This is a genomic window from Enterococcus sp. DIV1283b, from assembly GCF_051710965.1.
Lineage (GTDB): Bacteria > Bacillota > Bacilli > Lactobacillales > Enterococcaceae > Enterococcus_B > Enterococcus_B lactis.
Window position 1 is genome coordinate 2118015 of sequence record NZ_JBIOLR010000001.1, and the last position, 94486, is coordinate 2212500.

General features: G+C 38.1%; 93 protein-coding genes, 3 tRNA genes, 1 pseudogene and 2 other annotated features (1 of these 99 running past the window's edge). Of the genes and pseudogenes, 18 read left to right on the top strand and 79 right to left on the bottom strand.

Translation table 11 applies throughout. From position 1 onward, the window contains the following. The 10 genes from IGJ53_RS10415 to rplU form a co-directional block, all read right to left on the bottom strand. Positions 1-152, bottom strand: the 5' portion of a protein-coding gene (locus tag IGJ53_RS10415; protein ID WP_002291892.1) for a GlsB/YeaQ/YmgE family stress response membrane protein. 94 nt of this gene lie to the left of the window's left edge; only the first 152 of its 246 coding nucleotides appear in the window; it begins with the start codon at positions 150-152; its stop codon lies off the left edge, out of view. Between the two features lie 138 nt (positions 153-290). Further along, positions 291-665: a DUF956 family protein gene (locus IGJ53_RS10420; protein ID WP_002310263.1), complete on the bottom strand. Its 375-nt coding sequence runs from the start codon at positions 663-665 to the stop codon at positions 291-293. Positions 666-747: 82 nt separating this feature from the next. Then, the gene (locus IGJ53_RS10425; RefSeq protein WP_002310262.1) at positions 748-1662 is read right to left on the bottom strand and encodes a PTS system mannose/fructose/sorbose family transporter subunit IID; all 915 of its coding nucleotides are present in this window, start codon (positions 1660-1662) and stop codon (positions 748-750) included. Positions 1663-1682: 20 nt separating this feature from the next. Next, a complete protein-coding gene (locus tag IGJ53_RS10430) occupies positions 1683-2486 on the bottom strand; it encodes a PTS mannose/fructose/sorbose transporter subunit IIC (RefSeq protein ID WP_002294546.1) in 804 nt (267 codons plus the stop codon). Between the two features lie 32 nt (positions 2487-2518). Continuing rightward, a complete protein-coding gene (locus tag IGJ53_RS10435) occupies positions 2519-3508 on the bottom strand; it encodes a mannose/fructose/sorbose PTS transporter subunit IIB (protein WP_002289456.1) in 990 nt (329 codons plus the stop codon). A 102-nt stretch (positions 3509-3610) separates the two neighbouring features. Further along, positions 3611-4102 (bottom strand): mannose/fructose/sorbose PTS transporter subunit IIB, encoded by a 492-nt coding sequence (locus IGJ53_RS10440; protein ID WP_002289455.1) that lies wholly within the window; start codon positions 4100-4102, stop codon positions 3611-3613. Positions 4103-4292: 190 nt separating this feature from the next. After that, positions 4293-7100: a sigma 54-interacting transcriptional regulator gene (locus IGJ53_RS10445; RefSeq protein ID WP_259741528.1), complete on the bottom strand. Its 2808-nt coding sequence runs from the start codon at positions 7098-7100 to the stop codon at positions 4293-4295. A gap of 434 nt (positions 7101-7534) precedes the next feature. Then, positions 7535-7828 (bottom strand): 50S ribosomal protein L27, encoded by a 294-nt coding sequence (gene rpmA, locus IGJ53_RS10450; RefSeq protein WP_002289452.1) that lies wholly within the window; start codon positions 7826-7828, stop codon positions 7535-7537. A gap of 12 nt (positions 7829-7840) precedes the next feature. Beyond that, positions 7841-8185, bottom strand: a complete 345-nt coding sequence (locus IGJ53_RS10455; RefSeq protein WP_259741514.1) for a ribosomal-processing cysteine protease Prp — start codon at positions 8183-8185, stop codon at positions 7841-7843. 27 nt (positions 8186-8212) lie between these two features. Then, positions 8213-8521 (bottom strand): 50S ribosomal protein L21, encoded by a 309-nt coding sequence (gene rplU / locus IGJ53_RS10460; RefSeq protein WP_259741513.1) that lies wholly within the window; start codon positions 8519-8521, stop codon positions 8213-8215. A 19-nt stretch (positions 8522-8540) separates the two neighbouring features. After that, positions 8541-8617: a sequence feature (ribosomal protein L21 leader region), on the bottom strand. A gap of 189 nt (positions 8618-8806) precedes the next feature. Between rplU and IGJ53_RS10465 the strand changes: the two genes are divergently transcribed. After that, the gene (locus IGJ53_RS10465) at positions 8807-9448 is read left to right on the top strand and encodes a uracil-DNA glycosylase (RefSeq protein WP_002315417.1); all 642 of its coding nucleotides are present in this window, start codon (positions 8807-8809) and stop codon (positions 9446-9448) included. A 61-nt stretch (positions 9449-9509) separates the two neighbouring features. Here the strand turns inward: IGJ53_RS10465 and IGJ53_RS10470 are convergent, their stop codons facing one another. From IGJ53_RS10470 to IGJ53_RS10490, 5 genes are all read right to left on the bottom strand, one after another. Beyond that, the gene (locus tag IGJ53_RS10470) at positions 9510-11141 is read right to left on the bottom strand and encodes a SulP family inorganic anion transporter (RefSeq protein ID WP_010733362.1); all 1632 of its coding nucleotides are present in this window, start codon (positions 11139-11141) and stop codon (positions 9510-9512) included. Between the two features lie 120 nt (positions 11142-11261). Continuing rightward, positions 11262-11621 carry a DUF1304 domain-containing protein gene (locus tag IGJ53_RS10475; RefSeq protein ID WP_002329013.1) on the bottom strand — a complete coding sequence of 120 codons (360 nt, stop codon included), beginning with the start codon at positions 11619-11621 and terminating at the stop codon, positions 11262-11264. 156 nt (positions 11622-11777) lie between these two features. Beyond that, a tRNA-Arg gene (locus IGJ53_RS10480) sits at positions 11778-11851 on the bottom strand. Positions 11852-12164: 313 nt separating this feature from the next. Further along, positions 12165-12848: an O-methyltransferase gene (locus tag IGJ53_RS10485; RefSeq protein ID WP_002292364.1), complete on the bottom strand. Its 684-nt coding sequence runs from the start codon at positions 12846-12848 to the stop codon at positions 12165-12167. Between the two features lie 127 nt (positions 12849-12975). Further along, entirely contained in the window at positions 12976-13494 is a 519-nt protein-coding gene (locus tag IGJ53_RS10490; RefSeq protein ID WP_002292363.1) for a signal peptidase I, read from the bottom strand. Between the two features lie 211 nt (positions 13495-13705). Here IGJ53_RS10490 and IGJ53_RS10495 point away from each other — a divergent pair, with 211 nt between their 5' ends. After that, positions 13706-15550: a hypothetical protein gene (locus IGJ53_RS10495; protein WP_438750188.1), complete on the top strand. Its 1845-nt coding sequence runs from the start codon at positions 13706-13708 to the stop codon at positions 15548-15550. Positions 15551-15596: 46 nt separating this feature from the next. Here the strand turns inward: IGJ53_RS10495 and IGJ53_RS10500 are convergent, their stop codons facing one another. The 11 genes from IGJ53_RS10500 to IGJ53_RS10550 all read right to left on the bottom strand — a co-directional run bounded on the left by IGJ53_RS10500 (position 15597) and on the right by IGJ53_RS10550 (position 27075). Beyond that, positions 15597-16601, bottom strand: a complete 1005-nt coding sequence (locus IGJ53_RS10500; protein WP_010733360.1) for a lipoate--protein ligase — start codon at positions 16599-16601, stop codon at positions 15597-15599. Positions 16602-16611: 10 nt separating this feature from the next. Next, entirely contained in the window at positions 16612-17352 is a 741-nt protein-coding gene (locus tag IGJ53_RS10505) for an MBL fold metallo-hydrolase (RefSeq protein ID WP_042957047.1), read from the bottom strand. A gap of 69 nt (positions 17353-17421) precedes the next feature. Beyond that, positions 17422-18225: a DUF975 family protein gene (locus tag IGJ53_RS10510; RefSeq protein ID WP_010733358.1), complete on the bottom strand. Its 804-nt coding sequence runs from the start codon at positions 18223-18225 to the stop codon at positions 17422-17424. After that, positions 18225-19307: a M42 family metallopeptidase gene (locus IGJ53_RS10515; RefSeq protein WP_002372738.1), complete on the bottom strand. Its 1083-nt coding sequence runs from the start codon at positions 19305-19307 to the stop codon at positions 18225-18227. Before IGJ53_RS10515 ends, IGJ53_RS10510 begins: the two co-directional genes overlap by 1 nt. A gap of 141 nt (positions 19308-19448) precedes the next feature. Continuing rightward, complete coding sequence (gene dltD, locus IGJ53_RS10520; RefSeq protein ID WP_010733357.1) at positions 19449-20714, bottom strand: D-alanyl-lipoteichoic acid biosynthesis protein DltD; 1266 nt, start codon at positions 20712-20714, stop codon at positions 19449-19451. 2 nt (positions 20715-20716) lie between these two features. Next, positions 20717-20950 carry a D-alanine--poly(phosphoribitol) ligase subunit DltC gene (gene dltC, locus IGJ53_RS10525; RefSeq protein WP_002292356.1) on the bottom strand — a complete coding sequence of 78 codons (234 nt, stop codon included), beginning with the start codon at positions 20948-20950 and terminating at the stop codon, positions 20717-20719. A gap of 44 nt (positions 20951-20994) precedes the next feature. After that, on the bottom strand, positions 20995-22200 hold the full coding sequence (gene dltB, locus IGJ53_RS10530; RefSeq protein WP_002314225.1) for a D-alanyl-lipoteichoic acid biosynthesis protein DltB: 1206 nt from the start codon (positions 22198-22200) through the stop codon (positions 20995-20997). Then, the gene (gene dltA, locus IGJ53_RS10535; protein ID WP_010733356.1) at positions 22197-23711 is read right to left on the bottom strand and encodes a D-alanine--poly(phosphoribitol) ligase subunit DltA; all 1515 of its coding nucleotides are present in this window, start codon (positions 23709-23711) and stop codon (positions 22197-22199) included. Before dltA ends, dltB begins: the two co-directional genes overlap by 4 nt. A gap of 10 nt (positions 23712-23721) precedes the next feature. Then, positions 23722-23871: a teichoic acid D-Ala incorporation-associated protein DltX gene (locus tag IGJ53_RS10540; protein WP_002292353.1), complete on the bottom strand. Its 150-nt coding sequence runs from the start codon at positions 23869-23871 to the stop codon at positions 23722-23724. Positions 23872-24275: 404 nt separating this feature from the next. Then, positions 24276-26318, bottom strand: a complete 2043-nt coding sequence (locus IGJ53_RS10545) for an ABC transporter permease (RefSeq protein ID WP_259741511.1) — start codon at positions 26316-26318, stop codon at positions 24276-24278. Continuing rightward, the gene (locus IGJ53_RS10550; RefSeq protein WP_002310242.1) at positions 26308-27075 is read right to left on the bottom strand and encodes an ABC transporter ATP-binding protein; all 768 of its coding nucleotides are present in this window, start codon (positions 27073-27075) and stop codon (positions 26308-26310) included. The genes IGJ53_RS10545 and IGJ53_RS10550 overlap by 11 nt, the downstream gene beginning before the upstream one ends. 319 nt (positions 27076-27394) lie before the next feature. On the opposite strand from IGJ53_RS10550, the gene nrdD reads away from it, so the two are divergent. Beyond that, positions 27395-29584 (top strand): anaerobic ribonucleoside-triphosphate reductase, encoded by a 2190-nt coding sequence (nrdD, locus tag IGJ53_RS10555; RefSeq protein WP_010733354.1) that lies wholly within the window; start codon positions 27395-27397, stop codon positions 29582-29584. Positions 29585-29897: 313 nt separating this feature from the next. Continuing rightward, entirely contained in the window at positions 29898-30500 is a 603-nt protein-coding gene (gene nrdG / locus IGJ53_RS10560; protein ID WP_259741510.1) for an anaerobic ribonucleoside-triphosphate reductase activating protein, read from the top strand. A gap of 53 nt (positions 30501-30553) precedes the next feature. On the opposite strand, the gene dinB is transcribed toward nrdG, so the two are convergent. From dinB to dnaX, 10 genes are all read right to left on the bottom strand, one after another. After that, on the bottom strand, positions 30554-31675 hold the full coding sequence (dinB, locus tag IGJ53_RS10565; RefSeq protein WP_010733353.1) for a DNA polymerase IV: 1122 nt from the start codon (positions 31673-31675) through the stop codon (positions 30554-30556). 108 nt (positions 31676-31783) lie between these two features. Continuing rightward, on the bottom strand, positions 31784-32656 hold the full coding sequence (gene rsmI, locus IGJ53_RS10570) for a 16S rRNA (cytidine(1402)-2'-O)-methyltransferase (protein ID WP_010733352.1): 873 nt from the start codon (positions 32654-32656) through the stop codon (positions 31784-31786). Positions 32657-32724: 68 nt separating this feature from the next. Then, on the bottom strand, positions 32725-33072 hold the full coding sequence (locus IGJ53_RS10575; protein ID WP_002288076.1) for a DNA replication initiation control protein YabA: 348 nt from the start codon (positions 33070-33072) through the stop codon (positions 32725-32727). Beyond that, complete coding sequence (locus tag IGJ53_RS10580; protein WP_010733351.1) at positions 33065-33889, bottom strand: PSP1 domain-containing protein; 825 nt, start codon at positions 33887-33889, stop codon at positions 33065-33067. Before IGJ53_RS10580 ends, IGJ53_RS10575 begins: the two co-directional genes overlap by 8 nt. A 35-nt stretch (positions 33890-33924) precedes the next feature. Then, positions 33925-34863 carry a DNA polymerase III subunit delta' gene (gene holB / locus IGJ53_RS10585; protein WP_259741509.1) on the bottom strand — a complete coding sequence of 313 codons (939 nt, stop codon included), beginning with the start codon at positions 34861-34863 and terminating at the stop codon, positions 33925-33927. Between the two features lie 13 nt (positions 34864-34876). Next, the gene (locus IGJ53_RS10590; protein ID WP_002292340.1) at positions 34877-35206 is read right to left on the bottom strand and encodes a cyclic-di-AMP receptor; all 330 of its coding nucleotides are present in this window, start codon (positions 35204-35206) and stop codon (positions 34877-34879) included. A gap of 14 nt (positions 35207-35220) precedes the next feature. Then, positions 35221-35865, bottom strand: a complete 645-nt coding sequence (tmk, locus tag IGJ53_RS10595; protein ID WP_002292339.1) for a dTMP kinase — start codon at positions 35863-35865, stop codon at positions 35221-35223. Between the two features lie 63 nt (positions 35866-35928). Beyond that, positions 35929-36525 carry a recombination mediator RecR gene (recR, locus tag IGJ53_RS10600; protein ID WP_259741508.1) on the bottom strand — a complete coding sequence of 199 codons (597 nt, stop codon included), beginning with the start codon at positions 36523-36525 and terminating at the stop codon, positions 35929-35931. A gap of 24 nt (positions 36526-36549) precedes the next feature. Continuing rightward, positions 36550-36864 (bottom strand): YbaB/EbfC family nucleoid-associated protein, encoded by a 315-nt coding sequence (locus tag IGJ53_RS10605; protein ID WP_002292337.1) that lies wholly within the window; start codon positions 36862-36864, stop codon positions 36550-36552. 20 nt (positions 36865-36884) lie between these two features. After that, positions 36885-38630 carry a DNA polymerase III subunit gamma/tau gene (dnaX, locus tag IGJ53_RS10610; protein ID WP_259741507.1) on the bottom strand — a complete coding sequence of 582 codons (1746 nt, stop codon included), beginning with the start codon at positions 38628-38630 and terminating at the stop codon, positions 36885-36887. Between the two features lie 214 nt (positions 38631-38844). Here dnaX and IGJ53_RS10615 point away from each other — a divergent pair, with 214 nt between their 5' ends. The 3 genes from IGJ53_RS10615 to IGJ53_RS10625 are packed head-to-tail and all read left to right on the top strand — an operon-like array spanning position 38845 to position 42095. Next, positions 38845-40092 (top strand): SPFH domain-containing protein, encoded by a 1248-nt coding sequence (locus IGJ53_RS10615; protein ID WP_002315432.1) that lies wholly within the window; start codon positions 38845-38847, stop codon positions 40090-40092. Positions 40093-40116: 24 nt separating this feature from the next. After that, on the top strand, positions 40117-41301 hold the full coding sequence (locus IGJ53_RS10620) for a hypothetical protein (RefSeq protein ID WP_010733349.1): 1185 nt from the start codon (positions 40117-40119) through the stop codon (positions 41299-41301). Then, positions 41298-42095 carry a TPM domain-containing protein gene (locus tag IGJ53_RS10625; RefSeq protein WP_002315434.1) on the top strand — a complete coding sequence of 266 codons (798 nt, stop codon included), beginning with the start codon at positions 41298-41300 and terminating at the stop codon, positions 42093-42095. The genes IGJ53_RS10620 and IGJ53_RS10625 overlap by 4 nt, the downstream gene beginning before the upstream one ends. A gap of 381 nt (positions 42096-42476) precedes the next feature. On the opposite strand, the gene IGJ53_RS10630 is transcribed toward IGJ53_RS10625, so the two are convergent. Continuing rightward, positions 42477-43133 carry a Crp/Fnr family transcriptional regulator gene (locus IGJ53_RS10630; protein ID WP_002289231.1) on the bottom strand — a complete coding sequence of 219 codons (657 nt, stop codon included), beginning with the start codon at positions 43131-43133 and terminating at the stop codon, positions 42477-42479. Between the two features lie 192 nt (positions 43134-43325). Here IGJ53_RS10630 and IGJ53_RS10635 point away from each other — a divergent pair, with 192 nt between their 5' ends. After that, positions 43326-43604 carry a hypothetical protein gene (locus IGJ53_RS10635; protein WP_002289230.1) on the top strand — a complete coding sequence of 93 codons (279 nt, stop codon included), beginning with the start codon at positions 43326-43328 and terminating at the stop codon, positions 43602-43604. An 18-nt stretch (positions 43605-43622) separates the two neighbouring features. Continuing rightward, positions 43623-44831 (top strand): MFS transporter, encoded by a 1209-nt coding sequence (locus IGJ53_RS10640; RefSeq protein ID WP_010733348.1) that lies wholly within the window; start codon positions 43623-43625, stop codon positions 44829-44831. A gap of 76 nt (positions 44832-44907) precedes the next feature. Here the strand turns inward: IGJ53_RS10640 and IGJ53_RS10645 are convergent, their stop codons facing one another. The 11 genes from IGJ53_RS10645 to IGJ53_RS10695 all read right to left on the bottom strand — a co-directional run bounded on the left by IGJ53_RS10645 (position 44908) and on the right by IGJ53_RS10695 (position 52835). Further along, positions 44908-45273 (bottom strand): DUF2512 family protein, encoded by a 366-nt coding sequence (locus tag IGJ53_RS10645; RefSeq protein WP_002289228.1) that lies wholly within the window; start codon positions 45271-45273, stop codon positions 44908-44910. A gap of 156 nt (positions 45274-45429) precedes the next feature. Next, positions 45430-46203: a DeoR/GlpR family DNA-binding transcription regulator gene (locus IGJ53_RS10650; protein ID WP_002372773.1), complete on the bottom strand. Its 774-nt coding sequence runs from the start codon at positions 46201-46203 to the stop codon at positions 45430-45432. Between the two features lie 173 nt (positions 46204-46376). Continuing rightward, on the bottom strand, positions 46377-47237 hold the full coding sequence (locus tag IGJ53_RS10655) for a ketose-bisphosphate aldolase (protein WP_010733347.1): 861 nt from the start codon (positions 47235-47237) through the stop codon (positions 46377-46379). Next, entirely contained in the window at positions 47237-48655 is a 1419-nt protein-coding gene (locus tag IGJ53_RS10660; RefSeq protein ID WP_010733346.1) for a PTS fructose transporter subunit IIC, read from the bottom strand. Before IGJ53_RS10660 ends, IGJ53_RS10655 begins: the two co-directional genes overlap by 1 nt. A 56-nt stretch (positions 48656-48711) precedes the next feature. Continuing rightward, positions 48712-49161, bottom strand: a complete 450-nt coding sequence (locus tag IGJ53_RS10665) for a PTS sugar transporter subunit IIA (protein ID WP_010733345.1) — start codon at positions 49159-49161, stop codon at positions 48712-48714. A 330-nt stretch (positions 49162-49491) separates the two neighbouring features. After that, positions 49492-49734 carry a hypothetical protein gene (locus IGJ53_RS10670; protein ID WP_010733344.1) on the bottom strand — a complete coding sequence of 81 codons (243 nt, stop codon included), beginning with the start codon at positions 49732-49734 and terminating at the stop codon, positions 49492-49494. Between the two features lie 21 nt (positions 49735-49755). After that, complete coding sequence (locus tag IGJ53_RS10675; protein ID WP_154081473.1) at positions 49756-49902, bottom strand: hypothetical protein; 147 nt, start codon at positions 49900-49902, stop codon at positions 49756-49758. 21 nt (positions 49903-49923) lie between these two features. Continuing rightward, the gene (locus IGJ53_RS10680) at positions 49924-50637 is read right to left on the bottom strand and encodes a C47 family peptidase (protein ID WP_438750198.1); all 714 of its coding nucleotides are present in this window, start codon (positions 50635-50637) and stop codon (positions 49924-49926) included. A gap of 166 nt (positions 50638-50803) precedes the next feature. Beyond that, positions 50804-51217: a thioredoxin family protein gene (locus IGJ53_RS10685; protein WP_259741505.1), complete on the bottom strand. Its 414-nt coding sequence runs from the start codon at positions 51215-51217 to the stop codon at positions 50804-50806. Positions 51218-51375: 158 nt separating this feature from the next. Next, the gene (locus IGJ53_RS10690) at positions 51376-52119 is read right to left on the bottom strand and encodes an ABC transporter permease (protein WP_259741504.1); all 744 of its coding nucleotides are present in this window, start codon (positions 52117-52119) and stop codon (positions 51376-51378) included. Then, on the bottom strand, positions 52113-52835 hold the full coding sequence (locus IGJ53_RS10695) for an ABC transporter ATP-binding protein (RefSeq protein ID WP_259741503.1): 723 nt from the start codon (positions 52833-52835) through the stop codon (positions 52113-52115). The genes IGJ53_RS10690 and IGJ53_RS10695 overlap by 7 nt, the downstream gene beginning before the upstream one ends. A gap of 422 nt (positions 52836-53257) precedes the next feature. On the opposite strand from IGJ53_RS10695, the gene IGJ53_RS10700 reads away from it, so the two are divergent. Then, on the top strand, positions 53258-54154 hold the full coding sequence (locus tag IGJ53_RS10700) for a helix-turn-helix domain-containing protein (RefSeq protein ID WP_438750201.1): 897 nt from the start codon (positions 53258-53260) through the stop codon (positions 54152-54154). A 92-nt stretch (positions 54155-54246) separates the two neighbouring features. Here the strand turns inward: IGJ53_RS10700 and IGJ53_RS10705 are convergent, their stop codons facing one another. The 4 genes from IGJ53_RS10705 to IGJ53_RS10720 form a co-directional block, all read right to left on the bottom strand. After that, positions 54247-54510 (bottom strand): type B 50S ribosomal protein L31, encoded by a 264-nt coding sequence (locus IGJ53_RS10705; protein ID WP_438750203.1) that lies wholly within the window; start codon positions 54508-54510, stop codon positions 54247-54249. A gap of 97 nt (positions 54511-54607) precedes the next feature. Next, a complete protein-coding gene (gene rho, locus IGJ53_RS10710) occupies positions 54608-55903 on the bottom strand; it encodes a transcription termination factor Rho (protein ID WP_002290332.1) in 1296 nt (431 codons plus the stop codon). Then, a complete protein-coding gene (locus IGJ53_RS10715; RefSeq protein ID WP_010733338.1) occupies positions 55900-57171 on the bottom strand; it encodes a UDP-N-acetylglucosamine 1-carboxyvinyltransferase in 1272 nt (423 codons plus the stop codon). The genes rho and IGJ53_RS10715 overlap by 4 nt, the downstream gene beginning before the upstream one ends. Positions 57172-57335: 164 nt before the next feature. Next, positions 57336-58205 (bottom strand): class II fructose-bisphosphate aldolase, encoded by an 870-nt coding sequence (locus IGJ53_RS10720; RefSeq protein WP_010733337.1) that lies wholly within the window; start codon positions 58203-58205, stop codon positions 57336-57338. 102 nt (positions 58206-58307) lie between these two features. Here IGJ53_RS10720 and IGJ53_RS10725 point away from each other — a divergent pair, with 102 nt between their 5' ends. Beyond that, positions 58308-58520 carry a hypothetical protein gene (locus IGJ53_RS10725; protein ID WP_002316919.1) on the top strand — a complete coding sequence of 71 codons (213 nt, stop codon included), beginning with the start codon at positions 58308-58310 and terminating at the stop codon, positions 58518-58520. Here IGJ53_RS10725 and IGJ53_RS10730 read toward each other — a convergent pair. From IGJ53_RS10730 to IGJ53_RS10760, 7 genes are all read right to left on the bottom strand, one after another. After that, positions 58497-60107, bottom strand: coding sequence for a CTP synthase (locus IGJ53_RS10730; RefSeq protein ID WP_010733336.1), 1611 nt, complete (start codon positions 60105-60107; stop codon positions 58497-58499). The genes IGJ53_RS10725 and IGJ53_RS10730 overlap by 24 nt on opposite strands. Before the next feature lie 659 nt (positions 60108-60766). Then, positions 60767-62107, bottom strand: a complete 1341-nt coding sequence (glnA, locus tag IGJ53_RS10735) for a type I glutamate--ammonia ligase (protein ID WP_002287001.1) — start codon at positions 62105-62107, stop codon at positions 60767-60769. 27 nt (positions 62108-62134) lie between these two features. Next, positions 62135-62527, bottom strand: coding sequence for a MerR family transcriptional regulator (locus tag IGJ53_RS10740; protein ID WP_002290339.1), 393 nt, complete (start codon positions 62525-62527; stop codon positions 62135-62137). A 229-nt stretch (positions 62528-62756) separates the two neighbouring features. Then, a complete protein-coding gene (hflX, locus tag IGJ53_RS10745) occupies positions 62757-63986 on the bottom strand; it encodes a GTPase HflX (protein WP_002372802.1) in 1230 nt (409 codons plus the stop codon). A gap of 1 nt (position 63987) precedes the next feature. After that, positions 63988-64905, bottom strand: a complete 918-nt coding sequence (miaA, locus tag IGJ53_RS10750; protein ID WP_010733335.1) for a tRNA (adenosine(37)-N6)-dimethylallyltransferase MiaA — start codon at positions 64903-64905, stop codon at positions 63988-63990. A 3-nt stretch (positions 64906-64908) separates the two neighbouring features. Beyond that, a complete protein-coding gene (locus IGJ53_RS10755) occupies positions 64909-65646 on the bottom strand; it encodes a glycerophosphodiester phosphodiesterase (RefSeq protein ID WP_010733334.1) in 738 nt (245 codons plus the stop codon). A 90-nt stretch (positions 65647-65736) separates the two neighbouring features. Beyond that, complete coding sequence (locus IGJ53_RS10760; protein ID WP_002289403.1) at positions 65737-66264, bottom strand: hypothetical protein; 528 nt, start codon at positions 66262-66264, stop codon at positions 65737-65739. A 179-nt stretch (positions 66265-66443) separates the two neighbouring features. Here IGJ53_RS10760 and clpP point away from each other — a divergent pair, with 179 nt between their 5' ends. Beyond that, positions 66444-67037 carry an ATP-dependent Clp endopeptidase proteolytic subunit ClpP gene (clpP, locus tag IGJ53_RS10765; RefSeq protein WP_002289402.1) on the top strand — a complete coding sequence of 198 codons (594 nt, stop codon included), beginning with the start codon at positions 66444-66446 and terminating at the stop codon, positions 67035-67037. A gap of 104 nt (positions 67038-67141) precedes the next feature. On the opposite strand, the gene IGJ53_RS10770 is transcribed toward clpP, so the two are convergent. The 4 genes from IGJ53_RS10770 to efrA all read right to left on the bottom strand — a co-directional run bounded on the left by IGJ53_RS10770 (position 67142) and on the right by efrA (position 71542). Continuing rightward, positions 67142-67627 (bottom strand): gamma carbonic anhydrase family protein, encoded by a 486-nt coding sequence (locus tag IGJ53_RS10770; RefSeq protein ID WP_002310223.1) that lies wholly within the window; start codon positions 67625-67627, stop codon positions 67142-67144. A gap of 150 nt (positions 67628-67777) precedes the next feature. Then, positions 67778-67975 carry a hypothetical protein gene (locus IGJ53_RS10775; RefSeq protein WP_002372808.1) on the bottom strand — a complete coding sequence of 66 codons (198 nt, stop codon included), beginning with the start codon at positions 67973-67975 and terminating at the stop codon, positions 67778-67780. 79 nt (positions 67976-68054) lie between these two features. Further along, positions 68055-69815, bottom strand: coding sequence for a multidrug efflux ABC transporter subunit EfrB (efrB, locus tag IGJ53_RS10780; protein ID WP_438750208.1), 1761 nt, complete (start codon positions 69813-69815; stop codon positions 68055-68057). Beyond that, a complete protein-coding gene (efrA, locus tag IGJ53_RS10785; protein WP_010733332.1) occupies positions 69812-71542 on the bottom strand; it encodes a multidrug efflux ABC transporter subunit EfrA in 1731 nt (576 codons plus the stop codon). Before efrA ends, efrB begins: the two co-directional genes overlap by 4 nt. 392 nt (positions 71543-71934) lie before the next feature. On the opposite strand from efrA, the gene IGJ53_RS10790 reads away from it, so the two are divergent. Beyond that, positions 71935-72147: a DNA-directed RNA polymerase subunit epsilon gene (locus IGJ53_RS10790; protein ID WP_002287947.1), complete on the top strand. Its 213-nt coding sequence runs from the start codon at positions 71935-71937 to the stop codon at positions 72145-72147. 1 nt (position 72148) lies between these two features. Further along, positions 72149-73828 (top strand): ribonuclease J1, encoded by a 1680-nt coding sequence (gene rnjA / locus IGJ53_RS10795; RefSeq protein WP_002310218.1) that lies wholly within the window; start codon positions 72149-72151, stop codon positions 73826-73828. Positions 73829-74085: 257 nt separating this feature from the next. Here rnjA and IGJ53_RS10800 read toward each other — a convergent pair whose 3' ends face one another. The 12 genes from IGJ53_RS10800 to IGJ53_RS10855 all read right to left on the bottom strand — a co-directional run bounded on the left by IGJ53_RS10800 (position 74086) and on the right by IGJ53_RS10855 (position 87979). Further along, positions 74086-74286, bottom strand: coding sequence for a cold-shock protein (locus IGJ53_RS10800; protein ID WP_002294067.1), 201 nt, complete (start codon positions 74284-74286; stop codon positions 74086-74088). Positions 74287-74435: 149 nt separating this feature from the next. After that, the gene (radC, locus tag IGJ53_RS10805) at positions 74436-75128 is read right to left on the bottom strand and encodes a RadC family protein (protein WP_010733331.1); all 693 of its coding nucleotides are present in this window, start codon (positions 75126-75128) and stop codon (positions 74436-74438) included. A gap of 54 nt (positions 75129-75182) precedes the next feature. Further along, on the bottom strand, positions 75183-75836 hold the full coding sequence (locus IGJ53_RS10810) for an HAD family hydrolase (protein WP_002372812.1): 654 nt from the start codon (positions 75834-75836) through the stop codon (positions 75183-75185). Further along, complete coding sequence (locus tag IGJ53_RS10815) at positions 75826-77139, bottom strand: bifunctional folylpolyglutamate synthase/dihydrofolate synthase (RefSeq protein WP_042957049.1); 1314 nt, start codon at positions 77137-77139, stop codon at positions 75826-75828. Before IGJ53_RS10815 ends, IGJ53_RS10810 begins: the two co-directional genes overlap by 11 nt. Before the next feature lie 196 nt (positions 77140-77335). Then, positions 77336-79981, bottom strand: coding sequence for a valine--tRNA ligase (locus IGJ53_RS10820; RefSeq protein WP_010733329.1), 2646 nt, complete (start codon positions 79979-79981; stop codon positions 77336-77338). A gap of 47 nt (positions 79982-80028) precedes the next feature. Further along, positions 80029-80245, bottom strand: a binding site (T-box leader). Positions 80246-80373: 128 nt separating this feature from the next. Then, positions 80374-81021: a redox-sensing transcriptional repressor Rex gene (locus IGJ53_RS10825; RefSeq protein ID WP_002287954.1), complete on the bottom strand. Its 648-nt coding sequence runs from the start codon at positions 81019-81021 to the stop codon at positions 80374-80376. Positions 81022-81230: 209 nt separating this feature from the next. Then, positions 81231-82442 carry a tRNA uracil 4-sulfurtransferase ThiI gene (gene thiI, locus IGJ53_RS10830; protein WP_010733328.1) on the bottom strand — a complete coding sequence of 404 codons (1212 nt, stop codon included), beginning with the start codon at positions 82440-82442 and terminating at the stop codon, positions 81231-81233. Positions 82443-82457: 15 nt separating this feature from the next. Beyond that, positions 82458-83600, bottom strand: coding sequence for a cysteine desulfurase family protein (locus IGJ53_RS10835; RefSeq protein WP_010733327.1), 1143 nt, complete (start codon positions 83598-83600; stop codon positions 82458-82460). A gap of 165 nt (positions 83601-83765) precedes the next feature. Next, on the bottom strand, positions 83766-85487 hold the full coding sequence (locus tag IGJ53_RS10840) for a septation ring formation regulator EzrA (protein ID WP_002310211.1): 1722 nt from the start codon (positions 85485-85487) through the stop codon (positions 83766-83768). Between the two features lie 199 nt (positions 85488-85686). Beyond that, a complete protein-coding gene (locus IGJ53_RS10845; protein ID WP_010733326.1) occupies positions 85687-86247 on the bottom strand; it encodes a cof family protein in 561 nt (186 codons plus the stop codon). A 25-nt stretch (positions 86248-86272) separates the two neighbouring features. Beyond that, a complete protein-coding gene (locus IGJ53_RS10850; RefSeq protein WP_438750213.1) occupies positions 86273-87112 on the bottom strand; it encodes a Cof-type HAD-IIB family hydrolase in 840 nt (279 codons plus the stop codon). A gap of 33 nt (positions 87113-87145) precedes the next feature. Continuing rightward, positions 87146-87979, bottom strand: coding sequence for a DUF72 domain-containing protein (locus tag IGJ53_RS10855; RefSeq protein ID WP_259741500.1), 834 nt, complete (start codon positions 87977-87979; stop codon positions 87146-87148). A 230-nt stretch (positions 87980-88209) separates the two neighbouring features. Here IGJ53_RS10855 and IGJ53_RS10860 point away from each other — a divergent pair, with 230 nt between their 5' ends. Then, positions 88210-89178, top strand: coding sequence for an asparaginase (locus tag IGJ53_RS10860; RefSeq protein WP_002310207.1), 969 nt, complete (start codon positions 88210-88212; stop codon positions 89176-89178). Positions 89179-89332: 154 nt separating this feature from the next. On the opposite strand, the gene IGJ53_RS10865 is transcribed toward IGJ53_RS10860, so the two are convergent. From IGJ53_RS10865 to IGJ53_RS10875, 3 genes are all read right to left on the bottom strand, one after another. Then, a complete protein-coding gene (locus IGJ53_RS10865; protein WP_010733323.1) occupies positions 89333-90070 on the bottom strand; it encodes an acyl-ACP thioesterase domain-containing protein in 738 nt (245 codons plus the stop codon). 15 nt (positions 90071-90085) lie between these two features. Further along, entirely contained in the window at positions 90086-90919 is an 834-nt protein-coding gene (locus tag IGJ53_RS10870) for a fructosamine kinase family protein (protein WP_010733322.1), read from the bottom strand. Between the two features lie 204 nt (positions 90920-91123). After that, complete coding sequence (locus IGJ53_RS10875) at positions 91124-92452, bottom strand: aminopeptidase C (protein WP_010733321.1); 1329 nt, start codon at positions 92450-92452, stop codon at positions 91124-91126. A gap of 295 nt (positions 92453-92747) precedes the next feature. Between IGJ53_RS10875 and IGJ53_RS10880 the strand changes: the two genes are divergently transcribed. Further along, a complete protein-coding gene (locus IGJ53_RS10880) occupies positions 92748-92912 on the top strand; it encodes a hypothetical protein (protein ID WP_259741499.1) in 165 nt (54 codons plus the stop codon). A 137-nt stretch (positions 92913-93049) separates the two neighbouring features. Here IGJ53_RS10880 and IGJ53_RS10885 read toward each other — a convergent pair. Beyond that, positions 93050-93123 (bottom strand) — tRNA-Asn (locus tag IGJ53_RS10885). Positions 93124-93338: 215 nt separating this feature from the next. Here IGJ53_RS10885 and IGJ53_RS10890 point away from each other — a divergent pair. After that, positions 93339-93411, top strand: a tRNA-Thr gene (locus IGJ53_RS10890). A gap of 618 nt (positions 93412-94029) precedes the next feature. Continuing rightward, positions 94030-94373: pseudogene (locus IGJ53_RS10895) on the top strand (alpha/beta fold hydrolase); the annotation flags it as partial. Positions 94374-94486: the final 113 nt, after the last annotated feature.

The window sequence follows — 94486 nt, forward strand, 5'->3', positions numbered from 1 at the left end:
CCCCATTCGCCGAAAATCGCTTGTCCAATACTTGAACCAACTAATCCAGCAATGATATTCGTGATACAGCCCATCGAATTTCCTTTGCTGGTGATTGCACCTGCAATCGCTCCGATCACAGCTCCAACAATCAATGTCCATAACCAACTCATAATATAACCTCCTTCTTTGCTAATCAATTTTAGCATAAGGGATTTAAAGGGGACAAATAATTGGTTCTGCTATTTCATGTTTTCTTCTGCAAAGTAAAAAAATAAAGAAAACCTCCCCTTAGAAGTTTTCTTTATTTTTTATTTGCGTTTAAACATGCTACGGATACCACGTTTCACTACATCAAAGAAACTCAATGATTGTACCATTCTATCTTCATCTACATATTCTCTGATCGCACGAAGTACTTTTTTAGGTTCTTTGGAAGAAAATGTGTATGTACCATTTTTTTTCGTTTGAATGGCATATCGAGGAATCCATTTTCCTTTTAGCATGACCGATGCTAGTACATAATCCACTTCTTCCCATGGAATTTGGATATATTTGCGTTTGTCTCGCGCATGGTAAAATTCAAAGCCATTATCGCCTATCATGATTTGTCCGTAATCTGTCAGCCCCGTAAATGAAGTAGCGTCAATTACTAAGTCTACTTTTGTATTGATTGATTGAACCATTTTCTCCCTCCAAATATCTGTTTATTCACAGTATACTATATAAAAAAAGCTCGGGACAACGCCCGAGCTATATTTTTATGGATTATAAAAGTCCGATGACGTGTCCTACAACACCGACTACGAATAAGCCAAGGATAATAACGATTGGAGAAACTTTTTTCTTAAGCAACCACATACAGAACAATGTTAATCCTAATGCAGCTAAACCAGGAATCAATTGGTCTAAGTTGTCTTGTAACGTTGTTACCTTTTCAGGAGAAAGGGCTAAGCCATTATTAACTTGTTCAAATGCACTCTTGATTCCTTCACCACCTGAAGGTAATTTATCCCATTCGATGTAAGCACCTTTATCTAATTTTACAGTTGATACAACTGGTAAGAATTTGATTGATACCCATCTTTGTACCAAGGCAGCTAATACGAACATCCCTAAAATAGAAGCACCTTTTGTTACGTCTTGTAATAATCCGCCAGAAAGGTCATCCGTAATTTTAGAACCAGCTCTGTAGCCGAATTCTTGTGTATACCACATGAATGCCCAACGAATAATGTTCCAACCTAAGAAGAAGATGATTGGTCCAAGGATATTTCCTCCCATAGCTAATGAAGCACCTAGTGCACCTAGCATTGGACGTACTGTAAACCAGAACACTGGGTCACCAACACCAGCTAAAGGACCCATCATACCTACTTTAACCCCTTGAATCGCTACATCATCCACAGGTGCGCCATTCGCACGTTCTTCTTCCAGTGCCAATGTAACCCCTAAAATTGGAGAAGCAATGTATGGGTGTGTATTAAAGAATTCCAAGTGACGTTTCAATGCTGCAGAACGTTCTTCTTTTGTTTTGTATAATTTTTTGATTGCTGGAATCATAGAAAATGCCCAGCCACCGTTTTGCATACGTTCGTAGTTCCATGAACCTTGAATGAAGGTAGAGCGCCATGCAACAGCTAAACGATCTTTTTTTGATAATTTGATTTTTTCTTCTGCCATTTTATTTTCCTCCTTCAAGATTAATAGTCATTCAAAATGTCGCCTAAAGGGTCACCAGAGTTGCTTCCGCCTCCATTATTTGATGAACCACCCATTTTAGAAAGGTTCAAGTAAATAAGAGCTAATGCAACACCTAAAGCACCTAGAGCAATCAATGTTAATTGAGAAATTGCAGCTACAACGAAACCGATAACGAAGAATGGCCATACTTCTTTTGTAGCCATCATGTTGATTACCAAAGCGTAACCTACAGCTACGACCATTCCCCCACCGATAGCCATACCATCTGTTAACCATGCTGGCATTGATTCAAGGAATGATTGCACAGTTTGTGCTGGGATAAATAGCAATGCTGCTGCTGGGACCGCGATACGAACCCCTTGTAAACATACAGCAATGATGTGCCACATTTCAACCTTACGGATGTTTCCTTCTTCAGCAGCCGCATCCATCAAATGAACGATTGGAACAGCGATTGTACGTACGATCATTGTTAAGAACAACCCTGCAACAGCCAAAGGAACGGCAATCGCGATCGCAGAAGGAACACCTTTAACACCTTGTCCACCTAAAACTAAAATAATTGCTGATGCTACTGATGCTAATGCAGCATCTGGTGCTACAGCGGCACCGATATTTGCCCAACCTAAAGCGATCATTTGAAGCGTACCGCCAAGTACGATACCAGCTTCGAGGTTACCGGTAACTAAACCGATCAATGTACATGCCACTAGTGGTTGATGAAATTGAAATTCATCAAGAATACCTTCCATACCAGCTAGAAAGGCAACTAATACGACTAAAATTATTGAAATAATAGACATGATAAGCCTCCTATAAATTTTAATATTATTTATTACGCTTTTGCTAATTCAGCTTTTGCTTTTTTCAAAATGTCATCCATGTTATCGCGTGAATCATTAGGTACTTTACGTACATCGAATTTCACACCTTTTTGTTCAAGCTTCTCAAACGCTTCAACATCTTCTTGTCCCATAGACAATACTTTACTTACAACGACTTTACCAACTGAATGCGCCATTGACCCAACATTTAATTCTTTGATGTCCACGCCACCTTCAACAGCTGTCAATACGTCTTCAGGATTTTCAAATAAAAGCAATGCTTTGGTATTTCCAAAACGAGGGTCTTTTGCGACTTCGATCATTTTGCTAATAGGAATAACATTTGCTTTTACACCTGGAGGAGCAGCTTGTTCGATTAGTCTCTTACGCAGATCATCCTTTGATACTGCATCTGAAACAACGATAATACGGTTTGGTTGCACTGCTTTTGTCCAAGCTGTCGCAACTTGTCCATGTAACAGACGTGAGTCAACACGAGCTAATACATATTTGATTTTCCCGTCTCCGACCACAGTTCCTTCTGGAAGTGCTCCTTTAGGTTGTGCGTCTTCAACTGCTGCTTTCGGTGCTTCTGCCGGTTCTAATTCTTCCGGTTTCACTTTTACACCATCTTTTGCTGTTTCAATGATATGCGCTGCAATTTCATGAGCAGATTCCATTGAAAATCGTGATGCATAGGCTTCAATCAACATTGGCAAATTCAAACCGCTGACGATTGCCCATTTATCTTTGTGCTCTTCGAATAATGTGTTTGATTGATTGAACGGTGTTCCGCCCCATAAATCAACTAAGAATAACACTTCGTCTTGATTATCAAAAGAAGCAACCGCTTCTTCCAATTTGGCTCTCAAGTCATCTGGACCTTCACTTGGTTTCAAAATCACGGCTTTGACGTTTTCTTGTTCGCCAAAGATCATTGAACCGGATTGTAAGATTCCTTCAGCAAATTGTCCATGACTTGCTAGGATAATCCCTACCATATTTATACCTCCTATTTACTTTTGTTGTAACAAATTCAAAAATATTAATAATTGCTAACCATTACAACAGAATTATTTGACCTTTTCCAACAACCATTTTTGTTACACCTTTTTGATTTTCGCTAGTAGTTCCATCAAAAGGATTTTCCTGTCAGCAGGTACTTTTCGAATCTCTAACTCCACTTCTTGACTGTTCAAGTAACGAAAGGAATCAATATCTTGTTGATTTACTGAAACAAAATTGGTAATCATTGATTTGCCTTCAGTAAAACTCATACCGCCGATATTCAACGACTTCAACTGTACACCGCAGCGGACAACCGCTTCAACATCTTGGGGATTGGTGAATAAAAGCATCACTTTCGCTCGTGATAATAGTCCACTATGATAGATTTGAATCATTTTCTGCACGGTTATTACATTTGCTGTGATTCCCGGCGGTGCAGCTTCTTTTAATAGAAACTTTCTCAATTTATCTTGAGCAACTACATCGCTGATCACAATGATACGTTCAACACCTGTTTGCTTCGACCAAACTGTTGCGACTTGCCCGTGGATTAAACGATCATCTATACGTGCCAATCGAATATCCATCTGCAAAACTCCTTCTTCCTCACTACTTCACAGAAACCCCTATCATTTCTGTGTGAACAACCACCTCCTAGCACACACTACTATAAGCAAAAAGCGTGCCAACTTTTTTGCGATACACTAATTGAATTTAAAGGATTCTTAACCAATACACAAAAACGATACACTATAAAAGTGTATCGTTTTTGTGTATTTACGGCATAGTGTATTCTTTTTTATCTAGCTGATTATGCACTAGACTTAGCAGATAATACATTTCTTCTATTGGCACTTTTACTTTTATCTTATCTTCTAGCAGGACAACCGAGGCTGTTAATTGATTATAAAGAGGATCACTCGTTGTGTTCGTCAATTCGTTTTCTTCCACCGTCAATGTTTCATTTCGAATAATCCGTTCGATCATTCCTGCTGTGTGCATCACCAAGTTGATCTTAAAGCCATATTCTTCATTGCCAATTCCCATCGTCTGAGAGATTTGTGTAGAAAATTGCCACATTGGATCGATTAGTTTACTACCATTGATAAAGATGAAGTTCTCAGAGATAAACTCAACACATGTTTTTTTAGCTGTCTCTTCATCTAGCGAGACGAATTCAGTTTCTTCCATTTCTGATTCCATAAGCAACTGATCCAAAATGACTTCGATATTTTGATCAATGAAGCGCTCTAAAGGAATAAATGGTGCTTGGATATTCAAATCAGTAATTCCAGTAGTTGCTATGATCTGATATTCTTTTTGGATGACTGGCAATTCTTCTTTCACTTCCACAATCGACAAAGCTAGAACTTCTAATTCTGTTTCTTGACGCTTATTTACCGCTCGTTCGATCAATTCTTTGATTCTTTGTGCTGTACCTTCGCCAGATGCACAAATAGCCAAAACAGCTTTTTTCTTATGGATAGGTTTTGTTTCCTGGACAGGTTCTACAGAAGATATTTCTGCGTAACCTCGAAAATTCTTCAACGATTCATGCAACATATCTAAATCTGTCCCTAATACAGAGACCTTTCGTACGGTTTCCAAAACTAGAGAAGTCGTTACCATGTCAACGGTACGTACAGGTATCCCAGTGTCTCGCTGAATTTGTGAATTAAATGAGGCGAGGGACCCCATATCCACTAATAGTATGACCCCGCTTCCTTCATCTACTTCTTGTACATTGCGTTCAATTCGGTCTAAAGCTGTTTTTGGATCCATATCCAACGGCATGTCTACTGCTCGTACGTTCTCTGCATCTAACAGCTGTTGGACAACCTGAACCATACTGCTTGCTGTACTGTTTCCGTGAGCCGCAACGACTACACCGATTCTGCCGCTTGCTTGGTTCGCCCGTAACGAGACGAGTAGAACAGTCAAGTAGTAGTCTTCACTTTCTGGAATATCCACTTGAAAATACGTTTCTATATAACTACGCACTTCTTTCGCAACAGCATATTCATCTGGAAAATCAAATGCCATCTCACGGATATTATCATTCGTATGCCGTTCTTCTCCTAAATTGATCTTTTTCAAAAACGAACTGATATGCAAGCTCATAGCATAAATAAAGTTTTGCTGAAACTCATATGGTAAAGATCTTTTGACCATTACATAAATCTGATTGGTCACTTCTATGATTTTTGGATCTACAAATTCTGCTAATTTGCTATCTGCATTAAAAGAAAACCCATGGTCTTTATAAAAAGACTTCAGGTGGATGTTGATATCTGTAGAAATAAAGTGATTGATTGCTTCTTGGTCCAACCCATCCGACTTCAGCAAAGCTGCTTTATCTCCGATGATATCATATAGATTATAAGGTAATTCATAGGAGTCTGATTGGATTTTCATGATCGTATCGTTTGGTGCTACAGTTATCTTTGGCTCCAATATTTTAGAAAGCTCTGCCATTGCACTGCGGTTGCTTGCTAATTGAATCAATCCACTACGAATCCCTTCTGTCAAATCATCAATCGTAATCGATATTTCGGGAGATTGCATATGATTTAGAAATCCTCGTGCGCATACTAATTGGATATTCGACTTCAATTGACCTATATTCCCATAAGTCACACTGCCAATCAGTGCTTTTGCTACATCTTCTGTCAAAGAGATCTTTCGTTGCGTGCGGTTCGCTTCGTGGGCAATCATAATTTTTACTAAATCGACTTTCTCATTTGCAGGACGTTTTTCAAAAGCCGGAAGTTTGATATTAATTGGGATACGCCGAACAAAAGTTTCCAATAGAGAAGAGCCTGGATCTTCTGTGGTCGCACCTACGATTCGTACATTTGCTTCATGGGATTTCGTTGTTTCTCCAAGTCGACTGTAAGTCCCGTGATCCATAAAGTAAAAGATCATTTCTTGACCTTCTGGAGGCAATCGGTGAATTTCATCCAGAAATAGCATACCACCATCCGCTTGATCGATAATTCCCATTTTTTCTTCATCTGCACCTGTAAAGGCTCCTTTTGCATACCCAAATAAATGGCTCATCAAAAGCTCAGGGTTATTCGCGTAATCAGCACAATTGAAAACAATCAGTTCCGTTTCCTCATCTATTACATGATGTGCTTTGGCAAAGTGATACATCGCGTGCGCAAAATAAGTCTTTCCTGATCCGGTAGGTCCTGTAATCAAGCAATTTAATCCTCTTGGCGGATACAAGATCGCAGCTTTTGCCTGTTCCACCGAGTTTTTCATGCTACCATTAGCTCCAATGATTTTTGCAAAGATATCCTTAGTATCTATCTGGAGCGTGTTTTTTTCTTCAGAGATCGGCGTTTCTTTGTAACTGACCACATGTTTTGTAGCTGGCTTTACGTGCGTAGCGAGTGTTTGATATATGTAACGTACTGGTCGTCCATCTGTCTTTATCAATTTTCCTTCGCGCACTAGCTGATTCAGATCCTTACTGCTATTCGTTCGTTGGATTCCTAACACTTCAGCAATTTCTTGTGTCGTTACTCCTTGGTCATATTCTGCCTTTGTTAAATGAGCGGTTTTTTCTTTGACATACATATAAATTCGGTCCATGCGTTTTGCCAATGGTATCGCTCCTTTTCTATAGACTGTTGTTCTTAGGCTTCAAAACATAATACTATGTATTTATTTCCGTTTCGTCAACTATTTACCTGATTTTGTTTTGTTGACAACAAGCGAAGGGACAAGCGTAATGAAGATAAAAGAACACAAAATATCAATTCCATTTTTATATCGGAAACAAGAAAAAGAACACTATTTATCCTACAATGATGCTCCTGATAGTAGACAATAACGCTTTCATCAATAAAAACAATAGTTATCAAAACATCCTGATTACAAGATGGCCAAAAAATATTAAGCGTAAAAAGACATGATAACCTTCGCATCCTTCATTACAACTTTTATTTTTATAAACAAAAAAGAGGCTGTGACAAAAGTCTTGTCACAACCTCTTTAATCGCAAGATTCAATTAAGCTTCTTGAGCTACTGGATAAACAGACACTTGTTTTTTGTTACGGCCTTTACGTTCGAAACGTACTACGCCATCAACTTTTGCAAATAAAGTGTCGTCTCCACCGATACCCACGTTTACACCTGGATAGATTTTTGTACCGCGTTGACGGTAAAGAATTGATCCACCTGTAACTGTTTGTCCATCAGCGCGTTTAGCACCTAGACGTTTTGATTCTGAGTCACGGCCGTTAGATGTAGAACCGCCACCTTTTTTGTGGGCAAATAATTGTAGATTCATAGATAACAACATGGTCTGCACCTCCTATTTATCATTGATTGTTTTAATTTGGATATATTCTGAGTTTTCAGCTTCTATTGATTGTAAACCTAATAAAAGATTTTCTAATAGAATCTCAGCAATATTGTTTTGTTCTTGTGTCATTCCTGAAGTGACTTCGGTATAAAGATAACCGCCTTCTTCTTCATTCATTTCAACAATCGGTTCAAAACCGGCTAATGAGGCAATCCCGTTGACAGTGTTGATTGCTAACGCAGAAACACCTGCACAAACAATATCACTTCCATAAGGACCAGCATCAGCATGCCCGGTCAAAGTGAATGAAACGATCTGACCTGCGTCATTTCGCTTAAATGTTCCTTTGATCATATATAGGCCTTCTTTCTCAAACGCTGATTAAGCGTTGATCGCGTCGACAACCACTTTTGTATATGGTTGACGATGACCTTGTTTGCGGTGTGAATGTTTTTTAGGTTTGTATTTGAAAGTAACGACTTTCTTTTGTTTGCCGTGTTTTTCAACAGTACCTTCAACAGTTGCACCTGCAACAGTTGGAGCGCCTACTTTTGTAGATTCGCCACCTACTAAGATAACTTCGTCAAAAACAACTTTTTCTCCTGCTTCAACGTCAAGTTTTTCAACATAGATTGCTTGTCCAACTTCAACTTTTACTTGTTTACCACCAGTTTTAATAATTGCGTACATGCTATAAAGCACCTCCTTCTGATATACTTAGACTCGCCATCCGAAGTGACAGCATCTGCTGTGCTTATTACTTGTTCTGAGCGGTTGTAGCTGTGGAGTCCACAATTACAACAGTACTAGCTTACCAGAATAGCCGCTGTTCGTCAACTAAATTTAAAGTCAAAAAATGAAATAAAGATTTAAACAATCGTGCTCCTGCTTTTCTTTCCTCTTCGTTTCTGCCAAATAAAATAGTCGCATTGCGTTTCTTTTCTTCTTATAATAAAAGAAAAAGGAGGAGCACAAATGGAATACCCAACAGAATTGATACAAGAGGCTTCTTTAAGGATGAACGGCCGTCCTGTAGAAGGGTTTGTCGCTGGGCAAGGACCTCTTCATCCTAAATTAATGCTTGTAGGAGAAGCCCCAGGGAAAACAGAGATTGATACACACATCCCTTTTAGCGGACAAGCTGGAAAAGAATTGATGCAGGCACTTTCTTCCACTGGTTTAACACGAGAAGAGGTTTATATCACCAGTGCTGTACGGAGTCGCCCGTATCGCGTGACTCATCGGATCAATAAACGGACACAACAGACAGAAACTGTTTATCCAAATCGGACACCTACTCGATCCGAAGTATTTGCACACGCACCGATACTGGATTACGAACTGATGGAAGTCCAGCCAAAATTAATTGCGACACTTGGAAATATTGGCCTGCAACGATTACTTGGTAAAGAATATACAGTTACCAAAAACCATGGTCAACTCTATACAGGTCCCGTCTTACAGCTAACAGAACAAAAAGATGCCTACGAATGGTCAGAAAAAAACTACCGTATCCTTCCACTTTTTCATCCAGCAGCTATTTTCTACAATCGTTCCCTTGTACCTGTTATCCATCAAGATTGGCAAGTACTAGCTTCACTTTTACAACAAGATTAAAAAGAACAGACAAGACGGTGAAATTTTTAGTTTACAGTCTTGTCTGTTCTTTTTCATTGTTTTAATGGCTCATTGCAGTATATTTTGCATGCAATGCTGTCAACGCATGAGCAACTGTTTGATGTTGATGTGTGGATGTATATTCCCATAAGTGAGAAAGCTGTTTTTCTACTTCCGGCTGCAAGGAAGTATAAATAATCGTTTGTCCTCTCTGTTCTGCTTTTTCTTGAAATTCATCAAAAACTGCACGTGCCGTCAAATCAATACTTGGTACCCCACGCATGGAGAAGATGACACCGTCGTGATGGTTTAGTTCTTCCAATTTATTTTTTAGTTTCTCTGAAGACATGAAAAACAGCGGACCGCTAATGTACACTACTGTCCAATTATTCAGCTTTTCCGTTTCTGGCAGCCCCATTCTTTGCCAATCGATTGTTTCTAATGAAATCGTGATAGCCGCACTTTTTACAACAAAAAATACACAACCGCCGATAATCCCAATTACAATAGCAATACTTAAATCAAAGATGACTGTACAAATCATTGTAAGAACAAACAATAGAATAGCTGACCAATATTTATGAACAAATAGCTCCTTAATCGTTGTCCATTCATTCATACGCCAAGCCGTCACGATCAAAACGCCTGCAAGTGCCGGCATCGGAATCTGTGACATCACTGGCGCAAAAACAAGCATGGAGAGCAACAAGACAACTGCATGGATCATGCCAGCTAATCTGGTTTGTGCGCCAGATTTGATGGCCACACTTGTACGAGCAATGGCTGCAGTAGCAGGAATCCCGCCAAAAAAAGGAAGCAATAGATTTCCAACCCCTTGTGCCACTAATTCTTGGTTACTGTCTAATGATTTATTTGCCATTCGACCAGCAGAAGCACCACATAATAAGCTCTCAATCATTCCTAACAGAGCAATGCTAATAGCCGGAACTGCTACTTGTTGCAAGGCAGAAAAGCTAAAATCTCCCAAGCCCAAGCGATTACTGCTGATCAATGTTTGTGGGATGTTACCAACAGTGGCTACTGGTAAATGACACAGTAGCGTAACTACTGTTGCTAAAATGATGGCCAACAGCGAACTAGGCATTCGTTTCGCCCATTTTTTCGGATAGATGAACATCCCTAAAATGACTAGTCCTCCCATAATCAAAGATGCTATGTTTATTGGAAAACCTAGTGTTTGATAGCTACTTAGCTTTTCAATAACATTTGTACCTTCCGAATGAACACCAAACAAATTATCGATCTGACCTAATGCAATAATAATAGCAATACCTGAAGTAAATCCTGTGATTACTGGTGCTGGGATAAAAGAAGTTAGTGTTCCTAATCGGAAAAGTCCTGCTGCAAGTAAAAATAGACCTGCCAAAAAAGTAGCAAGCAACACACCTTGCATTCCCTTTGTTGCCGCAATGGACATTAGAATAGCTGCCATTGCGCCTGTCGGACCTGATATTTGATAAAAACCGCCTGATAAACCGCCAATAACGATACCGGCAATGATAGCCGTAATCAAACCTGCGGACGCATCGGCTCCGCTTGATACCCCAAAAGCCAAGGCTAAAGGCAATGCTACAGCAGCTACTGTGATTCCAGCCAAAAGATCTTTCTGAAATCTTGAAAGATCATAACCTGAAAATTCTTTTTTTAGTGATAAAACATAATTTTTGAACACCTATCTAACTCCTTTTCATGAAATTTTCTAAAATACCATTCATTAGAATAGCATATTTCATGAGATAAAGTAATATTTTTCACAAAGTTTTCTGTCCAATAGATCCTTGTTTTTCTACATTTAGAAGAAAATAGAAAGCAAGGCCAACAGAGCTAACCCACCTTGTTTTAGTAAAATCCATCGATCGCTAGTCAGACTTCCATACAATGCAACAATAAAAATTGATAGCAACAGCATACTTGTAATTTCTTTAGGTGCGGAAGAAAGGTAAGCTCCGTAAAGTAGTCCAACCCCTAATAGTCCATTGTATACTCCTTGATTCTTAAATAATGTTTGAACAGATTTTCTGCTTAATTCTTCTTTATTCATTTTAAAAACTCTGCTTGTCGTATCGGAATCAGTTCTTACTGTTTCGATGTACATGATATAAAAAAATTCGATGGCCACTAGAGTGACTAAAATTTTTGATAATATTGACATATTTGCTCCCTCTTTCTGATGGATTTTATTTTTTACTTCCTATAATTGTACTAGATAAAGATGTTTTTTTTATTTTATTTGCCTTTGAAAACAAACAATATTGGCACAAACCAAAAGAAAAACCGCTAGAAACTGAGGTTTCTAACGGTTTTTTAGCGTCACAGGAGGGATTCGAACCCCCGACCGTCCGCTTAGAAGGCGGATGCTCTATCCAGCTGAGCTACTATGACAGGAATCAGCGGAACATCAATAATTATAGATAATTAAATTGCTTCTGTCAATACGAAATAGTTATTTAATTAGCAAATAGCCAATTATTTTAATTCAACTACCAAATCACTCCTTTGAAAAGAAACATTCACTTCCATCTATTCTAAGGTTATCAGTCGAAAACAGGAGCTGCATTGTCTTCATGCTTACTCCTGTTTATTTCAATCTATTCACTATTTTCTTCAGTTGTTTTACAAATCCAGTCTCTTTCACATCAAATTTAGATGGATTCCTTGATTTAATCAATCACTTACTGATTGTCATAATCATGTATCACCAATCGATTTCTTCTGCTTCTTTTGTCATTAAGATGACGCCATCGCCTAATGGCAAGATGGTCGATGTCAAATCAGGATGGTTCATCACGACACGAAGGAATTCATTTAATTTACGATGGATAGCTCGTTTGCCACGGGGAATCTCTTCATCAGGGAGCAAGATCGTCCCACCTTGGAAGATATCATCCACCATCAAAACGCCACCTTTTCGTAACAAACGCAAACATTCAGGTAAAAATTCAATATATTTTGATTTTGCACTATCCATAAAAATAAAGTCATATGGACCAGACAACTCAGGCAAAATATCTGCGGCTTGCCCTTCAAGCAAGGTTACTTTATCTGTCAATCCTAGACGTTCATAGTTTTTTTTCGCTTTCTCAATCATGACATCGAAACGATCAATGGTCGTAACATGAGCATTTTCTCCGATTGTTGTCGCCATGACACTTGATGAAAAACCGATAGCTGCACCGATCTCTAAGATTCGTTCAGGCTGAATCTGTCCAAGTAAAAATTTCAAAAATACAACTGTTTCGTGGGGAATAACCGGTACTTCTGCTACATGAGCTTCTTCTTCCAATTTGCCTAGCTCACCCGGTAATTTTTTTTGCTGGGTACGCATAAAGTCCAATAGTTCTTCTTTGACTACAGGACGATGCATCATTTCATTGCGCATACTACTCCTCCTCTTTACACATTATACGAACAACTAGCTAAATCTACAAGCTGTATGAGTGTTTTCCGTATCACTCGTTCAGAAGAGTAATTGTATCTCTTGAATATATTTGTCTTTTTCAACATTCTCACAAAAATTTCTGTGTTCGTCTCCGCTTCTTCTTCAACTCTACAAAAGTATTCCAAGCTGTGATTCCTGTTAAGCAAAAAGCAATCGTAAAGAATAATCCCTGGATCCATGCAAATGCTGTTTTGGAAAGGACCAGACCAATATATGGAATCTGGAAGATTGGACTACCGATAATATTTCTCTTTTTTACTACTCCAGGCTCGATATAAGTCCGTGTGTCAGCTTTTGTATAAAAGTCGTTGTAGTTGTTTTCAATGGCTATTACGCGACGTGTCGAGATTTTTTTCCCTGAATTTTCATAATATGTAATAATATCTCCGACTAAAATCTCATCTGTATTTTTTGGTCGTACATATATCAGATTTCCTTGTGCATAATATGGGTTCATTTCTCTATCCTCAATAATATAAGGAGTCAATCCAAAAATTCGGGGAACCAAGACGACGAGAAGAATAAGTATTAAAAATATAATCAGCGTTACAGAACTAACAAAAGTTATTTTTTTGTAATCAGGCATCGTTTTCAACTCCTTTCTTTCTTCAATCCTTCTTAATCATATAATAACGATAAATTTTTTTCAAATTATAACTGTAAAAACACATTTTTATGACAACGACGTTTTTTTGATTCTATTTCCTCATCTTTATCTCATTTTTTATTATAAATAATTGACGTTAGTTAAAAAAACGTTTACCCTAAAATTACAAGTTTTAGAAAGGAATACCTTTATGTCTTTTTTTAATAACATATATAATAAAAAAGAATCTTTCTATATGCGCATAAAATGGAGCATAATAATTATATTATCAGTGTTATTTTTAGCAGGAATTGCTTATTTCTTCTATTTTATCTTCTCTCCTGCTGATAGTAATCAAATGAAAGAAATAAAAGATTCATGGGTTTTCTATTCAAAAGATGATCCTGATTTTAAGTTTGACAGTAAGTACACTCGTATGATTCCTACCGTAGACAAAGACGAAACATTTATCATGGAAACGACACTTGAGAAACCGTTGAACGAAGCAAATTTACTAATCAAAGGAAATCATCAATGGATTACTGTGTATCTAAATGGAAACATTTTATACCAACGGGAAGATTACGACGCAGAAAGCAATCCTGGACTATCACTGGCTGTGATAGATTTACCATCAGATTACATCGGAAAAAAATTGATGATCTCTGTCTCATCTCCTTATCAGAACTACGCTGGGTTGCCGCCGAAAGTCTATATAGGTACAACTGGTCCGTTAATCGGTTTTATCTATTCTCAATCAGTACCGCAAGTATTAACGATGATCATTGCAGTTTTCATTGCTATTGGGACGTTTATCTATACCATCTACTTGATGTACAAACAAAAACGGCTTGAATACTCGCTGATTATCTTAAGCTGCTTTGCTTTGGCATTAGGATTTGAAGCTGTTTCAGAAGATATTTTAAGTGGCATCCTTTTTGAACCATTTGTTCACTCTTTTTTATCTCATTTATTTATTATCCTAACCTCGGCTTTCATTATCTGCTATTATTGGAACCGGATGATTTATTATAAAAAATGGTATGGGATTTTTTGTATAATCCAGCTTTCGATCTTTTCTGGTGTTCTGCTTTATGCAACTTTTACTTCTGCAGAACTTCCTGAATTGATGCCAATTGCTAATATAGCTAGTGTTATCAGTACTCTAGTCACTTCGCTTACCTGCATTGGTGAAGCCTATAAGAACAATCGTTTTTATGTAGTTTGTACACCTTGGATCGTCTTGGTTGCCATTATCCACTGCTTGATTTATATCCAAACAGCACTAGGGATTTATCAAACGACGATCAATTGGTCTACGATTTTATTCATTATTATTTTGATTGTTATTATCAGTTACAATCTGATTGACCACATTATGAACACAGATAAAGACCGAAGACAAGTAGATTTCTTAAAAATCAAAAACGATTTGCTGGAACAGCATTATGAGCAACTTCGACAGCATATCCAAGAAGTAAATACGCTTCGTTTAGAATTTGTTCAGGAAATGGAAAATCTGCAAGACTTAATGCATACGGATCAAGTAAAAGCAAAAAAATATGTGGAAACAATCTTGGAAGAAGCAAAAAATTTTGAAATGCTGTGTTCTTTTTGCAATCATCAGATGACAAATCTGATTTTCGCGCGCTATCAACAGTTAGCTGCTAAACGGAATATCCAGATCACCTTCCAAGCAGAACTTCCTGAGGAGCTTCCTATCAAAGATGATGATCTAGCCCAGCTTTTGATTCATGCCCTAGAACATTCCTTTAGAGAAACTCATGCCATCGAAAATCCGCTGTATCGAAAAATTCATTTGTCGATACACGAACAAGAGGATCATTTCGTCATTTGTTGCGAACATAGTGCACATTATGATACAAATATATTCAGTCGAGGTATAACAGAAGAATTAGATGATCAGGAACGCTTTGATTTGATGATGATGAAAGATGTGGCAGATCGTTACACTGGAACACTAACGCAGGAAAAAGATACATTGATTGATCGGATCACTGTTCAGCTTTCCCGAAATTACTCGAATTCTATATAAAAAAGCAGTGGGATCCAATACATAAGGATTCCGCTGCTTTTTGTTTTTAATAAAGTAAGGTAAGCAATTCTTCTGGTTCTATCGCACCAAAATATTTTTTCACATCAATTTGGTCAACTATTTTTGATAGAGATTCTTTATCATATTTCTGTCCCACCAATTTTTTTTCGACATCAGAGATATCTCCTAGTCCGAAGAAATCACCAAATATTTTTGCTTCTGTAATCATTCCTTCTGATACATTCAAGTGGACTTCGATCGAACCGATAGAGAAACGTTTTTGACGAGAGAAATTGAAATCTGGGGACTTTCCGTAATTCCAATCCCAATTTCGGTAATATTCTTCAGAGATTCGATTGATTTTTTTCCAATCTTCGTCGGTCAATTCGTACGTTTTTACTTCCTCTACTGATTCTACACCAAAAATTTTCAACAAGATTTCTTGACGAAATTCTTCCGTTGTCATGTTTTGTTTTTCTTCGGGAAGAAACGGTTTGATATTCGTCACACGAGAACGGATCGATTTGATTCCTTTTGATTCGATTTTGTCTTTTTTTACTTTTAATGCATTGACTACTTCATTGATATCAGAGTCGAACATGATCGTTCCATGAGCAAACATTCGGCCGTTGGTAGCATACATCGCATTACCGGAAAATTTCATACCATCAATGACTAAATCATTTCGGCCTTTCAGCTCAGCACCGGCAACACCCAATTCATGAAGTGCTTGGATGATTGGTTGTGTTACTTTCGCAAAATCACGGAAGGAATCACCATCATCAGGCATAATAAAACTAAAGTTCAAATTCCCAAAATCATGGTAGACAGCTCCGCCTCCACTTAGACGGCGAACCACATGAATACCATGTTCTTCCACATAATCTCGATTGATTTCTTCAATCGTGTTCTGATTCCTACCAATGATGATTGAAGGTTCATTGATATAAAAGAGCAAAATGGGTTCATCTAATGGCATTTCTTGCAACAAGTATTGTTCAATTGCTAAATTGATTCTTGGGTCGTGGTTTTCATTTGGTACAAAAATCATGTTCTTCCTCCTAAATGTCAAACACTTTGTCAACTGCAGCAAGTTCTACATCTATCCTTTTACCTGCTGCTTTTTGCGCTTCATTTTTCAATTGTTCTAAGTCGCCAAACTGAGGTAGATGGGTAAGTACAAGTTTCTTTGCGTTAGCTGATTTCGCCAGTTCTCCAGCTTCTTTTGAAGTGAAATGTGCATGATGCTGTTCATTTCCTTCAAATAGATAGGTATCTGCTAGAAACAAATCAGCCTCTTTCGCAAAATCAGCGAAACTTTCCAAATAACCTGAATCTCCTGTAAATACGAATACTTTCCCCGTTGCTTCTTCTACGATTCGCATGGCGTAACATACTACTGGATGGATTGTTTCCATAAAAGTAATCAGAAAAGGACCAATTTTTAATTCTTCGGCTTCAAAATAAGGATGTCCTTTTGAGACATTCGCCATCGTCAATTCTTCAAAGTGGACAGAATCTTTTGTGTGCCCGTAAATTGAAAGCAATGTCTCCGGATCTCTTTTGGGATGAAGTTGCCAGTAATACTGTAATACACCAAGGTCAGCAATATGATCATGATGATAATGGCTAAGGATCACAGCATCCAAATCAAGTGGATCAAGATGTTCTTGTAATTTGATCAGCGTAGCACTACCTGCATCAATCAACAAGTTGAAACCGTCAGATTGAAGTAAATAACCTGTTGTCCCTTGATTTTTATAAGGATACGCCCCTAAGCAGCCTAAAACAGTTAATTTCATCATACATTCCCCCTCAAAGATTTATCCTACCACAAAAGTTATTTTTCTAATGAATAAACTGCTTACAGATTAAGCAAAATAGGCTTCTGGACCACCTTTTTCAATCCGTGCTTGTTCATAAAATTCTGCAACTGATACATTCACATAAACGATGACCCACAAAAGACCGATGAATAAAGCGATTGCCCCTAACAAATACCAGCCGATAAAAGATAGTTGCAACAAAATATACGTACCGATTCTATCTTTCAATAAGAACCAGCCATATTTTAAGCATTGTACAACCGACAAATCAGGATAGTCGAACTTCGTCCACGCAGCAAATTGGAACAATCCGCCAACGATGCTCATGATAAGTGCTGAAACAAAAATCATCCCTACCATTGATAAAACAAAGCTGATATCAAGAAAATCTCCTGGCATGACATCCGTAGGTACCGTACTTGAACTGAAAAGCAACTGCGTATAAGCACTCACTCCGCTGATTAAAAACATGGGCAGAAAGATCAAACTGTTGAGCAACCAGTTGATGATTGAATTAATCAAATTGATGACAAGTATCGAACCAAAATATTTTTTTTGGAAAACTGAAAATAGAAGATTGCTTTTTGGTCTGCCACCTCGTACAACTACTAACGCAATATAAAACAATGCATAGTTGAATGCGAATAAAAGCAAATTATCGACTAGAAAACTCAATAGGTTTTGCTGCATGCTTTCTTCCGTAAAAGGACTGAAACCGTCAAAAAAATTCTGTATGACGCTCGTGAACAATATGGATAAGAAAACAAGCCAAGCATTGATTCCCCATTGATTCTCCAAAGAAGCTCGCGCTTTTTTTCGATATTCAGAAATAGGCATTTTATTATTCATTATTCATAACTCCGGATTTTTTCAACTGTTTCACTATCAAGTCGTTTCACTAACTCAGTAACTAGCTTCACTGTATTCAAATAATCATCTTCATGGATCACTGATGTGTGGGAATGCAAATAACGAACAGGAACAGTAATGGCTACAGAAGGAACGCCGTCTCTTGTCAAATGCATTTGTCCTGCATCCGTTCCACCACCAGAGATCACTGTATATTGGAATGGGATAGCCATTTCCTCTGCTACATCGATAACGAAATTCAATAATTTTTTGTGCGGAATCATCGATGCATCAAAAATCAAAATCTGTGGACCTTTTCCTAAAATCGAATCTGCTTCTTTTGGTGTCATTCCTGGAGTATCACCTGCTGTACCAGTATCTAAAGCAAAAGCAATATCCGGATTTACAAGGTGCGTGCTTGTTCGAGCGCCTCGCAAGCCCACTTCTTCTTGCACATCGCTTCCTGCAAATAAAACATTTGGATGTGCTTCTTTAGACAGATTCTCCAATACTCGCAACGAAACAGCTGTCCCTATCCGATTATCCCATGCTTTTGCCAGTAAATATTTACTGCCGTTCATTCGTTTGTATTCAATATATGGGGTGACCATATCTCCCGGACGTATGCCCCATTCTTTGGCTTCTTCTTGGTTTGATGCGCCGATATCAATAAACATATCTTTGATTTCATATGGTTTATTTCGTACCTGAGGTGTTAAAACATGCGGTGGTTTTGAACCAATTACCCCGTGAATGATTTTTCCTTCTCGTGTTTTGATTTCAACTTGCTGAGCAAGCATCACTTGTCCCCACCAGCCTCCAAGTGTTTGGAATTCCAAGAAGCCTTTTTCGGTTATTTTTGTTACCATAAAACCAACTTCATCCATATGACCAGAAATAAAGACTTTTGGTCCTCCGCCAGCGCCATGCTTAGCAATCACACTGCCTAATCCGTCATAAAAAATATCATCAGCGAATGGTTTAGCATATTCTCTGAATACTTCTCTTACCTCTTCTTCATTCCCAGGTACTCCTTTTGCAGAAGTCAAATCAATTAGTAGCTGTTCTTCTTTTGTATCCAAATGTTTTCCCCCATTTCTATATTCATATTGTGATTATACCATTGCTTTTGTTTTTTGTTCAGGCAAACTTGGTATTTTTACTGTTTTTTTCAGAATATTCTAAAATAAATAAAACAGGCAGATATTCTCCACCTGTTTTATTTATTTTAATCGTAGTTTATCTGGTACTTGCTGTTGCCAATCTTTGCTGAAAAAAGCATCATCGAGATGGTATCTACTAGGAAGCTGGTTTTCTTCTAAAAACGGTCTAATCTGTTGATCTGCGGCTAGCCAGCCTTTCCACCCTAAATGGATCGTATCTTCCATAAAATAATTGGTACCAGCTTGATTGACAAAATCAGCTATTCGATTGAATCCTTGGCTATTTAATTGAAATTTGATTTTTTTGGCAAATCCTTGTAACATTTCTTGAGATAGTCCGGTATAATCGCTCCATTTCTCGTTAACCGGTGGAATGATAAACAACACTTCATTATGATTTTTTGCTAATTGATCCAAGATTAGCTGAAAATCAGAAAATTCTGGTGAAAAACGATAATCCCAATTTTTTTGTGACTGTTTGAGTTCTGGCTCGTGGGATCGGATACGATGTGTATAAAAATCGTTTTTCAAACCAAATGGATTATTTGTCGTTTCTTGTTTTCCAATTTTATCTGCCAAAATGGATAATTCTGTTTCTTGATAGTAGTCTGGTAATCGTTTTGATTCATGATCGATTTTTTGCTGACGATCTTTCAAACCGATATCACTGAATATCTCATCCTCACGCTTCAACATGTTCCATTGGCTGTGCAACTGATCCAAAGATTCAGGTAAAGGTAACTTTCCTTCTTTAATCGTTTGTAGAATTCCTGTCAGCGTATCGTTCTCTTTTACTTTTGAAAAAGTTAATAGTCTTCTAGCTAAATAGCGATCAGCTGATGTAACTTTTTTCAATGAGAACAACCAATCATAGGTCTGAAGTTCAGAATAGTAAGTGTTGAAATAATCTGTTTTTACACCCTCTTTTACAAACCATTGAGGAGAGATGATAAACACCACTTTTTTGTTTTTCAAATCATCCCCTGCAGATCGCATCATCATATATTGACTTAATGATTGTGTTCCCGGCGCTCCTAGCAAGAAAGGACGATAACCTCTATCATATTTTTCAGCCAAAACAGACGGATGAAATGGACTGATCCTGCTTAATTCACTCGACCCAAAAAAGGGGATATATTGTTTTTCAGACAAAGCTTTGTTTTTTATTGCATCGCCCTTTAGTACATTTGCTGACATAGATGAAGACGCTCGCTTGATTACTTCCGGGTTATCAATATTTACTCGATAGGAAGAAGTGAAGAATAGGGCAAGCAGACCAAAAGCGAGAACAACAGGTCCAAAAATAGCAAAGAGTTTCTTTTTCATACTCAACCCTTCAATGCAGTTGCTTGTTGAATGATTTTATTCGGTGTGCGCCAATCCTCCCGCTCGAATTCAGAGACTGGGACTTGGATATCCAACTCTCCGTCTAGCTCGACTAATAATTGCACAGATGCTAAAGAATCAAGCAAACCTTCATCAAATAGATCAATATCACGATTTTTTCTTACTTCATCTGTTCCTGTTATTTCTTCTAAGATTGATAAAATTTGTTCTTCCATTTTCCTTTTCTCCTTTGTTATATAAATTAATATGTCTCTATTCGTTAGCTAAAAAAAAGTTTATCTAAAAATCCTGAAAAAATCAGGAAGCTGAAACATACCGCTTGAAATGTCAAAAATACGGCTACGCCATGCGTAAATTTGTTAGAAGGCAACTGATCTTTATGCTTCTTCTTAAATCGGATCCATGCATCTGTCAGACAGATCAGACAAGCATGATACAGACCGTATACGATGTAGTACCACGTCAATCCATGCCAGACACCCATTAGAAGAAATAAAGCGAAATACCCGATATTTGACATCACGATCTTGCTTTTAAAAATTTTTTTCTTCATCATGAAGAACATCAACCGCATATACACGTAATCGCGGAACCAAAAAGACAAGGTCATATGCCATCGATTCCAGAATTCTTTGATATTCCATGATAAAAATGGTTTATTGAAATTGATTGGCGTCTGATACCCCATCATGTAGCTTGTACCGACCGCAAACAAACTGTAACCTGCAAAATCAAAAAATAAATACATGCTATACACGTACATGTAACCCACTAACGCCCATGAAATCCCACCATGCTGTAATGCGATGCGCCCTACTACAGGGAGCAGTACTTGACCAAAATAATAACCGATAATGAACTTATATAAAAAACCGACAAAAATATTTTGGACGCCTTTTCCCAAGAGATCAACATATTTATCACGAACAGGTGGATGGAGCTGATCCTTTTCAAATCTCCTATAACGATCGATGGGTCCAGAAGATATCGTCGGGAAAAACAGCAGAAACTGGATATAACGAAATGGATTATATACTTTGATCATGCCATCTCTTATTTCCATGATCATTTGCACAGACTTAAAGGTTAAATAAGAGATTCCTAAAAAACCAAGTAGCGATGCTTTTCCATGTTCAAAAAAAGGAGTCACTTTCGTTAAAAACAGTGGAATTATTGCTAAAATAACGGCGGCGTAAAACCATCCTGTTTGATTTTTCCTTTGCCGGTGAACAAAATAGCCCCATACAAGGATTGTCTGCCAAAAAACATACCCAATCAGCGCCGCTCCCTGTTCCCAATAAGTACCTCCAAAGCTGACAAATAAAAAGAAAAGTGTCACCACTGATTGATAAATTGGTAATCTTTTTTTCCATATCAGTAAAGATAGAACGATTGGTATAAGCGCAATGGCTAAAAGAAAAAAATAAAACGGCTCTGCGTAAGGGATCATATGAGGAAACATCATTCAGGATTCACCTCAGCTGTTAATTTTTTTCGATCAATTTTTCCATTTACTGTCTGAGGCAGCAGATCGACATAATGGAACTTCTGAGGAATCATATACTCCATCACAACCTGCAGTAATTGTTCTTTGATCGATTTGGTCAGTTGAAAATCCGGTTGTTTCGTTGTGTTTTCTAATACGATGAAAGCAACAAGCTGCTGCACTTTTGTTCCTTGATATTTTGGTACGACAACGGCTTGTTTGATCCGGGAGTCTTGGAGCAGATAATGTTCGATATCCCCTAACTCGATCCGGTAACCATGCAATTTGACTTGCTGATCCATACGGCCTTCATAAAATAAAAGCCCATCTTCATCCAACCTTCCTGCATCCCCTGTATGGTAACTTGCTAAGTCATTTTGACAAAAGAACGCAGCTGCTGTTTTTTCTGGATTGTTCAGGTAACCTTTTGATACGCTTGGTCCTGCAATAATGATTTCACCAGTTTCTCCTTTTGGAACAAGTTTGTCTTCTTGGACAATAGAAACTTTGGTGTCTTTTTTTACATAGCCAATCGGTAGTCGGTCATATTTATCTAGTACGTGCTGATCAATCTGAATACTTGAAATAGCCACAGTTGCTTCTGTTGGACCGTAAGTATTATATATCCGTGCATTTGGGAATCGATCAAGTAGCGTTTCTGCAGTTTTTTTTGTCAATTCTTCTCCGCAAAATAAAAACATGTCCAATTCTGGCACATTTTCTCCATTGAAGGTAGGCTCCATCAAGCAAATATCCATAAAAGATGGAGTAGAAACCCAAATATTCAACTTCAAGTTAGGCAATGTCGCGAATAATTGACGAAAATCTTGAATAACTGCTTTATTTAACGGCTTCAGCATTCCACCAGAAACTAATGCAGGATAAATAGAAAATACCGATAAATCAAAAGAAAATGGCGCTTGGGCTAAGAAATGCATACCAGGCTTGATCCCAAAGTCTTCCATCGTCCATTGAACAAAGCTGACTAGATTATCATGACTGATTTGTACGCCTTTTGGTTCTCCAGTAGTACCAGAAGTAAAAATAATATAAAAATTTTCTGTACCTTTTACGCTATTTCTGGGATAAAAATCTACTGGTATCTTCTCGATTTCTTGAAATTCTTCTTTTGTTACGACAGGAACAGAAGGAATATCTTCTATCCAATTCCCAATACTGATGACCATAGATGGTTTAGCCACCCGAAAGATCGATAGGATACGTTCTTTGGGTGTATGTTCTTCAATTGGCAAATAGGCATGACCAGATTTGACAATTCCTAGAAATGCGACAATCATCTCAAATTCTAAATTACCAAAAACGACGATTGGTCCATCCCCTTCTACCTTTTCTTCTAAATAATAAGCAAGTGCGTCTGATGCTTGTTTCAATTCTCCAAAAGTATGCATCTCATCCGCCTGATAAGCAATTCGATCAGGTTCGCTTATTCCCCAATCATCGACTGCTTCAATAATCGTTTTGATTTCCATACTCTTCCTCCTAAAATTCGTTATAGATAAATGTTCCTCCTTGAATATTTTTATAGTGATACAGGTAGATAAGGAACAGCAGTACCGCACTATAAAAAATTGTTCGAATGATGAATTTTCCCCAATAATTCAATTTTGGATTAGACCACCATTTGTTCATTGGATTCCCTCCTCATATAACCTCACACAAAGTGTAACGAATTTTGACAAAAAGAAACATGTGTCTAGCTTACAGAAACCGTTTTTTTACTAACAGTTTTGTCACATAGCTTTTATAAAAATAGCACATCAAAACACTGCTTTTTTCTTTATAATTTCTAGTAATTTTAAAAAATATAAAAAATAAAGAGGTTGTGACAAAAACGTGTCACAACCTCTTATTCCAAATAAACGGTGTGTAAAAGCTTGCATCTGCGGTAATAAGTCCAGCCAAATCAAAAACATGGGAAACTATTTTCGCTTGGCTGTTTTTTATTACTTGATGCAGGACAGCTTTTTCACAACCTCTTCTTTAAACGGTGTTTAAAATTTAGTACTTTTTATTATCTTGTCTTATTCCGCCTGTCATTCCTCGATAATCCGACAATATAACTGACTCGTAATGACATAAAGCAAAAGATAGATAAGGATCAATAAGCCACTGACAAGATAAGCCAACCAATAATCGGCAGTTTTGATATACTGAGTGAAAACATTGATTGCAAATACTGCATGAGTGATTCCTAATATCATGGGTGGAAAAAAGGTAAGTGCGTTTTGCTCGAAAATCATCCTTCTAATTCTTCTTTGTGGTATCCCCAGTTTAGTTAATAGGTGATAATTTTCTTTTTCTTCCTCTGCTTCTGCTAATTGCCGAACGGTCAGAATACTGCCAGTAGCAATAATGACGATCATTCCGACAAACAGTGTGACAAAAATATTGATACCAATCCGCCGGTTGACTGCACGCAATTTTGAATAGCTGGAAGAGAAGTTCAACCGAGAACCTTCTTGACTAAATTGCGCTTCCTTCATTTTGTCATCTGGCAGTTTCTTTGTACTAATTTCTCCTTGCAGACGCCCATTTACGATATCATAAGAATAATAAATAGCATTGAGCCACTTTATCGACATTTCACTGCTCAGTCGTTCATCTATCTTTTCATTATTTCCACCTGACACATCCGCATTGACTACTTGATAATCTACACCTTTTGCTTTTTCAAAAACGTTATCATCCACGACTAGTACAGGACTTAGATATACCATCGTTTCATCACCTAATACACTTGGAAGCATTTGTTGAATCTTCAACTCTTGATTATCTGGCAATCCAATACTAGAACCATATAATGAAATATTTCGGAAAAGAGTTTGCATTTGATCAAGCAAAACAGTATGGTTAGGAGATTTCAAAGAAACGTTTGGCAAATCCGGATTAACTTTTCTGAAGGCTTGATATTCTGTTTCTGAGATCAGATTAGCAGTTTGAAACATAGGTTCTTCGAGATCTGGTCTGTAGATACTACCTATGACTTTATAATGCAAGGTGATTTCTTTAGTTATCTTCTGTCCTTCCTCTGCCAGAATAGGCTTGATTTTTTTCCCTGTCTCGACATCAAACTGATAGTCCATCGGGGAGGATACTTTCTCCTGATACGATAAAATAGTAGAAATACTAGCCGTACCGCCAATCGTCATTAAAGAAATTCCAAGAATGACTGTAATTAGAGAATTCGTACGCCAGCTTTTGAGCAGGTGCACTTGTGTATTACCTATTATTAAAAAATTGATCCCATAGTAATAGAGCTTCCATTTACTCAATATGATCAAAAAGAGCCGAAATGTATAGCAGAAAAACAAATAAGTACCAATCACACAAATGAAAAAGATCAGAAAAGGCAAAAAGAGAATGAATGTCTCAAGGTAATGATGACTGATCATCCATGAAGTGATTTCTCTAAAATGACTAGCCCCAAAATATCCGCTCGTTAAAAGCAATAACCCAATGACAGCGAGTAATCGATGCCTTGTTCTGAAACGCATCGTTGAACTATCTGCTTGTTCTTTTTCTCCAAAACTTCGAATCATCGGGTAGCGCCAGATTTTCCATATCGAATACACAGATACTGCTAAAAGGATGATGAAAAAAGCAAATAAAGTATCTGCGACTGATGGAATGGAGATAAAAAACGGACTATTAAGATCCATATCCATCATTCGAACCAAAATCATGGAAAAGAGTTTGGAGAAAATAATGCCGAGCAATATCCCAAAAATACAGGCAAATAACCCAATTATCATGATTTCCAACACATATATACCTGAAATTTGTAGTTTGTTCATACCAAAAAGTTGATAGATACCTATTTCTTTTTGTCTTCTATTCAAAAAAAATCGGTTGGCGCTGAATACGAAAAAAAGTAAAACGACAGTAATGATCAGTCCGCCAAAACTCAATCCGCCATCTATCGAAGTATCTGGACTTGCTCTTCTAACTAAAGATTGATCATAGGTCATTGCGCTGAATGAATAATAAATCATCACGGATAAAGTCAAACTGAAAAAATAAACAAGATACCCTCGGGACTGCCGAAAAAAGCTTTTGACGGCTAGTTTATACAGCATTCATTTTTCCTCCTCCACCAATCGTTGCCTGCATGTCGATTACTTTTTCAAAGAATTCTCTTCTTGTCCCTCTTCTCACAACTTCTGAAAAAATCACGCCGTCTTTAATAAATAAAATTCTGTCACAGTAGCTCGCTGTATATGGGTCATGGGTGACTAGCAAGATTGTCGCTTTTTCTTTTTGATTCATAGTCTGTAAATAATTCAACAATTCTGTGGCCGACTTCGAGTCTAGAGATCCAGTTGGTTCATCTGCAAAGATTACTTGTGGCTGAACAACAAGGGCTCTAGCGGCTGCAATTCGTTGTCGCTGACCGACAGAAAGCTCATCTGGATATCGTTTTAGCAGTTCTTCTATATTCAACAATTGAGCTACGTGTCTTACTCTCTTTTCCATCTCTTCCTTAGTCATCCGTTCAACTGCTAGGGGCAATAGGATATTGTCTTTTGCATTTAAAGTATCGATCAAATTGAATTCTTGAAAAATGAATCCTAGTTTTTTTCGGCGAAAGTCACTGAGCTCACTATTTTTCATTTTTGTGATTTCTTTTCCTTGAATCAAGACACTACCCATCGTAGGCAAATTAATCGTGGATAAAATATTCATCAACGTCGTCTTACCTGCACCACTTGGACCCATGATCCCAACAAATTCGCCTTCTTCTACTGTGAATGAGATATTATCTAAAGCTTTGACGGGAGAAAGTTTGCTACCGTAGCTTTTACTGAGATGTTTCACTTCGATCATCTTTTCCAATTCTTCTTCTCCTCTTTCATTTCTGTTTATTTGCATAGTAGCATATCTACGAACAATTTGCTCTTATGTTTTTGTCACTTTTTCTTAGCCCAAATAAAAAAATTTTATTCAATTATTTTATTCAGCTAAATTAAATATGCAAAAAATAAATCCATCAACTACAAGTTTTCACTTTTTTTCACAATAAAATATACACTACATATAGTATAGAAATCCAATTATGCAGCGGATTGAATACTATATATAGCCGATAATTAGTTGCTCCTTCCTAAATTTTGTTTTATGATAGACAAGAACAATTTAGCAGGAGTTGAAGATAATGAAAGTAAATTATGAAGAGAAAACAGTCGTTACTCAGCAACCAGAGGCACACCAGATGAAAGTTATCAAACGAGATGGCCGCCATGTTGATTTCGATGAACAAAAGATCAACGAAGCACTAATCAAAGCTGAAAAGAAAATTCACGGCTCATTATCCCCACTTACTTACGAAAAAATCCAAATGATTGCAGACTTGGTTGTCCAAGAAATCAAAAGCCGGTTTGCTGAAAATGTCAAGATCTATGAGATTCAAAACATCGTGGAACATATCTTATTAGAAAAAAACGAATATGAATTAGCAGAAGAGTATATCAATTACCGTACAAAACGGGATTTTGCTCGTAGTAAAGCGACAGATATCAACTTTTCGATTGAAAAACTAATCAACAAAGACCAGACTGTCGTGAATGAAAATGCCAATAAAGACAGTAATGTTTTCAATACACAGCGTGATCTAACAGCCGGCATCGTCGGAAAATCGATCGGACTGAAAATGTTGCCGCCACATATAGCAAATGCGCATCAAAAAGGTGATATCCATTACCATGATTTGGATTATCATCCTTACACACCGATGACAAATTGTTGCTTGATTGATTTCAAAGGTATGCTGAACAACGGTTTCAAAATTGGAAATGCGGAAGTGGAATCACCTAAATCTATCCAGACAGCGACAGCACAAATCTCACAGATCATTGCTAATGTTGCGTCAAGTCAATATGGTGGCTGTTCTGCCGACCGAACAGATGAATTGCTGGCTCCTTTTGCAGAATTGAACTATAAAAAACATCTAAAAGACGCGGAAGAATGGATCGATTCGCCAGAACGCCAAAAAGAATATGCAAAAGCAAAAACCAAAAAAGATATCTTCGATGCTATGCAAAGTTTGGAATATGAAATCAATACCTTATTTACTTCAAATGGGCAAACCCCTTTCACTTCATTAGGGTTTGGTTTGGGGGAAAACTGGTTTGAAAGAGAAATCCAAAAAGCGATTTTACAGATCCGAATCAATGGATTAGGGAGTGAAAAGCGAACAGCTATCTTCCCTAAACTGATCTTCACTTTGAAAAAAGGTGTAAACTTAAACCCTGAAGATCCTAATTATGACATCAAACAACTAGCATTGGAATGTGCAACGAAACGAATGTATCCTGATATTCTGAATTACGACAAAATCGTCGAATTAACTGGAAGTTTCAAAGTACCTATGGGCTGTCGTTCATTCTTGCAAGGATGGAAAGACGAAAATGGTCAAGAAGTAAATGTCGGACGAATGAATTTAGGTGTGGTTACATTGAATTTACCAAGAATCGCGATCGAATCAAAAGGAGATCAGAACAAATTCTGGCAGCTATTGTCTGACCGTTTGGAAATCATGAAAGATGCGCTTCTCTATCGTGTAGAACGTTGTAAAGAAGCCATTCCAGCAAATGCGCCAATCTTATATATGTATGGTGCTTTCGGAAAACGTCTTTCACGTACCGATTCTGTCAATGAATTATTCAAAAACCGTCGAGCTACTGTATCATTAGGTTACATTGGATTATATGAAGTTGCTTCAGCTTTCTTCGGTGGCGAATGGGAAACAAACCCAGAGGCAAAAGCTTTCACACTTGACATCGTCAAAGAATTAAAAACCAATGCGGATGCATGGGGTGATGAATACGGTTATCATTTCAGCGTCTATTCAACACCAAGTGAAAGTCTGACTGATCGTTTCTGTCGTTTAGATACAGAAAAATTTGGTATCATCGAAAACATCACAGATAAAGAATATTATACAAACAGTTTCCACTATGATGTGCGTAAAAACCCAACGCCATTTGAAAAATTGGAATTTGAGAAGGATTATCCAAAATATTGTTCAGGTGGATTCATCCACTACTGTGAATACCCTATGCTCCAACAAAATCCGAAAGCTTTAGAAGCTGTATGGGATTTTGCATATGATAAAATCGGGTATCTTGGTACGAATACGCCAATTGACCATTGCTACCAATGTGGTTTTGAAGGTGATTTCAAACCAACAGAACGAGGCTTCGAATGTCCAGAATGTGGAAATCATGACCCAAAAACATGTGATGTAGTCAAACGTACTTGTGGCTATTTAGGAAATCCACAAGCTCGTCCGATGGTACATGGTCGCCACAAAGAAATTTCCTCACGTGTGAAACACATGAAATGAGTTTGTGAAATCAGCGTCCTGTCCTGAGTATTAGAGAAGCAAAATGGAAAATAGCTCCTCCTATTTTTCGTTTAGTTGGGCTTATTACCGCAGATGCAAACTTTTGAACACCGTTTATTCAGAATAAGAGGCTGTGACAAGTCTTTTTTCACTACTCTCTTTCGATGCTTTGTGTCTTTGAACGCCCTCTATCAAAATAAGAACAAGCTTTCTTGAACAATGGATTTAGGTCAGTTTGTTCTTATTTATGTGGTCGAGAAGATTTTATCTTCAATAGCTATATCTTTGAACCTTAAATGAAAGAAGTTTTTTTATGAGAAATCCAAAACCAAAAGAATGGTTAGCAAAAGACTACAGTCAAAACTATATTGCTGACTACAAACCGTTTAATTTTGTCGATGGTGAAGGTGTCCGTAACAGTCTTTACGTTAGCGGCTGCTTATTCGCCTGCGAAGGTTGCTTCAACAAAGCTGCACAAAATTTTCGATATGGCAAACCATTCACACCTGAATTAGAAGAACAAATCATCGCTGACTTGCGCTACGATTACGTACAAGGACTGACTTTATTGGGCGGCGAGCCTTTTTTGAATACAGATGTTTGTTTGCAAGTCGTACGACGTATCCGAAAAGAGTTCGGTACGACAAAAGATATCTGGTCATGGACAGGCTATACCTTTGATGAATTGCTACAAGATTCAGAAGATAAATTAGAACTCCTTTCGCAAATCGATATCCTTGTTGACGGACGCTTTGAATTGAGCAAACGTGACCTAAAACTACAATTTCGCGGAAGCAGCAACCAGCGAATCATTGATGTCCAAAAATCTTTAGAATCCAACCAAGTTATGATTTGGGAAAAATGTACGGATGCAACAGAAACCTATGAACAAATCAAAAAACAAGACTTGATATAAAAACAGCTTTGAGAGAGAAAACGGATTTCCATTTTCAACTCTCAAAGCTGTTTTTATATTTCTTGATTTCCCCATAACGGAAGGACGATATTTTCATAGGTCATCGGGTCAAGATTCGTCAAGGTGATTCCTAACAATCGGATCCCTTTTTCTACTCCCAAGATTTCCTCCCATATAAGACTTGCTTGATAAAAGAGCGCTTCTTTTTTATAGATGTATTCTGGCAATGTCACTCTTTTGGTCACAGTAGAATAATCCGTGTACCTGACCTTCAAAACCACTGTTTTCCCATGTTTTTGGACTCTTCTCAGTGCTTCTTCTACTTTTTCAGCTAGTTGGCGCAACTGAGCCAGCACGGCTTCCTCCGTTTGCAATGGCTGTCCATACGTATGCTCTTTTCCCACAGATTTTCGCTCTCTTGTAACATTTACTGGAGAATCATGGATTCCTCTCACTTTACGATAAAGAGAATAGCCCATTTTTCCAAAATTTCGAATCAACATCATTTCTGTGCATTCATATAGATCTTTTCCAGTATAAATCCCTAACTCATGCATTCTAGGTACAGTTTTCTTCCCTACTCCATGAAATTTTTCAATTGGCAAAGCTTTTAAAAATGGCACAGCATCTTGAGGTGCAACTACTGTGATCCCTCTAGGTTTTTGATAGTCTGATGCTAATTTGGCCAAAAACTTATTGTAACTTACTCCCGCAGAACATGTTAGCTGGACTCTTTCCCAAATATCTGCCTGGATCATTCGAGCGATTTTGATGGCTGACTTGCAATTGATTTTGTTTTCAGTCACATCAAGATACGCTTCATCGATACTAACTGGTTCCACAATGTCTGTATAATGATAGAATACTTCCCGTACTTGTTTGGAAATCTCGCTGTATTTATGATGGTCGCCAGGCTTAAAGATGGCTTGCGGGCAAAGCTCATACGCTTTTTGTGCACTCATTGCTGAATGAATTCCGAATTTTCTTGCTTCATAATTTGCCGTAGTCACTACTCCACGCCCACCAGTGTCACTGGGATGTCTAGCAACTACTAATGGGTGCCCACGAAATTCAGGATGATCTCGTTCTTCAACAGAAGCGAAAAAAGCATCCATATCGATATGAATGATTTTTCTTGATGTATCATTATGTAAAGGAAATTGCAGCTCCATCATCCTCACCTCTTAGCCATTATACAGGAACGTTCGTTCGCATTCAAGAGATTTGAGAAGTTAGTAGCTGTTTTCCACATTGTCGCTTCATTGTATACTACTTATACTATTTCAGTCTAATTCGTGATATTGACGGTAAACTTCTTGTTTTTTCAGTCCATTTTTAAGCGCTACTGCTTTGATAGCAGCATTTGGCTTTTCGCCTGATGCAATCTTTGCTTCTACTTGTTCTTTTAAGGATCCCTGCTCTTCATCCACTTCTGTCCCTGTCGTTTCAAACAAATTTCCTTCTACAAGCAGACAACATTCCCCCTTTACTGGATGTTCTTCGATATATGCAAGTAGTTCTTCTGTACTTCCTCTAAGGTATTCTTCATGGATCTTTGTCAATTCTCGACACAAAACGACTTGGCGATTACCAAAAATGTCTAAGAAATTCGTCAACGTAGCTGTGATCCGATAAGGTGACTCATAGAAAATCAGCGTAGCTGTTTGTTCTTTTAGCTTTTCCAATGTTTCTTTCTGTTCTTTTTTCTTGCGTGGAAGGAAGCCATAAAATAAAAATGGTTGAGGCACTAGCCCTGAAGCAATCAAAGCCGTCATCCCAGCTGTAGGTCCTGGGATAGAGATCACAGAAATCCCTTCTTTTATGCAGGCTAAAACTAGCTCATGTCCAGGATCGCTGATGGAAGGCATTCCTGCGTCACTGACTTGAGCAATCGTTTTTCCTTCTTTTAACAAAGCAATCAATTGAGGGACACGTTCTTTATAATTATGTTCATGTAAACTTTTTTGGGGCGTATGAATCTCGAAGTGATTCAATAATTTTTGTGTATTACGCGTATCTTCGCTTGCTATAAGGTATGCTTCTTGTAGCATACGAACACTTCTGTAGCTCATATCTTCTAGATTTCCGATTGGAGTCGGTACAAGATATAAATTCCCGTATACTGTATTTCCTTTGAAACTTTTTTGATTATACATCTGTCACAATCTCCTTAATAAAAAAACTGGAGCAGTCTTTCTCCGCTCCAGTCTCCTCTTGTTATTGATCATCGACCGCTTTCGCGATAGATCACTTCTAGACAAAACGCACAAGGCTCGTCATTGTCCCGTCTTGACCCATATAAATCGTAGCAGACATGGAAGCCTTCTTCATAAATTTTTTCAAGATTCATACGAGACTTGGAAAGTTCTTGCTTCACATTTTCAGCTGGAGCTTGTGCAACTTGGTTCAATTCCCGAAGATGTTCTCGCAAGCGTTGATTTTCCATCTCCAAAGTCGTATTTTTTTCTACGATTTCATGCAAAGCATGCTTCATTTCAACAAGTTCTGTTAATGTATTTCTCAACTCTGATTCTAACTGATTCAATCCGTCGTATAATGATCTCTTATCCATTTATCTCACCTACTTGGATAAATTCTTTCAATTCATCCCATTCATATTCGACAGGATTTTCCCGTCCAGTCAGCCGAATACTAACGATACGGCTAAGCAGATTCAACCCTACGACTTTCCCTTTACCATCAGGTGTAACAATTACTTTTCCAAAGTCAGGGAGTTCTTTTTTTGCTGTCTCGTATTCTTCGCTCTCATATTGTAGACAGCACATCAAGCGTCCGCATAAACCGGAAATTTTTGTTGGGTTCAAAGATAAACTTTGATCTTTTGCCATTTTGATCGATACGGGCACGAAATCGCCTAAAAAAGAAGAACAGCATAATGGACGCCCACATGGACCAATTCCGCCTATTATCTTCGCTTCATCGCGTACACCAATTTGTCGAAGCTCAATACGAGTACGAAATACAGCGGCTAGATCCTTTACCAATTCTCTAAAGTCGATTCGCCCGTCCGCCGTAAAAGAAAAAATCAGTTTGTTTCGATCAAATGTATATTCAGCTTTGACTATTTTCATTTCCAGCTCACGCAACTGCACTTTTTCTTTTGCGATTTGCAATGCATCACGCGCATCTTCTTTATTTTTTTTGTCTTTTTCTAGTTCAGCTTTTGATGCTTTATGCAAGATTGGACGAATAGCTTCAGGAAGGTCATTGGGATCAATCTCTTTTTTAGGAAGGACAACAGTAGCAATATGTAAGGATTGCTGAGATTCGACTAATACCTTGTCATTATAAATATATTCAGAGTCTCCTGGTGCAAAATAATAGATATGACCTGCATCTCTATATCGGACACCTACTACTTCTACCATTTCCATCCTCCTTGATTATCGTCCTCTGCGGCAAGCTAAAAAATCGTCTGCAAAACGAACTGTTCCGCAACAGCTTGAAAACCGACATTGCTACGTAGTTTCTGCTCTGCGATCAATATTCGTTCAATTATCTGGTTTATCTGTTTCACTTTGCCATATTCGCATTTCGCTACTGCTTGACGCTGTGCTTCCTGATAATAAAACATCAGGACAGATAATCCTGTAAACTGCTGTGTTTTTTCTTTAAATGATTTCACTAATTTTTTTTGGACATAGATAAAGGCTTGAGTGTCTTGCTTTTGCAAGTAAACGAACCATTGATAAATCAAGTCCTTAGCATCATTAAACCATTCATCTTGAGAGATTTCAACTGCTTTTCCTAAACTGTTTGTTAAGAAAGCCAAAAGTTTTGATTTTTCTAATGGAATCTGCTCTTCTTGCAATCGATGGATCAATGCTTCTTTCGAAAGTTCTTGAAAATGCAGCACTTGACAACGGGATTGAATAGTAGGGAGAATCCTTCCTACTGCATCTGTCTCTAATACCGCTAAAAAATCTCCCGGTGGTTCTTCCAAAAATTTCAACAGACTGTTTGCCGCACTGCTATTCATTTTTTCAGCTTCTTTAATCAAAAAAACCTTTTTTCTTGATTCATATCCGCTGCGACTGAATTCCGTCTGCAAACGTCTGATCTGGTCAACTTTGATTGTTTGTCCGTCCGGTTCGATAACCAGAACATCTGGATGTTCTTTCTTTTCGATCCGCTGACAATTGTTGCATTTTCCGCAAGGCTGATTGTCTTCCATTTGGGTACAGAACAGATGCTGTGCGAGCCACACACCTACTTCATGTTTTCCTGTTCCTTTTTCTCCTTCAAAAAGATAAGCATGAGCGAGACGCCCATGCTCAAAACTCCGTTGAAGCTGCTGATACACGATCGGTTGCATTTGAGCCAAGTTTATTTCTTGATTCATAGCTCAGCTCCTCCTAAAATTGATGGAATCCTTCAACAGGTAAGACGAAGACTGTTGCACCGCCTACTTCTACTTCTACTGGATAAGGGACGCCCCCATCCATCGAAATATCCAATGTAACAGGTGTAGATACAAATTGTTTTCTTGATTCACACGTTTTTTTGATGATTTCCAATGCTTCTTCTACTCGATCATCTTCAATACCCACGATAAACGTGCTGTTTCCAGCCTTAAGGAAGCCGCCTGTCGATGATAATTTTGTGGCACGGATATTTGCATCAATCAATTCATTTGATAAACGGTTGCTGTCTTTGTCTTGGATAATCGCTAAAATAATTTTCATAAACGTTCACCTTCCTAGTTTTCAAAAAATTGCGGATATTGTTCAATAATTGTATGATAACTTGTTTGCAGCACTTCTTCAAAGCTTTTTCTTGCATCAACTTTGTGGATTCTTTCCGGATTCTCTTCTGCCAGCTTTAAGTAAGCATGTCGTACACGCTGGTGGAATTCCAAACCTTCCGAATCTAAACGGTCGATTTGGTTTTGTCTGTTTTTCTTGATTCTTCTTAATCCGGTGTCTGAATCTACGTCAAGATAAAGGGTAAAATCTGGCGTAGTACCTTCTGTAGCAAACTCATTCAACCGAGCAATCTCGGTAACGCCGATGCGTCGGCCTGCACCTTGATAAGCAAGAGAACTGTCGACAAATCTATCGCATAAAACGATTTTCCCTTTTGCCAGAGCAGGTAAGACCTTTTCGACTAGATGCTGTCTTCTTGCCGCCGCATAAAGTAGTGCTTCTGTGCGTTCATCCATCCGATCATTTTTTGGATCCAGGATTACCGCTCGAATCTCTTCAGCAATCGGGATGCCTCCCGGTTCTCTTGTTTGAATGATTTCTGTTTTTGCTACTTCTTTCAAAAGAGGGAAAAGTTCATTCAAGATGCTGGTTTTTCCTGCACCATCAGGCCCCTCGATTGTAATAAATAGTCCGTTCACATTGTTGCCCCCATCTCTTATGCTGCTTCTATATTGTATCTGAAAAAACATTTAATTAGAAATTTATAACTCGCGTCTTCCTTCGACAGCTTTCAATAACGTGACTTCATCTGCGTACTCGATATCAGAGCCTACAGACAACCCATGTGCTAAACGTGTTACTTTGATACCGGCTGGTTTAATTAGACGTGAGAGATACATTGCTGTTGCTTCTCCTTCTGTTGTCGCATTTGTTGCGATGATCACTTCTTTTACATCTGCATCATGCAGCCGCTGCAGCAGCGAAGAAATATTGATATCTTCTGGACCTGTCCCTTCCATCGGTGATAACACACCATGGAGTACATGATAAAGTCCGTGATATTCCCGCATTTTTTCCATCGCCATTACATCTTTGGGCTCTTCGACCACTAGGATAATGCTGCGATCACGTGAAGGGTTTCTACATATTTCGCAAGAATCTTCTTCTGTGATGTTTCCGCAGATACTGCAAAAGTGTAAATCTCGTTTTACACTTAACAAAGATTTAGCAAATTCATTCACTACTTCATCTTTCATATCGATTGTATAAAACGCGAGTCTTGTCGCTGTTTTCTGACCGATTCCTGGAAGTTTCATATAGCTGTCGATCAGTTTCGCAATTGGTTCTGGATATTGCATATTCATTACTCCTTCAGTTTAAAACTAAAATCCTGGTAAACCTTTTGCGTATTTCCCTAATTTTTTCTCAGTTTCCACATCAATTTGTGCGATTGCGTCATTGACTGCCATTACGACAAGATCTTGAAGCATCTCAATATCATCAGGATCAACGACTTCTTCATTGATTTGGATATCCTTCATACGGCGATCACCTGTAAATACGGCTTTGACCAATTCATTAGTGGCTTTACCTGTAAATTCTGTTTTATTTAGCAGCTCTTGTGCTTCCGCCATTTCTTTTTGCATTTTTTGTACTTGTTTCATCATGCCTTGCATATTGCCCATTCCACGCATCATAATTATCTACTCCTTTTTTCTTAATCATCTACTACTGTAACAGCCTCGGAACCAAAAAGTTCCTCTGCTTTTACTACAAGTGTTTCTTCTGGTACTTCCTGTTCTTGAGGGAGTAATTCGATTTCTCCTTCTGATTCTTCAGAAGCAAAAGAGTTTTCTGTTCCCTCTTCTTGTGCTTGCGTCAAATAATTTTTTCGAAGTTCCGGCCAACTTTCTCTTGTGATATAAACCGGATCAGGCGCATAGTCTTTGATCATTCGGCTTAAATTATTGTGTACCGAAAGCTGCAGTTCTTCGTCGTTTGCTGCTCTTTGGCAAACAATCTCATAATCAAATGCAATCACTAATCCTGTAGGGCCAGCTGCAACTGGTTCACTTGCTTTAAGCATTGCCCGCTGAGTGACAGAGAGGCTCATCAGCAAATCTTCCCATGCTTCTTTTACTTGGTTCAGATGCTGTCTTGTCGCTTCCCGCAGAACTTTATATACCCGTTCCGTCGGTACCCGATACGTACTTGTTTGTTTTTTGTGATTCGTCTGCTGTACTGGCTGTACTCTTGTATTCGTAGTTCCTGTGTTACTGCGAAGTTCTTTGATTTCGTTTCTCAGTTCCTTGATCTCTTGTTGCAACTGTTTTACTATCTGATCATCTGCTGATGCCATTTTTGCTGAAGGAACAGAAGCAGACGGTAGCTGTGCGAGTTTGACTGTAGCGACTTCCAAATAAATAGCGGCACTATTAGTAAATCGGATTTCATTTTGTGTATCGCTCAAAATCTTTATCATTGAAAATAGCTGATCCGCTGAAACAGTTTGTGCCAATTCTGTAAATGTACTTCTGATCGTACTTGATTGTTCTTCAACTAGATTGGGCGCTTGCTGATACATCAGCAGATCACGGCAGTATTGTAACATATCCTCTAGAAAACGACGTGATTCTTTGCCGGCTGCGAGAATTTGATTCAACGCTTCCAATGCTTCTGGTACTTCTTTTTTCACGCAAGCATTCAAGTAGCTGTCCATCATTTCGTCTGTCAAGCTGCCTGTTACTTGCATAGCATCATCTAAAGTAATCGTTCCTTCACTAAATGAGATTGCCTGATCAAGAATACTCAATGCATCCCGCATCCCGCCTTCTGCGGAACGGGCAATCACATTCAATGCAGCTGGTTCATAGCTGATAGTCGATTCTTTTAAGATAAATTCAAGATGTTCGACAATATCTGCCGTATTGATCCGTTTAAAATCAAATCGTTGGGTTCGTGAAATGATCGTAGCTGGTATTTTGTGAGGTTCGGTCGTTGCTAAGATGAATATGACACTTTCTTTTGGCTCTTCCAATGTTTTCAACAAGGCATTGAAAGCTCCTGTTGAAAGCATATGTACCTCATCAATAATGTACACTTTGTACGCTGCCTTTGTAGGCGCATAGTTTGCCCGATCACGGATAAATCGGATTTCTTCGACTCCGTTATTGCTGGCAGCATCGATTTCGATCACATCTTCTTGCGTACCAGCAGTGATTGATCGACACATTTCGCATTCGTTGCATGGTTCACCGTCTTTACTGTTCGGACAGTTGATTGCTTTTGCGAAAATCTTTGCTGCACTTGTCTTTCCAGTTCCTCTGGGTCCTGTAAACAAATAGGCATGTGAGGTTTTGTGGGAAACAATAGCATTTTTTAGTGTCTGTGTCACAGCTTTTTGTCCAACGATGTCTTCGAAACGCTGCGAACGCCAGACTCGATAAAGTGCTTGATATGCCATAAGGATCCCCCTTTTTTAAAAAATTCACTATCTCTTATTATACGTGATATTGGGCAAAAAAACTACTATCCTTCTCGGCTTTTTCAGGTATTTAATCAATACGCAAGTTTCCATTTCAATTCCGTCTCTAGTCCGAGAAGTTTCACTTCTTCCTATGGTATAATAAATAAACAATAATTGTTTGGCATTAGCTGAATCAGAGGAGGAATTTTTTATGGGTCTTATCAAAGCAGCAACAAGTATGGTCGGCGGCGGTCTGGCAGATCAATGGCTAGAAGTCATCGAACCAGACAATATGAGTGATACAACGGTTATGACGAAAGGTGTCAAAGTTCGCAAGGATGACAAACGTGGCTCAAATCGTAAAGGAACAGAAGATGTTTTGACAGACGGAACAGTCGTCCATGTCTACCCAAACATGATGATGCTTTTGGTCGATGGTGGAAAAATCATCGATTATACCGCTGAGGAAGGTTATTACACCATTAAAAATGACGCAGCTCCTTCCATGTTCAACGGAACACTGAAAGAAGCAATTGCTGAAACATTTGACCGATTTAAATTTGGTGGCGTTACACCGCAGAAACAACAAGTTTTTTATATCAACCTCCAAGAAATAAAGGGAATCAAATTCGGTACGAGTGCGCCATTGAACTACTTTGATAATTTCTATAACGCAGAATTATTCTTACGGGCACATGGCACTTATTCTATTCATGTCGTTGACCCGATTTTATTTTATACAAACGCAATTCCTAAAAACAAAACACAAGTAGAAATCAATGATATCAACGAGCAATACTTAGCTGAATTCCTAACAGCATTGCAATCAGCTATCAATCAGATGTCTGCGGATGGACAACGGATTTCTTATGTACCATCTAAGAGTCTGGAGTTAAGCAAATACATGGATACTGCACTGGATGATTCTTGGCGCGAGTTGCGAGGGATGGAGATCGTCTCTGTCGCTGTGGCCAGCATTTCTTACACCGATGATTCTGTTAAACTAATCAATATGCGTAACGAAGGAGCGATGCTAGGTGATCCTAGCGTGCGTGAAGGATACGTGCAAGGTTCCATTGCCCGTGGAATGGAAGCAGCCGGAAAAAATGAAGCAGGAGCAATGACTGGCTTTATGGGCGTAGGTATGGGAATGAATGCAAATGGCTCTTACCTTTCCCAAGCGGCTCAAAACAACCAAGAACAAATCAAGCAACAAGCTGAAAAACAAAATCAACAAGCCGCACAAGGGAATGCTGATACTTGGACGTGTCCAGTCTGTGGGACAGAAAATTCCGGAAAATTCTGTTCCAACTGTGGCGCTGCCAAACCAGTAGAAAACGCTCAGCCTAAGCTACAGATGCGTTGCAGCGAATGTAACGAAATTGTGGATCTTTCCAACGGCATCCCTAAATTCTGTCCAAACTGCGGCAAACCGTTTAAAGGAATCCCCGTTGATTAATTTATTGAGAAAGGTGTGCAGCTGATGGATGTTCTTACACATAAATGTCCTAATTGCGGCGGTCCGTTGACTTTTGATCCTAAAGACCAAAAATTTCATTGCGAATACTGCCTGAATATCTATACCGAAGAAGAAGTCAGCCAATATGAGCAGAAGCAAAAAGAAGCGCGTATGGCTGGCGAAGAGAACAAAGAAGAACCTTCGCCTACAGAAGATTTTACTTTTACAGCTCAAGAACAGCTTACCGACATGAGTGAAGCCGAGCGCAAAGCGTTTGACGAGGCAGGTGGTTTTTCAGATACAGCGGACGAAGTTGCAGGTAATACTGTAGCGATGGATCTTTTCCTTTGTCCCAACTGTGGTGCAGAGATTGTGACCGATGCGACCACTGCTGCGACTTATTGTTACTACTGCCATAATCCCGTCGTACTATCGGGACGTTTAAGCGGAGAATTCTTGCCAAACAAAGTACTCCCTTTTGCTGTCGAGAAAGAAGAAGCAATCAATAGATTTCTCGCTTGGACCAAGAAAAAATGGTTTGTTCCAAAAGCTTTTTTCAATAAAGACCAAATCGATAAGCTGACGGGTGTATATTTCCCTTATTGGGCTACAGATGCTGAAGTAGATGGGGCAATGCAGGCAAACGGCACAGTTATCCGCATTTGGCGAATAGGTGACATCGAATACACAGAAACGAAGCAATTTGCTGTTTCAAGAGCAGGCAAGCTTTCTTTTAAAGAACTAGTAAAAAATGCCTTATCAAAAAATACGCAACAAAAGATGGTCGAAGGCGTGCAACCTTTCCCGTTAGATAAAGCAATTGATTTTAAAAGCCAGTATTTAGCCGGGTTCCAAGCAGAAAAAAGAGATATCGAATACGAGGCAATCAAATCGCAAATTCAATCTGAATTAAAAGACTATTCAGAGAAGCTGTTAAAAGATACTGCCAATGGGTATACAACATTGACAGGTGTCCGAACCTCTGCTTCAATCACAAATGAAGTAAATAATTACGTATTGTTGCCGGTATGGCTCGTTACTTATCGAAGCAATGACTCAAGTAAAAAAGTCTACTACTATGCAATGAATGGGCAAACAGGAAAAGTCAGCGGTGTCCTGCCGATTAGCCAGAAAAAATTAGGACTGACTGCTCTTGGGATTTTCGCTGGACTAGCGATCCTCTTTCTGATCGGAGGTTACTTGATATGATGAAAAAATTCTTTTTGTTCTTTCTTTTGCTAGTAAGTGTTAGTTGGCCGGTGGCTACTCATGCGGATACAGCGACGGTAAATGACGAGGCTGGGTTGTTCACTACAGATCAAATCCAATCTTTGGAACAACAGGCAGAAAAACTGAATGAAAAAATCAAGGGACGAGTCTTAATCGTCACAACTACTTCTAATTCAGAAGAACCAAGAGACTTTGCCGATAATTACTTAAGAAAGGCAGTCGGAAATGATCAAAATGGCTCAGTTTTGCTATTGGATATGGGACAGCGTGAAATCTACATTTCGACTTCTGGTAATATGATCGATTATTTGACTGACAGTAGAATCGATTCGATCTTAGATGATGTTTATGATCAGATGACGAATGCTGCCTACTACGATGCTGCAAAAGCGTACTTGTCTAAATCAGCCACATATGTGGAAGACGGAGTTCCAGGAGGTCATTATCGTGTAGATGAAGAAACAGGCAAAATCACACGCTATAAAGTTTTGACGACAGTGGAAATCATCATTGCTGTTGTTTTGGCTCTTATCCTTAGTCTTGTCTTTTATTTTGTGACTGTTTCGCGTTATCAATTGAAATCAGGCATCTACAAATATCCGTTCCGAGAAAAATCCAGTATCAAATTAACTGAAAAAACCGATCGTCTGACAAATTCTTTTGTCACGACAAGAAGAATCCCCAAAAGCCCACCTCCTGGAAGCGGCGGTGGCGGAAGTACTACCCACTCTAGCGGTGGCGGGACTTTTGGCGGTGGCGGAAGAAGTTTCTAAAAATAGCTAAATGAATGTTCGCAAAAAGGGCTGTGACAAAAATCGTGTCACAGCCCTTTTGTTGCGAATAAACGGTGTTCAAAAGCTTGCATCCGCGGTAATAAGTCCAGCCAAGTTAAAAACATTAGGAGCTGTTTTTACTTGGCTCTTCTTATTACTTGATGCAGAACAGCTTTTTTACAACCTCTTGGTAAACGGTGTTCAATCAGCTGACCTTCGGTATTAGCTCAAAACGCTGATTTCACAACCTCTTATTCACGGTGTTCCAGAAGTAGCTTCTTCGAAAATAAGCCGAAATTTGTCAAAAATGTGAGTAACAATTTTCGTAAATTCCTTCTTATTTCTTAAAGCTTACCACTTCTGTCACAACCTCTTTGTTCATCAAAAGATAATATTGTCTTCTAACAAGTCCATATTCAAAATAACGATATGATGATCTTTCACTGTGATAATACCATCTTTTTTCAACTGCTTTAAAATTCTGTTCACACTGCTAGCAGTTGAAATACCACAAAATTTGGCGATTTCTTCATTTGTGATCGAAAAATCGATCAGCATCCCCTCTTCTGTTCGCACACCGAATAAATCATATAATTCGTAAAGTTGCGTACAAACAGCTCCCAGTTTTCCATTTAACAGCATTTGTTGCATTTTTTTCATCGAATAAAGCAAGCGATAGCGGTAATACTCTTTTACATAGTGTTGTAGCTTTGGATCTTGGTTGATATTTTGCCAAAATCGCACACGATTGATTCGATAAAACTCTGCATATTCTGATTCAACTCGAATATTATACGGCGAATCGATGAATTGTGAATATTCGTCTTTTAAAAGAGAGACGATTTCAAGATCTTTGATATAGCGAAGGTTAAATTCTCTCCCATCATTTGAAATAACACTTGCTTTTACCGTTCCCTCTTTCAAGATATACGTATGGGAATCTTCCATCCCTTCGAATGTCAAATATTTATGATATCCTTTGCGTATTATCGGAAAATCATTTTTATCCAAATATTCCTTTAAGACTCTACTATCCAATGATGCTCCCCCATCCAAACTTTCATCTAAAAAGATCATACAGTACTTTAAAACTTTTTAAAGTCCAAAGGTATTTTACTAATGATATTAACATTTGTTAAGTACCTTTTTCTATCACTTATGCGATTTTTTTCCTTTTTTTTATTCGTTATACTGCAGAAGTAAAATTTTTTAAGAATAGAGGGAAAAAACATGAATTACTGGATGAACACAATCATTAATCGATTAGAAACAGCATATCAAACAAGATTTGACATGAAAGCTTCTTTAGTCTTTTTAAATGATGCGTATCAAAACTCGATCGAATTGATCAAAGCAGTGGATGAGAATCCAACAAACGAATGCGAAGAATTTTTAAACCTGTTTATGTCTACACGGGATTTATTTATTCGCCAACTTGTTGATCGCTATCCATCCAATTATCACGATGTAGAAGTTCAAATACAAAAATTAAAAGCATATTCAGCTTAAGGGGAATGTATAACATACATGGAAAAGAAATTATTTAATAAATATTTTATCGGAATCACATTGATCAATTTTATCGTCTACCTGATTTATTATCTATTGATGGTCATCATGGCAGTCATTGCGCAAGACACATTACACGCCAGCTTGAGCCAAGCAGGTTTTGCTTCTGGGATCTATATCATCGGAACATTGCTGGCACGCTTATTCATGGGAAAACAGTTAGAACTATTTGGTCGGAAGTTTACCTTAAGAGGCGGCGCGATTTTCTATCTTCTTTCAACATTAGCTTATCTTTATACACCAACTATCGGGGCATTGTATTTAGTTCGATTCTTAAATGGATTTGGTTACGGTACAGTTTCTACAGCTACAAATGCTATCGTTACTGCATATATCCCTGCATCTAAAAAAGGGGAAGGCATCAATTATTACGGATTAAGTACTAGTTTAGCTGCCGCTGCTGGACCATTTTTAGGAATGATTTTGCTGAACATGACTGACTTTCGTTTCATTATTTGGTTTTCAATTGTACTGGTCTTCTTTGTTACGATTGCCTGCCTTGTCTTTCCTGTAAAAAATATTCCATTATCTGAAGAACAAAAAACATCTCTTCGTTCATGGAATATCAATAGTTTTATTGAAAAGAAAGCACTTTTCATTACAGGAATCGCCTTTTTGATGGGTCTTTCTTATTCAAGTGTTTTATCATTTTTATCTTCTTATACAAAAGTAATCCACTTAGTTGCTGCTGGGTCATTTTTCTTCGTCGTATATGCTTTGGTCATCACATTTACACGTCCATTGACTGGAAGGATTTTCGATGCCAAAGGAGAACAATACGTGATGTATCCTAGCTATTTATTCTTAACAGCAGGATTATTTTTACTGAGTGTAACGACAAATAGTGTGACATTGCTTATTTCTGGAGCATTAGTCGGCTTAGGTTATGGTACGTTCATGTCAAATGGACAAGCTGTCTGTTTGAAGATCGTAAAAGAACACCGGATCAGTATTGCTTTGTCTACCTACTTTATTGGTTTAGACCTAGGCTTAGGCGTTGGTCCTTATTTGATGGGGATGCTAAAATCTCTTACTTCATTTAGAGGATTGTATGTGATTGCCGGAGTCATTCCATTGATATGTACAGCGCTCTATCTTGCTAAGGGCCGAAAACATAGTCATGAAGCAGAGGGCGAATTGATTGAATCATTGAAAAATGAAATTTGATCTTGATGAATAGATAAAAAAACCGTTCAGATCTGAAAATGATCTGAGCGGTTTTTTGATAAAAACAACTGATGCTTTATTCCATTTTTCGTTCATCTGGTACGATTCCTTGACTTAATAACCACTTGTGGAAGAACCATTCTGCCACACCGATCAATAGAGCAGGAATCAAGACTTTCATCCAAATATCGACTGTATCATTCATAAAGTATAGATAGAGCCACAAGATGACTGCAGCTGAACCAGCATCTGCGATCGTCGCTGCGATGTTCCCTACTTTACGTAAGATCAACAGATCCCCTAGCACATAGATCATCACTACGATAATTACCCCAACAATCGTTGAATCCATAAAGCTAACACCGTATAAACCGGTCAGCACGACCCACAGAATTGCCCAGATCATGATTGCCTTCACTACCAACGCCTTCACATGTTTCATTTTCTGCACTCCTTTCTCCTGGATAAAAAAGTAAGATTATCTAACAAGATAACCTTTTCATTATTATACCATCGGCTAAGAGAAGCGAGCAAAGATAAGGCCCTATCTAAGAAAATGAAAAAATGGGAAAACACCTTAGAATATTCACGCAATAATTCATCCATACAGACATTCGATATGGTGTTCCTTTACTTTCTCATACTGTTCTTTTGCCAGTTCGTTACTTGTCACCAGATAATCGATTTCATGAAAAGCAATGGCTTGATGCATGAATTTATGCGCAATTTTTTGCTGTGTAACTAAAACGGCAAGCCGATCTGCTTGTTTTCTAAAAGCTTTTTTGACCATTGCCTCTCCTTCATGAGTTTCTGTTACTCCTTGGCTGAAATCTAGCCCGCGACAACTGATTACCGCTAAATCCGCATAATATGACAATGCATCATTATAAGCTTTTGAACCGTTGATTGTTGCTCGTTTCGGAACAATTGCCCCACCCAGTACAGATACTTTTGCCGTTGTGTATTCACTCAACATAGCAGCTGTGACTATGCCATTCGTAATAATCTGCAAACCATCAAATCTTGCTAAGTTTCTGACTAAATGTAAAGAGGTTGTACTGGAATCCAAGAACAAGACCATATCATCTCGAATCAAAGAAGAAGCTGTATCTGCAATCTTACGTTTTTCTGTTTCTTCTTCTAATTTGGTAATCTTCATCAGGTAAGGCACGTCAATTTTTCGATTGTCAACAAGCATGGCGCCACCGCGAACTCTACGGATCAATCCACTTTTTTCCAGAAAAACAAGGTCACGTTTAATCGTGGCTTCGCTATAATTTACTAACTCGATCAAATCGATGACTCTTGCAAATTGATTGTTTTTTAGATAATTCACAATCTCCTGCTGTCTATTCTCCACTTCATTCAACATAAAATCACCCCATTTACTTTATATAGTAACAGGAAAAAAGAGGTTGTGACAGAAGTGATTGGATTCAAGAAGTAAGAAGAAACTTTTCGAAAAAACTACTTCTGAACATCATGTATCCAAAAGAGGGTATGACAAGACTATTGTCACACCCTTTTGATTACACATTTTTATTTTTAGTATAAACTAGCCTTGCCTACTGTGTTCAAAATTTCCATTTTATGTTTGACTACTTCTTGTACCTTTTTATTAGCTGCTGGATAAATTGCATTCGGCTCGTACATCGATGGATGTTCACTCAATATTTCTCTCAAAGCATTGAAAAAGACACTTTTAAGATCTGAGCTCAAATTCACTTTGGCAACTCCGTATTTTACAGCTTCGCTGACTTCTGCGTCCGGATTACCTGAACCGCCATGCAAAACAAATGGAAGATCGATTTGTTGGTTCAATTCTTTCAGTAAGTCGATATTTAATTTTGGAGTTCTGTTTTTCGGATACAAGCCATGCGCTGTTCCAATTGCTACAGCAAGTGTATCGATTCCTGTTTCTTTCACAAAAATCTTCGCTTGATCAGGATCTGTATAAATGATTGTTTCAGCACCCCCTTCAGCAGAACCATTATTCCCAATCGTTCCAAGCTCAGCTTCCACTGAGACATTTACCGCATGAGCTAACGCAACCACTTTTTTCGTAATCTGTACATTGTCGTCGAATGATTTCAAAGACGCATCAATCATCACGGAAGAATAGCCGTTTCGAATCGCCCGTAAGACATCTTCTATCGTACCGCCATGATCCAAGTGGATAACAACCGGCAGTTTACTTGTATAAGCATAGGCTCTTACTGCCGCAACAAATTCATCACTCAAATAGGCGATTTCATCAGGATGAATTTCTAAGATTACTGGTGCTTCTAATCTCTCTGCTTCTTCGATGACTGCTTTCATCATATCATAGCTGCAAATATTGAAGGCTGGTACTGCAAATTGATTCTCTTTAGCCACTTTCAATAACTCTTTCATTGTATATAACATTACGCTTCCACCTCATTTGTTAGATTTTCATTTTTCGTCCACTTGTCTTGTTTTTTCTCTTTCACTGTTTTTTTCAATAGTCCAAGCATAAAGGCTGTAGTGACTGTACCTGCTGCAATTGCCAAGACATACATAGGTAAATTGTTCATGACATTTGGAATTAGCATCACCCAAATTCCTCCATGAGGTGCCATTGAAGTTACTCCTGCTGCCATGGAAATCCCTGCAGCAACTGCTGAACCTGTCATCAAACTAGGTATCACGCGGATCGGGTCAGATACCGCAAACGGTATAGCACCTTCTGTAATATACGAAGCGCCTAAAATCCAGCATGATTGACCTGAAGTCCGTTCTTCTTTAGTAAATTTACGTTTGAATAATAAAGTGGCTAAAGCAATACCTAGGGGAGGCGTCATTCCTGCAGCCATACAGGCAGCAATCGGTGCATTTACCCCAGCTGACATCAAACCGATTGAGAAAGTCGAAATCGATTTATTGATCGGCCCACCCATATCAGCTGCCATCATGATACCGATAAGTAATCCGAACAATAGCCCGGATGTATTTCCCAAGCTATTCAGCCAATTTGTCAAAGCATCCAACACCCATGTGATTGGTTGTTCAATCACAAATACCATTAACAGCCCAATTATTAAGATCGATAAAAGGGGAACGACAATCAGCTGATAAATAGCAGAAAATTCTTTTTTTACGCTGATTTTATTTGCCAGAAAATCACAGATATACCCTGCTATCACGCCGCCAATCATTCCGCCAAGAAAACCTGAACCACCTGTAGATGCCAGTAATCCGGCAACAATTCCTGGGGCAAAACCAGCTTTTCCAGCAATCGATGTAGCAATCCCCGCGCCTAACGCAGGAACCATCATGGCAAACGCTGTATCTCCTCCGATCCTTGAAAATGCAGCTGCTAACACATTATAGTCTGCTGAGTTAGGATCAGCCGCTGTAATCCCAAAGGCAAAACTCAGTGCGATGATGATTCCGCCTGCGATCACAAATGGAAGCATGTAATTCACACCATTCATGAAATGATTATAGATTGTCGGCTTTTTCTCATTTGCAACTTGTTCTTTTTCATTAGACACAACGAATACGCCAATATTTCTCAATGCTTCGTCTATCACTACTTGCGGTTCTTTGATTGCTCGGCTTGTAGAGACACGCTTTACTTTTTTCCCGGCAAATCGGTCCAATTCGATTTCTTTATCTACTGCAAGAATGATTGCATCTGCCTCTTTGATTTCTTGTTCAGATAACTGATTTTCTGTTTTTACACCTTGTGTTTCGAATTTTGCTTGATGGTTTAGATTTCTTGCTGTTACTTCTAATTTTTCTGCCGACATATAAGTATGAGCAATTCCAGTTGGACAAGCAGTTACACCAACGATTTTCATGGTTGTTTTCCTCCTTTTTCTTTACTATCGCTACTCGGACAAAGACTCTACTATTTTCATTCTTGACTAATCTGTCTGATGATATCTGCTGGCGTAGTGGCTTCTTTTATTCCCTTTCTAAAATCTGCATTCATCAATCGTCTGGAGAGTGTGCTGAGAATCTCTAGATGCATATCTGCTGATTTTTCAGGAACTACGATGGCAAAAATATATTCAATTGGCATTCCGTCTATCCCGCTATAGTCCGTTAATTTGGCTGTATGAAAAAAACACAGCACTGGTTTTGTCACATACTTGCTTTTTGCATGGGGAATCCCAAATCCATCTTCTATCCCTGTGGAGATCTCCTCCTCTCGTTTGAATAGTGCCTTAACGACTTTTTGAACATTTCTTACCTTATTTGTTTTTTCCAACACATCCCCTATTCGCTCAAATAATGATCCTTTTGAATCTATCGATGGATCGAAAACAATCAGTTCTTCTGCGATCAATTGATCAAACCTCATAAAAAACCTCTCCCCCACAAAAAATGTTAACGTTTTCTTGGAACTGAGGTCAGTATAGCATCGCTAGCTGTACCGTTCAATATTATGAATGAACAGAGGAAAAAGACCCATCATCCTAGTGTTTCAGTCATCAAAATGAACGATTCAGCTCATAAACAATCGCAATTCTATAACAAAACAAAAAGCCTTCCTTGAAAGGAAAGCTTAGCTTCTAATTTTAGGTAAATGGATTTTTACTTCGAAATACCCCCTCTTCATTTCGTTAATATAAGGTGTTTTTATCACTTGTCTTATAGCAAACTCTTGAATTTGCTCTCATTTATAATTATTCTAATTTCTTTGCTTTTTCGTTAACTCTATTCCCATCGCATTTGAAGTCGTTCTAGAATCTAGCTTACTGCGTATAACGAATATACGCTCATCATCTCTCTTATCCAATGTGTAGGTCCATTGATTATCTTCACAATATATCGTCAACCCATCATTTACTTTTATGCCTGTGAAAGCACCATTAAACTGGTGTTTATCATACGAAATGTCTATTGAATGTTTATCAATGTTGATTGTCCACATTGATTCATCTCCCGTATATACCTATTCTCCACAAAAAAAAGTTAGCTGCTCCCATTCTTCCTTTGATAATTCTAGTTCTTTTTTCTTCGGTTGACTAGCGGGAGAAGAACAAGCCGTACATAATAATATTGTTACTAAAATAAGAGAAGAAATTTTTTTATACTTCACTCCTAACACCCCTAATGCTATTTATAGATAATGCCAAGAAAATAATCCTGAATCTTGTTTGAATACCACCCCATGAGTACTAATCAAATGACTGGAAGGGTCCAGTAGATCATATCCATAGCTTGAATTACTCCATAGATTCCATACGGAAATCGTTTTATAAAAATCAAAGTTAGCGTACCCTCTAACAACAAACGCATGCCTATTCTTCCCTCTAGTTTGTTTTAGCGCAGATACCCAATATGGCCGATTCGCATTAATTTCAAGCATCGTTCCTTCTGCTGTAGCTGTCCCCCATCTATTTGAAATACTATGAAATCCATAAGAATTAGCGTAGCTAATACATTGGATATTTGAGGCAGATTCATCTGCTAAATTGGATGAACTTGGATACAAGGTTGTCATCATCTGTCGTGCAGTAGGAAAACTTTTCTTGGTTTGATAACGGATAATAGCTGTAGTAGCGTATGCTGCACACCATGAAGTTTTCCCTTGATTTTCAAGAAAATTCAAGTGTAGATACTTTTGTCCATACGCTTTGGATAACCTATCAATAGTTTGACTATCCGTAGATAAGCTAAAAATAAATTTGTTCGCGCACTCATTTGTCAATGTACGAAAATTGAAATTACTTAATTTTAATTCGCTAGGACTGACAAAGCATCCAGAGACAAACGAAACCGCTAACAAAAACACTCGCTTAGAATAATTCTCTAAGTAACGTAAATCCACCATTTTAATTATTTTCCCTAATTTTTTCCAAGATCAACTCAATATCTTTTCTTAATTGTGTTATTTGACGTCGCGTATCATCATTATTTTTTTGAAGTATTTTCAGAGCGTAAAGACAAAATACTAAAAATAAGCCTAGAAGTATCATGCTATATATAGGGATAAACAACTATGCATCCTCCTCAAAAATAGTTTTATTATTTTCTAAAAATTCAGAAATAGCTTTTTCAGTGTAAACACCATCTAATCTATCAACTAAAACACCTTTAGAAATGATTAATAATGAGGGTACTACAGTTAAATCAAGCTTTTTAGCTACTTCCTCTAAGCTCTTTTCATCTTCGTTTCGAGCTATATCAGTTCTATAGTAGCTGGCTTTTATTTCTACACTTTTTAATATTTTCCGAAGGGTAGGTTCGATTTCTTGGCATTGAATACAAGTCGGTCTACCTACATATAATAAGAAAGTATCAGAACCTTCAAGCTTTGATTTTAACACTTCTGTCTTTATCTCAGGTAGAATATTATTCATACTAAATATACCTGTTTGAAAAAACTCTTCATTAAATAAATCAGATTTCATCAATATGTGCTTACAGATTTTCTAATTAGTGGGATAATTAGCTATCAAAAAAATATCAAAGCTAATAATTTTTACTAACTTGGATCTTCACAGATAATCCTATTGGCCCGACTTGACAAAGATCCACGGTTGTTTACGTATAAAGAATGATTGAGAATTTATGATTCTTTTTTTAAACTATTGTATCTAACAAGAGAAAAACAACCTATCGTGATAACTAGTAAATATACAATACTTGATAAAGGTATATTGTTCAAATGACCTTTCCAGAGACTCACCAAAATTTTATTCATATGATAAAAAGGATTAATGTAGATAATAACCTTTAAAAATTCAGGAGCAGAACTAACCGGAAACATGAGTCCCGACCCAAATAGAACGTATTGGAATGTAATAATTGTAAATGGTAGTACCTGCTTAGTAGATTTAAATAAGTCATGCACAGATATGCTTATCAATAGCAGTAGAAAAATGATTAATAAATATCCTAGTAAAAAAGAAAAGAAGTATTTTGTCATTTCCATATCAAAAGCTAACTTAGCAATTAGACAAATCTCTACTAAACCAATAAAAGATAAAGTGATTCCTCTAATAAGATAAGCATACACAATGTGCTTTTTATTGATAGAAGAAAGTATCAGTCGTTTATGAACGCCATTTTCTTTCTCGGTCACAAACTGCATTCCCATATTAAAAAATAGGACTAAAAAAGAAATAAGGAGCCCATACGTAGGTATATAGATATCGAAGCCTTCCACAGAGCCTGCCTGCATTTTAAAAATTGACATAAATACATAAAAGAAAATCCCAGGAAGTAATAATATTGGCAAGGCAAAAAATGGTTCTCTGAAAAAAACAATAAAATCATATTTTACTAAGTTCCTAAATGATGCTGTTAACATGCAGAAACCTCCTTTAGAATTTTAAAATAGGCCTCTTTGAAAAATTTTGCATTATATTGTTGTTTAATATAATCAGGAGTATCATAACTGGCGATTTTTCCTTTATTTAAAACCATAACCCTATCAGAGTACATATCTACTTCTTCCATAGAGTGCGTAGAAAGAATGATAGTTGCACCTTCTCCTTTAGCAATTTTAATTGCTTTCCATAAATTCTCTGAAGCTTCTGGGTCCAACCCTGTTGTAGGCTCATCTAAAAAAAGTAATTCTGGTTTGTGTAAAAAAGCAATTGCTAACAGTACTCGTTGTTTCCAACCCCCAGATAAGGCTTGAAATTTGATAGATAGATGTGAAGTTAAATCAAATATTTGTATTACTTCATCTATTCTAGGTTTATCAATATTATAAAAACTTGCAAATAATGTTAAAATTTCTTCTGTCTTCAGATAAGAGTACATTCCTCCCTCTTGAAGAATTACACCAATTTTTTTTCTAATTTTATTTAGATTTCTATTTTCCACAATGTCATTCATTAAAATCATACTGCCACTATCAAAATTTCTAAGCGTCATCATTATTTCTAGTAATGTTGTTTTTCCCATACCATTTGGTCCAACAATAGCAATTATTTCATTGTCCTTAATTGTAAATGAGATATCATTAAGTACAGGTTTTCTTTTGTAACTTTTAGATATATTTTTAGCTTCTACTTTCATTACAATCTACTCCTTTATAAATTTTATAGGTTTCTAATGCTAAAGTATAAGTATTCATTTTGAACACAGAATTGATTGGTAATTGTGCATCCTCACCAATATATGCTAATGTATCTAGTATTAGGAAATAAATTATACGATTGATTAATCCTGCGCCTATATAAGCTGCTGTCTTCGATAATCGACCACAATAGGAAGGTAATTGTGCCTGATAGTCCTCATAAGAACAAGTTTCTTTCCCAATAATCAAGGGGCCAATTAATAGTTCATTCCAGTTAACAACCTATCCCCGATTTTCAATATTAAATATACACCACCCGTGTTTTTATTTTATCTACTATGTTATTATGATTAAAAATACGTATTATTTTCATTTTGTGATTAATTTGCGCATAACAATTATAAAAGAACGGAGCGGTGATATGGATAGCGGGGAATTGCTTAAGAAGTTGCGTGTAGAAAGAGGTATCTCTCAAAAAAAATTAGCTCATAATATAACAACAAGAAATACATTATCTAGTTATGAAACTGGAAAAAATAGCATAACTTTTGTTATTTTATTGAAATTTCTTGATAAATTGAATATAACCATGGATGAATTTGTCTTATATCTAGAACTTGATAGTATACGAAAGAAAAATAAAAAGATAAAAGATTTTATTAAAGCTACTAGAGAGAATAGAGGATCACGGAAGTATACTTTAGAAATCATTCGAAAAAAAGCAAATACTACACGAGACATTGTTGATATTCGCAACTATTTAATCATAAAAACTTTTGATTGGTATACTCTGCCCATAGAAAAACGTAAGCTGAATAAAAATGATAAAGAACACTTGGATCACTTTGCCAATTATCTAGAAACAGTAAATGAGTGGGGAAGATTTGAAATGATCAGTTTTAGCTCATTACTATTTCTTTTTGATACAAACTATATTTCCCAAAGGCTTACAGAAATTGAACGCAAAATTGAAAAATACAACGATTTTGAAATATTTCATCCGATATTATCCAGTCTTTATAATAATGCTTTTCTTTTAATGTTAGAACGCAAAAATATTCACTTCTCTAAACAATACTTACAAAAATTTGAAGCTACTCATCATAGATTATTGTTTGCAAAAGATACTCAGATATCCATTCAATTTTATAAGGCATTAATCTGTCATATAGAAGGAGATAGCATTAAAGGACGAAAACGAATAATGAAAATTTTACAAGGGCTAGAATTATTAGAGATGGATAGTTTAATCCATGAATTTAAATTTGATTTAATAAAATTCGAAAAAATTTACTGTATCCCACCCATTTTTGAGTAACGATATCATCTATTCATTATGGTCAAAAACGCAAAAAAAACAGACTATCCCTATCAGATAGTCTGCTAAACGTTGAGTTATCAGCGTTTTTATTATTCCGCAGCGTTTGCGTCTTTGAAACCGTATTTTTTGTTGAAACGGTCCACACGTCCGTCTGCTTGTGTGAATTTTTGACGTCCAGTGTAGAATGGATGTGAGTCAGAAGTTACTTCGACACGGATGACTGGGTATGTATTACCGTCTTCCCATTCAACTGTTTCTTGTGAAGTTTTTGTTGAACCTGACAAGAATTTGAAACCAGTTGTTGAATCCATGAATACTACTGGGTGGTAATCTGGATGGATGTTTTCTTTCATGATTTTTCGCTCCTTTGCCCTGCTCCATTTGCTGAACCAGAGTTGATTTGTCGATTTACAACATTAACATCTTAACATGTTTCAGTCAAGGTTGCAATTATCTTTTCAGATTTCTGGTCGGATTTTTTTTACCAAAGGAGACATCTTGAAATTCTTTGAAAAATTGCTGATTGTTTTTTGTTTTACGCAAAAAGCGGATCAGTTGTTCCGTATATTCTAATGAATCTCCAGTCATATTTTTTCGAAGTTTCCAAATTTCTTCTAGTTCTTCACTTGGCATCAATAATTCTTCTTTTCGGGTACCTGATTTTTTGATATCGATGGCTGGGAAGATCCGACGTTCGGATAACTCGCGTGAAAGTTGTAATTCTAGATTTCCAGTTCCTTTGAATTCTTCATAGATCACGTCATCCATGCGGCTTCCTGTATCGACTAAAGCGGTCGCTAAAATCGTCAAACTGCCACCTTCTTCGATGTTTCTTGCCGCCCCGAAAAATTTCTTAGGTTTATACAATGCGGCTGGGTCAATCCCGCCACTCAATGTACGCCCGCTAGGTGGAACGACTAAGTTATAGGCCCGAGCAAGTCTAGTAATACTATCCATCAAGATAACGACATCTCGTTTATCTTCGACTAAACGCATTGCGCGTTCCAATACTAATTCAGAAACTCGAGTATGGTTTTGCGGCTGCAGATCAAATGTAGAAGATACCACGTCGCCTTTCACGCTTCTTTCTAAGTCCGTTACTTCTTCCGGTCGTTCATCAATCAGTAGAACGATCAATTCTACTTCCGGATAGTTTTCGGTGATACCATTTGCGATTTCTTTTAATACAGAAGTTTTCCCTGCTTTTGGTGGTGCGACGATCAATCCACGCTGACCAAAACCGATTGGAGAGAAGATATCGATCATTCGGGTAGATAGTCTTTGCGGTGTTGTTTCCAGTTGAAGCTGTCTTTGCGGATAAAGAGGTGTTAAGGCTGGAAAATGCGGACGTTCTTTTGCTTCTTCCGGATCTTTTCCATTAACGCTTTCCACGTGCATCAAACCATAATAACGTTCCGATTCTTTAGGTGGACGGGCTTTTCCTGCCACTTTGTCCCCATTTCTCAAACTGAATCGTCTGATTTGTGAGGCAGAAATATAGATATCTTCTGCACTTGGTCCATAATTAATTGGCCGTAAAAAACCGTAACCATCTTGACCAACGATATCTAATATCCCTTCCATATAATAAAATCCTTGTTTCTCAGCTTGTGCACGAATCACAGCTAGAGATAATTCCTTTTTGTTCATCTTACTGTAATAAGGAATTTTAAATTCTTTGGCATAACTATAAACTTCTTTTAACGTTTTGTTCTCCAGTTCTGCCATTGTCAAATAATCGCTCATTCAGCTCCCACTTCCTCTATCATTTCGATTGATGCCCCTAAGGCTGTTAGTTTCTCGATAATATGATCATAACCGCGTAAGATATAATCTACGTTATAAATCGTCGTTGTTCCTTCTGCTAATAGTCCGGCAATCACTAAACAAGCACCTGCCCGAAGATCGGAAGCCACGACTTCTGTCCCGTGAAGTTTATTTGGACCATTCACGATGATCATATTTCCTTCCACGGTAATATCAGCGCCCATTCGTGCTAGTTCCGGCACATGGTTCACACGTTTCGCATAGATCGTATCGATGATTTCTGAAGTGCCTGTAGTCATCAATAGTAACGCGGTAAGTGGCTGCTGCAGATCTGTGGCAAATCCTGGATAAGGATAGGTCATGATGTTTGCGGGTTTTAATTCTTTCGAGGGGTAAACTTCGATTTCATCTTCGCTGATTTTCATATGGACGCCAATTTCCTGCAATTTTGCTATAAAGCTTTCCAAATGTTCAAAAATCACATTTTTCACTTTGATACCATTTCCTGCTGCAGCTGCTAATGCCAGATAGGTTCCTGCTTCGATACGGTCAGGAATCATGAAATGACGACAGCCATGTAATGCTTCGACTCCTTCGATACGGATCACATCTGTACCCGCTCCTCGAACTTTTGCCCCCATATTATTCAGTAAAGTTGCCACATCGATGATTTCCGGTTCTCGTGCAGCGTTTTCAATTACTGTCTGTCCCTTTGCTTTTACAGCAGCTAACATCACATTGATTGTAGCTCCGACTGAAACCACGTCCATAAAAATCCGATTGCCATGCAACCCTTCATTTTCTGTCCGTAAATACATGGCACCATGTTCATTTGTCACTTCAGCACCTAGAGCTTCAAATCCTTTGACGTGTAGATCAATCGGTCTAGGACCTAAATAACAGCCTCCTGGCAGGCCTACTACCGCTTCCCCAAATTTACCAAGCAGTGTTCCCATAAAATAATAAGACGCACGCAAACTATTGATTTTTCCGTGCGGCATCGGAACCGATACGATTTCTCGAGGGTCAATTTCTAGTATGTTGTTGGAAAAATGGACCGTTGCGCCCATGATCTCTAAAATTTCAATTAATGAATGAACATCTTGTATGTCCGGCACACCTTCCAAGATCACTGGGGAATCAGCTAAGATTGCAGCTGGAATCAATGCGACTGCACTATTTTTTGCACCGCTGATCGTTACTTCGCCAGCTAAAGGTCGGTTTCCTTTGATTACGATTTTTTTCATCTGTTTCCACCTTGTTTATTAATCTTTTTTCATGGATATGCTTGTATTTTATCATAGATAAAAAAAAGAAACGAGCATGGTCTGCCGTTTTAAGTAAAAAAGAATGGAGAACGACTTCAAAAGTCGTTCTCCATTCCTATATATCGTATCTGTTATGTGGATGCTTACGCTTTGTTAGCTGAACCAAACCAGTCGATATGAGATTTTGCATCTTCAACGATTGCTGCTTTACCTGGAGCTAATAATTTACGAGGGTCGAATCCTTTACCTTCTTTATCTTTACCAGCTTCGATATATTTACGAGTAGCTGCAGCAAATGATAATTGGAATTCAGTGTTAACATTTACTTTTGAGATACCCATTGAGATAGCTTTTTCGATTTGATCTTGAGGAATACCTGATCCGCCATGTAATACTAAAGGCATGTCTGGACCTACAGCATCTGCAATTGCTTGTAAGTGGTCAAATGCTAATCCATTCCAGTTTTCTGGATATTGACCGTGGATGTTACCGATACCGCAAGCTAAGTAGTCGATACCTGTAGCAACCATTTGTTTGCATTCTTCGATGTCAGCTAATTCGCCGTTACCGATGATTCCGTCTTCTTCTCCGCCGATTGAACCAACTTCACATTCAACTGAGATACCTTTTGCGTGTGCTTTTTCAACAACGTCTTTAGCTAATTTCAAGTTTTCTTCGAATGGTAGATGTGAACCATCGAACATTACTGAAGTATAGCCTAGTTCGATACATTCCAAAGCAGCTTCGTAGTCACCATGGTCTAAGTGGATAGCAACTGGAACAGTGATGTTCATTGCTTCAACTAAATCAGTGATCAAATCTTTACAGATTTTGTAACCACCCATGTATTTAGCTGCACCCATTGATGTTTGGATAAGTACTGGTGCTTGTTTTGCTTCAGCCGCTTCAAGAATTGCTTGAGTCCATTCCAAGTTGTTTGTGTTGAACCCGCCGACAGCGTAACCGCCTTTACGAGCAGCTTTTAAAAATTCAGCTCCTGATACTACTGGCATAATAAAATTCCTCCTAAGTTTTGTAAAACTAAATTTGTTAAGACAATTCTTAACCAACGACCCTATTTTACCAAACATTTCGGTAGTTTTCTACTAAAATCAATGAAAATGAAAATTTTCAAGAAGTTTTTTGCAAAAAATAAAATGCTTAATCGCTCTTTACTCAAAAAAAGTCTTTTACTTCCTATCTTTTTCCCTATAAATAATAACAAATCAGAAAAAGAGAAAAGTAACAAGAAAATTGCTTATCCCCTTCTCTTGCTGCTTTTCTCTTTCTATCAAGCTAAAAAATTATTTTGTTTCATGATCTGCTAATGATGCTCCGACAAATGCTTTGATTAATTTTTGCGGACGATTTGGACGAGAAATCAATTCTGGGTGGAATTGGCATCCCACGAAGAATTTCTTCTCTGGCAGTTCTACGATTTCTACTAAACGGTTGTCTGGTGAGACACCTGAAAAGACTAGTCCTTGTTCTTCAAACAATTGACGATATTTGTTATTGAACTCATAGCGGTGACGGTGACGTTCTTGCACGACATCGGCTCCATCATATGCTTCAGCCGTCTTCGTTCCTTTTTTGATTTTACATGGGTATAATCCAAGGCGTAAAGTTCCACCCAAATTCTCGATGTTTTCCTGGTCAGCCATTAAATCAATAATGTTGTTTGCTGTATCTGGATTCGTTTCAGCTGATGCCGCATCTTCCAATCCAACGACGTTACGTGCAAATTCGACACAAGCCATCTGCATACCAAGACAAATCCCTAAAAACGGAACGTCATTTTCGCGAGCATAACGAATCGCTTCGATTTTCCCTTCTACTCCGCGATCGCCGAAACCGCCAGGAACTAAGATTCCATCTGCATCTTTCAAACGTTCTTCTACATTTTCTCTCGTTAATTCTTGTGCTTTGATCCAATCGATCTCGATATCTGAATTATAGGCGAAACCAGAATGTTTCAATGCTTCAACTACTGAGATATATGCATCTGGTAACTCGACATATTTACCAACAAGTGCGATTCGTACTTTTTTCTTCAAGTTCAAGACACGTTCTTCTAATTCTTTCCATTCTGTCATGTCTGCTTCTGGTGTATCTAGTTTCAAATGGTCGCAAACGATTTGATCCATTCCTTGTGCTTGTAAAACTAACGGGATGGAGTAAAGTGTATCTACATCTGGCGACTCGATAACTGCTTCTGGTTCGACATCACAAAATTGTGCCAATTTATTTTTCACGCTTTGAGAAACAGGTTGCTCTGTACGTACCACCAAAATATTCGGTTGGATACCTAATCCACGTAGCTCTTTTACACTGTGCTGCGTTGGTTTAGTTTTCATTTCTCCAGCAGCTTTCAAGTAAGGGATCAATGTTGTATGGATATACATAACATTATCTGTACCGACATCTGCTTTCATTTGACGAAGTGCTTCAAGGAATGGCAAAGATTCTATATCCCCTACCGTTCCTCCTACTTCTGTAATGATCACATCTGAATCAGTCATTTTAGCTGCTCGCATGATTTTTTCTTTGATCTCATTTGTAATATGAGGAATAACTTGAACTGTTGCTCCCAAGTATTCGCCCTTACGTTCTTTACGCAAAACTTCAGAATAGATTTTTCCTGTCGTCACGTTGGAGTATTTGTTCAAATTGATGTCAATAAAGCGTTCGTAGTGGCCCAGATCCAAATCTGTTTCAGCACCATCATCTGTTACGAATACTTCTCCGTGCTGATATGGGCTCATCGTCCCTGGATCCACATTGATGTATGGATCAAATTTTTGGATAGTTACTTTTAAGCCGCGGTTTTTCAATAAGCGTCCTAAAGAAGCTGCAACAATCCCTTTTCCGATTGATGAAACGACACCGCCGGTCACAAAAATATATTTTGTCATAAGTTCAAAAACTCCTTTTTAATTTATGTGCAGGAAAAGTCTCAGAAAATAAACAAAGCTCCCTATTCTTCAATAAGAATAGGGAGCCGAAATTTCTGTAAACTTCTGACCCTTTAAAAGGGTGCCCAAGGTGTATAATACAAGCTGACTGAGGGAAAGTCAAGTACTCAAATAAAGACTATCCGCTTACAATTTTTTCTTTTTCGGTATCCTTTGAGAAATTATTTCTTAAGTCCTTTATGAGTGCAAAAAAATTTAACCCACATAATAGGCTTGAGATAAACATAGCTAACGTTAAACTTAAGCAAATCAGGAAATCTTTACTGAAAAATTTTAAGTGAAACAATAGATAAAAAAATAAGGAGGTGCGACAAAAGTCGTGTCCTCCTTATTTCCAAATAAACGTTATTCTCCTGCCAACTCCTCAGTCACAAGTCACAATATTCAACAAACATGAGCAGCTGTTTTTGAAATTATTCCTTGTGACTTAGAGTTAAACGGCAGGCTTACGACCTCTTGATAAACGGTATTCAAAAGTCAGTTTCTCGGTATTAAGCCAAATTTATGCAAAAATGTGAGGAACCATTTTCACAAATTTTTTCTCTAATACTCAGGTCAAAACGCTGATTTCACAACCTCTAATTCACGTTATTCCTGTTTTAATAAAGTTCTAGATATTGTTCTCTTTCCCACTCGGAAACAGTTTGTCTGAATGCCGCCCATTCGAGACGTTTTGCTTCAACAAAATTTGAGAAGATATGTTGTCCTAATGCGTCAATCATTACATTATCCTTACGTAATTCCTTGATAGCATTATGGATAGTTGAAGGTAAATCTTGGATATGTGCAGCTTCTCTTTCTTCCTCATCCATGACATAAATGTTACGGTCAACAGCGGCTGGCGGTGTGATCTGATTACGGATACCGTCTAGTCCTGCTTGCAACAATACTGCCATTGCCAAGTATGGGTTTGCAGATGGATCAACTGATCGCAATTCCAAACGTGTGGACAAACCGCGAGATTCTGGTACACGTACTAATGGCGAACGATTACGACCGCTCCATGCGACATAAACAGGCGCTTCATAACCTGGAACGAGACGTTTATAAGAATTGACTGTTGGATTGCAAACGGCTGTATAGGCACGAGCATGTTTCAGCAAACCGCCTAAGAAATGATACGCTGTTTCACTAAGTTCCAATTCACCGTCTTTATCATAGAAGACATTTCCTTCATCATTGAACAAAGACATATTGCAATGCATACCAGAACCATTGATTCCAAATAACGGTTTCGGCATGAAAGTTGCGTGAAGTCCGTGCTTGCGTGCAATCGTTTTGACAACGAGCTTGAAGGTTTGGATATTATCACAAGCATCTACTACATCCGCATATTTGAAGTCAATTTCATGCTGTCCTGGCGCTACTTCATGATGTGAAGCTTCCACTTCAAAGCCTAAGCTTTCTAATTCCAACACGATGTCACGGCGGCAATTTTCACCTAAATCTGTTGGTGCAAAATCAAAATAACCACCTTTATCATTCAAGGTCGTTGTGATCCCACCGTCTTCGTCTAATTTAAATAAGAAGAATTCTGGTTCAGGTCCCAAATTGAAAGAGGTAAAACCAAGGTCGCGCATGTCTTTCAATGCTCGTTTCAAATTTCCACGAGGATCACCGGCAAATGGTGTCCCATCTGGATTATAGATATCACAAATTAAACGAGCAACTTTTCCATGAGCACTTTCCCATGGGAAGATCATCCAAGTGGAGAGATCTGGATACAAATACATATCGCTTTCTTCAATTCGAACAAATCCTTCAATCGAAGAACCGTCAAACATCATTTTGTTTTCTAACACTTTGTCAATCTGGCTCACTGGAACTTCTACATTTTTAATCGTACCTAAGATGTCTGTGAACATCAATCGTAAAAATCGTACGTTTTCTTCCTCAATGATTCGTTTGATCTCTTCACCTGTTATCTGTTTCTTTACCATGGTATCCCTCTTCCTTTTTTAATTTATTCAGTCAAAGAATTGTCTTTGTAATCCTTGCGACTGATAATGACCTGTTTTGCTTAACCCACCTTGCGCCAAAATCTCATCACGAAAAATTTGTCGAACGTCATGATCTGTCAACGGCTTCTTGCTTTTTGCTTCTTGTTTTTTCGCCTGTGCCATTTCGTATACACGTTTAATCCCAGCCATGTTTAACCCGTCTGAAAGATAATCTTTGATCTCAAGCAGCATATCGATATCATTCAACGAATACATGCGGCGATTTCCTTCACTTCGTTCCGGATGAACTAAATCTTGTTCTTCATAGTAGCGAATTTGCCGAGCAGACAAATCAGTCAGCTTCATAACTGTACCAATTGGAAATACGGACATAGATCGGCGCAATTCCTTTTCTCCCATCAGACGTCCCCTTTCGTTTTATAAGTTGGCTAAAGTGTACCAATTAAAAAAAATATTGTCAACTGCATATGTTAGGTTTTCTAACATGAGACCTCTATTTTTTTATAAAATAACAAAAAATATGAACGCAAAAAAGGTATCTAGTTGATTTTCGTACCAGATACCTTTTACTTTTATTGTATTATGCTATTCTTTCCCAGTGATTTTCATTGAAAAAAAAAACAAAATTTTATTTGCTTTTTCTTAACCATTTTGAATCATTTTTTGCAAATCCTCTCACTTCATACTCGTTTGATTCTTCCATGTAGGCTTCGTCCAAAACCATCGTTTGTCTTCTCAACTCACTTAATTTCTGTCCTTCATTGCTTGGCACAGACAGTGTATACGGTGTCATCAGTTCCATCAGTTGACGTTTGATTGCTTCGATCAATGCCGTCTTCCCTTCTTTCGTTTGAGCAGAAATCAAGACATTAGGGAATAATGTGGGCGTAAACATCGCTGGATCAATCTGGTCTGCCTTATTGTAAACAGTCAGTATCGGCATTTCTTTCATATTCAATTCATCCATCAATTTTAGTACAGTCTGCTCCTGTAAAATGCGATCTGGAGAACTCGCATCGACTACATGCAACAAAAGATCCATATTCTGACTTTCTTCTAGTGTAGAATGGAAAGCATCGATCAGTTGCGTAGGCAGATCTTGGATGAACCCGACGGTATCTGTTACTGTAATCTCAAATCCTTCAGCAAAACGCCATCTTTTAGTCAATGGATCTAACGTTGCAAACAACTGATCTTTTGAATAAGTATCCGCTTGTGTCAATAAATTCAAGATGGTTGATTTCCCAGCATTCGTGTAGCCTATAAGACCAATCTGAAAAATCTCACTGTTTTTTCTTTTTTGACGGTTGCGCTCTCGATGAGCTTCTACTTCTTTCAATTCTTTCTTAACAGCAAAAATTTTATTCCGTATATGTCGGCGGTCTGTTTCTAACTTTGTTTCACCTGGTCCTCTTGTTCCAATCCCACCACCAAGACGAGACAATGTTTTCCCTTGCCCTACTAAACGAGGCAGAAGATATTCTAACTGAGCAAGTTCAACTTGTAGCTTTCCTTCTTTCGAACGAGCACGCATCGCAAAAATATCTAGGATCAGCTGTACTCGATCAATCACCGGAAGGCCAACAGCATCCGTAATCAGTTGACTCTGTCTCGGAGTCAGTTCATGATTAAAGATGATCAAATCCGCTTCATGCGCATCTGCTTGTTGAACTAATTCTTGTAATTTCCCTTTCCCGATAATCGTTTGCCGATCTACTTGTGGTCTTTTCTGTGTAATTGTGAATACGACTTCTCCTGATGCGGTGTTCGTCAGCTGAACTAGCTCTTCCATTGACTCTGTAAAGTAACGCTGGTTTGCTTCGGTTTCTACCCCTACGATGATTACTTTTTCTTCCATTTTATTCCGCCTCCAGCCATTTTTTGATTGTTTGCTCAATCTGACTTTTTTGATTTGGCTCACTTATAAGATCAAACCACTGTGCATCCAAACGGTTACGAAACCACGTTAACTGACGTTTCGCGTATCTTCTCGAATGTAGTTTGACTTGTTCTGTTGCTTCTTCCAATGTTTCTTTCCCTTCAAAATAAGGGAAAAATTCTTTATATCCAATCCCTTGACTGGCTTGGACTTCTCCAAGCTCATATACCTTACGTGCTTCTGCTACCAAGCCTTCTGCTAGCATCAAATCGACTCTGTGATTGATTCGATCATACAGGACATCACGCTTCGTATCTAACCCAATCATAAGGTAATCATATAATCGCTTTGGCTCTTCTTTAGGTGCCGTGATACTATGCCCTGTCGTCTCCAAAACTTCCAGAGCTCTTATCACTTTGCGTTGATTGTTCCAGTGGATTTTCTCAGCAGCTGCCGGGTCTTTTTCTTTCAACTGATTCCATAACGCTTGGGAACCAATTGTCTCGGCTAACGTTTCATACTTTTTTCTAATCTCAGGATTCGCTTCTTCTGTCGCCCCTAACTGATAATCATATAGAAGGGATTGGATATACAGACCCGTGCCACCAGCGATGATAGGTAGATGCTCTCGGTTCGCAATCTCAGTAATCAATTGTCGACCTGAACGCTGAAAATCAGCGGCTGAGTAATGTTGAGTAGGTTCGATCACATCAATCAAATGATGCGGAACATCATTCATCTCTTCTTCTTTGATTTTTGCTGTACCGATATCCAGATTTTTATAGATTTGCAATGAATCACCGCTGATGATCTCTCCTCCAAATAGTTGTGCGAGTTCCACACTTAGCGCTGTTTTACCGACTGCTGTCGGACCGACGATCACTAATACTTTTTCCATATTTTACCTACTTTTCGTTGATTGTTTCCACCGAAGAGCTTTCTCCGGAAAATCAGTTATTATTCCATCTATTTTGAGTTCTTGACATTTGGCCATTTCTTCTTCATCGTTGATCGTCCATGCACGAATTGCTTTTGGAAAATCAGCTGCCTGGCCTGGATGTTCGAACAACCAAGTATTTTTTGGATGTACTCCTTCTATATAAGGGGTTTCTGCTGCTAGTTGGATCTTTTTATCAGAAGTACTCATCAATAAGTCCAACTGTATCTCTGGTTCCAATAACGCGATTTTTTCCAAAGAAGCCAAATGAAAGCTGCAATATGCATGTTGAAAAGGCCAATCTCTGCTTTTTAATGTTTCGGCTAATTTTTCTTCGATACCGGGATATTCATACTGATCAGTTTTAATTTCGATCATCAGCACCCCTCGGTAATTTTTTTGGAGAAGCAGTCCTAAAACTTCTTTCAATTCAGGGACTTTAGCTGCTGGAAATTCTTTGCTGAATTTGCCTCCTGCATTCAATTTTTTGAGTTCTTCCAATGTTTTTTCTCGAATCAGCCCTTTACCGTTAGTCGTCCGATCCACTTCTTCGTCATGCATAACGATCAAATAACCATCTTTGCTTAGATGAACATCTAGTTCGATACCATCTGCACCTACTCGTACAGCTTCTGCAAATGCAGGAAGCGTATTTTCTGGGTGGGTACCGCTGCTTCCGCGATGAGCATAGATTTGTAACATCTTTCTTCACTCCGTTCAGTTCTATTGTATCATTAAGAAAAAAAGAAAGCATTACCACGCTCTCATGTGCAACGGCAATGCTTCAAAATATCAGCTCCAAACATCATCTTTCGAGAAGAAACCAATCGGCTGGCGCGTCATAGTCTTCAACTGTGCTTTTTTTTCATTGATCATTTCAGTCAAACTATCCGTAAAATTCTCTAAAATCACGCGTCCGCCTTTATAAGCATATCCACCAATCTTCATTGTTTCATCTGGAGATAAAATCACTTTTCGATGGGAGATGTTCTTAAACAGCTCATCTAAAATATAATTTGGCAGATAAAAACTATTCTGCGCTGAAAATGATTGGAGATACGCAAAATCGTCAATCGTGATATAACAATCATCGAATGCATCAAAGCTGACATATTCTTCCATCAGCGTCGTCCGTTTTTGCAAGATCTCGTTGATCTTTTTATTTAATTGGTTCAGCGTCTCGATTTCTTTGACTTTCAATTCCAATTCACGTCTACGCTGTTCTTTATTTTCCAAGTGACGCATTTGCAGTATCATGCCGATATAGACAACTACAGCACCCGTCAACACGCCGATAAGACCTGTAATACCAACTATCAATCTGTTGTTCCTCCTTGTTTTGCTTCTCTGCTTATCATACCATAAAGCAGGTTTATGCGACTAATTTGCCTAAGTTTTTTATTTGACCTTTTTTGACCAAAAATGTATACTACTTTTTAGGTATTAGAAACTAAATTATGGTACACTATTTCTAAACGAAACCAAGGAGGAACTCTATTATGAATTTAATTCCTACAGTCATTGAACAATCATCACGAGGCGAAAGAGCTTACGATATCTACTCACGTTTATTGAAAGACCGTATCATCATGTTAAGCGGCCAAGTAACTGATGATCTTGCTAATTCGATCATCGCCCAATTGCTTTTCTTAGATGCTCAAGATTCTGAAAAAGATATCTATCTTTATATCAATTCTCCTGGTGGTTCAGTTACAGCAGGTATGGCTATCTACGACACAATGAACTTTGTCAAAGCTGATGTCCAAACAATCGTTATGGGTATGGCTGCTTCAATGGGAAGCTTCTTGCTGACAGCTGGTACAAAAGGGAAACGATTTGCTTTACCAAATGCTGAGATCATGATCCATCAACCTCTTGGCGGCGCTCAAGGTCAAGCAACTGAAATCGAAATTGCGGCACGTCATATTTTACAAACACGCGAACGCTTAAACAAAATTTTAGCTGAACGCACTGGCCAACCGCTTGAAGTGATTGAAAAAGATACAGACCGTGACAACTATATGACAGCTGAACAAGCAAAAGCATATGGATTGATTGATGAAGTCATGGAAAACAGTTCTTCATTAAATTAATCTGTTTCAAAGGAAGCTTTTTAAGCCTTCTTATCTAAACCAAATAAAAAAGGATGGCCAGCTCAAACTGACCATCCTTTTTTTATTTTTATGGATGCTACTGCCTATCTTTGCTCCTTGAATTTTCCTTGCGCATGCATCCGACCTATTTCGACATAATGCTGGATGTTTTCTTTGTTTTTTTGTATTTCTTCTTTTGTCAAAGGTCGGATCACTTTAGCTGGACGACCAAAAGCCAAGACATTAGGAGGAATAACTTTTCCTTCTGTTACTAATGATCCAGCACCAATCAAACTATTCTCACCAATAACCGCATGATTCAATATCGTGGTTCCCATCCCGATCAGCGCCCCTTTTTCGATTGTACAGCCGTGTAGCATACACTGATGTCCTACCGTCACATTCTCCGCAATATCTACAGGTGCATCATGATCGACATGGACGATTGTACCATCTTGGATATTCGTTCTTTGTCCTACTTTTATCCAATTACTGTCCCCGCGTAAAACTGCTTGATACCAGATCGTCACATCTTCTGACAATGTCACGTCACCAATCACTGTAGCATTTGATGCTATAAACCGTTCCATCTCTATTTTCTCCTTTCGTTTTTTTGTAGAAACTAATCCTATTGAACAAATGTATCATAGCATATATTTATTTTATAAGAAAAAAACAGGTAAAACCTGCTCAGTCCAGATGCCTATTTGCGCTATCTGGTAAACTGACGTTTTACCTGTTTATTGTACCTCTATATTTTCTTCTATTACTTTCTTCAAAACTAATTCGTACACTTCGATTTGTGCTGCCAAGCGTTCGATTTGAAACTCATTTTCAAAAAAATCAGCTGAATCAAATGGTTTTGTCTGACAGACGTGCGTTAAACGATCAATTTCTCTTTTGGCTTCAGTGATTTTTTCATTTAAAAACTGTTCCATCTCCGTGCCCTCACTTTTTTTGATAACCTTACTTTACCATTATCAAGAAAGGAGAACAAAAAATAAGTTTCAAACTGTTTTATCCTGCTTCCTCAGCAAATTGGCTGTTATACAGTTTTTCATAAAATCCGCCTTGTGCCAATAAACTCTCATGTGTTCCTTTTTCAATGATCTGACCTTGGTCCATCACTAGAATCAGATCTGCATCGCGTATCGTCGATAAACGGTGAGCAATGACAAAACTTGTCCGCCCCTCCATCACGCGATCCATCGCTTTTTGAATCAACGCTTCTAAACGAGTGTCTACTGAACTTGTCGCTTCATCCAAAATCAAAATTTTAGGATCTGAAACCACTGCTCGGGCAATCGTCAGTAACTGTTTTTGTCCTAAAGACACATTGTCTCCCTCAGCATTTATGGCCATCTCATATCCATCTGGCATTGTCCGGATAAAATGGTCTACGTTTGCTGTTTTTGCAGCATCTACTACTTCATAATCTGTCGCATCAAGCTTTCCAAAACGGATATTATCGGCAATCGTTCCTTGATAGAGCCATGCATCTTGTAAGACCATACCAAACAAGAAACGGACATCACTGCGGTTCATTGATTTGGTATCAATCCCGTCGATCCTGATAGCTCCTTTGTCTACGTCGTAAAAACGCATCAATAGATTGATCAAGGTCGTCTTGCCGGCACCAGTCGGACCGACGACAGCCACGGTTTGACCTGCTTTCACTTCAAAGTTCAAATCTTGGATCAATGGTTTCTTCGGATCATACGCAAAATCGACATGATCGAATGTCACATCTCCTAAAATCGTTTCTGGCAGTGAAACATCTACTTTGTTTTCTTTTTCTTCTGGCTCATCTAAAATCTCGAATACACGTTTTGTTGCCGCTGATGCACTTTGCAAAACAGAAGACAATTGTGTCACGTTCCCCATCGGCTGGCTGATTTGCCAAATATATTGGATGAACGCCTGAAGTTGACCAACAACGATTGCTCCAGTAATAACATAGAAACTTCCTAGAACAGCCATACCAATATAAGTAGCATAGGCAGTTAGTTGGACTAATGGCATCATCAACCCAGAAATGAACGCTGCGCGGAACCCAAAGTATTTCAAGCTATGATTTACTTTTTTGAATCCTTCCAATGTTTCTTTTTCGCGTCCGTATACTTTCAATACACTGAAACCTGTCATATTTTCTTGAACGTAGCCGTTTAGCTCACCAAGCGAATTCTGCATGCTTTGAAAATATTTCTGCGAAGCATTGATCACTCGTTTGGAGATCCAGATCGATGTTGGAATCATGATCATAGAGATCAGCGCCATCATCGGCTGGATATAAAACATCATTGCTGCAGCCAACGTAATTCCCAATATCGCATTTACGATACCAATAAAAGCTTGTTGTAAAGCACCGCTGACTGCATCTACATCATTCGTCACACGAGACAAAATATTTCCTTGCTGGTTTTTATCGAAATAAGAAACCGGAAGACGATTGATTTTTTCTTCTATGTCTCTTCGCAAATCATGCATGGCACTTTGAACGACATTTGTCATCAAAACACCAGAAAGCAATTGTGAAATACAATACCCTATTCCGACCACTGTGATCCAAATAAGACATTTGAATATATAAGAAAAATTGATTGATTCGCCATTGGCAATATTACGGCTGATTTCTGTAGTAGGAAGTCCTGTAACATATGGCAAAGCCACGTTGAAAGCCACTGTCAGAACTGTAAATAGGATCACTAGAAGAAAAGTCCCACGATACGGTCTGATATATCGAGCTAAACGTTTTAAGGAAGAAAAGGTTTTTTTCATGCTAGTTCCTCCTTTGATAATTGAGAAGCGGCAATATCATAATAAATCGGGCATTTTTCCAACAACTCCCGATGTGTCCCCATACCGACGACTTCTCCTTCATTTAATACGATGATCTTATCTGCATGCATGATCGTTCCCACACGTTGTGCTACGATCAATACAGTAGATTCTGTTGTTTCTTTTTTCAGACGAGCACGTAACTTCGCATCCGTTTGATAATCTAATGCAGAAAAGCTGTCATCAAAAATATAGATTTCCGGACGACGTATGATGGCTCTGGCTATTGCCAATCGTTGTTTTTGTCCGCCTGAAAAATTGGAACCACCTTCTGATAAATGTTCGTCAAATCCATCTGGTTTTCGAGAAATGAATTCTGAAGCTTGAGCAATCTCAGCTGCACGTTCCATTTCTTCTTGTGTGGCATCTTCTTTCCCGTATCTCAAATTATCTGCAATCGTTCCAGTAAATAGCAGCGCTTTTTGCGGAATAAACCCAATCTTATCTCGCAACTTGCTTAACCGATAATCTCTCACGTCCACTCCGTCAATCAAGATCTTTCCTTCACTCACATCATAAAAGCGAGGAATCAATTGAATCAACGTAGATTTTCCGCTACCGGTACTTCCAATAAAAGCAACGGTTTCTCCTGGAGAGGCTGTAAAACTGACATTTCGAATCACTGGTTCTTGCGAATGGCCTGGATAAGCAAATGTTACATTTTGAAATTCGATATACCCTTTAGTCTTCGTATCCGATATACCATTTGGATCTTCTACAATCGAAGGTTTGGCATCTAGTGCCTCTTGGATACGTCCAGCTGAAACGGCTGCTCTTGGATACATCATGAACACACTGGCAAATAACATGAATGAGAATAAGGCATGGAATATATACTCGATAAATGCAATCAAATCTCCTACTCGAAGTTCACCAGCATCGATTTGCACTGCCCCGCTCCAAATGATCAATACCATCACGATATTAAATAAGAAATAAAAACCTGGTTGTGCAACAGCCATCAAACGGAACAAGCTTTTCGAACTAGCAGCATAATTCTCATTGACTACAGCAAAGCGTTTTTCTTCAAACTTTTCATTGACGAAGGCACGAATCACACGCAATCCTGAAAGGTTTTCCCGCAAGATACTATTGATTTTATCTAAGTTTTTTTGTTGTTTTTTAGATAACGGCTCAGACACCTTAGCAATCGCTACGACCGCCAATAATAGCAAAGGCAATGCGCCTACTACATACAAGCTGAGTGTCACACTTGTACGCATGACCATGTACAAACTGACAACGAACATCATCGGCGCCATGAAACCGATACGTAAAATATTTTGCAGGAACAACATGATCTGATAAGCATCATTTGTTGTACGAGTGATCAAGGAAGATACGCCTAAATTTTCGTACTCCTGATGCGAATAGCTTTGGATCTTTTCGAACAAGTCATCTCGAATATCTGCTACGATATTGGTCGTGATCCTCGAACCAAAATAACCTAACAAGATATTCAAAATAATACCGATTACGGTAATAACGATCATAAATATCCCTTGCTGTTTCACATAATCAAAATCATCATTGCGGATTCCTACATCAATCATACGTGCTAAAATCGTAGGAAGTCCTAATTCAATCAAAATAAAACCGAATACGCATATGAAATTGAAAAACAAGAATTTCTTATAACGCATGGTATAATGCCACATTAGTTTCACTTTCTCATCTCCTTTTAATCTTTTGTTACATTTTCATTACTAAAAATGATAGCACAACGAACCTATTAATAGAACACTTCTCTCATAAAAAAGTCATTATGATTATAGTAAAATGATAAACGTTGATTTTTTCTTTCAATCTAGTTGATTTCTATACTTATTTGCTGTTTTATGCTAGAATAACAATTAATTGTTGTATATTTTTTATACAGAAGGTACGGTTGAAAAAATATCCGAACAGATGAGCAAAAACGAGGCTTGTCTCTTTGACTCGAATCCAGTATTCTAGTCAAAGCATATGAAAAACTAGGTGGCTTGTCCCCTCGTTTTGTGTTGTCTAAAAAAATCAACTAGCTAAATCACTGCTTTACGCAGATAAAGGAGACAAAACAATGATCTATAAAGTTTATTATCAAGAAACAAAAGTACGTAACCCTAAACGGGAAGAAACAAAATCTCTTTACATTGAGGCAAAAAGCGATGTAGACGCTCGCCAACGTGTGGAAGAAAATACCCCATACAATATTGAATTCGTTCAACTTCTAGAAGGAAGTCATCTAGAATACGAAAAAGAAAATGCTGATTTCTCATTAGTGGAGTTTTAATATGAAACTTTCCATCAAAAATAATGAGACCGGCGTCTTTGCTATTGGTGGATTAGGTGAAATCGGGAAAAATACGTATGGGGTACAATTCCAAGATGAAATCATTTTGATTGATGCCGGGATCAAGTTCCCGGAAGACGATCTACTTGGAATTGACTATGTCATTCCCGACTACAGCTACATCATACAAAACTTGCACAAAGTAAAAGCCCTAGTGATTACTCACGGGCACGAAGACCACATCGGCGGAATACCCTACTTGCTAAAACAAGCAAATATTCCTATTTATGCTGGTCCTCTCGCATTAGCGTTGATCACGAACAAATTAGATGAGCATGGCTTGCTTCGAGAGGCAGAGCTTCATGAAATCAATGAAGATACGATCATTCGTTTTAGAAAAACTTCTGTCAGCTTTTTCAGAACGACTCATAGTATCCCAGACGCATTAGGGATCGTGGTGAAAACACCTTCTGGTAATATCGTAGCAACTGGAGACTTCAAGTTTGATTTCACTCCCGTTGGCGAACCAGCAAACTTGCATAAAATGGCTCGTATCGGGGAAGAAGGTGTCTTGTGCCTTTTATCTGATAGTACAAATGCTGAGATTCCAACATTTACTAAATCAGAAAAAACGATTGGTCATTCTATCTTGAAGATCTTTTCAAAAATCGAAGGTCGTATTATTTTTGCCAGCTTTGCTTCTAATATCTTCCGTTTGCAGCAAGCAGCAGATGCCGCTGTGGCGACTGGTCGTAAAATCGCTGTTTTCGGACGTAGTATGGAAAATGCCATTGTTAATGGTCAACGTTTAGGATATATCAAAGTTCCAGACGGCACATTTGTAGATGCACATGAAATCAATCGCTTGCCTGCTAACGAAACGATGATCCTATGTACAGGTTCTCAAGGGGAAGCGATGGCCGCTTTGAGCCGTATTGCAAATGGTACCCACCGCCAAATCCAAATCCAGCCAGACGATACAGTGATCTTTTCAAGTTCACCTATCCCTGGTAATACAACAAGTGTCAATCATTTAATCAACTTGCTGTCTGAAGCTGGCGCAGAAGTAATCCATGGAAAAATCAATAACATCCATACTTCCGGTCACGGTGGACAAGAAGAACAAAAATTGATGCTTCGCTTGATGAAACCAAAATATTTTATCCCTGTCCATGGAGAATTCCGCATGCTGAAAGTCCATGCTTCTCTAGCACAAGATGTAGGTGTTCCTGCAGAAAACTGCTTCATCATGGAAAATGGCGATGTTTTAGCGTTAACTAGCGATTCTGCACGTCCTGCTGGGCATTTTGTGGCTGGAGATGTGTATATCGATGGTAGCGGGATCGGCGATATCGGTAATGTCGTTTTACGTGACCGTCACCTGCTTTCAGAAGAAGGTCTTGTATTAGCTGTTGCAACAGTAGATATCAAGAAAAAAGAAATCTTGGCTGGTCCAGATATTCTCTCTCGTGGATTTGTTTACATGCGAGAATCAGGAGAAATGATCAATGAAGCTCAGCGAATCTTATTCCATGCTTTAAGAGAATGTTTAAATGGACCTGACTGTTCAGAATATAAATTGAAAGAAGCGATGACTGGCGCGCTTCAGCCATTCTTATTCGAACGTACAGAAAGACATCCAATGATTTTACCGATGGTCATGACACCAGATGAAGAATAAGTAAGAGGTTGTGAAATTAGTGCCCTGACCTGAGTATAAGAGAAACCAAACGGAAAACAGGACAAGTTGTTTTTATTTGGCTGTTCTTATTGCTTGATACAGGGCAGCTTTTTCACAACCTCTTAAAATTTATTTACTTTTTCATACAAAAAATACCTGCCACAAGAGAAATTTCCTCTTGTGGCAGGTATTTTTGTTACTCGCTTTGTTCTCTCGTAAAAATTGATGCCTACCATCAATTTGATTTACAGATAAAATTAAGCTTTTACAACGTTTGCAGCTTGTGGGCCACGGTCTGATTCTTCAACGTCGAAAGTCACTGCTTGACCTTCTTCTAATGTTTTGAATCCGTCACCTTGGATAGCAGAGAAGTGAACGAATACGTCGCTTCCATCTTCACGTGAGATAAATCCAAATCCTTTTTCAGCGTTGAACCATTTTACTGTTCCGTTTTCCATAATAATATCCTCCTCGTGCCAAAAGCACTTATTTAAATTGTAACATTGCTCGTGTACGATAGAGGTGCAACAGATGTTTCAACTTCTATTCCCAAACAAAATTACAATATAATTGTACACTTGCTTCATTTTTTTTGCAAGAAAGCAACTTACTTCTCTTCCATTAATCCTTCTTCTCTCAAACTAAAATATCGTTTACGTCCGATGATCAAATGATCCAGTACAGTGATGCCCATCATTTCTCCGCACTTTTGTATCCTTTTAGTAAAATTCATATCTTGTTGTGATGGAATAACATTACCAGAAGGATGATTATGTGCTAAAACGATTCTTGCCGCGCAGTAACGTACGGCATAATGGAATATTTCTCTAGGATGAGCGACTGACTGATTCAGCGAACCGATGAACACTGTCTTTTTTAAAATCACTTGATTCTTCGTGTCCAAATAAATACAAATCAAATGTTCCTGTTTGTGATCTTTCATTTCCAGAATCAATTGTTGTGCCAGTTCATAGCTAGTACGAATGGCCGGAGCTGCTCTTTCTTGGTCCGTCTGAATGCGGCGGCCTAACTCGATCAAGGCTTTGATTTCGATTGCTTTCACACGTCCTATCCCTCGAATCTCTTCTAACTCATGCAAAGTCGCCTGTCGTAAAGAAGCCAATCCACCAAACGTTTTTAACAGATTGCCAGCAATCGACATCACACTATGAGGGTGCTGACCAGTACGCAGTAAAATTGCTAAAAGCTCCTGATCCGATAAAGCTTCAGCTCCATAAATTTCCATACGTTCCCTTGGTAAAGAGCTAGTTGGTACTTCTTTGATCAATCGTTTTTCCAAAAAAACATCTCCTTTCTATCTTTTCTAAAATAAGATACGAAAAGAGATGGATTTTTATTTTATCAATGCAGGGATTTCATGCAAAGAAGAAACGACCCCAGCCGTTTTTTTGATCAATTCTTGGGAAGGCGGAAGCAAATCTGGCACCATGACTACAGGGATCTCAGCTGCAGAAGCTGCTAAAATACCATTTTGTGAATCTTCTAAAATCAATGTTTCTTTCTTAGCTGTACCTAATTTCTGATTGGCTAATAAAAAAATTTCCGGATCTGGTTTTGCTCGTTGAACATTCTCTGCGGAAACAATCGTCTCAAATCGTTCAAACAGATTGTTCTTCTTCAATAAAAGTTCAATGACAGCTCGTTGGTTACTGGAAGCGACAACTTTGGGAATCTGATGTTCTTCTAAAAAAGAGAGGAGTTCCAACACTCCTGGCTTCATTTGTACAGCTCCTTGTGAAAAGCGCTCAAGCGTTTCCTGGTATGAATCATCTATGAATCTTTGTACGCTTGTTTTGCCGAATTCCGCAAAAATCATATGATAATTCGCCCACACTTCTTCATCGGAAACACCTAAGAATTTTAAATACAGGTCTTTATCATAAGGAAAACCCATCCTATCTGCTACTACTTGGGAAGCCTCGTAATATACTAACTCTGTGTCAAACAATAAACCATCCATATCAAAAATCACTGCATTATACTTCATGGTCTCCTCCTAATTGTATTAATAAATGACGAACTTCTGAAATGAAATAAAGCGAACCGGTCACAACTAATACATCTTCATTTGTCATCTTTTCCAATATATCTGCTAATCCGAATTGCCACAATGAAACGATTGATACTCTCTCACTTGCTAAATCTGATACTTCACTTAATTCGATGGCTTTTGGATGTTCAAAGGTCGTCAAATAAATATGGACATTTGGTACTTGCTGCAATCGTTCTAGCATTTCTCTAACATTTTTAGTTCGTAAGGCGGAAAACAAAATGTTGATTTGATATCCTTTGAATTCTTTTTTCAAATTCTCAACAAGCCGGTTCATTGCATGCGTATTATGGGCACCATCTAAAACAACTAATGGCTCGTTACTCAAACGCTCCATTCTTCCTGGCCATCGAGATTTCTTCAACCCCTTCAAAACATCTTTTTCTCGGAAAGGCAGCTTTTCCAATTGACAGTAAACAAAATACAATTCGATGGCTACTCCTGCATTTTCAGCTTGATGTTGCCCTAAAAGCGGCGTGGTTAGTTGAGGGATTTTCCCTGCTTCATTAAAGAATTCAAATACTTCTCCCCAAGTCTCATCAGGATGCAGATAGTTTATTTTATAATTTTCCCCGTATACATAAAGCATCGCATTTTTTTCTTTAGCTGTTTGTTTGATGACATTAAAAGCTTCTGAGCCGATGTTTCCTGTGACAACAGGAACGCCTTGTTTGATGATTCCTGCTTTTTGCGCAGCGATTTCTTCAATCGTCTCTCCAAGTATCTCGGTATGATCAAGCCCAATCGTTGTTATTCCAGTTAGCATCGGTACAGCTACATTGGTAGAATCCAATAAGCCACCTAAGCCAACTTCAATAATCGCTACGTCTACTTTCTTCATCAAAAAATAATCAAATGCCATTGCTGTTAATGTCTCAAATTCAGTGATACCAGCTACTGCTTCAAATTGATCAAGTTGTTTGATCAGCGGCTGATATTTTTTTACAAGCTGGATCAAGTCATTGTCTGGGATACTTTTTCCATTGATTGCAATCCGTTCATTGAACGTTTCGATATAAGGTGAAGTAAACGTTCCAACTATCAGACCAGCTTCTTCTAATAGGCTTCTCAAATAGGCTACAGTAGACCCTTTTCCGTTTGTTCCAGCGATATGGATCGTTTTTACTTTCCTCTCCGGATGACCTACCACTTCTAATAAAGCTTCGACTCGGTCAAGACCAGGACGTGAACCAAATGGTAATCGACTATGGATCCATTCTATTGCTTCTTCAATCGTCATCAACAATTCCCCCATTTCTCTTTTATTATAACAAATAGAAGACATAAGAAAAATAAAAGGACGATAGAGAGAAAAATCTGCTCCAGATACATGATAAATCGCTCTTTTTTCTAAGTAATCAGAGTAGACTAAAAAAGAGGATGCGACAATAATCATGTCACATCCCCTTATTCGGAATAAGTGGTGTTCCCCGCTTTTATTGAATAGTACGCAAACTTTCGATTCGTTCTTTGACAGCCGTTTGCTTCTCTAAATAATCTTTTTCTTTTGCACGTTCTGCCTCTACTACTTCTTCCGGCGCATTAGAAACAAACCGTTCATTAGAAAGTTTTCCTTGGACACGTTTCACTTCGCTTGTCCATTTTTCCAGTTCTTTTTCTAATCGTTTGATTTCCTCTTCGATATTGATCAATCCTGCTAACGGCAAGAAGATTTCTGCACCTGTCAGAACAGCTGACATCGCTAGATCTGGTGCAGTGATCTCACTTGATATCGTCAACTCTTCTGGATTACAGAAGCGTTCGATGTAGCTTGTATTTTCAACTAAAAATTGATCGATTTTAGCATCGTTTGTTTTGATTAATAACGTAATTGGTTTAGACAATGGTGTATTCACTTCTGAACGAATGTTTCGAACTGCTCGAATCAATTCCTTCAATACTTCCATTCCTTTAGAAGCAGTTTCATCGTCAAACTCTGGACGTACCACAGGATATTCTGCTACTACTAGAGAATTTCCTTGATGAGGAATATGTTCCCATATTTCTTCTGTGACAAATGGCATGATTGGATGCAACAAACGCAAAATCTGATCCAAGGTATGGACTAGGATACTACGTGTTGTTTGTTTTGAAACAGCATCATCTCCATAAAGTACTTCTTTGCTCATTTCGATATACCAGTCACAAAAATCATCCCAGATAAAGTTATACAGTTGTCTACCGGCTTCACCAAATTCAAAACGATCAAATAATTCAGTTACACGTGCGATCGTTTCATTCAAACGAGTAAGGATCCATCGGTCAGCCACTGATTTTTCTCCAGATAAATCGATCTCTTCTACGGTCATACCTTCGATATTCATGATAACGAAACGTGAAGCATTCCAGATTTTATTGATAAAGTTCCATGAAGCATCCATTTTTTCATAGCTGAAGCGAACATCTTGCCCTGGTGCAGAACCATTCGATAAGAACCAACGGAGAGCATCTGCTCCATACTTTTCGATTACTTCCATCGGATCGATCCCATTACCTAATGATTTACTCATCTTCCGCCCTTGTTCGTCACGAATCAATCCATGAATCAAGACATTCTCAAATGGTCGTTCGCCAGTAAATTCCAAACTTTGGAAGATCATTCGGCTTACCCAGAAGAAAATGATGTCATAACCAGTTACTAAAGTGCTAGTAGGGAAGTACCGCTTATAATCTTCGCTTTCCGTATCTGGCCAGCCCATCGTTGAAAAAGGCCACAATGCTGAACTAAACCAAGTGTCTAAAACATCCGGATCTTGGACCCAGTTTTCACTATCAGCTGGTGCTTCCATCCCTACATACATTTCGCCTGTTTCTTTGTGATACCATGCAGGGATTTGATGTCCCCACCATAATTGTCGTGAAATTACCCAGTCATGGACATTTTCCATCCAACGTAAAAATGTTTGATTGAATCTTGGAGGGAAGAATTCCACTGCTTGATCTGTTTCTTGGTTATCAATGGCTTTTTTTGCTAACGGCGCCATTTTTACAAACCATTGAGTAGACAATCGAGGTTCGACAACGACACCTGTCCGCTCGGAATGTCCCACACTATGGACCATCGTATCGATTTTGATCAATCGGCCGATTTCTTTTAGATCTTGCACGATTGCTTTACGAGCAGCGAAACGATCCATTCCAGCATATTTTCCTGCTAGTTCATTCATCGTGCCATCATCATCCATCACATTGACTCGTGGGAGATCATGACGATTACCTACCTCAAAGTCGTTTGGATCATGTGCTGGAGTGATTTTTACTACGCCTGTCCCAAACTCCATATCTACATATTCATCTGCAATGATTGGGATTTCTTTATTGACTAAAGGTAGAATCACTTTTTTGCCGATCAGCGCTTGATAACGCTCGTCTTCTGGGTGAACAGCAATCGCCGTATCTCCCAACATCGTTTCTGGCCGGGTCGTCGCAATTTCTACTACGCCTGATCCATCTGCCAGTTCATAGCTCATATGGTAAAAGGCGCCTTCGATGTCTTTATGAATAACTTCGATATCAGATAGAGCTGTTCGTGCTTGAGGGTCCCAATTGATGATGTATTCACCGCGATAGATCAACCCTTTTTCATATAAGGTAACAAAAACTTTACGTACTGCTTCAGATAATCCGTCATCTAATGTAAAACGTTCTCTGCTGTAATCTAAAGATAAGCCCATTTTAGCCCACTGTTCACGGATATGGTTTGCATACTCTTCTTTCCATTCCCACACTTGATCGATGAACTTTTCACGACCTAGATCATAGCGAGAAATTCCTTGCTCTCTGAGCTTTGCTTCTACCTTTGCTTGTGTCGCGATTCCTGCATGGTCCATACCAGGCAACCATAAAGTATCATATCCTTGCATTCTCTTTTGACGAATCAGCATATCTTGCAAGGTCGTATCCCAAGCATGCCCTAAATGAAGTTTTCCGGTAACATTTGGGGGTGGGATCACGATTGAATAAGGTTTTGCTTTTTTATCTCCGCTCGGTTTAAACAAATCTTGTTCTAACCAATGCTGATAACGTCCAGCTTCAACTTCTTGCGGGTTATATTTTGTTGATAGGTTATTTTCTTCCGTCATGCTGTTTTCCTCCTTTAAACTAAAAAACGTCCTAAAATACTTTCGTATTTTAGGACGTATGATTTACGCGGTACCACCTAAATTGCAATAATCAATCATTATTGCCTCTCAAGTGAGTTAACGATCACGACTCGTCTATCTCTACTCCATTCAAGACAGAAACTCCCAAGCTACCTTCACTGGTTGTCATTGAGAACCTTTCAGCAGATAGTTCTCTCTCTAAGAATGAATGTGCCAGTTACTCCTCTTGTTCAGCGTTATGCTTCATTCTACAATGGTTTTTTTTTTTAGTCAACAAGTGGTCGTGAAAAAACCACTTCATTTAGTATTAAAAAATTTTTGAAAGAATGACGACGGATCCTCGCAAGAACAATAAGCCTACTCAAATTTTCCTAAGAAAAAACTTCTGAGTAATTCTCATCAAAGTAAATAAGCGTCTGTAACTCGGTTGTCAAATCAATGTATTGAACATTGACATAAGCTGGGACAGTTACTCGGTCAGGTGCAAAATTAAGTATAGCGGTTACATTTCCTTTGACAATTTCATCAATAGCAGATTGTGAATATTTGCTTGGTACCGTAGAGATTGCTACTGTTACATTTTTTGCTTTGGCTATCTCCGCGAAACGATCAATCGGATAGATCATTTCTCCATCAATGACTCGATTGATCAGTGCTGGATCATTATCAAAGACGCACACGATATTTAGATTTTCATTTCTTCTAAAATTGTTGTGTTTCAATGCTTTGCCAAGATTTCCGTATCCGACTAATGCGATTCGTTTTTCTTCTTTAGTATTAAGGATATTATTGAATACATCGATAAGGAAAGGGACATCATAGCCATATCCGCTTCTGCCTAGCTCGCCTAATTGCGAGAAGTCTCTGCGGATCGTTGCAGAAGGAATTTGGGTGATTTCGCTGAACTCATTTGATTTGATTCTACTTATGCCTGAGTCATCCAGCATCTTTAAGTAGCGTAAATATAAAGGTAACCTTTTCGCAGTTGCTTTTGGCAGTGTATCTGTTTTTTCTCGCATAACGACGCTCCTTGTTAATAATTTCACATATTTAGTGTAACATGTTTCTAACCCAGGAGCAAGGTTACAGGTAGGAAGGAAAAGGGTGTGAGACAAATAAAACGACCCAAAAATTAACTATTTGGGTCGCTATTTCATAGAAAATTCTCTTTTTTATCATTTATCAGCTAATCTTCGACATTAGTTCAAAACACTGATTTCACAACCTCTTATAGCAATTCTGAAAATTCTTCAGTTTTTTCATTAGAAGATTCTGCTTGTATCTCTTCCAGCTTCAAGCCAGCTAGTGCTCGTTGGATCATTTCATCTATTGCTAAACGCTCTTCATATTGATGGACCTTTTCCAGTTGTGGGCGTGTTTTTGGCTGTGGAGGAGCAAAAATCGTACAGCAGTCTTCAAAAGGCTGGATAGAAAGATTAAATGTATCGATCTGTTCTGCTACTTCAATGATTTCAAGTTTATCCATTGTCGCTACAGGCCGAATGATTGGCGTATTCGTTACTTCATTGATAGCCACCATACTTTGCAAGGTTTGTGAAGCCACTTGACCTAATGATTCGCCATTCAAAATAACTAGACCATGACGAATACGGCGAATTTCATCGGTCAACCGCAACATCATTCGACGAGTGATCGTCATCCAATATCCTTGTGGCACTGATTTTTTGATTTCTTCTTGAATCTCGGTAAATGGCACTTCAATAAAATGGATTGTTCCTACATAAGGCGCTAGTTTCGCTGTTAAGTCTTTTGCTTTTTGCAGTGCTTGTTCACTTGTATACGGCGGACTAGCAAAATGAACAGCTTCGATTTCCACTCCCCGCTTCATTGCAAAATATCCTGCTACAGGAGAATCAATCCCGCCAGAAAGCATAAGCATTCCCTTTCCGCTTGTTCCTACAGGCAACCCGCCAGCTCCTTTGATCGTTTCATACGACAGATAAGCACCGTCACGACGAATCTCTACACGTAATGGAATATCGGGCTGACGCATTTGAACTTGGATATGAGGGAAAATATCAAAAACAGCATTGCCTAATGTTTGATTCAATTCATTACTTGTCAATTCAAATTGGTGATCGCTTCTTTTAGCGATAATTTTAAATGTTTCTTTCCCTGTATAAATTTCTTTCATGATGTCTTGAACAGCTTGTTTCAAAACTTCGACATCTTTTTCTACGCGAATACTCGGAGAAAAATTTTGGATCCCAAATATTTTTGCTAGTTTTGGAATAACTAGCTGACTGTCTGCACCATTCAACAAAAGATGCATCCGGTCGCGATCAGCATGGATTTTGATTTCTGGAAATTCTTTCAAAGCTTGTCTGACATTTTGTGCTAGTTGCATGATAAAGCTTTTTCGATTCTTTCCTTTTGTCGAAAGCTCTCCATAACGGACCATAATTTCACTGTATTTCACAAGAACACTCCTCTTTTAATTGATTGCAGAAAATTTCTTATAAAGCTGCTTGAAAATAATCATAAATTGTTCCACTTCTGCTAATGAATTATTTTCATCTAGGCTGATTCGAATAGCAGATGTAGCCAAATCATTTGGTACATGCATCGCGTGCAATGTACTGCTTGCCATATGTTTACGCGAGGAGCAGGCACTAGTAGTAGAAACAAATATTTGTTTTTCCTCTAAAGCATGGACGAGAACTTCACCACGAATTCCTTTTAGAGCAAAACATAAAATATGCGGCGCATAGTCGGTTCCTTCTGAAAAGATCGTCACTTTATCATACGACTTCAACGCATTGATCAAAGCTTCTTTTAAGCGTTGTGTCTGCTCAGGTTTTTGTTTCTTTATCTCTAATGATAAACGTAAAGCTTTAGCCATAGCCACAATACCTGGAACATTTTCTGTCCCACTTCGTTGATTTCTTTCCTGTCCTCCACCTGTCAGTAATGGTGCTAAACGACGACCCTTTTTCCAATAAATGAAACCCGTTCCCCGTGGACCATGGAATTTATGGGCTGAAAATGTTGCAAAATCCACTCTCCCTGTCAACCATTGCGAGAATGGTACTTTTCCGATTGCCTGAACAGCGTCTACATGGAAATGAATTTTAGGGAAATCATCCAAAAGATCACTGATTTCTTGGATGGGCTGAATCGATCCTACTTCATTATTCACAGCCATAACAGAGACCAAAACTGTCTCTTTTCTTATTAATTTTTTCAATTCGTCAACACGTACAAATCCGCGTTTATCTACTGGGGCGATACTTACTTCGATTCCTAATTCTTTTAATTGTTCGGCCGTCTCACTGACTGCCGGATGTTCGATTCCTGAAATGATCATATGATTCCCATACTCTCTTTTTTCAATCATCGTTCCTTTTAATACCCAGTTATCTCCTTCTGTTCCTCCTGAAGTAAAAAAGATTTCTTCTGGTTCTGCATGGATCAAATCAGCGATCTGCTTTCTTGCTTGCTGCAACAACCGATTAGCTTGATTGCCCAAATCATGAAGACTTGATGGATTCCCAATAATCCGCTGACTGGTTTTTACATATGCATCTAAGCTTTGCGGAAAGATTGGGGTCGTTGCACTGTTATCAAAATATATCATAAGAAACCCCTCTTTTTTGAAATTCTTTTCTATTATAACGGTTGTCCAAGGTGCTTTCAAGAGCAGGTGGAATTTTCACTTGTTTCGTCCTTCGGATAGACATAAAAAAAGACAAGAACAAGACGGATGATTGTCTTGTTCTTGCATGATTACTGCTTTTTTGCTTTATACTAAGTCTGGATGATTAAAATAAAAATCTTCGATGCGTTTGAAAGCACCTGGTTCTACTCTCTCTAATGCTGTACCAATTTCGTCTAATGCTTCTTGATAATGATATTCTTTATTGAATAAATAGTAACTTTTATCAATCGCTTCTCGCACTTCTTCGTGTGTATGACGATAACGGTTTGCATATTGGAGCATTTGTTCCGTTAGTGCTGCTGCATCTACTAGATCATGTGTCTTCTTATCTAATAATTCTAGATCTTCTTCGCATAGAGCAACTAAACGATTGACTTCCTCCATGTTTACTCGAATTTTATTCAAGACAACACTTAGTTCTTCAATACGATCAGTAGCAACAAAAAAGAATTCTAGGTAATCATTCGGCAAGCCAGGCAAACGTTGTTTCTCTACAAAACGTTTCAAACTACGCAATTTAAATTCGAATGTATCGATCTTTTCTTGCGCTTCTTTTTCGCCTTTTCTCAATTCATGTAATGAGTCGTCGATCTCTACTTGTTGCGTTTCGATATCTTCTAAGACCTTGAAGACTGTTTTATAGAACGTACGCACTTCTGAATAAGGGATTTCGTGTTGGCGGATCTGCGGAATCATCTGTTCATTTTGACGTTCCATTTCTTCCACTTCAGTTTGGAAACCTCGTACACGACCAATTTCATTGTGATTCAATGTATAGCTTTGAGCGGTGTGATCCAACTCAATCAATAATTGACGGTTATTCTTCGTTGTATGTTTGATATACTCTGCAATCGTTGATTGGTTAGTTTTTACATATCTCTGAGCTTCCATTTCCCGTTCTAAGATGTCATATAGCGAATCAATCAAATCAGCTGTTTCTCGGTTTTCGAATTCGACCGTTTCAACTTCTGTTTTTTCAAGATTGGCTAATGAATTTTCAATTCTTCGACTTACTTTTGCGATATCTTCAGCAAGATCTTCTTCAGGGAATACATATTGTTCTTCCATTAATTTCTCATAAGTATCACTGATTTCTTCAAGTTGTTCAGGGAAAGTCGTATGGAGATCTTCATACAGTGGTGGAATTTTTTTCATCAGAGCTTCCACTTCATACGTATGTTTTTCTGCTTTATCTAAAACCTCACGGGCCTCTACAGGATCGCCGGAAGTATTTAAAGTCACGAATTGCGTAAATTCTTTTTCGATCATCTTGATCTGTTTTTGCAATTCAAAAAGAGCTGGTCCATATTCATGCTCGTCTTCTCTGACTTTTTCTTTCAGTTCTTCATAGACATCAAGCGCCTGCTGGACAGCTAATGAGTTGCGTTCTTCCGTTTCTCGCAATTCCTTCAGACCTTCACGGATTTCCGTTACTTGTTTCTCCATTTGGTCCATTGTTGCTTCTGCTTCAACAACTGCTTTTTTTCCTTTTAAGAACCGAAAACTTTCATTGAGGTTTTCCACTTCAAAAATTTGACTTTCTAATTCAGCGAATGAGGAAGTAGATATGTCATTCCACTTTTGACTCCATTCACGAAAGGTATTTTGGCTTTGCCCAACCAGATGCATTTTTTTAACATCATCGACTTCTTCAATCACTGGCAAGTCAAATAATTCTTCCTTGCGTTTTTCTAAGGCATCCAATCGATCTTGGTTTTTTTTCTTCATCAAGTAACTAACCAAAAAGACGACAATGGCGACTATAATGATTGCAATGACGATTCCGATGATAACATTATTTCCCATTTATGGTTCCTCCGTTTTCAGTATGCATCTTTTTATGCAACAGATGGCGTTCTGCTTGGCATAAATCCAAATAATACGTCTCTCGTGCAAAAGACATCTATTTTAGATTATAGCATACTATTTTCGTGCATTCACTAACTTAAACGAAAATCTTTTGTTTTTCCATCGTATAAAGATAACAAAAATAGTGAAGTACTGATCACTCTGTTTCGTTTGTGCGTGCACTCCTATCAGCAGAGCTTTTCCCAGCAAGAGCTTCTTGAATCTGTCGTTGGATTTCTGCCGCGATTTTAGGCTCTGGCGCGTACTCCATCTGCCAGTTCTCAGGTTTCAATACTTTATTTGTTACAGGATCATAATGAGGTTTTCCATCTGGAAACAATTTTCCCATATTTGCCTGATGGACGATATCAAATATTCGATCAGGCGCTATTCCCAATAATGAAAAAGAACCATAAGTAAAGTAAAGGATATCTGTCAGTGCATCTACTTGTTCAATCAGTGGATCACTTCCCCACTCTGTTTTATCAAGTATTTTTTCTTCTGCTTTATCTAATGCTTCGTGTAGCAGAGTAACAGCTTCATGTAGTTGTTCTTTACTTGGTGAGGTAGCTGCAACAAATTCAACAAGTTCTTCTATTTTGAATGCAGCACGTGTATGAGCCTCCATCGCAGTAAAAGCTGTGGGGATTTCTGGTCTTCTTGGATCAAAAATTTTGTGAAATGCTTCTACTTTTTGAAAAGGTGTCTCTGATTCCATACTAATGTTTTCCTTCTTTCATTGACTAATAAATCAGACCAAAGTGTTTCAGTCCTTCGTATATGCCATCTTCTTCATTTGATTGGGTCACAAAATCTGCGGCATGTTTTACTTCGTTCTGAGCATTTCCCATGGCCACTCCAATTCCTACACCTTTCAGCATCTCGATATCATTGTAATGGTCGCCGAATGCCATGATTTCTTCCATCTCAATTCCGACAGCATTTGCGAAAGCTTGGATGCCTAGCAATTTTGAACCACCTTTTGGGATAATATCTACAGTATACGTATTTGAACGTTGGAAGGTACACTCGGGAAATAGATGTTCTAACTTTTTCTGTTCTGACTCCGGACTAAGCAGTATACATTGGTAAATTGGTTCTTTTAATATCTCTAATGTTTCATAACGGTCCTTTTGCCGGTGAGGGCTAAAAAGCTGGAGGTTTTTTTTCATCAGACGTACCGGGAATTTACGCGGTAAAAAGCTGACTAGCCGCTTGATAAAAATCGATTGTCCTAATAGCATCGTCGTTGATCCATCTAGCCGATTTCTCGCACCAAAAACGATTTGTCGATGGTTCTCATCTGCAAATTCAACAATATGTTCCAATACTTTTTGTTCAAAAGGGTGGTCGATAATCGTTCGATCTGCAGTAAAAACCAGTTGACCATTATACACGACATACATATCTAATTCCAATTCATCAATGATTTCTTTGATCTTTATTGGGCTTCGGCCCGTTGCTACACCGCATAAAATGCCGTTTTTCCGAGCATAATTAATTGCTTGTTTTGTTGATTCCAATGCTTTTGAACGATTGGTGACCAATGTTCCGTCAATATCAAAAAAAATAGCTTTGATCATAGACTTCGCCCCTTTCATGAATAAAATAAGCCTTTAAAACAGATCCATTTGAGTTGGATTAAGTCCATCCGGCTTGATATTTAATATTTTTTGCAGTGCTAATGCATTTTCAGCCGCATCCCCGCCGGAATTGTTATTAAAAATCACACCTACCTCTTTTGTCTTAGAATCAACTGCTTTGACTTCACTTGCTAGTTCTTGCAGTTCTTTTTCTGAATAACGATACAATGTTCTTTTTTTGCGCCAATCTTTATCATTTGCTTGCCATCCCTGAGCATTCCTGCCATGAAATCGAAAAAGAGCAAAGTTCGGATTGGTTACAAATGAATCAAAAGGAATCGTTGTATTCAGCAGCTGCGGCTCATCGATGATTGCTAAAGAAAAAGCGGCTCGAGACATAAAGTTTCTCGTACGTTCAAGAAATTCATCGCTATACCAAGAATAGTCCCGCAATTCTACAGCAACAGGATAACCCTCAAACCACTTTCTAAGTTTGCGCAAGTATTGGACATTTTCTTTTGTACACTTGAATGAAGAGGGCAATTGAATTAAAAAGCAAAAAAGCTTTCCAGCTTCTACCATTGGCGACATGACATCTAAAAAATGCGTAATCATCTCTTCTTCGGTCTGGTAATAAGGCTTCCAATCTCCTTGACCGCTGATTCCTTGATAGACTTTGACTACAAAGCGAAAAAATTCAGGTACTTCGTTTATCCAATTCTCAACAGAGGACTTTCGAGGAATCCCATAATAAGCAGTATCTAATTCCACTAAGGGTAGAAATCCGGCATATTCATACAAAGTGTTATTCTTTTTGCCAGTTAATTTGTCATGTTCTTTAAACGATGTTAATCCGATTCTGATCATTTTCGACCACCTTCGTAATTGTTTTCCCTTGACTGCTTTTTTATAAAAGAAACTCAACCAAATACTCCGTGCATTAAGAGGTCAAGGTCGAGTCTTCTTCGTTTAAGTAAGGGCAGCTTTTTTATAATAAGTCTGGCTATTGTTATTCTTCACTGATAGCAAAACTCTTTTATATAGTATACAATAAGATTTAACGGCTATGCAAAATTATTCGTAAGGAAGTCTGTAAAATGAAAAAAATACTTGTACTGCACACCGGCGGAACGATCGCCATGAAAGAAAACATGCTCACTGGCGGTGTTAGTCCTGATGTGGCAAACCCGTTATTAGATGCAGAAATCACGATACCTGAGCATGTGGAACTCTTAGTTGAAGATATCTTCAATCTTCCCTCACCACACATCATGCCTTCTCACATGTTGGTATTAAAAGAACGTATCTTGTCCGCTTATGAATCAGGTATATTCGGAGTGGTGATCACACATGGTACGGATACATTAGAAGAAACTGCCTTTTTTATTGATACAACGATTGGCGACAAATTACCAATTGTTTTGACTGGAGCAATGCGTTCAAGTAACGAACTTGGAAGTGACGGCCTCTATAATTTTGAAAGTGCTATTCGCGTCGCAAGCTGTGAAGAAGCGGTAGATAAGGGTGTATTAGTGGTCATGAACGATGAGATCCATTCTGCACGCTACGTGACAAAGACCCACACCACAAACGTTGCTACTTTCCGAACGCCTACATTGGGACCAATCGGTTTAGTAACTAAGAATCGAATCTTATTTTTACAAGAACTTTTAGAAACAAAGCGGCTGGATATTTCCGCTGTAAATGGGACTATCCCAATTGTTAAAGCATATGCTGGGATGCAAGGAGACTTATTGGAAGCAATCGCCCATACGAAAGTAGACGGTCTAGTCATTGAAGCTTTAGGTGCCGGAAATCTCCCTCCTCAAGCCTTAGCAGCTTTAGAAAAGCTCCTTGTCCAAAAAATCCCTGTAGTACTTGTTTCTCGTTGTTTCAATGGAATCGCAGAGCCTGTTTATGATTATGAAGGCGGAGGAAAAGAACTAGAAGAAATGGGGATTATTTTCTGCAACAGCATCAATAGTCAAAAAGCACGTTTAAAACTATTGATTGCCGTAAACTATGGTTTGACGGGTGAAGAATTGATTTCATTTATCCAAAACTAACCATCAATATCTGATAGCTAAACTTAAAAAGAGAGGCTGTGATAAAAGTAGCTTCTTCGAAAACTAAGCCGAAATTTTACAAAAATTTGAGAAACAATTTTCGTAAATTTCTTCTTATTTCTTGAAGCTGACCACTTCTGTCACAACCTCTTTTTTATTTATTTTTCCATATAATATTGGCTTCACAATACAGCTGTTCTTGCATTCGGATTTCATGTTTTGTTTTGATACCATTTTCGGTTGGGACTTGTTCAAAATGGCTTTCGATCTCATTCCCGTACTCTACTTCTTTATCAAATCGAATAATTACTTTTTCTGGAACATGCGTAGTCAAAAAGTCATATCCCAATACATCAATGATCCAATTAAAATACATCGCATTATTAACATGCTGATTACTATCGATATCATAAAAACGAACACGATATGGCAACATGAAGCCCGAATCGATTTTTTCAATTTTTTCCTGACGCTTGATTTTCTTGATTTTCTCACTCTCAAAAGGAGCAATGATCTCTTCATTAACACTGCTCATTTTTCGATTCACAAAATCCATCAATACAAAAACAGATTCTATTTTGACTAATTCTTCCCCATCCTCATCATGGATCCAGAAGTTCCGATAACAGAAAAACTTATTGTACTCCATGGCTTGAGTCGTTACTGAAATTACTTCACCGACTCTAGGCAGACGATTAATCTCCATAGAATAATTCGTGATGACCCAAGTCAGTCCAAAGCTATTGACGAATTCACTGCCTCTTCCCAACTGGTCGCTTTGATCTTCAGATGTTTTGATAACTACTCCTAACATCGAAGGAAATGTCATCGTTTGATTGATGTCACACTCATAATATGAAACTTCATGCTTTTTGGTATATTTCTTTGCCAAAAACGCGCCCTCCTCTTAAAAACTTTCTAGTAATTGATCTACTTGGGAACCGTAACTTTCTCCAAACATATTTAAATGTGCCAAAAGATAATATAACTGGTAAATCGGTAGTCGATCTTCCCATCCCTCTTCTAATGGAAATATAGTTTGATAGGCATCTAAAAATTCCGGTCGGAAACCGCCGAATAACTGACTCATTGCAATGTCTTGTTCCCGATTCCCATAAGAAACAGCCGGATCGACAAAAATTGGATGTCCTTGCTGGTCAAAGAACACATTACCACTCCACAGGTCTCCATGCAAGAGGCGTGGAGTTATCTTTTTGGGTTCAACCGATTTCAAAACTCGTTCTTTAAATTGCAGATACTTTTCTTGCCGCTGTACATTCCAACGATTCGTTTCTTCTGCTAAAGAAATCTGGGCTTCAAGCCGATTTTTAAAGAAAAAAATCCACCAATCTTCTTCAAAAGAATTTTTCTGAATAAGTGTACCTAGATAGTTATCTTTTCGAAAACCAAATTGTGGCGCTGTTTGCTGATGTAGGTTAGCTAAAGCTGCAGCAAGATCTCGTTGATCTCCTTTTCCCGGCTCGATCCATTCCATTAACAAATAAGCGCCTTCACTTGTTTCACCCAGCATGTACGTATCTGGTACACGTACGAATGCAGCTAGCTCTTTTAACCCGTCTACTTCTGCTTCAAAAAAATCTTTTTTTACATTCGGATGGATTTTCAAAAAATAAGCACGCTGCTCTGTTTTTATACGATAAGTTTGATTAACATCGCCGCCAACAACTGGAATCACTTTACCATTTAGTTTCAGATCAGATAAAACAGTTTGGATATCCATGACTTTTCCCCCTGCTCCCAATTTTATTCTATTTTGTCATCATACTTGTTTCATGATAAAAGGATTATTTCCAATCCTCATCCCTTTATTTAGAATTATAGCACAGGGACCATAAAAATCAGGAGATGGACTTTATAGATAAAAAAGAGCTGACTTAAGCCAGCTCTTTTTTATCTATAGCATACTCTTTATTGAACTATTTACCTATGCTAAAGCACCCATTGGGTCCCATGGAGATAACACAATTGGCTCTTCATTAAACGCATTTAGTTGCTCTTTCGTCAACAAATCTTTTCTTACAACGATTTGGTACGTATATTCGTCCATCCAGGCATCACTCATAACGAAGAAACCGTTCTTTCCAACTTTTTCGCCCCAGCTGTTTTCGACTTTCCATTTTGTTGATTGTCCGTCCACTAAATCAACGCCAGTCAATACCATCGCATGGGTCATCAAACTTTCACCAAAATCCAAACGTTCAGCTTTAGTCATTGTGAAGTCTGTATCGAATAGATCATCCATCGAATAAGCATCTAAGGCCATGATGCCACTGGTTCTAGTAGAAGATTGTCCTACATCACAACCAAACCATACAGATTCTCCTTGTTCAAGCTGAGCAATCGCTAATTTTTTGAAAGTTTCCATATCAACATTCAGGTATTTAACTTCTTTCCCGCCAACGACATTCCCTAGCATCTCTACTGTATAAGAACGATTGAATGGTTTGTCTTTTGTTGGTGCATTGATCACACTAACATAATCATCTAATTTTACACCGATGTATTTATCATAAAAAATTTGTGGTGTCAGTCCTCGGTCAAGATGATAGTTCTGTTCTTCATCGCGGTACTCAAAATCGAATTCTTTTGGAGGTGTTCCTAATGAGATGGCTAAGAAGTTATAAATACTTTCTAGCATTTCTTCTTTTTTTTCTTCAATAGCGTCTAATGTTTCTCCTTGAGCAACCATTTCGCGTAACACAACTGCATCTTTACGCAGTAGTTTGTTCAAGTAGTTATTCAAATCTCGAGAATTTGAACTATTCGCACTTTCCGGCATTACCGATTTAGGCACAACACCGTATTTTTGGAATAATGAAACGATCATATCCCATTGACCGCCATCTTGTTGAGGAGTAGTTAGCAAGAAAGCAACTTTTCGGCTATCAATAGCCTCTTTTCCAGTTGCAATGATGTTTTCATAAAAGTAATTTGCCTTTTCATATTTATCCCAGAAAAAAGTGTAATTTTGTGATAATTCAAACTCTTTTAAATGGAATTGATTCAGCATTTTGTGACGGAACGTATTCAATGCAGCAAACATCCAGCAACGGCCCGATTGCATCTGATTAGCCACTTTTCCTGTAGCTAGATCAATAGAAAATACTGGTGTATTCGCCACATGTGCTGAAATATTTTCAGCAGAAGCAGTAATCCCGTTCTTCACGACAGCCCGCTGCAACGCCTGCTGTTTGCTATTTGCTTGAAACTGTTTGTCAAATTTTGTTGTCATATCCGGTGTAATAGCTTTCATCCAATCATCCTTCCAAATCCAAGTTACACTTCGTATTTTACTCTTAAGAATTTAGAAATACAATCTCTTCTATGATGAAATTTTCATTTGAATGAGAATATACTTACGACTTCATGAAGAAAAATGTCATACGGTATACAATAGTTTTCAGATAAAAAGGAATATTTCTATGAGATAACGAAAATGGCCTGTATAATAAAGAAGGGGCCTAGAAGAACATCATACAATAAGATAGCTTTCAAAATACTCATTGAAAGAAGGAAATACTATAACGTAAGAAAGGAGAATTTATTAAATGAAAAACCTGGTTGCTGGTGGCTTTTTGTTTGTGGGTGGTGGCATACTTATGAATACAGATAACTTTGGGAATGTCATCCCTTTTCTTGGTGCAGCTTGTGCTTTGATCGGTGTAGGAATGCTGATTTATTTCGTATTTAGCGATGATGGGAAGTATGATTGATTATGAGTAGCCAACTCTACTCTTTCGTAAAGATTATAACATACGTGACAAAAACAGAAAGCTTGATTCATCATCATAATAAAAGAAAAAGAAACCCAAGTGATTGGATTTCTTTTTCTTTTCATAAGCTTTATTTACTCCGGCAGTAGGACTCGAACCTACGACATCATGATTAACAGTCATGCGCTACTACCAACTGAGCTATGCCGGAATCAAGTACATGAATATAATATCAATTTCTTTCAAATAACGCAATACTTTTTTTGAATTTTTTTACTATATTCTCGAAGAAACCGTTAGCATTTTTTGTTATTTTTACTTTTTTCTGAGAATTGTTTCATTAGTACAAAAACACATTTTTTTGATAAAAAATATATTGACAAATACATTAATATTCGTTATCCTATTATTTGTATTAATGATAATGCCGCTTTAGCTCAGCTGGTAGAGCGCTTCCATGGTAAGGAAGAGGTCGCCGGTTCAAGCCCGGCAAGTGGCTTCCTTAAACAGTGCAACATGTTGGTTTAACAATGTGTCTGCGCTGTTTTTTTATTTTATGCCACGAAAATCCCACAAAACTGTTTTTATTTTAAATAAAGAAAAAACGACTTTTTCAGTTAATCTGCGAATACTTTAATATGGATTAAATGTTACTGAGTTAATAAATAATCCAAGTCCTTATTTGAATGTATCAATAGGAGAAATGGTTGAATTAAACTTCTTAGTTGGTCCAAGTATTGAGGGATTATAGGAATACGTCCTTGTTGTCTTATTAGGAAATAAGCAAATTGAACTAAATGGTCTTTCTAACTTGCCTATTCGGTTATCGAAAGATTCTAAATCCAATAAAATTACTCCACAAAATAGAAAGATTTCTTTCAAAGCGCCAAGCGATCCAGGAAGTTATGAGTTTGTTGTGTATCAATTTGGTTTGGGAAAGGAAATTTTAGGTCTTCCGATGGTTGATAATTCTTTCAGGATGACCATCGTAGTAGAGTGAAAGTTCATTTATTTTCCAAATTAATGCAATCACATTAAAGTAAGTGACCCTGTTGACAATCGATAGCGGAGCTACTTGCTTTATGGATGTTTCAGTGCCCTCGAGTACTCCATCGATTTAACTGATCCACAATTTGAATCTCCTAATCGCTTATTGCTTATTTTCCAGAATGTTTATTTTTACTGCGTACCTTTTAAAATGTTTAAAAAATTAGGTTTGTCTAAATCTACTTCGTTCACTTAAAACATTAGATTGCAAAAAAACAGCTTCGTACATCACGACTTCCTAAATTGATTTTATGCGGTACAAAAGATTATGCAAACATGCCTGGAGCAAAACGGTTATATAAAGTTTCAGCTAATAGCCGTCTCCTGTTTATTGAAAACGGAAAATAGGAATTGAATAAAGAAAAGCCAGAAATAATGGCACAAGCTATGCGATCATTTATCGAAAATAGCTAATCAAAAAAAGACGACACAATGTGTTGTCTTTTTTATTTACCAAGTTAAGAATGTTGTCTTGTTTTTCAATGTAGCTCGATTGTGACTAGTTTTATGGATCATGGATCAATGAA

Coding starts and splice junctions, on each gene's coding strand:
- IGJ53_RS10420 (WP_002310263.1), bottom strand. CDS start 665: ATGGTTCAATCAATCAATACAAAAGTAGACTTAGTAATTGACGCTACT.
- IGJ53_RS10425 (WP_002310262.1), bottom strand. CDS start 1,662: ATGGCAGAAGAAAAAATCAAATTATCAAAAAAAGATCGTTTAGCTGTT.
- IGJ53_RS10430 (WP_002294546.1), bottom strand. CDS start 2,486: ATGTCTATTATTTCAATAATTTTAGTCGTATTAGTTGCCTTTCTAGCT.
- IGJ53_RS10435 (WP_002289456.1), bottom strand. CDS start 3,508: ATGGTAGGGATTATCCTAGCAAGTCATGGACAATTTGCTGAAGGAATC.
- IGJ53_RS10440 (WP_002289455.1), bottom strand. CDS start 4,102: ATGGATATTCGATTGGCACGTATAGATGATCGTTTAATCCACGGGCAA.
- IGJ53_RS10445 (WP_259741528.1), bottom strand. CDS start 7,100: ATGTATGTCAAAGAAAAAACCGCTCATTTAACAAAGGCAGAATATGAC.
- rpmA (WP_002289452.1), bottom strand. CDS start 7,828: ATGTTGTTATCTATGAATCTACAATTATTTGCCCACAAAAAAGGTGGC.
- IGJ53_RS10455 (WP_259741514.1), bottom strand. CDS start 8,185: ATGATCAAAGGAACATTTAAGCGAAATGACGCAGGTCAGATCGTTTCA.
- rplU (WP_259741513.1), bottom strand. CDS start 8,521: ATGTACGCAATTATTAAAACTGGTGGTAAACAAGTAAAAGTTGAAGTT.
- IGJ53_RS10465 (WP_002315417.1), top strand. CDS start 8,807: ATGGAATACCCAACAGAATTGATACAAGAGGCTTCTTTAAGGATGAAC.
- IGJ53_RS10475 (WP_002329013.1), bottom strand. CDS start 11,621: ATGTCAATATTATCAAAAATTTTAGTCACTCTAGTGGCCATCGAATTT.
- IGJ53_RS10485 (WP_002292364.1), bottom strand. CDS start 12,848: ATGCGCAATGAAATGATGCATCGTCCTGTAGTCAAAGAAGAACTATTG.
- IGJ53_RS10490 (WP_002292363.1), bottom strand. CDS start 13,494: ATGCCTGATTACAAAAAAATAACTTTTGTTAGTTCTGTAACGCTGATT.
- IGJ53_RS10495 (WP_438750188.1), top strand. CDS start 13,706: ATGTCTTTTTTTAATAACATATATAATAAAAAAGAATCTTTCTATATG.
- IGJ53_RS10500 (WP_010733360.1), bottom strand. CDS start 16,601: ATGATTTTTGTACCAAATGAAAACCACGACCCAAGAATCAATTTAGCA.
- IGJ53_RS10505 (WP_042957047.1), bottom strand. CDS start 17,352: ATGAAATTAACTGTTTTAGGCTGCTTAGGGGCGTATCCTTATAAAAAT.
- IGJ53_RS10510 (WP_010733358.1), bottom strand. CDS start 18,225: ATGAATAATAAAATGCCTATTTCTGAATATCGAAAAAAAGCGCGAGCT.
- dltD (WP_010733357.1), bottom strand. CDS start 20,714: ATGAAAAAGAAACTCTTTGCTATTTTTGGACCTGTTGTTCTCGCTTTT.
- dltC (WP_002292356.1), bottom strand. CDS start 20,950: ATGGAAGAACAAATTTTATCAATCTTAGAAGAAATAACAGGAACAGAT.
- dltB (WP_002314225.1), bottom strand. CDS start 22,200: ATGATGTTTCCTCATATGATCCCTTACGCAGAGCCGTTTTATTTTTTT.
- dltA (WP_010733356.1), bottom strand. CDS start 23,711: ATGGAAATCAAAACGATTATTGAAGCAGTCGATGATTGGGGAATAAGC.
- IGJ53_RS10540 (WP_002292353.1), bottom strand. CDS start 23,871: ATGAACAAATGGTGGTCTAATCCAAAATTGAATTATTGGGGAAAATTC.
- IGJ53_RS10545 (WP_259741511.1), bottom strand. CDS start 26,318: ATGCTGTATAAACTAGCCGTCAAAAGCTTTTTTCGGCAGTCCCGAGGG.
- nrdD (WP_010733354.1), top strand. CDS start 27,395: ATGAAAGTAAATTATGAAGAGAAAACAGTCGTTACTCAGCAACCAGAG.
- nrdG (WP_259741510.1), top strand. CDS start 29,898: ATGAGAAATCCAAAACCAAAAGAATGGTTAGCAAAAGACTACAGTCAA.
- dinB (WP_010733353.1), bottom strand. CDS start 31,675: ATGATGGAGCTGCAATTTCCTTTACATAATGATACATCAAGAAAAATC.
- rsmI (WP_010733352.1), bottom strand. CDS start 32,656: ATGTATAATCAAAAAAGTTTCAAAGGAAATACAGTATACGGGAATTTA.
- IGJ53_RS10575 (WP_002288076.1), bottom strand. CDS start 33,072: ATGGATAAGAGATCATTATACGACGGATTGAATCAGTTAGAATCAGAG.
- IGJ53_RS10580 (WP_010733351.1), bottom strand. CDS start 33,889: ATGGTAGAAGTAGTAGGTGTCCGATATAGAGATGCAGGTCATATCTAT.
- holB (WP_259741509.1), bottom strand. CDS start 34,863: ATGAATCAAGAAATAAACTTGGCTCAAATGCAACCGATCGTGTATCAG.
- IGJ53_RS10590 (WP_002292340.1), bottom strand. CDS start 35,206: ATGAAAATTATTTTAGCGATTATCCAAGACAAAGACAGCAACCGTTTA.
- recR (WP_259741508.1), bottom strand. CDS start 36,525: ATGCAATATCCAGAACCAATTGCGAAACTGATCGACAGCTATATGAAA.
- IGJ53_RS10605 (WP_002292337.1), bottom strand. CDS start 36,864: ATGATGCGTGGAATGGGCAATATGCAAGGCATGATGAAACAAGTACAA.
- dnaX (WP_259741507.1), bottom strand. CDS start 38,630: ATGGCATATCAAGCACTTTATCGAGTCTGGCGTTCGCAGCGTTTCGAA.
- IGJ53_RS10615 (WP_002315432.1), top strand. CDS start 38,845: ATGGGTCTTATCAAAGCAGCAACAAGTATGGTCGGCGGCGGTCTGGCA.
- IGJ53_RS10620 (WP_010733349.1), top strand. CDS start 40,117: ATGGATGTTCTTACACATAAATGTCCTAATTGCGGCGGTCCGTTGACT.
- IGJ53_RS10625 (WP_002315434.1), top strand. CDS start 41,298: ATGATGAAAAAATTCTTTTTGTTCTTTCTTTTGCTAGTAAGTGTTAGT.
- IGJ53_RS10635 (WP_002289230.1), top strand. CDS start 43,326: ATGAATTACTGGATGAACACAATCATTAATCGATTAGAAACAGCATAT.
- IGJ53_RS10640 (WP_010733348.1), top strand. CDS start 43,623: ATGGAAAAGAAATTATTTAATAAATATTTTATCGGAATCACATTGATC.
- IGJ53_RS10645 (WP_002289228.1), bottom strand. CDS start 45,273: ATGAAACATGTGAAGGCGTTGGTAGTGAAGGCAATCATGATCTGGGCA.
- IGJ53_RS10650 (WP_002372773.1), bottom strand. CDS start 46,203: ATGTTGAATGAAGTGGAGAATAGACAGCAGGAGATTGTGAATTATCTA.
- IGJ53_RS10655 (WP_010733347.1), bottom strand. CDS start 47,237: ATGTTATATACAATGAAAGAGTTATTGAAAGTGGCTAAAGAGAATCAA.
- IGJ53_RS10660 (WP_010733346.1), bottom strand. CDS start 48,655: ATGAAAATCGTTGGTGTAACTGCTTGTCCAACTGGAATTGCTCATACT.
- IGJ53_RS10665 (WP_010733345.1), bottom strand. CDS start 49,161: ATGAGGTTTGATCAATTGATCGCAGAAGAACTGATTGTTTTCGATCCA.
- IGJ53_RS10670 (WP_010733344.1), bottom strand. CDS start 49,734: ATGTGGACAATCAACATTGATAAACATTCAATAGACATTTCGTATGAT.
- IGJ53_RS10680 (WP_438750198.1), bottom strand. CDS start 50,637: ATGGTGGATTTACGTTACTTAGAGAATTATTCTAAGCGAGTGTTTTTG.
- IGJ53_RS10685 (WP_259741505.1), bottom strand. CDS start 51,217: ATGAAATCTGATTTATTTAATGAAGAGTTTTTTCAAACAGGTATATTT.
- IGJ53_RS10690 (WP_259741504.1), bottom strand. CDS start 52,119: ATGTTAACAGCATCATTTAGGAACTTAGTAAAATATGATTTTATTGTT.
- IGJ53_RS10695 (WP_259741503.1), bottom strand. CDS start 52,835: ATGAAAGTAGAAGCTAAAAATATATCTAAAAGTTACAAAAGAAAACCT.
- IGJ53_RS10700 (WP_438750201.1), top strand. CDS start 53,258: ATGGATAGCGGGGAATTGCTTAAGAAGTTGCGTGTAGAAAGAGGTATC.
- IGJ53_RS10705 (WP_438750203.1), bottom strand. CDS start 54,510: ATGAAAGAAAACATCCATCCAGATTACCACCCAGTAGTATTCATGGAT.
- rho (WP_002290332.1), bottom strand. CDS start 55,903: ATGAGCGATTATTTGACAATGGCAGAACTGGAGAACAAAACGTTAAAA.
- IGJ53_RS10715 (WP_010733338.1), bottom strand. CDS start 57,171: ATGAAAAAAATCGTAATCAAAGGAAACCGACCTTTAGCTGGCGAAGTA.
- IGJ53_RS10720 (WP_010733337.1), bottom strand. CDS start 58,205: ATGCCAGTAGTATCAGGAGCTGAATTTTTAAAAGCTGCTCGTAAAGGC.
- IGJ53_RS10725 (WP_002316919.1), top strand. CDS start 58,308: ATGAAAATGAAAATTTTCAAGAAGTTTTTTGCAAAAAATAAAATGCTT.
- IGJ53_RS10730 (WP_010733336.1), bottom strand. CDS start 60,107: ATGACAAAATATATTTTTGTGACCGGCGGTGTCGTTTCATCAATCGGA.
- glnA (WP_002287001.1), bottom strand. CDS start 62,107: ATGGTAAAGAAACAGATAACAGGTGAAGAGATCAAACGAATCATTGAG.
- IGJ53_RS10740 (WP_002290339.1), bottom strand. CDS start 62,527: ATGGGAGAAAAGGAATTGCGCCGATCTATGTCCGTATTTCCAATTGGT.
- hflX (WP_002372802.1), bottom strand. CDS start 63,986: ATGGAAGAAAAAGTAATCATCGTAGGGGTAGAAACCGAAGCAAACCAG.
- miaA (WP_010733335.1), bottom strand. CDS start 64,905: ATGGAAAAAGTATTAGTGATCGTCGGTCCGACAGCAGTCGGTAAAACA.
- IGJ53_RS10755 (WP_010733334.1), bottom strand. CDS start 65,646: ATGTTACAAATCTATGCTCATCGCGGAAGCAGCGGTACCCACCCAGAA.
- clpP (WP_002289402.1), top strand. CDS start 66,444: ATGAATTTAATTCCTACAGTCATTGAACAATCATCACGAGGCGAAAGA.
- IGJ53_RS10770 (WP_002310223.1), bottom strand. CDS start 67,627: ATGGAACGGTTTATAGCATCAAATGCTACAGTGATTGGTGACGTGACA.
- IGJ53_RS10775 (WP_002372808.1), bottom strand. CDS start 67,975: ATGGAACAGTTTTTAAATGAAAAAATCACTGAAGCCAAAAGAGAAATT.
- efrB (WP_438750208.1), bottom strand. CDS start 69,815: ATGAAAAAAACCTTTTCTTCCTTAAAACGTTTAGCTCGATATATCAGA.
- IGJ53_RS10790 (WP_002287947.1), top strand. CDS start 71,935: ATGATCTATAAAGTTTATTATCAAGAAACAAAAGTACGTAACCCTAAA.
- rnjA (WP_002310218.1), top strand. CDS start 72,149: ATGAAACTTTCCATCAAAAATAATGAGACCGGCGTCTTTGCTATTGGT.
- IGJ53_RS10800 (WP_002294067.1), bottom strand. CDS start 74,286: ATGGAAAACGGAACAGTAAAATGGTTCAACGCTGAAAAAGGATTTGGA.
- IGJ53_RS10810 (WP_002372812.1), bottom strand. CDS start 75,836: ATGAAGTATAATGCAGTGATTTTTGATATGGATGGTTTATTGTTTGAC.
- IGJ53_RS10815 (WP_042957049.1), bottom strand. CDS start 77,139: ATGACGATTGAAGAAGCAATAGAATGGATCCATAGTCGATTACCATTT.
- IGJ53_RS10820 (WP_010733329.1), bottom strand. CDS start 79,981: ATGACGGAAGAAAATAACCTATCAACAAAATATAACCCGCAAGAAGTT.
- IGJ53_RS10825 (WP_002287954.1), bottom strand. CDS start 81,021: ATGCGAGAAAAAACAGATACACTGCCAAAAGCAACTGCGAAAAGGTTA.
- IGJ53_RS10835 (WP_010733327.1), bottom strand. CDS start 83,600: ATGATATATTTTGATAACAGTGCAACGACCCCAATCTTTCCGCAAAGC.
- IGJ53_RS10840 (WP_002310211.1), bottom strand. CDS start 85,487: ATGGGAAATAATGTTATCATCGGAATCGTCATTGCAATCATTATAGTC.
- IGJ53_RS10845 (WP_010733326.1), bottom strand. CDS start 86,247: ATGGAATCAGAGACACCTTTTCAAAAAGTAGAAGCATTTCACAAAATT.
- IGJ53_RS10850 (WP_438750213.1), bottom strand. CDS start 87,112: ATGATCAAAGCTATTTTTTTTGATATTGACGGAACATTGGTCACCAAT.
- IGJ53_RS10855 (WP_259741500.1), bottom strand. CDS start 87,979: ATGATCAGAATCGGATTAACATCGTTTAAAGAACATGACAAATTAACT.
- IGJ53_RS10860 (WP_002310207.1), top strand. CDS start 88,210: ATGAAAAAAATACTTGTACTGCACACCGGCGGAACGATCGCCATGAAA.
- IGJ53_RS10870 (WP_010733322.1), bottom strand. CDS start 90,919: ATGGATATCCAAACTGTTTTATCTGATCTGAAACTAAATGGTAAAGTG.
- IGJ53_RS10875 (WP_010733321.1), bottom strand. CDS start 92,452: ATGAAAGCTATTACACCGGATATGACAACAAAATTTGACAAACAGTTT.
- IGJ53_RS10880 (WP_259741499.1), top strand. CDS start 92,748: ATGAAAAACCTGGTTGCTGGTGGCTTTTTGTTTGTGGGTGGTGGCATA.